Here is a 115,343-nt window from a genome sequence, read left to right on the forward strand (position 1 = left end):
GGAGCGTTTGAGAGTTGGAGAAATTGAGGGCTTTGGAGAATATAAAGAGATGCAAGAATACACACCAAGACATATGATAAACATATCAGGATTTCATAATATCATGAATTTTCAACACCTGTTTTTTATTATAAAAAAGGAGATTCACTTGAAAAACTCTTGTACGGGATTGCCCTACTATTTTAAAATAAATTCTGGAGCTGATCAAACCTTTTTTAACAGTCATTTCTTTTATGTCTGAAAGCGGAAACTCTATCATCGGCGTACGATATCCTTTCTTACAAAAAATACCATTTCTTCTAATAGTAAGACAATAGCCCGAACCATCTATTTCAGTCACCCGAACCCTCACCAAAAGAATGACAAACATTGTTGCTAAGAGAAAAATAATAGCATCGAAATAGTAATTGGGAATTGTAAAAATACTGATGAGACACAGTACAATACTGATAACGGAGCAATAAACAAACAGTTTTATCCGTTTTTTGTTTGATGTATTCATGGTAATATTTTGTAACTACAAATAACGATTGTTATCGCATAAACAGTTATGTTTGATTTATAACTAAATATAAACATTTATTATTACTAATACAATAATTTTAAAAAAATTATACTAGACTGATATTATGTTAATTATATATTAAATACGGTAAATTATCTTTCTTGTCTTTAACCAACGAAGGGCTCTTACAGTTAATTTTATGAAAATTAATCGCTATAATAGCTGAAAGTTCCAAAAAATCATTTCGTGACAAAATCGTTTTAATTAAGTAGGTTGGCAACACACATTATCATAATAAAAATAATGAATAAGCATTACCCACAACCACAAGTAAATTTGAACAAATAAGGGAATGAAATTTTTTATGTTTCTTTAATTTTTAAAGCTCTACTCTTATTTCAGATTTGAAAAATTCGGTAATGAAACTACAAATTCTTATCACAATAAAATCTAAACCCTCCTATTTCATTTAAAAAATTCAATACCAACCATGTTTTATTAAACTAATTTTAAACTATCCGTAAAAAATATCATTTTCATTTCCATTTTTCCTTAAATTGTGATATCAAATCATTTGGGACATAAATTTAATTTATACTCAACTCACTGAGAATATTTTAAACCCATTTGTTATCTGCAGAACGACTTAGAAAACACTAATCATCCCAATAAAATAAGTATCTATGAAAAAATTCTACATTCTCTTCATCCTGTCTTTCTTTTTACAAACGAATGCACAGTCTGTGATCTACTCGCATACAGTTCCTAATTATATCGGATCAACCGGTTTCAGCTCTTATCTTGCCAATAACGGAGATATGATCAGCATGGCAAGTGGTTTTACCTTACCCCAAACCAGCGAAATAACCAGCATCAATATATACGGATCTCAAATTTCCGATAATCTTCCTGCAATGGTGAAAGGAATGCTACTGTATATATACAGCGACAATAACGGAGCTCCGTCCGGCAATCCCCTTCTTCAGACAGGAACTCCAGTAATTACTTTAGACATTAACAACAGTACGCAAGGATACAATATTATACATACTGCACAGTATATCTATACATTTTCTGTGGATATTTCAGCACTTCCAGGTACAGCAGTTCTGCAGGGTAATACAAAATACTGGCTTTTCTTTGTACCCCGAATCAATTTGGATTCGATGATTTTAAGTTCACCACAGAAATTCAACTGGTGGCTATCCCCGACGGCAGCCCCGGACTACGCAAGAATATCTAATCTAACAGGTGGTGCAGCGTACCCGACCTGGCTGGTCATCCCAAATATTGGTGCTGCATTTTCTATTGAAGGGATGGTTTTGGGGACACATGAAGTGGTGTACGATTCTTCAGAAATTAAAGTTTATCCCAACCCCACTACCCGTTTTGTAGAAGTAATAAGTAAAGATAAGATACGTCAGATCGCTCTTTATGATGGTACCGGCAAAAAAATCTCTGTGAAATGGGCAGATCAAAAAGTGGATTTCGAAGGAATGCCCGTTGGTAACTATTTCTTATCAATAGAAACAGAAAAAAGTACGGTAACTAAAAAAATTATCAAAAGATAAATACAGTAAACTCTGGTATTGCGTATCTATAATCTGCACCTTCTGTAAATACATGACATTCTTAGCACGGATTTTAAATCCGCGCTATCGGCATTGGAGATGTGAAATCACGACTTTTTTTCCGTTGATGCGAGCGTGTTGTTCGTATCTTTCCAATTGATATGAGCACGATACTTATCTAAACGAGCGAGGAAGAGATGTCCGGCAGCATGAGGCTAAAAAAAAATTTTGCCGAGTGCTTCCTTTGTTGATACATCATTTAGAAAAAAATATTATTAGGACTAAAAATTCCGCTATATTGAAATTTTTATTAATTTAGTTTCACAGCAAATCAAAAAAACACACGATTTTATTTCTTTTAGTATTAACCTTTAAAATCAAAAATGATGGGACTAACAAATTTGAACTCCACCCATTTGAGCAGTGAAAAGATCACTGCGGCACAGGATGCCATCGCGGCATTGGACACAGCTCTTGATGAACTCACACACAACCTTTCAGCCGACGACCGAAAGAAGTATGGCAGTATCAACGAGCAAAACAAACTCTTTGTAAACAAGGTCGACGACTACAACCACAATCAGCCTGAATTGAGGTCGCCCGAAGTTGAATGGGATGAATTTAACAGAGATTACAGCTCCCGAAAAAACATGGAAGCCATGATCAGTAAACTGGAAAGTCTGACCACAAGAATGATAAATGCCAAGATTCTTCACGATTACGACAATTATCAGGCGGCTTTGATCGATTACTCTTTCACCACCTACAAAGCAGGTTCTTCGGCACCGGGATTTGAAGATAAGTACAATGATCTGAAACAGTTCTTTGTGAAAAATTCAACTTCTACTGCACCGCCTGAGGAAAAAAAGTAAAATACCAGTCAGTAATTGCCCCTTCGGTACTTGGAGGGGTATTTTTATGCTTTCAACTTTCCATTAAACCAGCTTAGATACGTTGTTGAATACCCGGGAGACGTTTTATACTCCTCCCAATACGTCCCATATCAGTCTGGAGACGTCTTTCAATTATCCCGAGACGTTTTTTAATGGTCGGGAGCGGTAGTTGACTCCTCGGGATAGGTTGCGGATAAGTCTGGACAGGTCTTTTACCGATCCGGAGCTATCTTTTACCTGTCGGGATAGGTGGTGTAACGTGTCTGGATGTATTGATAACCCCATCGGAGGCATCGATAACCCCGATGGACTTCTGATGAACGTGTCGGGATAGGTTGGATAACGTATCGAAACCTTTACAGAACGTATCAAGACTTCTTCGGAACGTGTCGGGATAGGTTTCGGACGTGGCGGTTGGGGTTCGGAACGTGGAATTTGGGGTTGAAGACCTGTCGAGAATGGTTTTCGCTGGCGCAAGCGTCTCGCTTGTGACCATTCTAATAATAAGCAATGGGTACGAGCGTGACGCACGCACCAGCAGTGTCAAATTTAAGGTTGAAGACCTGTCGAGAATGGTTTTCGCTGGCGCAAGCGTCTCGCTTGTGACCATTCTAATAATAAGCAATGGGTACGAGCGTGACGCACGCACCAGCAGTGTCAAATTTAAGGTTGAAGACCTTTCGAGAATGGTTTTCGGTGGCACAAGCGTCTCGTTTGTGACCACTCTAATCATAGGCAATTTGTAGGAGCGTGACGCTAGCACCAGCGGGGAGAAAAAAAAATTAGAAATAAAATTTGTTAAAACTTTTTATTTCATTAGTTTTAGAAAAATTACACTTGGATTAACTTTCTGTGATGATAAATATAAACTGAAAGCATTACAAAAACATTACAAAAATGAATGAAATCAATATTGAATTTAATTCAACATATATAAGTTCAAATTTAATAGATGAACTAGATTATATAATTGGAGAATATGCTAAACCCAATGTCACATTTATATATTCTTTAAATACATTTATAGAAGCTTTTGTTTTAAATACAAATTTTTATCTAACTGATAAAGAATTTAAACACATCAACTTATTATCAAAATCCATTTTCCCGAATGGTCGTCCAATTTTAGAGTTATTGATTAAAAATAAAAAAGTTAGTATTATTTCAGGTATAGGGAGTAATATTGGACAAGTTACTGGTATAATAAAAACAGATTTTGATAATCCTATTTCTTACCAAGAGAAAATAGATAAGTTCATTAACGAAGGCTTAGATACAGAAATTGCACGTGAAAAATATCTCAAAATTTCAAGTCTTGACAATGATAACATTAATTTAAAATATTTATCAATAGGTAAGGTTGAAGACGGATTAATAGCTCTTGAATCTTCTGACACACCAGAACAATTTTACACCAGCTTCTTAGCAGCAACATCTAATTCAAATTTACAAGCATCTCTTCCATTCTATTCATATGATTTTCAAATTACAAATTTAAAAGGCAAAGGAATTTCAAAAGAAATTATAGGCAGAATATCAAATGCGTTTAACAATAAACAAGAAGAATTATACAACTACTTTGGTCTATCGAATCAAAAAATACCACCATTAGTAAATATATTATTGAGTCAATGCAAATCTATATGTGATATACCTTCAAAACTCCTACAGTTAGATAAGGATTTTACAGAACTAAGGAATTCTACTATTAATTACGAAATGAGACTTAATCAATCAAAAACAATTAAAGAACAAATTGAAGCTGTAGATGAATACAATAGGTTTTGGGATGTATTTAATAAGAAATATAGTACAGCTAGTAGATTAATGTTTAATTTTTGGGAAGTTTCCGATAATACTGAAATGGAAAAAGCTGTAGATAAAGCAATTGACAATAATGATATAACAAACATTGTAGAAGATCTAAATTTAGGAAAATTAATAGGTAAATCATCAAAAAAACTAATCGACTATTATAAAGAGAAAAAAATTTTAAAAAGATTCAGTGGTGTAACAGATATATGGAACTTGTATAATTCATCTCCGAATATCAAGGATAATATTAAAAATTTTGAAAAGCTATTTGCTGTAAAGCTTGATACAAATGATTTAAAATCAATTCAACAAACATTAAAATAAATATCGTCAGGTATCATCAGCTAAGTGAAACGCTATATGTCGCAGATTTGCAATCCTTGATTTTCATCATAACTTATTCTAAGCACGGATTGCAAATCCGCGCTATCTGTAAAAAGAAAATGCTCCCTACCGAAGCAAGAAGCATTTTCAACCCTAATATTTAATATAATTAACCCATTACAGAGAGACACCTCGTCTCCATGGAATGAAATCATTCTGATTCAAAACGTCTGCTTTGGTTTTTACTTCGCCGCTGGCTACGTTGATGATGAGTTCCAGAAGTTCGTCTGCGGCTTCGGGAATTGTTTTTTCTCCGCTGATTACGGTACCTGCATTGAAATCAATAATGTCTGACATTTTTTCTGCCAAAACCGTGTTGGAAGAAATCTTCACAACCGGTGTAATAGGATTTCCCATCGGAGTTCCAAGACCTGTGGTGAAAAGTACGACTGTTGCACCTGAACCGACCAAAGCTGTTGTACATTCGGCATCGTTTCCGGGAGTACATAACAGATTCAGACCTGGTTTTGTGGCATATTCTGTAAAATCGAGAACTTCAACGATTGGGGCTGCTCCGCCTTTTTTGGATGCTCCTGCAGATTTCATGGCATCGGTAATTAAACCGTCTTTGATGTTTCCGGGAGAAGGATTCATATCAAATCCTGATCCTGCCGCAACCACAGAGGCTTCAAAATCTTTCATCAGTTTCAGGAACTTTACACCGTCTTCATCATTGATGCAACGGTTGACCAACTCCTGCTCTACTCCACACAATTCAGGGAACTCGGCGAGCATGGTTGTTCCGCCCACTGCCGCCATTATATCAGAAACTTCGCCCAAAACTGGGTTTGCAGAAATTCCTGAAAAACCGTCTGAGCCACCACATTCCAAACCAATGTTCAGTTTGGTAATGGATGCAGGTTTTCTCTCTATTTCGTTGGCTTTTTTAATGCCTTCATAAGAATCTTTAATAACGCCGGTCAGCATTTCATCGATGGTACCCGATTTTTGCTGTTCGTAAACGACGATTGGTTTTTTGTTATTTGGAGCCAATGCATGCAGTGAATCCATGAAAATCTGTACCTGAAGATTCTGACATCCTAAGCTGAGAACCGTAGCTCCCGCCACATTCGGGTTGTTGACATATCCTGCAAACAGTCTTCCCAACGCTTCGGCATCCTGACGGATTCCGCCACAACCGCCCTGGTGCGTAATAAATCTTGCATCGATATTTTTAAATATTCTTGTATCCGGTTGTTCTTCCTCCACTTCAACAGCTGCACCGCCGTTCAATAACGAACGCAGCAACAATTGATGTTTGCTGGCTTTATCATGAAGCAATTCTTTTTCAAAAATATCCTTCAGTGTTTCGATATTTTTGTTTTCACAAAATACCAACGGGAAGAATAACCAAACGTTTTCTGTACCTACCTGTCCGTCTTCACGGTGGTAGCCCATGAAAGTACGGTCTTTCCACTTGTCAACATTAGGTGGAGTCCAGCCTAAAGTTTCGGTTTTTCCGACTACTTTTGCACTTTGGTGCTTTACGTTTTCGGTGGTAATCACTTCGCCCTGTCTGATGGATTGGTTGGCTTTTCCAACGATTACGCCATACATGATGATATGGTCGCCATCCTCAAAATCTACGGCAGCGAATTTATGTTTTGCTTTAATATCTTTAAGAATCGTATAATCTGTACCGTCTAAGTGCACCGATTCTCCGGCAGGTAAATCCAACAGCGCTACAATAACGTTGTCTTTGGGATTTACTTTCAGTACTTTCTTTTGCATGATTGTTTAAGAATAAAATTGAATAAAATTTTTGTAAGCAGTTTCCATGTCATTGTGATCGATTTCGTACAATGCTTTTGCTACTGCGGCTTTCAGGCCTTCCACCTGTGTAAGGTCGGTATCCCAGAATAGTTTTTCGCTTAATGCCTGTTCTGAAACTACTTCATAATCTTCGTTTTTCCAGATTTCCCTGAATCTGTTTACGATGGCTTCTTCGTCATTCAGAGGAAGAGATTTTTCACCAAAACTTCCCTGATAGAATCTGATTAAACTTGCCAGAGAGAACGTTAAATTCAACGGAAGTCTATTATTTCTTTCAACATAAGTCAGTAAACTCGGAACGACTCTTACTTTAAATTTAGAAACAAAATATAAAGCAATACTCGCCAAATGATGCTTAATGAAAGGATTTCTGAATCTGTCGAACACTTCTTCTGCAAATTCTTTCAGTTCAGTTTCATCTAAACCTAAAGTCTGATTGACTTCATTAAATATCGATTCGCTTAAAAAAGTTCCGATAAACTGGTCATCGATTGCTTCTTTCACGATTTCTTTTCCTGCTAAAATTGCCGGAGCCAACATCAAAGTATGTCCGCCATTCAGAATTCTTACTTTTCTTAAACGGTAGGGCTGAATATCATCCACCACCAAAATCTGTTCGTTGATTTTATCGAAAGGAATTCTCTGTTTTAAATCTTCACCTCCCTGAATCACCCATAAAAGGAATGTTTCAGAAACCACCATCATCGGATCTTCATAATCCAACTGGTCTTCATACGTCGCAGCGTCATCTTTTGGATAACCCGGAACGATTCTATCGACCAAAGTATTGTGGAAGTGATTGCTGTTTTCAACCCATTCTGCAAAACCTTGTTCTAAATTCCAAAGTTGGGTATATTTTAAAATAATTCCTTTTAAAACGATTGCATTTTCTTCAATCAGCTCGCAAGGAATAATTCTTAATCCTTTATCTGCCGCTCCATTAAAATGCTTATATCTTTCATGAAGTAAAACCGCTACTTTCGCAGGGAAATTTTTGTGCGGACCTTCATACGAATTTTCAGTTTCGTCGTAAGCGATTCCCGTTTCGGTTGTATTTGAAAAAACAAATTCAAGTTCTTCTTCTTTCGCCAACTCCAAAAAGCTGTTGTAATCTGCATAAGGATTAACCGATTTCTGAATCGCCGAAATCACGCATTTCTCATCGATGATTTCTCCTTTCTTGATTCCTCTTGTGAATAATGTGTATAGATTCCCCTGTTCTTCAAGCTTGTGAACTGAACCGTTTGGTGTAGGTTGTACGTTGACAATTCCTGCATTGAAATCTGCTTCTGTGTTTAATTTATCAATCACATAATCTGTAAATCCGCGCATGAAGTTTCCTCCTCCGAACTGTACGATTTTGATTGGTAATTTTGTATCTATACCGCTGTTTTGACGGTTTAACTGTTGTTTTGTCTGATTTTCCATTTTTCTAATTTGAATTAAATTGTGTTTTTAATTCTGCTAAATCTTAGAGCTTTTTAAACGCAAAGTCCGCAAAGATTTTTTTAAAGCTTTATGTATATTTTCAAGTTCGCAAAGGCGTTGACTTAGCAAAGAACTCAAAGTTTTATATTTGAACCATTAAGATCTATTAAGGAGTTAAGTTTATTTAAGAGAAATAAATTTCTTAAGCTGGCAATTCAATTTGCCTGCAAATTCTTAATCATTCTTAACTGCTTAATTCTAACTTAATGGTTTAAAATTTATTTTCTATTTACTAATCACTTTATATTTAGGAACCAACATTTTCATTACTGTCCATGCGATCAGATAAGCGACTGCACAGATGGAGAAAATAATCATGTATCCTTTGTCAATTCCGTCTGAAACTACGGCGCCTGACTTTTCCAACTGCTCAAAGAAACCATCCGGCAAACGGTCGTTAACGTATTGAGGATATTTTTCCAACAAAGGAACTCCGTCTACGGTTGACCATGCTTTGTGTGCGTGATCAAATAGAACACCCGAAGATTTATTGATGATGAAAGATCCGATTCCGCCTGCCATTCCGCCAATTCCTGTGATGGTTGCGATGGCTTTTTTAGGGAACATATCGCCTACTGTTGAGAAGATATTTGCTGACCAAGCCTGATGCGCTGCTCCTGCTACACCGATAATTAAAACCGGAATCCAGTAAGTTGCTGTTCCTAATGGTTGAGCCAAAAGTGCCAACAGAGGGAAAAATGCGAAAATCAACATCGCTTTCATTCTTCCAGTGTAAGCGTTCATACCTTTCTTTTCAACAAAATATTTTGGAAGCCATCCACCGATGATTGATAATAAAGTAATCATGTATAATACGAATAACGGCAATGCACTTTCTGTGGAATCCATTCCGTAAACCGAACTTAAATAAGCCGGAGTCCAGAATAAAAAGAACCACCAAACGCCGTCTGTCATGAATTTTCCGAAGGCAAAAGCCCATGTCTGTCTGTAGCTGAAACATTCTTTGAACGTAAATACTTTTTCCGGCACTGAAGTGTCTTCATTCGGAAGATCGTCCTGATCCTGATTGATATAAGTCAGTTCGTGTTCGTTAACTCTTTTGTGTAAATGTGGCTTTTTGTAAACGAATACCCAAAGTCCCATCCAAACAAATCCTAAAGCACCAATAATGATAAACGCCCATTCCCAACCCATGGATTTTGCAATAAAAGGGATTGTAAGCGGTGCTGCCAAAGCTCCAACCGTCGCTCCAGCATTCCAGATACTTGTAGAAAATGCTCTGTCTTTTTTGGGGAAATATTCTGCCGTAGTTTTGATTGCTGCGGGGAAGTTTCCTGCCTCACCAATCGCCAATACGAAACGCGCAAAAATGAATAAAGTAACACTTGTACTGATGATTGCAGAAGTATTGGAAACTGTAGAAATTAATTCTTTTGAACCATGAAAACCTGCAAACCAGTTGCCAGTAAGAATTCCCGAAGTAGCAATCCCGCAGAATGCGTGTAAAACTGCACCCACAGACCAAACTCCAATTGCCCAAAGGAAACCTTTTTTGGTATCCATGAAATCCACGAACTTTCCTGCGAAAAGCATTCCCACAGCATAAAATATGGAGAATAATGCGGTGATGTTTCCGTAGTCGTTGTTATTCCAGTGAAATTCCGGTGCTATAAAATCTTTCCACGTCAAAGATAAAACCTGACGATCCAGATAATTGATCGTGGTAGCGAGGAATAACAGCAGACAAATCGTCCATCTGTATTGCGTCGGCTTAAGAGATTTAACTGAACTCATAGTCATTTATTTATTTTAAAGTCTGAATAATATCCAGCACTTTTTTGGTTTCATTTTCAATCGTCGCATAGTCTTTTGCAAGCATCAATTCTTTGCTTACCAGTTTGCTTCCCATTCCTACTGCAGAAACTCCTGCTTTGAACCAGCTGTCAATGCTTTCTTTTGTGGTATCAACACCACCTGTAGGCATAAATTTCAGATTCGGGAAAACATCTTTAATGGCACTCATAAATCCTGGTCCCAAAGCGTTTCCTGGGAATAATTTAATGAAAGTTACACCAGCGGTTTCCGCCGCAATAATTTCGGTAGGTGTCATACAACCTGGGCTGTACAACAAATCTTTTGGAATTAGAAACGCTGCAACTTCCGCCACAAAACCCGGACTGATGAAGAAATCAGCACCTGCCTTGTAATATTCTTCTGCTTGTTTTAGATTTTTGATGGTTCCGATTCCGAGATGCATTTCAGGCATTTCGGCATTACGGACTTCTACCATTTTTGTGAAATTACTCAACGCAGCTTCACCACGGCTGGTGTATTCCACAGCGCGGATTCCTGCTTTGTAAAGCGATCTTAATATTTCTAAAGTTACCATTTCATCAGCATTGTAATACAGAGGCAAAGCTCCCTGATTGATGATGGTGTTTGTAACCAATTGAATTTTTGTCATTTTGTTTTAATTATTTTGTTAAAATAATCTTTGATGGAGTTTTATCCATCCTTTGGTATGCTGTAACTTCAACACTTCCTTTTTTTTTAACGCAAAGGGCGCAAAGATTTTCTTTTTAAAACTTGATGTATATTTTTAAGTTCGCAAAGGCGCTCTGCTCAGCAAAGACCAATAGCGTTTTTAATTTTAAACTTTGTAAAGCCAATTGCCAAAAGCAAACAGCCAAAAGCGAAAAACTACCTTTTGATTCTTCCTCCGGAATTTCCGGCCATTACTTCGAGGATATCTTCTGCGCTGCAGTAATTGATGTCGCCTAAAATGGTATGTTTGATGGCACAGGCTGCGTTGGCAAAATTCAATGCTTTTTCATCATCGAAATTTAATAAACCATAAATTAAACCTGCTGCAAAGGCATCTCCCGTTCCGATTCTGTCGACTACATTGTCTATTTCTAAAAATTTAGTTTCAAAATAATTTCCGTTAATTAAAGCTCTTCCCTGCGTCTGCTGAGAACTTGCCGTAACCCCAATTCTTATTTTGTCGAAAATTTTATGGATGGATGGACATTGTTTTTTTAATTCTTCACAAGCTTCCATGAAACCTTGCTGATCTGACGAAAACTGAGTTCCCAAAATTTCATTGATCTCATTTACACCACCGATGAAAATCGTTGAGTAAGAAACCAATTCCTTTAAAACTTCGTTTCCGTTTTTACCGTATTTCCAAAGGTTTGAACGGTAAGCAGGATCGGTTGTTACTTCAATTCCCATTTCACGGGCGGTTAACAAACCTTCTTTCAAAGTTTCGTAAGCACCTTCGGAAATTCCGGGACTGATACCTGTCCAGTGGAAATAGTCGCAACCTTCCAAAGCTTTTTTCCAGTCGATCTGTTCTGGTTTGATGTTGGCAAAAGAACCGTTCAGTCTGTTGTAAGCAATTCTGCTCGCACGAACGGATGCTCCCACTTCAAGGAAATATAAACCTAAAGGATGTTCATTTTTATTGATGAAAGTTGTATCAATCCCAAAACTTTTGATGAAAGACAATGCAGATTCCCCCACAAAATCGTCAGAAACATTGCTGATGTGCGTCACGTCGCAACCCATTGTTGCCAATGAAGAAGCTACGTTGAGCTCAGTTCCGCCGAAAAAGAATTCCATCTCGTGGCTCTGTTTCATTGTTTTGTTCCCGGGAGGTGAAAGCCTCATTATTACTTCACCGAAAGTAAGTATTTTACCCATAACTTTTAATTGACTTCTTTTTAAACCACAAAAGGCACAAAAGTTTTTGATGCTTTAGTTCTGTAAAGTTTAAAATAATGAAAATATAAAGATCACATAAGTTTAAAAATCAAAGATTTTTCTGGACGTTTGACCTTTTAAATATTAAAAATTTACTTTTTTTAAACCATTAAGATTTATTAAGGAATTGAGAATAGTTAAGTTTAGCTTCGCTTTAAGCGATTTGCTTAATAAAAAATCTAAGATTTTAATCCTAAAAAAATCTTAACTCCTTAATTGTCCTTAATGGTTCAAATTTATTATCTCTCGCAGATTAGGCTGATTACGCAGATCTTTTTTAAATCTGCAAAATTTGCTCAATTTGCGAGAGCTTTTTATTTAAGTTTAAAAATCGAAATAATTTTTAGCATTATGATAACAGATGTCGGAAATGGTTTTCCCGATCAGTTCCATATCATCCGGCAATTCGCCGTTTTTCATTTCTTCTCCGAAAAGATTACACAACACTCTTCTGAAATATTCATGTCTCGGGTAAGATAAGAAACTTCTGGAATCTGTCAACATTCCTACGAAACAGCTGATTAATCCCATGTTTGAAAGGGCATTCATCTGCTTGATCATTCCGTCTTTCTGATCCAAAAACCACCATCCGGAACCGAACTGTACTTTTCCTTTGATACTGCCGTCATTAAAATTCCCGATCATTGTAGCGAAAATTTCGTTGTCGGCAGGATTTAAGTTATATAGAATTGTTTTGGTCAGTTTGTCTTTTCCGTCTAAAGCGTTTAATAATTTAGACAAAGTTTCAGCCTGTACGAAGTCACCGATAGAATCCCACCCTGTATCCGGACCTAAGATTCTGTGCATTCTTTCGTTATTGTTTCTCAAAGCTCCAAGGTGGAACTGCTGAACCCATCCGAATTTATGATACGTTTCGCCTAAGAATAATAAAATGGCAGTTTTAAACTGATTCACCTGCTTTTCAGCAATCACTTTTCCTGAAATTTTATCATTGAAGATTGCGCTCACTTCAGCTTCTGAAGCTTCCTCGAATGAAATATTGTTCAGTCCGTGGTCGCAGAGTCTGCATCCGTTTTCGTGGAAATATTCTACTCTTTTTAATAAAGCATCGCACAAAGTCTGGTAAGAATTGATTTCAATTCCAGCCGACTCGCCCAATTTAGAAATATAATCTGCGAAGTTGTGGTTCTCAATTAAAATCGCTTTATCAGGACGGAAAGCTGTACTTACTTTAATGCTGAAATCACTTTTCGCCAAATCCTGATGGTAATTTAAAACATCAATCGGATCTTCAGTCGTGCACAAAGATTCTACGTTCATCATTTTCAGCAAACCTCTTGTTGACTTTTCAGGAGTCTGAAGCTGTGCCGTGATGTTGTCGTAAATATCTGATGCGTTTTTTTCGTTTAATAATTCATCAATTCCGAAATAACGCTTCAATTCTAAATGCGTCCAGTGGTACAAAGGATTTCTTAAGGTATAAGGAACCGTTTTTGCCCAAGCCTCGAATTTCTCTTTGTCTGTTGCGTCACCTGTGATGAATCTTTCGTTCACGCCCATCGTACGCATTGCACGCCATTTGTAATGATCGCCTGCAATCCAGACTTTAGAAATATTTTCGAAAACCGTATCTTCAGCGATATCTTTTGGAATCAAATGATTGTGATAATCGATGATGGGCTGTTTTTCTGCGAAATTGAAGTATAATTCTTCCGCGTATTTATTTTGTAATAAAAAGTTATCTGTAATAAAAGATTTCATTTCTGTAAAATTCTTATGTTATTCATTAGCAGGTTTCCCGATGGTCGCCAAAATACCTCCATCCACATAAATGATGTGTCCGTTGATAAATTTACTTGCATCTGAAGCTAAGAAAATAGCGGTTCCTGCAAGATCTTCCGGGTTTCCCCATCTTCCTTCCGGAGTTCTGCTGATGATAAAATCGTTAAACGGATGCCCGTCTACTCTGATGGGTTCTGTCTGGGTTGTCGCAAAATATCCGGGACCGATACCGTTCACCTGAATATTGTGTTTTGCCCATTCTGTTGCTAAATTTTTGGTAAGCATTTTTAGCCCGCCCTTTGCAGAAGCGTATGCTACTACATTGTCACGGCCAAGCTCACTCATCATCGAGCAAATATTGATGATTTTACCAGATTGTCTTTTGATCATGTGTTTCCCAACCAGTTGAGACATGATGAAAGGACCGGTAAGATCTACATCGATTACTTTTCTAAAGTCTGCAACATCCATCTCTAAAGCCGGAACACGTTTGATGATCCCCGCGTTGTTGACTAAGATGTCTATTTTCCCATGTGTAGCAAGCATTAAAGCAACTTTTTGAGCGGCTTCCAATTCGTCTGTCACATCAAAAAGATAACCTGTAGCGTTGTATCCTTTACTGCGATAATATTCTAAGGCTTCGTCTAATTTTGAGGGAGTTGTACTTGTGATTGCCAGTTCAGCACCTGCAGAGGCAAGACCTTCAGCCATTGCCATTCCTAATCCGTGAGTACCGCCTGTTACAACAGCTACTTTTTCGGATAAATCGAATAAATTCATGTAGAAAAAATTACTTTAGTTCGTTAGTTTTAACAGCATCCATGTCGCCATAATCCATATTTTCTCCTGCCATTCCCCAGATAAAAGTGTAGTTGGAAGTACCAACCCCTGAGTGAATAGACCATTCCGGAGACAAGACTGCTTCATTGTTTTTCATAAAGATATGACGGGTCTCATTCGGCTGGCCAAGAAAATGACTTACCGCCTGCCCTTCTTCAAGATCAAAATAAAAATAAGCTTCCATTCTACGGGTATGCGTGTGAGAAGGCATTGTGTTCCAAACGCTTCCTTCGTGCAACTCGGTCATTCCCATTTGCAGTTGGCAGGTTTCTAGTACGCTGTTGACGATCAATTTGTTGATGGTACGTCTGTTGGCGTATTTTGCTTCTCCCAATTCTACAATTTCAGCCTCATTTTTAGTGATCTTCTTTGTAGGGAAAGTGTGATGCGCAGGAGCTGAATTGAAATAGAATAAAGTCTGACCTTCATTTCCATTTTCAAAAACAACATCTTTTGCTCCTTTTCCGATGTATAATGCTTCCTTATTACCAAGCTCGAAAACCTCTCCGTCAACGGTTACCTTTCCGGCAGCACCAACGTTGATAATTCCCAATTCTCTTCTGTCAAGGAAGTTTTCTGCCTTCAGATCATCCGTAGGCTCCAGTTTCAATGCGTTTTTTACAGGCATTGCACCACCTACGATCATTCTGTCGTACATAGAATACACTACATTGATTTGATCTTCATTAAATAAATCATTCATTAAAAACTCCCTTCTCAGGTCTTCAGTTGTATATTTTTTTACATCTTCAGGATGATGGGCGTAACGAAATTCTGATTTTGTCATACTCTTAATTTTGAATTTTTCTGTGGCCCGAAAGCCGATAAGTTTTACTGTGTAATCGATTGCATAAAATTACACATTTTTAACGATTGAAATACTTGGTGTTAAATATAGAATTAAAATTTAATTGGTTCACAAAAATTTAATATTTATTATTAAATCATTCATTTTCAGTAAAATAAATTTAATAAAAGTACAAAAAGTCGTGCTCTCAAGAGAGATTTAAGGTAAAACTAATCCCTGAAATCGGTACAAACCATTGAACAAACATAAAATCATGCCAAAAAAAATCATGTGTTTGAGATGACAATTATCATTAAGTTCTATGATAAGGCTGTCATAAAGAGGTGACTCTAATTAGTTCCCTAAGGAAACAATAAAAATGTTCAGAAAAACGTGACAAAAATCATTTAATTTCACAAAAAATTAATCTTGAGTACACATTTTGGGAATTTTCAATGCGTAAAATTTGGGTAATTCAGGCCTAAAAAGATAGCTGAAATACATTAAACAGAAAAAAATATTAAGAAATTTTAAAGAAATTTTAAGGTGTAAATTATTATTTTAACAAACTGATTAATAGTTATATAATGTGAAAAACCTAACGATTGTTATGCAAATTTTTAAAACTTAAACAATTAAATTAATAAAAAATTATTCAAATTTTCTTTGCGTAATCGAAAATAATATTAGTTTAGGAGCCAGGAATTTATACCTGTAAAAATTTACGCAATCGATTGCACACTAGAAAGCGTATTTTTTTGATTAATTCCTGGCCACTTAACGAAAAAAATACTTACCTCTTATCACAAAAACAGACAACAGAAGAATAAAGTAATTAAATTAAGAATACAGTTCAATGAATAAAAATGTACAACAGATTAAGTGGTTATATCTTTCCGCTTTTCTTTTGCCAATGCTCGCAATGGCACAGGAAAAAGACAAGGAAAGAAATATCGACGAAGTGGTTTTAGTAGGTTACTCTAAAGTTTCTAAAAAAGACGTAACCAACGCTGTTTCATCTGTAAAAGCAGAAGCTTTGAAAGATATGCCCGTAAACAGTGCCGCTGAAGCAATTCAGGGTAGACTGGCAGGGGTTCAGGTGCAGACAAGTGAAGGCTCCCCGGGTGCAGAAGTAGATATCAAAGTAAGAGGTGGAACTTCTATTACCGGAAGCAATGCCCCACTCTATATTGTGGATGGCGTACAGATGGATAACGCTATGTCGCTTTTGACTCCGAAAGAAATTGAATCAATCGAAGTTCTGAAAGATGCTTCATCTACATCAATCTACGGTTCCAGAGGTGCAAACGGGGTTGTTTTAATTACTACAAAAAGTGGTAAAAAGAGAGCAACTACTTCCATAAACTACAACGGATTTACAGGTGTAAGGAAGATCATGAACACATTGGATGTTCTAGATCCTTATGAATTTGTATTGTATCAGTACGAACTATACAACAAAAATGGTGTGGCTGCTGATGTTTTGGCTTTTACAAACAGATATGGAACTTATAGCGAACTACAAAATAAATACAGCAACGTTAAAAGAAGAAATTGGCAGGATGAATTATTCGGTCGCGAAGCTTTTAACTTTACACATAACCTTACGGTAAATGGTGGTTCAGAAAAATCGGCTTTTGCGTTAACATTAAATCATGTAGATGAAGATGGGATCATGCTCAACTCTGGATTCAAGAGAAGTATGGTTAACTTTAAATACGATTATGATATCAGTAAAAAATTAAAGTTTGGTTTTAATGCAAGATACAGCAGATCATTAATAGATGGTGTAGGTACTTCAAGCACCGGTTCTCAAAGTAATAACAGATTGAGAAATGCTGTTAGATACCAGCCTTTCGAAGGAGGATCTAATATTCCTGTTGATGATTTTGACCCAGATTACGCTACCAACACCAACTTGGTTAATCCTTTAATTCTAAATCAGAACGAAGTTAGAACTAACCGTTCAAATGACTTATTATTAAACGGTTACATCAACTGGAACATTTCAAAAGACTTCACTTTCCGAAGTGTTATTGGGTACGTACAGAGAGATATTATCACCAATCAGTTTTGGGGTACTGTAACATCACAGGCAAGAGCAAATGCAGATATGCCGATTGTACAGTTAGACAGATCTCAATCAAGAAGAATTACCAATACCAATACGTTAAATTACACGAAAAAATTTGGCAGACATAAACTGGATGTCTTGCTTGGTCAGGAAATCATTCAGACTGACGGAGAAACAAGTAACACCTATGTAAAATGGTTTCCAAAGTCTATCCTTCCGCAAGAAGCATTTTCCAACATTGCTGCAGCAACACCACCCGCAGGTTTAATACAGGATGCAGCAAGAACAGCAGTTATTGCTCCTGATCGTTTAGCTTCATTTTTCGGACGTGTAAATTATATTTTTGATAATAAATATATTCTTACCGCCTCTGTAAGAGCTGATGGATCTAACGTTTTCATGAAAGGAAATCAGTGGGGATATTTCCCGGCAGCTTCATTGGCGTGGAAAGTTAACGAAGAGAAATTCTTGAAAGATGTTTCCTGGCTTGAAGAATTGAAACTTCGTGTTGGATACGGTCTTTCTGGTAACAACAGAATTACATCTTACCTTTGGGCTAATTTCTACAACGTTGGTGCAAACAACGGATATGTATTCGGAACTTCTGTAACTCCGGGAGCCGGAATCTCTACAACACAGGCAAATCCTAATGTAAAATGGGAAGCTACAGTTTCTAAAAACGCGGGTATTGACTTCGGATTTTTCAACGGTAGATTATATGGTAGTGTAGACGGATATATTACTGACACTAAAGATTTGTTGGTTTTGGCTAAAGTTCCTTTCCCGGGATATGCTAACCAGTTCCAGAATTCCGGTAAAACTCAAAACAAAGGTTTAGAATTTACTTTAGGTGGAGCTATCGTCAACAAAGAAAATTTCACCTGGAAAACAGACATCAACCTTTCTGCAAACAAAAATAAAATTTTAAGTTTAGGAAGCGGTGTTCGTCCAGGCCAGGATTATTATCTGGTTCAATCTGGAGGTATCGGCGGATTTGACTTTATCGCAAAAGTGGGAAGCGCTGTAGGCACCTATTACGGATATGTAACTGAAGGAAGATACGAAGTAAGCGATTTTGATTACAATGCCGCGACTCAGGTTTATACATTAAAAACAGGTGTACCAAGTACAAGTGCAATCGCTTTAGGAGCAAGAGCTGTGCAGCCCGGAGATCTTAAATTAAAAGATTTAAATGGCGACGGACAGATTACTGATGCAGACAGACAGGAATTAGGAAGCGCACAGCCGAAGTTTTATGGAGGTTTTAACCAAACTTTCAGATACAAAAACTTTGACATGAGTTTATTCTTCAACTTCTCTGTAGGAAACAAAGTGTACAATGCCAATAAAATAGAAAACACAACTCAATATCTTTACAGAGACAACAACATGGCTGCAGAAGTGGCAGACAGATGGAGATGGTTTGACAACAATGGGGTGAAAGTGAATGATCCTACTGCTTTGGCAGCATTAAACGCTAACACAACAATGTGGACTCCTCCAAGCGGACAGTACATCTTACACTCTTACGGAATCGAAGATGGATCTTTCTTAAGATTAAATAACGTAACTTTAGGTTTCACATTACCTAAAGGTTCCCTTGAGGCGGTAGGTGTTAAAAACTTCAGACTGTATGCAACAGTAAACAACGTTTTCGTTTTGACGAAATACTCTGGATACGATCCTGAAGCAAGCACAAGAAGAAATCCTTTAACTCCCGGAGTTGATTACTCAGCTTATCCGCGTAGCAGATTCTTCGTAACAGGTGTAGATATCACTTTCTAAAATTTATTATCATGAAAAAAACAAAATCAATATTTATAGCAAGTTGCCTCGTTGGAGCACTTTTCTTTACTAATTCTTGTAACGATTTCCTTGATCCGGAAAACCTATCAAGTATTTCTGAAGCACAACAGTTTGACAGTACAGACGATACTTTTTCAGCATTAATTGGTGTTTATGCTCAATTAGGTGGTGATGATGGGTACGGACAAAGATTATCTCTTATTATTCCTCAATCCGGTGACGACTTCAGAACTTCAGGAAACTACAACTGTAATGACAGAAGGGGTGTTGCCACTTTCGGCGCATGTGCAACCAATACAGAACTCAACAACCCGTTTGGGAAATTATATACAGGAATTGAACGTGCCAACCTTGTTCTGAAAAACATTCCGCTATCTCCTGTTATGCAGACAGGAAGTGCACAGGAAAAAACTCTAATGAACAGATACATGGGTGAAGCATTAACGCTTAGAGCTCAGTATTATTATGAATTAATCAGAAACTGGGGTGATGTACCGTTTTATTTAGTGCCTGCATCTGAATTACCTGAACAGAACCAGCCAAAGACAGATCGCGATATCATTTATGATCAGATGATTAACGATCTTGAAAAAGCCGCAACATTAGTTCCATGGAGGTCTGAAGGTGGTACAACCAGTAACAGAATTTCTAAAGGATTTGTAAAAGGTTTAAGAGCTAGAATTGCTTTAGCCAGAGCAGGATATTCTCTCAGAAGAAGCCCGCAAATTATGGCTCAGGGATCAAACCCTCAAAAATATTATCAGATTGCTTTAACAGAATGTAAAGACATCATGAGCCATTCCGGTGAGCATAGTCTTAACCCTAGCTATGAAAATGTTTTCAGAGCGTTACACACCAATGCTCAGGATACAACTAATGAAGTGATTTTCGCAGTAGGAGCATTTGGAGGTGGTGTAAGAACAGACTCTAAAATCGGATATTACAATGGATTAAAGCATCACGACAATTCTGTATGGAAAGGTGGTGGAGGTATCAATGCACTTCCAACTTATTTCTACGAGTTTTCAAAGTTTGACTTAAGAAGAGACATGAATGTCGGAATCTTTACCATTAACGCTGCAAACCAAGCGGAACTGGCTGCATCTAATGCGTGGACAGATTCTAAATACAGAAAATCATGGACAAGTATTACAGGTCCTTCTCAGACATTAGCTGTTGACTGGCCTTTACTTCGTCTTTCAGATGTAATGTTGATGTTTGCAGAAGCAGACAACGAAATCAATGGTGCACCTTCTCAGGAAGCTAAAAACGCTTTACTAGCAGTAAGAAACAGAGCATACACAGGAAATCTTGGTCAGGTAGGAGCAATTCCTTCTGATAAAGTAGGATTCTTTAATGCTGTTGTGCAGGAAAGATTATTAGAATTAGGTTCAGAAGGAATCAGAAAATATGATTTGATCCGTTGGAATTTATTAGCAATTAAAATTGCTGAAACAAAACAAAAACTGACAGATTTCATCAACGGTGTCGGAGCTTATGCTAATGTACCTTTGAATATTTATTACAAAAATTCTGTTTACGATCCTACTAAAACGGCTCAGCAAAATATCGCAGCAATTGATGTTTATACTACAGGAACAGATAAAAGTGCTGTATTTTACCTTCCGAATCAATCTGCTACCACTCCTGCAGGTTACAAATCTATTGCATGGAGATCAGGAATTACTGCAACCTATGTAGATAATCCGGCATCAGGATATGCACAGTATTTCCAGGTTAACAAGAGAGAATTATTGCCGATATATTTTGAGTACATTCAGAATAACTTCAATCTTACCCAGGATTATGGTTATTAGTAAAAATACACATTCATATTAAATTGATTTTAATACAGACTTTCTCTTGTTTACAGGAGTGAGTCTGTATTTTTCCTAAAGAAAAGTTTTATGTCGACGATTTTCAAAAATTTTCTCTCAGCAATTTCAGCATTGGTCATCCTACTAAGTATTTTTTCTTTCAAAACTTCCGACAGAACAATCGTGGTTTCGAAAGACGGAAAAGGAGATTTTAAAACCATTCAGGATGCCATAAATTCTGTTGAAAACAATACTTCTAAGCAGACAAAGATTATTCTTAAACCCGGAACCTACCGTGAAAAAGTAACTATTCCACAAGAAAAAGGCGCTATCTTTTTATTGGGTGAAAATGCAGAAAATACCATTTTAGTTTACGATGACCACGCTTCAAAGCAAAACTCCGAAGGTAAAAATATCGGAACCACTGGGTCATCAACTATTTTTATCTTTTCTAATGATTTTTCAGCTAAAAATATCACTTTTCAAAACGATGCGGGACCAGTCGGACAAGCCGTTGCAGTATTGACTACAGGAGATAGAATTGCTTTTGAAAACTGTAAATTCTTAGGTTTTCAAGATACTTTATACACAAAAGGAGCTCAGGATAATCCGGATAAAACTAAAATATCAAGAAATTATTTTAAAAACTGCTACATCGAAGGAACTACCGATTATATTTTCGGAGCCGGAACTGCCGTTTTTGAAAACTGTATCATTTACTCAAAGAAAAATGCTTCTTACGTTACAGCGGCTTCTACTATTGAAGGTAATGAATACGGTTATGTATTTATTAACTGTAATGTAACAGGCAACGCAGATGCAAATTCTGTATATTTGGGTCGTCCGTGGAGACCATTTGCTAAAACTGTTTACATCAATTGTGCAATCGATTCCACAATTAAATCTGAGGGATGGCATAATTGGTCTAAACCCGATGCTGAAAAAACTACTTTCTACGCAGAATACAACTCTAAAGGAGAGAGAGCAGATATTTCAAAAAGGGTTTCATGGTCGCATCAGCTGACGAAAGAACAAGCTAAAAAATATACCGCCAAAAACGTATTAAAAGGAAAAGACAACTGGAATTTTAGTAAAAGTTTTAAATAATATTAATTTTTATCATAAACTAAAACTTTGAGATCTTTTATAAGTCAAACGACTTTGTGAATCTTAAAAAATATATTTTGTTATAAAACCTTTGTGAACTTTGTGTTCAAATTTGATGTATTAAAAAGGAACAATTACTTTACAAAAAATGAAATTCAGCCTAAAACATACAATCTTCACAGCAAGTTTACTCACTTTGTTTTCTTTCTCAGCTTCAGCTCAGGAAAAAACAGACAGTTTTCCGGGCGCAGAAGGTTTCGGAAGATTCACCACCGGAGGAAGAGGCGGAAAAGTAATTTTCGTAACCAAAACTTCAGACGACGGCTCCGAAGGAACCTTAAGACATGCTTTAAACCAAAAAGAAGCAAGATATATTGTTTTTAAAACCGCCGGAACCATTTTCCTTGAATCTCCATTAAAAATTACCGAAGAAAATGTTACCATTCTGGGACAAACCGCTCCAGGAGATGGAATTACTATCGCTAACTACGAAACTTTTGTAGCTGCTGACAATGTAATTATCCGTTTTTTGAGATTCAGAATGGGAGACCAGAAAAAAGTGGAAGGAGATGCTTTAGGGGCAAGATTTATGAAAGGCTTAATCGTTGATCACTGCTCGATGAGCTGGTCAACAGACGAGACGGTTTCCATTTATGTGAATGAAAATACCACACTTCAATGGTGTGTAATCGCAGAAAGTTTAAGAAACTCTGCTCACAAAAAAGGTAATCACGGATACGGTGGAATTGCCGGAGGCAAATACGCTTCATTCCATCATAATATCTATGCACATCACGACAGCAGAAATCCAAGATTGGGAGAATATGCGGGAAGTAAATTTGCGCTGACTGATTTAACCGATTTCAGAAACAACGTCATTTATAATTGGGGACACAATAATGTGTACGGCGGCGAAGGAATGAACGTGAATATCGTTAATAATTATTATAAACCGGGACCGGCTACTTTAACCAAAAAAAGAATTGTCGCCATCGACAAAAATGAAAAACCTGAAACCGAAGTGTACAACATTTGGGGAAAATATTATATCAGCGGAAATGTTTCTGAAGGAAATCCCGAAGTGACCGCCGACAATTGGGAAAAAGGAGTTTTCAACCAAATGAAAAGCGATTATAATCTGACGGAAACTGATAAAAATAATATTAGAATTAATCAGCCACACGATATTCAGAATAATGTAAAAACAGATTCTCCAAAACAAGCTTACAGGAAAATTTTAAAAATTGGAGGTGCAAGTTTGGTGAGAGATGCAGTAGATGTACATGTTTTAAAAGATGCCAAAAAAGGTACTTTTACCTATAATGGTTCGCTCGGAAGCAAAAACGGAATCATCGATTCTCAAAATGATGCAGGTGGTTTCCCAACTTTAAGACAGGGAAATAATCCAAAAGATTCAGACAACGACGGAATGCCCGATGAATGGGAAATCAAACAACAGCTCAATCCTAATAAATACGATGCAAACGGAAGAGATTTAGATAAAAACTACGATAATATTGAGGTTTACAGTCACAGTATTGTGCAGGACATTATCAAAAAACAATAATAGTATTTTTACTAAAATTAAATTTTAAAACAGAAAAATCAACTTTAAAAAGATATATAATATGAACTTCATCAATCATAAATTAAAAGTATTGGCATTTGCCGCTTTAGGATCGGGCGTATTTTTGTCTTGTGCACAGACGAAAAATGCTGTTGCCACAAAACCTTCAAAAGTAACTTCACAAGCAGGAAAAGTAGTTCCCACCAACTTAAAATGGTCTGAAAGAATGATGCTTTCAGAAATGCAGCGTTTCCCTGAAGCTTGGATGCTTGATTTCAGCAAAAGTCCGAAATGGACCTATCCGTCAGCAATTGTTTTAGACGGAGCTGAGCAGCTTTACATTAAAACGGGCAAAAAAGAATACTATGATTACATCAGCGGTTTCGGGAAAGATTTAATAAAAGAAGACGGAACGATTGCCACTTACGAATTAGAAAAGTACAACATCGACATGTTGAACAGCGGAAACGTATTGCTTTATCTATACGAAAAAGAGAAAGATCAAAAATACCTGAAGGCACTTCAAACTTTACGTCTGCAAATCGACGGACAGCCGAGAACGAATGAAGGTTCTTTCTGGCACAAAAAAATCTATCCTAACCAGGTTTGGTTAGATGGCTTATACATGGGAATGCCTTTCTATACGCATTATACGAAAGATTTTACAAAAGGTGCAGACGCTCAGAAAGCGTATGACGATATCGTGATGCAGTTTGATTCTGTTCAGAAAAATCTTTTAGACAAAAAAACAGGATTGCTTTATCACGCTTGGGATGAGAGCAAAGAACAAGCCTGGGCAGATAAACAAACCGGACTTTCGCCGAACTTCTGGGGAAGAGCGATGGGCTGGTACGGAATGGCGATGGTAGACGTTTTGGATTATTTACCGAAAGACCATCCGGGAAGAGCAAGAATTATTTCTTACATCAAATCCTATTCAGACGCGGTTATCAAATATCAGGATAAAAAATCCGGACTTTGGTACCAGGTTTTAGATAAGCCTTTGGCGAACAAAAATTACGAAGAAGCGACTGCTTCAGCGATGTTTGTTTATACAATGATTAAATCTGTGAACAAAGGTTACCTGCCAAAATCATATAAAGTTGCCGCTAGAAAAGGCTACGACGGAATCATCAAAAATCTTATCACAGTTGATGAAAATGGTGTTGTCAACTTAAATAAATGTTGTGCTGTTGCCGGATTAGGAGGAAAACCTTACAGAGACGGTTCTTACGAATATTATGTAAACGAAGAAATCCGTTCGAATGACGGTAAAGGAACAGGACCATTTATTTTGGCGAGTTTGGAGTTTGAAAAATAAAATTTAAAACATTAAGATAATTAAAGGATTAAGTTTTTTTAAAGTTAAAATCTAAGATTTTATTAAGCCGCATAATTATAGCAAAGCTCAGCTTAAAAAAACTTAAAGACTTATACTTCTTAATGGTTTTAAAAAAATTAAACATACAATCTTTGCTGAGTGAAATCGAAGATTCGACGAAGTCAAACGCCTTTGCGAACTTAAAAATATACATTAAGTTTTAAAAAAAATCTTTGCGCTCTTTGCGTTAAAAACAAACCAGACCAAAAATCTGATTTTATGACAAACAAAATTTTAAATATACTTTCAATCACCGTATTTTCCATTGCATCAACATACTTGAATGCACAGGAAAAACCATACGTTTCAGAAGTCTGGACTGCCGATCAGGGAAAAAATTACAGAAACCCTATTTTGTACGCAGATTATTCAGATCCGGACGTAACGCGTGTTGGTGATGATTATTATATGACCGCTTCAAGCTTCAACGAAGCTCCCGGATTGCCAATTCTTCACTCAAAAGATATGGTCAACTGGAAATTGGTGAACTATGCTATTCAAGATGTGTTGCCTAAAGAGCATTTCTCAGTTCCTAGAAGAGGTGACGCCGTTTGGGCACCAGCAATCCGTTTTCACAAAGGCGAATTTTACATTTACTGGGGAGATCCCGATTTCGGAATTTACATGGTAAAAACCAAAGATCCACTCGGAAAATGGGACGAGCCAGTTTTGGTAATGGAAGGAAAAGGTTTAATCGATTCTTGTCCGTTTTGGGACGAGGACGGACAGGCCTATCTGGTTCACGGGTGGGCAGGAAGCCGCGCCGGAGTGAAAAGTATTTTGTCTTTAAATAAAATGAATCCTGAAGGAACAAAAGTTTTGGATAAAGGAGTTCATATCTTCGATGGTCACGATGCACATCCTACCGTTGAAGGTCCGAAAATGTACAAGAGAAACGGCTACTACTACATTTTTGCTCCGGCTGGAGGTGTTGCCACAGGATGGCAATTGGTTTTAAGATCAAAAAATATTTACGGCTCGTACGAAGAGAAAATAGTTCTCGAACAGGGAAAAACAAAAATCAACGGTCCACATCAGGGAGCGTGGGTGGATACGCCTTCGGGAGAAGACTGGTTTTACCATTTTCAGGATGTGGATGCAGGAGGAAGAATAGTGCATTTGCAGCCGATGAAATGGGAAAAAGACTGGCCAGTAATGGGCGTCGACAACGATAAAAATGGCATCGGCGAGCCGGTTTTAACCTATAAAAAACCAAACGTCGGGAAAACATATCCTGTCGTAACTCCGGCTGAAACGGATGAGTTTGATGGTGAAAAATTAGGTTTGCAGTGGCAATGGAGTGCCAACGAAAACATAGTTTGGTCTTCCAAACTTCCGGGACAGAAATTTCTGAGATTATTCTCCATGAAAATGGCTGAAAACGATAAAAATCTTTGGAACGTTCCAAATCTTCTGACTCAAAAATTTCCTGCTCCGAATTTTGTAGCTTCTACGAAAGTTAAGTTAACTCCCGAAGATGCCAAGGAAGGAAAAACTGCCGGACTTTTGGTCATGGGAATGGATCACGCATCGATTGTCATCACCAATAAAACTGACGGATATTACGTTCAGTTGAGAAAAGCCGAAAAGGCCGAAAAAGGCGGCGAAGAAAAGGTTTTGTTTGAAACCAAATTGAAAGGAAACGAAGCATATTTTAAAGTCAACGTCAGCGAGCCGAACGGAATTTGTACGTTCAGTTACAGCGAAAACGGTAAAAATTTCATCAAAGCAGGTGAACCATTCCAGGCAAAACCCGGAAAATGGATCGGTGCCAAAGTGGGATTATATTCTGTAAGCACACAGAAAGCAAACCGTGGTGGCTACGCAGATTTTGAATATTTCAGAATAACAAAAAATTAAATATCTCACACAGATTTCATAGATTTTCACAGATGATTGCACATCAATTGAAATTTAATTTTCAATAAAATTTTTGAAAGTCGCTGAAATCGTTGGGAAACAAAAAATAAAATACCAAACCTAACGGGTTTTAGAAAAATCAACAATAGAAAAATAAATAAGAATATATATAATGAAAAAGTCATTCAAAATAATAGGTCTTGTCGCGGCAATGATGTTTTCGGGACAGTTCTACGCTCAAAATACAGATATTTACAAAGGCATTGAGTTTAAAATGCCAAAAGTTGTGGAAACTTCTTTCGCAGCAAATACCGTATCAATCAAAGATTTTGGAGGTGTTTCGGGCGGAAGTGTAAAAAACACGGAAGCTTTCAAAAAAGCAATCGACGCTTTGGTAAAAAAAGGTGGCGGTAAACTGGTTGTGCCGAGAGGCCTTTGGTTGACCGGACCTATCGTTCTGCAAAGCAATATCAATCTTCATGTGGAAGACGGTGCCATGATTATTTTCAGCACAGACAAAAGCGATTATCCTTTGGTAGACGTAAGTTTTGAAGGTTTAAATACCATCCGCTGCCAGTCTCCAATCTCTGCAAGAAACGCAAAAAACATTGCCATTACCGGAAAAGGAGTAATCGATGGAAGTGGTGACGCGTGGAGAGCCGTGAAAAAATCAAAATTATCTGAAGTGGAATGGAAAAAATTCGTTGCTTCAGGCGGAATCGTTTCCAAAGATGGTAAAACATGGTACCCTTCTGAAAGCTATAAAAAAGGATTTGAAGGCAGCTCAAGCTTCAATGTTCCAGATAAAATCAACAAAGCTGAACTGGAATCTGTGAAAGATTTCCTTCGTCCGGTAATGGTGAGTATCGTTGGTTGCGATCAGGTACTTTTGGATGGTCCGACTTTCCAGAATTCTCCTGCATGGAACCTTCATCCATTGATGACTTCCAATTTAATTTTAAGAAATCTAACCGTTAGAAACCCTTGGTATTCTCAAAACGGTGACGGTGTAGATTTGGAATCGTGTAAAAATGTTCTGATTTACGACAATACTTTTGACGTTGGAGATGATGCGATCTGCATTAAATCAGGGAAAAATGAAGACGGAAGAAAAAGAGGAATGCCAACTGAAAACGTGATCATCAAAAATAATATGGTGTACCACGGTCACGGAGGTTTTGTAATCGGAAGTGAAATGTCTGGTGGAGCGAGAAATATGCACGTTTCAGACTGTACTTTCATCGGAACAGACATTGGTCTTCGTTTCAAAACTACCCGTGGAAGAGGTGGTGTCGTTGAAAATATTTATATCAAAAACATCGATATGATCAACATTCCGACGCAGACGATTGGTTTCAATATGTTCTACGAAGGTGCTTCACCTGTTTTGGAAGACGGACAAAAAGCGGAAGGAAATAAAGCTCCTGAAAAAGTATATCCGGTAACGGAAGAAACGCCGGTTTTCAGAAATATTTATTTTAAAAATATCACAGCAACCAATTCTGACGAGGCAATTACTTTATTCGGTTTGGCAGAAATGAATCTTAAAAATATCGTGATTGAAGATTCTCAGTTTGAAACTAAAAAAGGTCTAACCATCGTTGACGCAGACGGAATTCAGCTGAAGAATGTAAAACTAAAATACTCTGAAGGAACCGGCACAACGATTTTAAACAGTAAGAATATCGATCTTTCCACTTTACAACTGGAATCAGATCAAAAACCAACCATCAAAGTTTTGGGAGCAAAAACCACATCGGTAAAACTTCCGAAAGACGTAAAAGGCGAGCAACTGAGCATTTCGAAAGAGATTGCGAAGAATGCGGTGAAGTAATTTGAGATTTGACGTTTGAGATTTGAGATTCGAGATACGGGTTTAGTGATTTGAGATTTGAATTTGAAGTTTGGGATTCAAAGTCCCAAAGGGACGATTTTCTAAAGGATAGGATGCAATCCTATCAAGATAGAATATTAGATTTGAAATTTTGATGAGAATTCAACACACAGGAAAAATTTTAATTTTTCAACTGATGTGTTCTAAATATTCTCAAACATTTAAACTTGAAGTTAACTAATGTGTCAAAAAACTTTTGTGGTTAGATCAAACTTTTTTGAACTTGTATTTTCAAAGTTTTAAACTTAAAAACTGCAAAAGACTTTTGTGACTTTTGACTTCGTCGAATCTAGCGATTTGTGGTTAAAAATTAATTTAAAAATGAGTTTTTACAAACTATATTTTCTTTTTGTTTTTTTTGTAGGAGCAACAGCATTCGGTCAGACAAAGCCGAATGCTACTCCTTACACAAACGAAGCAACTTATGAAAAACTAAAGAAAAAACATCCGTTCATCACTCCGCTGAACAGACCGGTTCCGCCCAACATCGGAATTGATAAAGATGTAGAATATGCCAATATCAACGGACTTTCCCTGAAAGCCGACATCTACTACCCTCTCGACAAATCCAAAAAATATCCGGCAATCGCACTGGTTCACGGCGGTGGCTGGATTTCCGGAAGTAAGGAAAATGAGAAGTACATGGCTCAGGAATTGGCTTCAAGAGGTTATGTTGCGATTGCCGTGGGTTACCGATTGAGCGAAGTAGCAAAATATCCTGCCGCAATTGATGATGTAAATAATGCAATTGAATTTTTAAAGAAAAACAGAAAAAAATATGCTGTCGATACTAAGAAAATAGGGATTTTAGGCGAATCAGCCGGAGCACAAATCGCTACTTTGGTTGGCGTAAAATCTAAGGGTAAAATCAAAACAATCGTCAATGTTGATGGTGTTGTGTCATTTATTCATGAAGAATCCGGGAAAGAAGGAACTTATGATGCTTTTTGGTTGGGCTATGCTCACAAAGACAATCCCGAAATATGGAAAGATGCTTCACCATTGGAATTTGTAGATAAAAATACGCCTCCCACTATTTTCATCAACAGTTCTCAACCTCGCTTTCACGCAGGAAGGGACGACATGATGAAGAAACTGAGAAGTTTTAATACTCCGACAGAGGTTCATGAAATCAAAGATACTCCACACTCATTCTGGTCTGCAGAACCTTGGTTCACAGAAACTTTAAATTTGACACTACAGTTTTTAGACAAACATTTGAAGTAAGATTTAGGTTTAGGCAAAATTTAAACGCAAAGATTTATTTTAATTGAAAACATTTAAGGAGCAAAGAATAATCAATAAATTGATTTTAAGCTAATGTTTATTTTCAAGCTTAAGCAACTTGTTCGCATCCTTTGCTCCTTAAAGTTTAAAGATTTTAAAATAAATCTTTGCGTTAAAGTAAACATTCACATTAAAAAAGTTTTATGAAAAAATTATTTTTAATACTTTTCATTTCTGTTACCAATTTTCTATTGGCAGGAACTGATCCATACATCACGGTAACTGTTGCACAAGATGGAAGCGGGCAGTTTACTTCTATTCAGAAAGCGATTACATCCATCAGAGATTTGGGTCCGGGTGAGGCTTTGGTTAAAATAAAAGCAGGAAAATATCATGAAAAAATTGTGATTCCTTCCTCAAAACATAAAATTACATTACAGGGCGATAGCAAGGAAAATACAATCATCACCAACGATGATTATTCTGGTAAAATGGATGCGTTGAATGAAAAAATGACAACTTTCAATTCATACACACTTTTGGTGATGTCAGATGATGTTAAAATTTCAAATCTGACCATAAAAAATTCTTCATGCAATCAGGGACAGGCTGTTGCACTTCATGTGGAAGGTGACCGTTTTACCGTCAAAAATTCTAATATTCTGGGATGTCAGGATACGCTTTATACAGGTGGAAATCACAGCAGACAATATTATGAAAACTGCTTTATTGAAGGAACAACAGATTTTATTTTCGGTTCGGCAACGGTAGTTTTCAAAAACTGTACGATAAAAAGTTTGGCCAATTCTTACATTACAGCAGCATCCACCGATCAAAGCAAAGAATTTGGTTATGTTTTTTTTGACTGTAAATTAATTGCGAAAGAAGGCATCAACAAAGTATTTTTGGGCAGACCTTGGAGGCCTTACGCAAAAACAGTTTTCATCAATACCGAAATGGGAAATCACATCCTTCCTGAAGGCTGGAACCCCTGGAAAGGCGACAAAATGTTTCCTGACAAAGACAAAACGGCTTATTATGCCGAATACAACAGCAAAGGTGAAGGCGGAAAAACCGAAAATCGTGTTGCATGGTCGCATCAATTGACAAAAAAAGAAGCAAAAAAATACACGATAAAAAATATCTTCGGAGACTGGAAACCGGAGATGAGTAATAAGTAATTGGTAATGAGTAATCTCAAAGCTATTTAATTATAACAGCTAGTATTAGCGATGTCATGCTGAGCTTGTCGAAGCATCTCCAAACAAATCAATTTAAAAATGAAAAAAATACTTTTAATTCTAAGCATTGTAATTTCGACATTCACATTTGCTCAAAAGAAACCAACTTTATTCCTGATTGGCGATTCTACCATGTCCAACAAAGACAATCCCGATAAAAACCCAGAACACGGTTGGGGACAAGTTTTAGGACAGTTTTTGACTCCAAATATTGAACTTGAAAACCACGCCATGAACGGCAGAAGCTCAAAAAGTTTTAGGACTGAAGGTCGATGGGATAAAGTTGAAAAACAATTAAAAAAAGGTGATTTCGTAATCATCCAGTTCGGTCATAATGACCAAAAACTGAAAGATTCAACAAAATTCACCAATCCGCATACACAGTACAGAGCCAATCTGGAAAGATATGTGAATGAGACCAGAGCAAAAGGTGCCACGCCAATCCTGATGAGTTCAATTACAAGAAGAAACTTTAACGAGAATGGAGTTTTAATCGACACCCACACAGATTATCCTTTGGTGGTAAGAATGGTGGCAAACGACATGAAAGTTGCTTTCGTCGACATGCAGTTATTAACCGAACAAATGGAAATTGCTACTGGTCCTGAAAAATCAAAACTTTTACACCTTTATTTTAAAGCAGGAGAAAATCCGTATTACGATAAAGACAAAGCGGATGACACGCATTTATCAAGATTAGGTGCAGAAACTGTTGCTAAACTTGCAGTAAAATCCTTGAAGGATTTAAAAACAGGTTTGGAAAAATATATTAAGTAAATGTCACACAGATTGCACAGATTTTCACAGATTTAATACAAAAATGATCTGCTCAATCTGCAAAATCTGCGAGAGAAAAAATCAACACTTAGTTTGTCATTCAGAGCATAAACTGAAGGTTTACGAACGAAGTTCTGAAGTGTAGCGTGGAATCTCAGCAACATTTAAATGTATAGATTCCTACGGAATGACAAAGTGTATGTGTTTTTAAGTAATTACTAAAATTCAAAAATATAATAAATGAATTTCAAAAAAGAACCATTTTTCGACGGCAATTCCGAATGGGAAAACTTGGGAGACGGTGTTTCCAGACAGTTTGTAGGATACAATTCTCAGGTCATGATGGTCATCGTTCAATTTGAGAAAGATGCGATCGGAACATTACACCAACATTTTCATTCGCAAATCACCTACGTTGCCGAAGGAAAATTTGAAGTAACCGTCGACGGCGAAACCAAAATCCTCGAAAAAGGGGACGGATTTTTTGCCCAACCCAATATTTTCCACGGTGTAAAATGTTTGGAAGCAGGAAAACTAATAGATTCATTTACCCCGTTTAGAGAGGATTTTCTGAAAGATTAAATTTTATAAAATCAAACCTCATAGGTTTATCATTTTAACACCAATGAAAAAAGTATTTTTTTTAACCATTATTTTCTCTTTTATCCAGTTTTCAGCTCAGGAAAAAATATCGTTTTGGCCAAAAGGTGAAATGCCCAATTCCAAAATTCTGGCTTCAAAAACAAAGAAGAAAAAAGAACTGGCAGAACTGAAAGAACCCGCACTTTTTGCTTTTCTCCCTCCCGCAAAGGAAAGAAACCAAAAGTCGGTCATCATCATTCCCGGCGGCGGTTATTCGAAGCTAACGTATGACGAAGGTGCTTTTCAGATTGCAAAATGGATGAACACTTTGGGGATTTCCGCATTTGTTTTAAATTACAGATTGCCTACATCAAGCGATTTAATTCAAAGAGAAATTGCTCCGTTGCAGGACATTCAGGCTTCCATAAAATACATCAGAAAAAATGCCTCACAATGGGGAATATCGCCAAATCTTGTCGGAGTTGTCGGAACTTCTGCTGGTGGTCATTTAGCAACAAGCGTCAGCAATATCACAACAGATTATACAGAATTAAAAGGCGATTGGTCTGCAATTTCCACCATCCCGAATTTTGCGGTTCTTTTTTGTCCGGTCATCGACTTTGGAGAATTTGCCCATAAAGGAAGTCGCGAAAGTCTGCTTGGAGAAAACGCTTCTTCAGATAAAATTGCAGAATTTTCGATGCAAAATAGAGTAACAGAAAAAACGCCGCCAACAATTTTATTTCACAATCAGGACGACACAGCGGTTCCTGCGATGAACAGTATTCTTTATTTCAAAGCAATGACAAAAAATAAAGTAAAAGGTGCGATGTTTATTTTCCCGAAAGGTGGCCACCGTTTTTTCGTGACTGATAAAGATCCTATGAACGAAAACTGGAAAAAACTGTGTGCTGACTGGCTTGAAACCATTAGTAATAAATAATGGGTAATGAGTAATAAAAATTATTTATGAGCAATTGATTTGGACAGCCATGAACTTCGTTCGTAAATTTCGACAAAAGCTAGCGCTTTTTTCTCATTTATGCCTTCCACTCCCGCTTTTTTGCTAGCCTGTCCTGAGCTTGTCGAAGGATCTCTCCTCACAAAAAGAGCTCCGTTCAAGTCGGGCTGCGGATTTGTCATCAAAACAAATTTGTTATTAACTAAAAAAGTGTCAGTAATTTAGATTTAAACAAATTTTAATCAATGAAAAACTTCATCCTTATATTCAGCATTTTTATTGGAATTCAAATTTCAGCTCAACAGAAAATTGCAGTTTGGGAAAAAGGTACAATGCCCAATTCCAAAGGTTTAAAATTAAATATTGTTGAAGAAAAAGAAGGCAGAATTACACAGATTCAGCAAGCTGAAATGTTTGCCTTTCTCCCTGCAAAAGAAGAACGGAAAAAGATGGCCATCATAGTCATTCCTGGCGGTGGTTACAGGCATTTGACTTACGATTTGGGTGGATATTCCTATGCAAAATGGCTGAACACTTTAGGTATCTCAGCTTTTGTTTTAAATTATAGATTACCAACTTCTCCGGATTTACAACAAAGAGAAATCGGGCCTTTACAGGATATCCAGGCTGCAATAAAATTGATCAGAAAAAACGTCGCTCAATATGGAATTTCTCCTGACCAAATTGGAGTTTTAGGAACTTCAGCAGGCGGACATCTTGCTGCTATGGCAAGTAATATTCCAACAGATTATACTGAAATGAAAGGCGACTGGACGAGCATTTCAACAGTTCCAAATTTTGCGATTCTCGTTTCTCCCGTTATCGATTTAGGCGAATTTGCACACAAAGGAAGTCGGGTGAATCTTTTGGGAGAAAATGCTTCCGAAGAAAAAATCCAAGAATATTCTATGCAGAATCGTGTGACAGAAAAAACACCGACAACGATTTTGTTTCATGCTCAAAACGACAACGCTGTGCCGGTAATCAACTCTATTTTATACTATGAGGCGATGATTAAAAATAAAGTGAAAGGTGCGATGTTCATTTTCCCACAAGGCGAACACAATATTGGAATTTCGAATAAAACGGAACTGACAGATAACTGGAAGAAAATCTGCGCAGACTGGCTTTTGAGTATGAGTAATAAGTGATGAATAATGAGTGATGAATAATTTTAAACGCAAAGATTATCTTTAATATTTTAAGGAGCAAAGGTTGCGACAAGTCGCTGATGAAGCTTGAAACATATTCTTTGGTTAAACTTTTTTCTTTTTTGTTAAAAGAAATTACACATAAGCTTAAAATCAATTCATTGATTATTCTTTGCTCCTTAAACTATGCATCTAAAAAGAAAATCTTTGCGTTAAAAAAACATCGAATCAAATCATCATCAAAATTTATAAAATGCTAAAAATCATTCAACATAAAATCTTTTTACTGGCTTGCGGAACGCTCATTTCTGTTTCGGCATTTGCACAGCAAAATTTTAAATTAACCTACAACAAACCCGCAGAAAACTGGAACGAAGCTTTACCCGTAGGAAATGGAAGATTGGGTGCGATGGTTTTTGGAGGTGCAGTTCAGGAACATCTGCAACTTAACGAAGAAACAATATGGGCAGGCGAGCCGGGAAACAATGTTCCGAAAAATACTTTCGACAGCATTCAGAAAGTCCGTCGTTTGATCAATGAAGGTCAGTTTGAAAAAGCACAGGATTTAACCAATAAAACCTATCCGAGGCAGGCTCCAAAAGATTTGAACTATGGAATGCCGTACCAGACGATGGGCGATTTGTTTCTGGATTTTAAAGGTCATGAAAACTTTAAAAATTACAAACGGACTTTAGATATTGAAAAGGCAATCAGCACAGTTTCTTATGAGGTAAACGGCGTGATTTTCAAGCGTGAAATATTTTCTTCTTTTGCCGATAATGTGATCATGATTAAGCTGACTTCCAGCAAAAAAGGAAGTTTAAATTTCAATATCAACGCTTCTACTCCTCATCTCATCAATTCAATTTTTGCAGAGAAAAACCAATTGGTCATTAACGGAACAAGCGGTTCAGTGGATAATAAAACCGGGAAAATTAAATTTAAAACGGTTGCTTTTCCTGTTTTAAAAGGAGGAAAACTAACCTCAACAAAAGACAAACTTGAAATTTCAAATGCCGATGAAGTTGTGATTTACGTTTCCATTGCTACGAATTTCAAAAAGTACAATGACCTTTCCGGAAATCCCGATGTCAGAGTTTCAGAATATTTAAATAAAGCTTTAAGCAAAAAATACAATGATGAATTAAAAGCTCACGTTGCGAAATATCAGAAATATTTCAAGCGTGTCAGTTTAGATTTAGGAACAACCGATCAGGCGAAGAAAACGACGGACATTAGAATTAAAGAGTTCGGAAATTCACAGGAACCGGATTTGGTGGCTTTGTATTTCCAGTTTGGGCGTTATCTTTTGATTTCTTCTTCACAACAGGGAACGCAGCCTGCCAATCTTCAGGGAATCTGGAATTATCAGTTAAATCCTGCCTGGGATAGCAAATACACGGTGAACATCAATACTGAAATGAATTACTGGCCGGCAGAAAATACCAATCTCAGCGAAATGCACGAGCCGTTATTTGATATGATTCAGGATCTCTCGGTGACCGGACAGGAATCTGCCAAGGAAATGTACAAAGCACGAGGCTGGAATATGCATCACAATACCGATTTGTGGCGAATTACAGGAGTTGTAGACGGCGGTTTCTACGGAATGTGGCCAATGGGCGGAGCATGGCTTACCCAACACGTTTGGAACCACTATTTATACACCGGAGACAAGGAATTTCTAAAGAAAAATTATGAAGCTTTAAAAGGTTGCGCTTTGTTTTACTTAGACGTTCTTCAACAGGATCCTTCAAAAAAATATCTCGTGGTTTCTCCATCAATGTCTCCTGAAAATAAATACTTTAAAAACGTAAGCATCACCGCTGGAACTACGATGGATAATCAGTTGGTTTTTGATGTGTTTAATAATTTCATTAATGCTTCCAAAATTTTAAATTCAGATAAAGATCTTTTCGATGAAGTGAAATCGGCTTTGTCAAAACTTCCTCCAATGCAGATCGGGCAACACGGTCAGTTGCAGGAATGGCTGACTGATATGGATAAAACCGATGATAAACACAGACATATTTCGCATCTGTACGGTTTATTTCCATCGGGACAGATTTCACCTTTTAGAAATCCTGATTTAACGGCAGCGGCAAAAAATTCAATGATTTTCAGAGGCGATAAATCCACAGGCTGGTCGATGGGCTGGAAAGTGAACTGGTGGGCACGATTGCTGGATGGAAACCGTGCTTTTAAACTCATTTCAGACCAGTTAACTCCTGCTCCGCTTGAAACCAAAGGACAATCCGGAGGAACCTATCCGAATCTTCTGGATGCACATCCTCCGTTTCAGATTGATGGAAATTTCGGCTGTACTTCGGGAATTGCTGAAATGCTGTTGCAAAGCTATGACGGATACATTTACCTTTTGCCGGCACTTCCCGACGCATTGCCAAACGGCTCTGTGAAAGGTCTGAAAGCAAGAGGCGGTTTTGAAATCGATATGGACTGGAAAAATTCCAAGCTGACGAAATTAATTGTAAAATCGGCTTTAGGTGGAAATGCAAGAATCAAAGTGGCAAAAGGTTTAAATTTAAAATCCAAAACAAATTTAACCTCAGCAAAAGAATCAAATTCCAACGAATATTATCAGGTGGATGTGATAAAAACGCCTTTAAAATCGGCTAAAGCAGAGCTGAAAGGTTTTGCAGTTCCGGAAACGGAAACGTTTGATTTTAAAACTGAAAAAGGCGGAGTTTATAATTTTGAAGCGAAGTAGATTCGCACAGATTTCACGGATTTTTTTTGTTGCCACGAATACACGAATTTTTAGTCTAATTTTAGGTAAAAGTAATCGAAGAAAAAATCAGCAAAATCCGCAAAATCTGCGTGAGACAGCAACATAAAAAATCCTGATGCAATCCAGCGTCAGGATCCGTTTTTATATCAAACCTCATAGGTTTTAAAAACCTATGAGGTTTTTTAATTATTGAGACATTTTATTCCTCTTCAGCCATTTCGGAAATTCATTTTCTACCAGTTTTGTTCCCGCTTCATTGTACCAACTGTAGCCCATTCTGCGTTCTTCGGAAACCTCTTCATAATTGAATTTCACACTTCCGTCACGGTCGCCAAACACAGGTTTATTTGTGGGAATATCGTAAAATCTCGCCCAAACTGCTGAGCCTTCTTTCTTGCTTAAAGTACGGATTGCTTTTTCACTGTCTCTCGAAACATTGTACGTATAACCGTCAATTTTACTTTCTTTAAACCATTGAATGGCTGATCTAATCGACTTTTCTATCTCCGGAGTTACCGGCTGCATCATGAGAAATTTCACGATATTCACTGACTCTCCGGTTGCAAGTGACATGGGTTCAAAAGCTCTGGCTTTTTCGGGTACCAAAGTGACTTCGTTGTACTGATCTGCCCAAATCGATAACTTTCCTTTCTGCAAAACCTGCGTTTTCAGAATACAGGCAACCCCTTTTTGCAAAGCTACTTTCGACTTTTCTTTTAGCTGAGAATTTACAGCATCAAAGCCTTCTTTTCCTTCAGAAATATTGTACAAAATCGTCAGTACATTAATCATTGCATTGTCATTGTACGTCACCTGCTTTCTGTAAATCGCCGAGTTCGGAAAATACTGCGGGAAACCACCGTTTTCATACTGCATAGAGAGCAAATACTCAATTCCCTTTTCAGCAGATTTCAGGTATGCAGGATTTTTTGTGGTACTGTAAGCCTTTATCAAACCATTAATCTCCTTTGACGTTGCATTGTTGTCAATCGTCGCAAGATCATTATCGTTGGCTTTGATGACTTTTAAAAGTTTTGCATCTATTTTTTTGGTGTAGTCTACATTTTTTTTGTCGCTGTTATGTTTTCCCCAACCGCCGTTCGGAAGCTGATACACCATCATCTTTTCGGCTAAAGTATCTTTTACCTGCGCAGAAAATGCTGATGTTATCAGACAAAATGAAGCTACAGTCAGTTTTAAATTGATCATTTTTTTTAAAATTATTTAAGAGTAATAATGAGCGGATTGGCAACAATTTTCGCCTGCTTCTGCAACAGATTTTCCCAATCTTTCTGGGTCTGAATCTGCCCGCTTTTCTGCCATGCAAATCCTGCGTAATAAGTCAGTTTCTTCTGAGGTTTCGTTACAACCAGCAAATTACTCTGGTCCGGAGTTTCAGATTTGTGAGCCATAGATTTCTGAACAATTTTAGGATCTACAACAATTCCCTCGCCTACAAAAGCATCATCGATTTTTTCCCAGTGCAGATAATATCCGGCTTGATCATTGAGTTTAGATTCGCCTTCATTTTTATGTAAAGTAATTCCGACCGTGTAATTGGGAACTTGTTTTTCAGTATCAAAGATCGATTCAAACTTAGAAAAATTCGAACCTAAATCAAGCGAAATTCTTTTGGTTTCTTTCACTCCAAATTCGCTCCACGGTGCATATGTCAGTTCAAAAACAGTTCTCAACGGACCTTCTGCAATCGTTTTTGAAGTCACAAAGTTCTGGGAAACCTGAAGTTTTTCGTCTTTCCAGATTCCAATCCCGCCCGTTCCGCGACTGTCACCAACGTGATAAGGATCGTAACCCTCGCCTCTTGTGTCTTTGTGGTAATACATCGGATCAGTCAGATATCCTTTGTACCATTCATTAATAACCGATTTTTCAGTTCGTTTAAACCAAATATCAACACCGCTGGAAAGTGTGCTTCCTTTCACCTTTGCGAGAGCTTCTGCCTGACCTTTCGGACCATAAACCCTGAACGCAACCTTATCATTCTCCCACGTGTAATCATCCACCCTTTCCGGAACCAGTCTGGAATACGTTGTCACCGGACTTTCAGGAATTGGTATATTTGCATCGGCAATGATTGTGTACGAATTTGTTTTTTTCGCATCCAGTTTCGCCTGAAAAAGAAGTTCATCCTTTTCTCCGTCGCCGTCATTATCGATCCACTGAATCGGCAGATATTGGTTTTGGGCATCTTTTATTCTTAAATCTTCTGCTTTATTTTTCCCTAAAAATGCTTTCAACTGCTTGATTGAAACAGAAACGACTTCATTTCTTGCAAAATCCTGAGTATTTTTAACCTGAACTGAAGTCTGCGCATTCATAAAATCCGCAGCAATGCAAACGATTGCACAACTTAAACCCAGTTTCCATATTTTTTGTTTGAACATAAAATGTAGTTTTATCAAAAGTAAAAATATTCTGAGTATTTATTAGATTTAAAACCTTAAATGTTTCTTAAAAACGGTTTTGAGGTAAAAATGGTTAATCGCTAGGACGCAATTTTAATTTTACAATCTCAAACTCTAAGGCGCAAGGATTTTATCTTCGATAAAATTTAAAAACTTTTTGCTGATTTTGTTGATGACTTAGGAAATGGAGGCGTGAAGAAATTTTAAATTATTTTCGTTAAAAAATTTCCACTGTTTGAGTGGCGGAAACAATATTCCTTTGAAATTTCAAGTCGTTCTTTCCGCCCGAGTTTGGAAATTTTAGAAAATCATTTGAAATTTTAGCCGGAATTTCCAGTCTTGATTTTTTGTTTCTTTTGCAGCAAGGCAAAAGAAAAATATTTACCTTTATAATAAAATTAATCCAATGACCGAGAAAGCCGAATTCTACGAAATACAGCGCTTCAGACAATGGTGGCTTTGGCTGATTATCCTATTTGTCGTAGGTTTTTCTTTCTATAATTTAATCGAAAATGCAGCGTATTTTTCCACAACAGAATTGATCATCACTTCATCAGTATCTGTATTCATTTTCCTGCTCTTTTTCTTCACTAAATTAGAAACAGAAATCGACGAATTGGGGATCAGAGTCCGCTTATTTCCGTTCCATTTACAGTTCAAATATTTCCCGTGGAAAAATATTGATAAAGCTTACATAAGAGAATATTCTCCTTTAATGGATTACGGAGGTTGGGGCTTAAGATTTGGATTTTTCGGACGCGGTAGAGCCTATAATATTTCAGGAAATTTAGGACTTCAACTCGTTTTTAAAGATGGTAAAAAACTGTTGATTGGTACGCAGAAATCTAATGAAATAAAGCAATTTTTAGAGCAGCTTAATAAGGTTTAAATTGAAATACTTAAATGAAATACTTACAAAAATACTTTCATGTTTGGTGGATTCCAATTGTTGCTTATTTAATTCCTTACACGATTTTCGAATTGGGAATGATTCTGAAAAAAGACAACGTCGTTGATCTTTCATTAGCCATTTTCTATCTCAATGTTTTGGGTAACATAATTTCTGCAATTGTTCAAATCGTTATTAAAAATGGTATCTGCTGTTTCCTCAGATTATTGTTTCGGCTTTTTTGTTTTTTTCCGTTTCAGTGTATTTTATACTTTCAGAACCAGATTTCTACGGTGCATACAAAACAATTCCAAAAAATATAAAATTTGAGATACCTGTTGACAGAGAATTAAAAGAAGAAGATTTAAAGCAAAACGATTTTAGACTAGCGCAAATTTGGCAACCAGGAATTTATCATTTTTACACAAATTATCATCCAAAAGAGGCAGGATATTTTTACATTAAAGCATTTGAAACAACTTCAAACGATAGGTTGTCAGCAGAACAGATAAACGAACGTTCGAAAATTGTTGTGGAAAAGCCAAAATCACAAATGTATTCTGGAGATTTTACAATTTATGAAGGTTCGTGGGGAGATAAATATGGAGCAAGAATTGAACTTTGGTATAAACCTAATAACAAAACTGAATACAAAATAATTGAGAAAAATTATATTGTTGAAGGCTGGATGAGATAAGGTTTGAGTTTAATTCCAAATTCCCAACTCTTTCCAGAATCATTCTCTACATTTGTTGCATGAAAATCCTTGTTGTTGAAGACGAAAAAGAGCTTTTAAAATCAATTTGTGATTCGCTGGTTCAGGAGCAGTATCTTATTGAAACTGCCGAAGATTTTGATGCCGCAAGTGAAAAAATTGGTTTGTATAATTACGACTGTATCCTTCTAGACATTATGCTTCCCGGCGGAAACGGACTTCAGCTTTTACAACAGTTGAAAGATTTGGGGAAATCTGAAAACGTCATTATTATTTCTGCAAAAGATTCTTTGGATGATAAATTGAAAGGTCTTGAACTCGGAGCTGATGATTATTTAACCAAACCTTTCCATAATGCCGAGCTCAACGCCAGAATAAAAGCCGTTCTGCGCAGAAAAAACCTCGATGGAAAAGATTCAATCGTAATTTCCAATCTTGAAATGGATCTTACAGAACGGACGTTGACGGTAAATGGAGAAAATCTTGCGCTCAACAGAAAAGAATTTGATATTCTGAATTATTTCCTGCTCAATAAAAACCGTTTGGTAACGAAAACTGCTTTGGCAGAGCACGTTTGGGGCGACAATATCGATCAGGCAGATAATTTTGATTTTATTTATTATCAGATTAAAAATTTAAGAAAAAAACTTCAGCAAAGCGACGCTGAAATCGAAATCGAAGCCATCTACGGAATCGGCTACAAACTGAAAGAAAAATGAAACTCCTTAACCGATCTCTTCTCCACCTCATGTCTTGGCTATTGCTTATCGTAAGTCTTTGGTCGGTCGTGTTTTATTTTAATATGCTCGACGAAATTAAAGACAGTGTTGATGAAGAGCTAGAAAATTACAAACGACAGATTGTTTCCAGAGCCGAAAAAGACTCCACGATTTTGCAGCAGAAAACGTTTGATGAAGGTTTTTTTTCGGTAAATCCTATCAGTAAAAAAGAAGCGCTGAATTTTAAAGATACCTACGAAGACACCGAAATTTACGCCCAGGATGCCGATGACGAAGCTCCCGAACTGGAACCTGTACGGGTTTTAACGACCGTTTTTGAACAGAATGGAAATTTTTATGAGCTGAAAATTTTCAACAATATGGTTGAAGAAGATGACCTTGTGAAAGAGCTGCTTTGGGATGCCGCAGGTTTGTATGTACTTTTGATTTTCAGCATTTTAGTCATCAACAATTTAGTGCTTCAAAAATTGTGGAAGCCATTCTACGATTTGCTTCATGACTTAAAAAATTACCGCCTCGGAGCTGGAAAAAATTTCCCGAAAGCAGAGACTAAAACCAAAGAATTTTCAGATTTGCAGGATGCTGTGACCACACTTTTGGATTACAGCGAAAAGACTTATGAGCAACAAAAAGAATTCATCGGAAACGCTTCTCACGAACTTCAAACACCTTTGGCAATTGCCATCAGTAAGCTCGAACTGTTGATGGAAAGAGAAAATTTCACCGACAATCAGGCAGAAAAAATTGCGGAAATTTTAGAAATTATAGAAAGACTGGTTCGTCTTAATAAATCACTTTTATTATTAACCAAAATTGAAAACAAGCAGTTTTTTGATAACAAAGAAGTTTCAGTAAACGAAATCGTCACTACAAACATTAATGATCTTGAAGACATTGCCGATTTTAAAGAGGTTAAAATTTCATCTAAAGAAAATGCAAAACTTTCAGTAAATGCCGATTCAGCTTTGATGAATATCATCGTTTCCAATCTTCTGCGAAACGCTATTTTCCACAACATCAAAAACGGAAAAGTTGAAGTTATAATTTCTGAACATTATTTAATAGTAAGAAACACAGGAGTTCCGAAAACTTTAGAGCAGGAAAAAATCTTTACGAGATTTCAGAAAAATAAAGAAAATCAGTCAGGAACCGGTTTGGGATTGGCGATTGTAAAAGCGATTGCTGAGTTGTATGGATTTTCTGTTTCATATGAATTTAAAGAAGAGATTCATGAGTTTAAAGTGAAGTTTTAGAAGCTAGAAGCTAGAAGCTAGAAGCTAGAAGCTAGAAGCTAGAAGCTAGAAGCTAGAAGCTAGAAGCTAGAAGCTAGGCAAAATTACTTTTTACTTTTTACTTTTTACTTTTTACTTTTTACCAAAAAATCCAAATTCCCATTTCTTTCCAGATTTCTTCCCAAAATTTTCCCGATTCGTGCTGTTGATTTGCAGTATGAAAACACTGAAACAGATTTTAATACTAGGAAATATTCAATTTTTGGGATGCTTTTTAGCAATGTCACAAACTTCATCTAAACCCGTAAAAGTTTCTCATGCAGAACCCATTTTTCAGGATTTGGTGAGAGATCTCGGAGCCAGAAAAGGCGAAAAAGAATTCAACATCGGAGCCGATTTTTCAAGCACTAAAAATTACAGAGAAAACGGATATTTGGCAGAATATGAATTTGCTCCCATCAACCGATTAGGTCTTGAAGTGGAAACCGATTTTTCATTTTTCAGTCCAAAAAACGGGACATCGAAAGAACAAATCCCAGGAAACCGTTTGGATGGAATCCGGTTTTCTGCGCAGTATTCTTTTTTTGTTTCAGAAAAGGCTAAAACTTCTCTAGCAATTGGTTATACACAGGTTTTAGAATTTCATGATTTTAAAAATTATAGTAAAGGAAAATTCATTACTGGATTAACGTACAGTCCGTTTTTTGTGGCGGCGAAAAGATGGGGTTCAAGTATTCATACTTTGGTTTATACTTATCCCGCAATTCAGCATGAGTTTGGAGAAAATGGAACTACGGTAGATTGGGAAATCAACAGTTCTGTGATGTACACCCTTCCGAATACAAGTCATTTTATTGGCGTGGAAGTGAATAAGGAAATCAGTCATGGGAAAATGGCTGTGACTTTAAGACCGCAGGTTAAAATCAAGCTGGATTCTCATTTTGCGGTGGGCGTTGTCACAGGAATTCCTTTGAATCATGATCATGAGAACAATTCTTCTTTTTTTAGATTGGTGTATGAGCCTTGATTTTTTTGATACATTTTTGGTTAGACGCAAGGGCGCAAGTGTTTTTTTATCACATCAAAATTTAAGTCGCAAGGATTTTATCAGAGATAACATTAAAGCTCTCGCATATTTTGCTGATAAAGCTGATCTAAAAATTTGCTAAATCTGTTTTATGATTGTCAGAATGTAAAATAAGCAGCCACTTTGTCATTCCGTAGGAATCTATACGGTTTTATTCTCAGTGTGTTGAGATTCCTACGGAATGACAAACAAACTGTAAAACTAGGTTATTTTAAGTAAGGAAATTCATTAATTGTTTAATCAGTATGAAAAATTACTTTAAGTCTTTTTTTATCACCAAATATTTCAAATCAGTAGTTCCGGCATTGCTGATTCCGTGCTCTGAGTTGGGCGGACAATACAAACTTGTATTCGGACCGACTGTTTTTGTTTTTCCGTCCAAATAGAATGTTGCTTTTCCTTCCAGAATATAAAAAAATTCTTCTTCAGGATGACGGTGTGGAGCGTGTGTAGATTTTCCGGGTTCTACAATACTCATCTTCAAGGTATTTTCTTCTGTGAAATTTTTATCTCCAAAATAATATTGATACCCAACTTTGGTCTTTGTGGCTTTTGAAACATCAAATTCATTGACACAATTTTCAATGGTGTAATTGATGGGTTCTTTGGTTTTCTGTGCATTTATAGTCTGTTGAAACAAAATGCACATTAATATTGCTGTGATATATTTTAGTCTTTCCATACTTTGTAATGATATGAAAAATATTGGTTAAACGCAATGGCGCAAGATTTTTCTTTATCACTTCAAACTGTAAGACGCAAGGATTTTATCAGAGATAAAACTTATACTCTCGCTTATTTTGCGAATCAAGCTGATTTTATTAATCTGCTAAATCTTTCTAATCAGCGAGAGACAAATTCTGAAGAAATTTATTTCTCTTAATTAAACTTCACAACTTAATAGATCTTAATGGTTTAAAAATACAAATGCTCGATTTAAAATCCTGTTCCCAAATGTTTCCAGAATCGTGTCGGAAATTAGCTGTATAAAATTTACGTTATGAAAAATTTAATTGTAGCAATCAGCATTTTAGGTTTAAGTTTTAACCAGCTTTCAGCACAGGATATTCATCAGAATGAAGTTCCGTCGGTCATTTTAAACCATTTTCAAAAGTCCTTCCCAAAAGCTTCAGACATTGATTGGGAAATTAAAGGCAATCTTTATGAAGTGGAATTTGAAACCGGATTTTTAGGAGATGATCATAAAATTCTTTATTCAAGAGATGGGAAAATGGTCTTTCATGAAGAAGAGATTGCCAAAAACAATCTTCCGAAATCGGTTTTAGCCACCATCAATAAGTATTATTCAGAATACAGAGTGGATGATGTAAAACGAATTTCCGACAATGGAAAAATAATGTACAAAGCCGAGCTGAAAAATTATTCCACCGAATGGAAAGTTGTTTTTGACGCTCAGGGAAGAATTCTGCAGAAAAAAGAAGATTAAGATGAAGAATTTAATGAGCACGTTCATCGTCTTATTTTTTGCAACAAAGTTGCCTGCACAGATCAGTCCGCCGGGTTTGGGACATTCTAAAACGGCGAGCTGGTTTGCTGCGGGATTTAAACAAAAACTGAATAAAAAATGGCAGTCGATGACATATTTCGGAATGGGAAGAACGAGCGGAACCTCTTTAAACCCAATTGAAAAACCTGCAATTTTTGTTCTCAATCAGGAATTTTACCATCAGTTGAAGAACAATCTGAAATATTCTTTTGCTTTAAGTTTGAGAGATCAAAAAGAAATAATTCCTTCCAACGGAAAAACTGTTGATCAACAGGAAATCAGGTTTTACGGAAGATTATCTTATGCTTTTAAAAGTAAAAAATTCAAAATAACACCGACTTTCAGACAGGAATTCAGGAAATTTTTTGCGCCAAAAAGCTTGGAGGACGCAGAATCTTTTGCCTTAAGAACCCGACTTCGGTTGCAGTTAAGTATCGGTTTAAACCAAGATGCTTCCAAAAAACTGATTTTAAGTTCGGAACAATTATTTTCAACTGAAAAAGACGCGCTTTCAAAAGAATGGACTGATTTACAATATCATGAAAGCCGGTTTTTAGCCTATTATTCTGTCACTCCAAAAAATTCTTCGGTGACTTTTGATATTGGTTATATGAATAATCTTGTGGGAGGAAATCATCCGTATAATGTGAGCTATCTCGCGCTGGATTTGGTTTTTAATGGAAAGAAAAGGGATTGAGAAATTTAGGAAAGTTTGTATATTTGAGAGAAGTAAACTACCTTAAAATTACACAGATGAACAATTACAAAATTACCTTTTTCTGTCTTATGCTAGCAATGTCAAGTTGCGAAGGCCAAAAATCAAACAGTGAAAAATCCATTACAGAAATACAGCAAAACGAAGCTGCACAGCTTGATAAAATTTATAATGAAACAGGAGAATTGATTTCTGAAATCAGTTTCGAACTTTCTGCAACCGAGGAGCAGAAAGCAGATTGGCCGGAAGGCATAATTCCTTGGATTAGTATTGAAAATACTCAGGCTGAAATCGGACAATTGCTTAATCCAGATGAAATTGTTATCCAGGAAAATAAAGTTAATTTAATTATTGACTATCCATTAAAAAAACCTGCAACAATTGAATTATCTAGCCCCAAAGGTTTTACACGAAAAGATTTAGTTCTTGAAATCAGTAAAAATTATCATAAAATTTATGCTGAAGAAGAGGCAACCGCTAAAACAAAAACAATTCCTTCAGATAAAAGAACAGGATTAATCAACAGAAACGAAACCGATGGCAAATACGGAATTTGGGGACATGATTTATCTGATTTAGATTTAAGTGGAATTGAAATTCATAAATCAAAAGATGGAAAAACAAACTTAATTTTGATTGTAGAATCTTAATAATTAAAAGTTCTTCGTTACTGCATTCTCAGTCCCTTTCCGGAAAACCATTTTGTCAATATCTGTTTTATTTCTAAATTGCATTATCTCCCAAAAAAGAGAGTGACAATCACAAAAAACATTTATGAATCAGATTATTCCGTTTGACTTACAGATACATCACAGCCCTTATTTCAACTATACTTTTTGCTTAAACCAATATCCTTTTCTGCAGAGCATTGCTTTCAGAGACGTGACTGAAGATTTTGAAAATCTCAATCTTCAGATCACTTCATCTTTAGGTTTATTTCAAAAATACGATGTTTATATCGATAAAATCAAGGCAAATGCACTGTACAAAATCTCGCTTTTCAATTTTGTCTTTGATAATGCTTTGCTGAAAAGACTGACGGAAAAAGATTTAGATCAGATAAAAATTCAGGTTTTTAAAGACGGCGAATCGATTTATGAGAAAACTTTTAGCATCGAAGTGCTGCCGATGGATTATTTCGGTGGATTGCAGTCGTATCCGCAACTTTTGGCTTCGTATGTTCTTTCCAATACCACTTCGCTGTATAAACTCAAAGCCGATGCGATTAATATTTTGGCGAGAAATAAACTCACGCCGTCGTTTGAAGGGTATCAGCAGAAAAGCAAGGAAAGAGTTTTGCAGATGGTTTCGGCGGTTTACAAAGCCATTCAGAATCTGGATTTAATTTACAGTTCGATGCCTCCAAGTTTTGAAAAGAACGGACAAAGAATCAGACTTGTGGACACTGTTTTAGAAACAAAATTCGGAAACTGCATCGATATTTCACTTTTGTTTGCAGCTTGTCTGGAAGCAATTGATTTAAATCCAATTATCGTGGTAACGGAAGGTCATGCTTTTGTCGGAGTCTGGCTGGATGATCAGCGATTCGATGGAATGGTTAATTTTGATCAGGCGGCAATCTCCAAAAGAATAGCTTCGGGAATTAAAGAAATTGGTTTAATTGAATCGACCAGCCTTTGCCGAGGAACTCAAATTTCATTTAAAGATGCGATGAATTCTGCTGAAACCCAACTGATGGATTCGTCACGATTTCTGTTGTCATTAGACATTAAAAATGCACGGTCGGCGGGAATTTCACCTCTCCCACTTCTGAAAAATGAAACGGTAAAAACTCAGGATTTCAGTTCCGTTCAACATTCAACGAAACTCGATCAGGATTTTGATTTGGGAACCCAGTACCATGACCTCGAACTGACGGATTTTTCAAATTTAACCAAACAAAAAGTCTGGGAAAGAAAACTGCTCGATCTTTCGCTCAGAAACAACCTTCTGAATCTGCGCTTTACCAAAAGCATGCTCCAGCTGATTGACACGAAAATCAATGTGCTCGAAGACAGCCTCGCCGACGGAAAATCTTTCACCATTCATCCCGATAACAATCAGGCGGTTCTCAGAAAATACAGTCTGTATGGCGAACCTTTGCATCAGTCGCAGCCGCTTTTTAAAATGGCTCAGGATGAGTTTAAATACAACCGACTTCTCACCTATTACCATCAGGACGACCTCGACAATATTCTCACCAACCTGTACCGAAGTGCAAAACTTGCCGAAGAAGAGAACGGAAAAAGTACTTTGTATTTGGGAATTGGTTTATTGAAATGGTTTGAACCTAAAAATAAAGACATCCCAAGGCTCGCTCCTATTTTGCTGATTCCTGTCGAACTGTCGCGGAAGTCGGTGAATTCTAAATTTACGCTTCGAAGCCGCGAGGAGGAAACCATGATCAACATTACGTTGCTTGAATATTTAAAACAGGAATTCAAACTCAATATTAACAGCCTCGAAAATCTTCCGATGGACGAATCGGGCGTTGATGTTCCGAAAGTTCTGGCGATTATCAGAAATGCCGTCTTGAATCTTGAAGGCTGGGATGTTCTGGAGCAGTTGGTTTTGGGAATTTTCTCATTTAATAAATTAATTCTCTGGCAGGATATTTCAAAATATTCAGAAGAAATTCAAAAATCTTCGATTGTAAAAAGTCTGATTGACGGACGCTTGACAGGAACTTTGGAAAGCGTGGAAAATGACGCAGAAAGTCTTGAAAATATATCAGCATCTGAATTGGTTTTACCGATTTCGACCGATAATTCTCAGCTGAACGCCGTAAAAAATGCCAACCTCAACAAAAGTTTCATCCTACACGGTCCGCCCGGAACGGGAAAATCGCAGACGATTACCAACATCATCGCCGATGCTTTGTCGAATGATAAAAAAGTGCTTTTTGTTGCTGCTAAAAAAGCCGCTTTGGATGTCGTTCACAACCGTCTGGAAAACATCGGTCTGGGAGCATTTTGCCTTGAACTGCATTCCAACAAATCTAAAAAATCGGATGTTCTGAAACAGTTTGAAAGAACTTTGGAAGTTCCGAAATATAAAATCAATGCCGATTATCACGAGGAGGCAAAACGACTTGATGAACGTAGAAAAGAACTTGGAAAATATGTGAATGATCTGCATCAGAAATTCCCGATTGGCTGGAGTTTATTTGATACGATTGCCTTTCTGGAAAAAAATCACGTACAGGCCGATGAGCGTTTCCACATCAATTTTCCTTTGGAAAGTGCTGATGTGTTCAACTGGAATCAGTGGAAAGACTGGCTCATTCCGTTTGCATCGATTGTGCAGAAAATCGGGCAGCCTTCGCTTCATGCTTTACGGCCGATAAAAACTTCAAGTCATCAGTTTGAAAATAAAAATCTGATTCTCTCGGCGATTTCTCAGTTTAATGAAAAGAAAAATGAAGCCGAACAGATTAAAAAGCAGTTTCAGCTCGAGGAAGTTTCCAATGCGGACAGTGTGGAAATTCTTGAATTCTTAAAAGACAATCCTGTAAAATCCGGTTTGGTTGATTTGGTTTTTAATGAGAGTCAACTGAATTTATTTAAAAACTGGATGTCACAGCAGACACAGTTTCAGCAAATAGAAAGTCAGATTACTGCAAATTTTAATTCTTCCATTTTAAATATTGATTTTGCCTCACTAAAATTAATCTGGAATCAGGCGAAATACACTTGGTTTATTCCGAAATGGTTTAAACAGAGGAAAGTAAAGCAGCAACTCAACGGTTACGCCAAATCGGGAATTGAATCTGATGTGCAGATTGACGGACTTTTTGAGAAGCTTGAAAATTATCAGCAGCTTAAAAATCAACTTTCAAATCTTCATTATAAGGCAGTTTCACCGGTGACGAATCTTTATTTTAACGGAAATTCGTTTGACGTTTCTGCGATTGAGAAAGATTTAAAAACTATTGAAAATGCGAAAGATTTAGCCCAGAAAATTGCCATCAGAAATTTCCCTGAATGGCTGAAAGATTTTTCATTAAAACAAAACAACAGTCTGAATATTTCTGACCATGTTGAAAAGCTTAAAGAACTTTACGGTGCAGAAAACAATTTATTGAAATATGTAGACGAAATCCCTAATGAAGCCGATTTGCAGACAGTCGTACAGAATATTCATCAGCTGGAAGACTGGATTAATTTTAATGGTTTAAGAGAAAAAGCACAGGATTTAAACTTAAACTGGTTCATCAATTTCCTTGAAAAAGGCTGGCTTGACACAGAATCTTTGGAGCTAGAATTTGAAAAAATCATTCATCTGAATTTATTTATAAAAACCATTTACAGTTCGGGAACGTTGAATGGTTTTGATGCCAATATTTACGAATCTCAGATTCAGCAGTATAAAAATCTGCACAAAGAATTTACCGAACTGACCAAAAATCAGCTGACGATGAAACTCAGCGACCGGATCCCGAATTTTTCTCAGGAAGCTGTACAAAGCTCAGAAATTGGGATTTTGCAGAAAGCGATTCGCAATAAAGGCAGGGGTTTGTCCATCAGAAAACTGTTTGACCAAATTCCTACTTTAATTCCGAGGCTGAAACCGTGTATGTTGATGAGTCCGATTTCGGTGGCGCAGTATTTTGATGTGAACGAAGAGCATTTTGACTTGGTAATTTTCGATGAAGCTTCGCAGCTGCCGACTTCTGAGGCGGTCAGTGCTTTGGCGAGGGCAAAGCAGGCGATTATCGTGGGTGATCCGAAACAGATGCCACCGACAAGTTTCTTTGCTTCTCAAAAAGTGGATGAAGAAAATTTTGAGCTGGAAGATTTGGAAAGTATTCTTGATGATTGTTTAGCGCTTTCAATTCCTTCGAATTATTTGTTGAGGCATTACCGAAGCAAGCATGAAAGTCTGATTTCGTTCTCGAACGCTCATTTTTATGATAATAAATTGCTCACATTTCCGTCTCCGGATGATTTAAACCGAAAAGTGACGTTTGAATTTATCGCCGGATTTTACGACAAGGGAAAAACGAGAACGAACAAAAATGAGGCGGAAGCAATCATTGAATATATCAGAATTCATCTCGAAAATCAGAATAAAAAATCGATTGGTGTGGTGACTTTCAGCCAGACTCAGCAAAGTTTAATTGAAGATTTGCTGCAGAAATTATTTCAGGAAAATCCGCATCTGGAAGAATTTGTAATCAATTCTGAGGAACCGATTTTCATTAAAAATCTTGAAAATGTACAGGGTGACGAACGCGATATTATTCTGTTTTCGATTGGCTACGGACCCGATGAAGATGGCAAGGTTTCCATGAATTTTGGTCCGTTGAACCGTGACGGAGGCTGGAGACGACTGAATGTTGCCGTGACGAGAGCGCGTTATGAAATGAAAGTATTTTCTTCGTTGAAAGGCGACCAGATCGACATGAACAGAACCAGCTCGGAAGGCGTCTTAGGCTTAAAAAACTTCCTGAATTTCTCTGAAAAAGGTTTGGTGTATCAGAACTCAAATCAAACCGTCAGTCAGCAGAAACTGATGGTAAATGCTGTTGCGAAAACGCTTGAAGAGCATGGACTGAAAATCAAAACCAACATCGGAACTTCTGAATATAAAATCGATATTGGAATTATTGATCCTGAAAATGAAAGCGAATATCTTCTGGCGATTTTGCTGGACAGTGAAAATTATTTTAACATCCACACGACCAATGACCGTGAACTGCTCGTTCCGAATGTTCTGAAAGGTCTCGGCTGGAATGTTTTCAGGATCTGGACGTTGGACTGGATTAAAAATAAAGAGAAAATTGTTGAAAAAATTAAGGTCGAATTAGAAAAAATCAAAACTCAGGTTAAAGAAAAAAGGGAAGAGATTACCGAACTGAAAACTTCAGAAAAAATCTATCTGAGTGAGGTTGCAGAGGAAGAAAAACCTTCGAAAATGATTTCTTACGTTGCGGCAGATTTGAGTCCTGAAGTTAATGCCAACTCAGAATCGATTTATCATTTTGAAAACAGGCAGGCACTTTTAAGTCAGCTAAAAACCATCATTGATACAGAATCGCCGATCAGCCAGAATGCTTTGTTCAGGAAGATTCTCAAGCTTTGGAATACTTCGCGAGCCGGTGGAAAACTGAACACCTACCTTTTGGAAACTTTGGCTTCTATTCCGAATATTCAAACGACAGAAAGTTATCAAAAATTTTACTGGAGCGAAAATTTACAACCTCAAAATCTTGATTTTTACAGAGATAATTCTGCAGAAAAAAGGCTGATTGACGAGATTCCTCCGGAAGAAATTTCGGTAGCAATGATGGAATTGATGCATTCTAATTTAAGCCTGAATAAAGAGGAACTGGTTCGTGCCGTTTGCAAGACTTTTGGTTTTTCAAAAGTGGGCTCGCAGATTGATGCGGTGGTGAAGTTTTGTGTGGAGGATTTGATTGGGAAAGGGATGCTGAAGGAGGTTGATGGGAGGATTGGTTTGGGGTGAAAAACTCAAATTTACTAATATGGAAATTGATGACAAACTAAAAAACCTACGCGTCCAATTAAGACGTAATTCAAAGAAAATTATCGATGATGTTGTAAATCGTAATGTTTTGGGAAGTCAGAGTAAAACTAAATTTGAAAAAGAAATATGTGCTTTTTGTGCGAACACATCAAATTTAACCAAAGAACATGTAATTCCACGTTGGGTATTTGAAAACTGTACAAAGAAATTTTTTATAACCAATGTGAATGGCATTGAACAAACTTACAATAAAACAACTATTCCAGCTTGTGCAAATTGCAATAATAATTTGCTCGCCAATATATAAAGTGAAATCAATTCAATCCTGACAAGTACGAACTTAGCTGACTCTTTTTATAATTTAGAAGAAATACAAAACATAATCCGATGGCTGGAAATTATTGAATATAAATTTCAACTATTAGAATTTAGACGAAGTTTCAGGAAAGCAAGATCATCTGAATTTATTGAATACTTAAAAGATATTCCTCTTTCAGTTATGAGAGAAGAAATAGAATTTTCTCCTGAAAAGGCAATTAGTCAGCTAAGAAATGCGCAAAAAAGAGTTACTGTGAAATCCAAAATTAAGAACTTGAATTCTCTTGTAATTTTTAAAACGAAAAATAAAAGCTTCCACTTCTTTCATGGCATAAATGATTATATTTTTATTGAGTTACCAAAATTTCATGTTGCGCTATTTTATTTTTACTCACGTACTTTTGAAAATATTGAAAATGCAAAGGATGAAGCAATAAAAATAATTACGAAAGTTTATCATTAATAATTTAATAAAATCAAATGCCAGACAAAAACGAGAAAGAAAGACGCAGACAAATTCACAGAGAATTACAGGAAAAGGCCAAAATAGAATTTGAAAAAAATCTTCCGGTTTCCAGAGAAATTTTTCAAAATCTGTTTGATTTTCTGGATGAAAAACTTGAAGAGCATGACTGTGATGACAGTCTGAAACTATCGAAGCATTTTTTAGAAACAAATCACATCACAAACATCGAAGAGATTACAAATTGGTTAAAAGAAAACGGCGGTTTTTGCGATTGCGAAGTGCTTTATAACGTAGAAGAAAAATTTGAAAATTAGAATCGCAAGCATTCACAATTTGTATATTTGATAAAAACTATAATAAATCTAACCATGATGAAAACAAAATTTCCGGTTATTCTATTCATGCTGTGTTTCAGCTTTTCTTTTTCGCAAAGATTACTCACCTCGTGGAGTCAGCAAAATATTGAGAACTATACGAAGGAAATGTATGATGAAGCACAAAAACTATCATCATCTCAGCTTCTGGAAAAAAATCTACGCGATCAATACTGGAGCGAAGTATTTTTAACATTAAACGCTTCGGTAAATCATCATCTCACTGATACCGATTATCAAAAATCTTTAGTTCAGCAATTGACGGATACTTCAGAAACAAAACTGAAAGGAACAAGCCGGTTAATTATCTGGGACAGAATTTCAAACGGTGATATCACTTTTGAAGGGAAAGGATTGGAATTTCAAAACGATCTGTTTACCGTGGCAGGAAGAGCAAACCAGATTCTGCAAAGTCTTACCAAAAAAAACTATGGTTTTGTAAGTATGAATTCAGGTAAAAAAGAACTTGAAGAACTTAAAAATAAATGGCAAGCTTATTTTGATAAAAAAACGGTTGATGAATTTAAAACAACTATGCTGGAGAACTCTAAAATTCCGGAAATAAGCAGTTTATCTGCTGTAAAAGCATTGATCATTTCACTACAACCAAATGCTCAGAAAGATCAGATCACAAAAAGCTGTCTCAAAAGAATCTATAAATTGGATGAAATGCCAAAAGAAAAAGACTCTCCTGCGGCACTTTGTAATCCCGACAGGTATACATTTTCTTATCTGGCAATGCTTTTTGGTGACGAAAAGTCTGATGAATCAAAAAATGCGGAATGGTGGATGAAGTTTTGGAAGGAAAATCAAAACAGACTTACATGGAATTCAGCGAAAGGTCATTACGAGGTTAAAAAATAACTCCAATGAAAAACTACGATGACTTTGCAGATGCTGAACTTCAGAAGTTAATTCCGGTTCAGGAAAGATTTAAACAAGAATATGACCTTGACTCTTTTGCCAACTGGTTCTATGAAAGTGACGCTTCTATACTCAGATTGTACAATGAGGATGAGGATGAAATATTTTTCAGATATATTCCGATAGGAACTTTTTCATCAAATTCTCAAACGTGGATGTGGAGCTGGTTTAATAATTCATCTTTTGAACCCAATAAAAATGAAACGTTAAAAATCAAACAGTTTGGCGAGGAACATAACTACCAAAAACTGGTCGACGGAACTTTTGCGGGTGACAAATACGATGGTTGGCAATTTTTAGCTATTGGTATATCGATTCTTGGTGGAATTGGGGTTTATAAAGTCAATTCCGATAATCTTGATAAATATATGCTTCTAACAGAGATTATAGAAGATAAAAATTTATCGGAAATTAAAAAAATGAAACAAAAAACTGTGGATTGCGATAATCATGGATTCGGAAGACAAGCTTTTGTTTGCCAACATCTAAATACAAAAACTCCCAATGGTTTTGAAGAGGCATTTGAAACATATCATGGAATGGAACTTGACGAAGACGACGATTTTCAGGCATGGTGCGATGAATGCGAAAAAGTGAGATCAGAAAATAACGGCTGGGATGATGAAACAATGGAATTTGCAAAGATCAAATTGATTTGTGAAGATTGTTACTTCAGTTTAAAAGAGTTTAACAAAAAACAATAACTATGAAAAAAGCACTATCACTTTTAGCCCTCTCAATATTCTCCATCAGTTTTTCACAAAAAATCGCAGACCGTTACCAATCTTCCCAACCGCAGGATCAGTCTATACCGCCACCGCCAAGAGTAGCTTTTCCGGCTCAGTTTCCCAATGGAAATAAAGCGTTTTTGAAAATGATTGACCAAAACATCAACAAAAATAATTTGAAAAATTTGGGAAGCACTTTGAATACTGAAATCATTTTAAAGATAGACCAACAGGGAAATGTTCTCAATATTTCTACTTACGGAAAAAATGAAATTTTCAACAAAGAAATAAGAGCCGCCGCCACAAAATCAACTCAGGATGTAAAATGGACTGCCGGAAAAAATAACAAGGGAGAGAAAGTAATTGATATTGTGAAGATTCCGTATCGATTTAAGAACCTCTAATTTATTTTAAATTCAAGTCATCATTGTTTGCATCCATGTCTAAGAACATCATGAAAAATACGATTATCCTAATTTTAGTTTTTCTTTCAATTTCTGTTTTTTCTCAGAGCAAAAATCAACAAGAAAACTTTATAGATGCCGCAGAATCAAAATGTCTCGATAAAAAAGATATTTCTAATGCTGAAATACGAAACTGCACCATAAAAGCAACCCAATCCTGGGATAACGAACTGAATAAATATTATAATCTTTTAAAAAGTAAACTCCCTAAAGAAACTTTTGAAGCCTTAAAAGAATCTCAAAAACAATGGATGATTTACAGAGATAAAGAATATTTGTTGATTTCTAAATTTTACTTTGAATTGAAAGAAGGAACTATGTGGTACACGATTGCAGAAAATAAGAAAAAAGAAATCGTAAAAAGCAGAGCTTTGGAACTGCAAATGTATTTTGAAAATTTAGAATATTAATTTTCAAATTTATTTAGCAAAAGCTATCAATTCTATAATCTCATGAAAAAAGCAGCAACTATAGTTCTCATTATTCTGATTCTTCTGCCCATGTTATTTTATTTGAATCCTTTTACATGGGGAATGCGAAGAGTTCCTCATTACGAAGCATCACGAAAAACTAACAGTTTGCTTTATGATTTAAATAAAAAATACAAATATCAAATAGAAATTGGTGACGTAACCGATACACTTTGGTATTTCAGGGATTTAAAACATAAAAAAGTTACAAAACTTGAAAATTTTGAGCTTATGCTGAATATAGACAATGACTCTCTTCCTGATTTGAAGAATCTCAAAAATTATGTGACGGATTTCAATTTAAATTTTGAACATAAAAAGTATTTTGATTCTTTAAATGTTGTTGTCAATTACGATTCAATTATCTATAAAACTAAAATACAATGAGATTAAAAAAGATCTATAAATATCAGCTGATCCTGTTAATCTTCATTATTGTTTTTGGAATTCAGCACTATTATTTTCAAAATTTTAATTTTGAATGGATGTATTATGAAAAAATATTGAATTCGGTTTTTCTTCTTTCGATTTTCACGGTTCTCTTTTCTTTAATTTTTTTGATTTTTGGAAGCATAAAAACCATCAACAGAAAAAAGACAATCGAAATTGAGAAAACGTATCTGATTACCAATATTATTCTTTACTATTTTGCTGTCTGGATAAGTTTGTATCTTTTAAGTCAGATAAGAGGTTAAAATTATTTTTTAGTTTATGAAAACAAAATCGTTGCTATTTTTATTATCACTTTTATTTCTCTTAATAGCTTGTGAATCTGCCTTCATTGTTACTTCAAAAAACGTCAAGCATGGCGGAGCAAATAAAAACATTAATCTCTATGCTTTTGTTGGGAAGAAAATCTCTGTAACAGAATTTGATCCAAATGAAAATCAAGAAGATGTACCGACGAACAATTATGAAATTGATGAAGAAACGGGAGACACTCTTAAAATAGTAAAGAAAAGTTATGTAATGGACAGAGCTTTTAAATGCAGATACAAAGTAGTTAGACAAATGTTTAACTATCTTAAAACCGATACTGTAGAATTTATTGCCTACGATCATTATGGAACTCCGGGATTTGCAGAAAGAGATACTGTTATTCTCTACTTATCAAAAAGTAAAGATGGAAGTCATTATTTTCATCAGAAATATCAGTACGATAACGTTTACATAAACAAGAAAGGACATTATTACAGTTATCCAAAATTTAATGGAAGCGAAAGTCCTGAGACACTTGAAAATATGACAGGTTTTGATAAAACGTTCAGTGAAGAAAAGTATCATGTTTCACAACTGAATCTTGATGCCATAAAAAAGTATTATCCGCCAAAATTTTATAAGATTGAAAATAATTTTGCGATTCCTATAAAAGGTATTTATCTCTATCAACTGATCAATTATAGATTGGTTACAACTTTTAAAGACCTTTAAAAATGATTATCTGAATTAAATTTTCAGTCTAAATTTCTATAACCATGAACAATATTTACGAACCAAAATTTGTAAAACAACTATTCAATCAGATGTCTGGTTCGTACGAAAGAATGAATTACATTACTTCGTTTGGTTTCTCGATTCGCTGGAGAAGACAGTTTCTCAACAAATTGGGGAAATCTGAGCAAAATTTAAATGTAATCGATTTGCTTTCAGGATTAGGTGAAAACTGGACTTACCTCAAACAAAACTTTCCCAACTCTACTTTTTCAGCATTAGATTTTTCTGAGGAAATGATTTTACAATCAAAAAACAAAGGAAATAAAGTTTTTAAAAATCAGCTGAATCTGCTTTGTGAAGACATTCTTCAGAGTAATTTAGAATCAGATTCTTTTGATATTATTTCCTGTGCTTATGGTTTGAAAACATTTAATAATGAACAATTGGAAATTCTCGCCAAACAAATTTCAAGAATTCTAAAACCCAATGGAAAATTCAGTTTTGTGGAAGTTTCAAAACCTAAAAACAAGATTTTGTATTTTCCATACAAATTGTATTTAAGCAAAATAATTCCTGTTTTGGGTAAATTATTTTTAGGAAACCCAAACGATTATAAAATGCTTTGGATTTACACCGAAAATTTTGAAAACTGCGAGAGAGTAAAGGAAATATTTCAGAAAAATAATCTCAATGTGCAATCAGAAAGTTATTTCTACGGTTGTGCAACCGGAATTTATGGTACAAAATCATAATCATTCAAGTTAAAAAATCACAAACAAGAGACCAATAAAACTAAATTTTACTTACCTTAGTTTTCACAAATAATTAACGATGAAATCATTTCTACAAATCATTCTTTTACTTGGCTGCCACTTCGTTTTTGCTCAAAACCTGCAGACAACATCAGAAAATCAACTCAAATCAGACTCTGTTAAAACGTCTTTAAATAAAAGTATTGTAAAAGCAGAATCAAAAAATATTGAAAATGATAAAGTTCCAAATGATAAAAAATCAGATTCTAACAAATCTCTTGCTGAGCAGGATTTTGACAAAGAAATCAGAGCTATTTTAGACTATCGCGTGAACCGTGTTTTGCGTGAAGATTTGTTTTGCCTGATTTGCGAAGTCGGCTTTGATAAAGGGCAACTTGCTTAAAATATTCAATTATGAAAATTTTCACATTTTGTTTCCTGCTATTATTTTTACAGAACTGCACGAAAAAGCAAACAAAGAGAATAAATTTTAATCAGTTTACTATTGAAATACCAAACGGTTGGAAAGAAATAAAAATTTCTGGAATAGACAGTGAAATCGGAGCTATTGTTACAGAAGAAAATGACACTATTCATTTCGATTACGGTTCTTACTCAAATTCTTTGGAAGAAAAAATTGTCATATATGACAGGAAATTTTTGAAAACGATTTTAGCAGAACATCCTGATACCGATACTTCTGAGATGATAATTGTTTCAGACATAAGTAAGGTAAATCAGGAAGATTTTAAAATCAATAAAAACCATTTCGAAAGCATATCGGGATATAATGCCAAAATTGTTAGTCCTAAAAAATCAGGGAACGGTCTTACTGGAATTTACATCGATAGTTTAGGTACATCTTCAATTGGAAAAAGCAAGTTTAATCTTTACGGTTTAGATCTAAATACAAAAAGTCATAAAGAACTATTGACCGCTATTAAAACGATAAAATTTAAAAAATAATTACTTCAATTTCACAATTTCACCTTTGTCAAAATCAATCTCAAAATGGTTAGAAGTATCTCCAGAAGAAAGTTTTTCTAAAATCTTAAAAAAAGTTTTAAGCTGATTTAAAAATTGATCTTTTGTCTGCAATTTCTTAAAATTATCCTGTAAAATTTTATATTGTGAAAGTCTTTTTTCTGAAATATCTTTCCTTGCTAATTCATCCGCAGACTGAAGTTGATATAAATTGATTAAAACCTCATCAAACGTCCATTTTCTAAACTTTTTTGACTGAATTTTTTCCGATTTTTTTTGATTTCCTAAGCTTAAATTCAGCAAATCTTCGCCATTTAATTTTGATGCTTTTTCAATAAAATCTTTTGGCCATTCCGAAGGAACAAATCTCAATCGAACCAATTCTTTCAAATGAAAAGCTGTAAAATCTTTATAATTTTTAGTTTTTAAAATTTCCTTATTCCAAATTTCCTTTGAGTTTTTCTTTTTCAAAAATTCATACTCTTTCTCATACAAAGGAAAAAGCTCATCAAATCTCGCAACTTTATCAATGGTAACCGTTTCTACATCGAACTGAGTTTTGGAATTCACCGTCAGAATTTTATATCCCGGAATATACGCCGCCAAAGAAGGAACCTGAATATTCACCAACATTTTCCCGTCTTCAAACTTTTTTATTCCGGTGTCATTGATGTGCATGTGACCGGCAAAATGAAGCCTCAAACCTGCTTTTGCAAACAATTCTGCTACTTCATCTTTCGGAACTCTGTCCATTTGCCACTCATTTTTTCCCAACAGATTCTGAATATCTTCAGAAGCACCATCATTGTAATCCAAAATCGGATAATGGGTAAATGCAATCAGGGTTTTTCCATTTTTTTCTGCTTGTTCAGAAATCTTTTTCACCCATGAAAACAAATGCTTTTTGTGGGTTAAAACATTATTATAACCGATAGAAGCTCCTTTGTAATTGCTTTCATCAGTAGGATTTCCGTTTAGATTTTTGGGAATGTAAGTGTTTCCATCAATAACCAAAAGCCAGATTCCTTTTACCGGTTCGACAACATAAGAAAAATCGGGAACCGAAAAACCAGGACTCACTTCATACATTCTCTGCGAATATTCAGCGTCTTTCTGAACATTCTTAAACGAATAATTCTGATAATCATCTTTACTGAAAGGTGTTTGCCAAAACAAATCTCTTGCTGATGGTGCAAAGCCAAAATTCTTCAGTTCATTCAGAATTTCCAAATAACCCGACATCGCAATATCTTCGGTTACAATCGCTTCTGAATTTTTGTTTTTAATTAAATCTTTCGAACTTACAATGGTTAATTCATCGCCATTTTCATTCATAAAATCAGTCTTTCCGCCTTCTTTCAAAAACGGACCGACCGGATCATGATTTCCTGTTGTGATTAAAAAACGAATGCCATATTTTTTCTCATAATCGTCTAAAATCTTTTTTAAACCTCGCAGATTATAGGCTTGTCCGTCATCTGTATAATCTCCCGGAAGTGCAACAATTTTAATATTTCTTTTGGCAATATCATCTAAAGCTGCAAGAAATGCAAAGTAATTTTCATTAAAAATCCTTGTAGAATGCAATTGAGAATCCATCGTTCTGAGAATGGTTTTCTTACCTGTTTTTGGGTTTGCAATTCCTTTAAAATCTAAATCTGAAAATTCACCATACAAATCCTGAAAATGTACGTCAGCCAAAAATGCTATCTGCACAGGTTTTTGTTGTGCATAAATCTTAAAACAACTTAAAAATAAAACTGAGAACAGATATTTTAAAAATATTTTCAAACCGACAATTTTTTTAATTTTTAATGAAAAGAAATCTCACGCAGATTTTATAGATAAAGCAAATTAAAAAATCTGCGTGAGTAAACTTATTTCAGTTTCAATGCTGAAAGAATTTTATGGAAAATTTCATTGTTTTGATAAACTCCCGTGAAAGTTTCAGATTTCGGACCATATGAAAACACAGGAATTAAAGTGGCTGAGTGATCGTCTGTTGTAAAATCTCCTTCAATCGTGCTTGTCGCCATATCCCCATGCGGAATACTGAAACCGCCCGTTTCGTGATCAGCTGTAATAACAACCAGCGTTCCCGGATTCTGGTCTGCAAACTGAATTGCTTTCGTTATTGCTCTGTCGAAATCAATTCCTTCTGTTACGATGGTTCCAACGTTATTGGCGTGACCACCACTGTCGATTTGTGCAGCTTCAACCATCATAAAGAATGGTTTTTTCTTGTTATTTAAAAATTGCAAACCACTTTCTACTGTTTCTGCCAGAAGATTTCCACGACCTTTCAAAACTTGTGGAACACCATTTTCTGATATATAAAAAGCTGCTTTTTCAGCTTTACTTTCTGCTAATTCCTTAGGATTATTTGCCAGCTTAAAATCATGTAAACCCGAAACTTTAGATTTTCCTCCAGCTGCAAAAAAAGTGAGTTTTGATTTCGTTAAATCCTGTGCAATTTCTTTTTCCATACCGCGGTCTTTTTGGTGGGCATAAAATGCGGAAGGTGTGGCACCAACGATTTCGTCTGTTGTTATAATTCCTGTATTGAAGCCTTTTTCAGATAAAACTTCGGTCATATTTGGAATCGGTTTTCCATCCGAGTCTACGCCGATAAATCTGTTTTTGGTTTTCTTTCCGGTGGCAAAAGCACTTGCTCCAGCTGCAGAATCTGTGGTAAAATTATCGGTTGCTGTGGTTTTAATTAAACCAATATTTTTAAGCTGCGTTAAAGTAAGCTGACCTTTATTTGCCAAAACCGAAGATGAAATTTGAGATAAACCATTTCCGTCGCCAATTAATAAAATCACATTTTTTACGGGAACATTTTTATTTTCATACAAAAATTTAGGCTGATAAACTTCGCTGTACAATGTATTTTTGAATGTTCTTAAATCTAATTTTGCAATATATTCTGCGCATTCTTTCGGGTGATCTGTGTTGATAAAATCTACACCGGCATGTGCAAAAAACTCCCATGAAGTTTTCCCATCGGGAATCGCCCAAAAACGGAATGGTTTGTTGAAAGACTTTGCTTTTTTAATCACTTCATTTACTTTCGGTAAATCATCTTCCGTTAAACCTCCTTTTCCGTTCCAGACTGAATAGGCTTTAAAATTCAGGCTTAAAAGAGCGACCTTTTTCCATTGTTCCGGAGTGAGATTTTCTAAAGACTGATAATCAAACCGGATAAAATCTGGATATGAAGTAAATTTTTCCGTTGCAGGTTTGTTTCCGGAAATCACGAAACTGATATTTTTCTGAGCCGTAATCTTGGGATATTTTGAAATTTCAGCAACTACTTTCTTCAAAGTTGATTCGCCATCTGTTTTTAAATCGATTAAAATCTGAATAGGTTGATCTTTAATAATTCCTAAATCAAGTGCTTTTTCGATAGATTTAAGATACAGGTTGTCGAAAGTTCTTTCTTTTTGAATATTTTTCTGTTCGTGAGATACAAACAGTTCATTATTTACAAGATAGACATCAGCTTCAATGGAAGTTGCGCCCGCTCCCAAGGCATACCAGAACGGAACTTTCTGTTCGTAATCGTTATGAGAATGCGCCATCGGTTTCTGTGCAAAAGCCAGACTTGCTGCAGAAAAAGCGATGGCAAAACTTATTTTTTTTATTGTGGAAATCATTTTTGAGGTTGAGGTTAAGGTTGAGGTTGATGTAAAAAAAATTAAACAGTTTCAAAATTTTAAAGATTATATCTAATATATCGCTGTATCATCGCTCTATGATCGCTCTATGATCGCTGTATGCTCAGCAAACCGCTACATTTTAGAGAAAAAAATTAAACAGGTGTATTTATTTTACTTTTTCAGCTGGGAAAAATCCTGTCTGGGTTATTTTTAAAACTGCTGATTAATCTTGAGAAAGTTTCTCGTTTCTTACAGTTACTTTAGAGAGACACCCGATTTCTTCAGGGCTTCTACCAATTTATGGTAAATGGTATTGTTGGGATAAACTCCTGAAAACAGTTCTTCTCCTTTTCCCATTGAAAAAACAGGAACTAATGCCGCAGTGTGCTGACTGTCAATAAAATTAACCTGTACTTTATCTTTTACTTCTTTCATTTTCCCGGTTGCGGAATCTTTTTCCATGAACTTTCCGATGCTTGCGCCGCCAGTTTCGTGATCGGCAGTTACTACCAATAAAGTATTGGGATTCTTTTTAATAAATTCCATCACGACACCAATGGTTTTATCGAAATCAAGCACTTCTTTTACCATCATTTCAGCGTTGGTTGCATGACCACCCCAATCGATGAAAGAACCTTCTACCATTAAAAAAAATGGCTTATTTTCCTGAGTAAAATAATCTAATGCTATTTGAGTCGCTTCCGGAAGAAAATCTTTTCTACCCTGAATTTTATTGGGTAATTCATCCTGAGCCATTAAATATAGATTTCTCTTTCCAGAAACCGGTTTTGAAAGCGAAACTGTATCGATTCTATAATTCTTTTTCAGTAAATCTTTCAGAAGATTTTTTTTATCTTTTCTTTTATTAAAAAACTTTAAACCACCTCCTGCAGCAAAATCAACATCAGATTTAATAAAATCCAGAGCGATATCTTCATGCCAATCACGGTCTTTGATATGGGCATAATACGAAGCTGGTGTTGCGTGCGTAATACTCGTTAAACTCACCAAGCCTGTTTTGTAGCCTTTATCCTGAAGCTGTTCCAGAATTGTAGGAATTGCCAGAGAATCTTTATCGACTCCAATGGCTCTTTTATAGGTTTTCTGTCCTGTTGACAAAGCTGTGGCTCCTGCTGCAGAATCTGTAATCCTATCGCTTGTAGATGAAGTTTCAGAAAGACCTACATATTTAAATTGTTGAAAATTGGGTTCACCTTCTCCAAAATAGAATGCAGAAGTGACTTGTGAAACTCCCATTCCGTCACCAATCATAAAAATGACATTGATGGGTTTCTGAGTTTGAGCATTTGTAAGTGATTCAAAAAGAAGCATAAAAACAACTGCGAACACCCTTACATTGAGACTTTTACATAGATAATTCATAATGATTATTTTTTTGATAATTATTTATTGTCAAAAACAACGGGCAAAATTAAGGAGAATAGAGACACAAAAAAGCAGAGTTAATATTAACAAATTCAATGTTAATGGCACATTGATTCATTTACAATTATTTAAGTCAATGTTAATAATATTAAGTTTACGTAAATTTAATTTTTCGCAACATAATTCACATTTTATTAATTTTTAAAAAGGGTTAGTTAACGGTAAATTAACGGAAGTCGGTGTTTTTTGAGGCTAATTTTGCACGAAAATAAAAAGGAATGAAGCGTATTTATCTCGTGCCAACTGTTTTGATGGGCTGTGTAAGCTTAACATTTGCACAAAAAAAAGAATCCGACACCATAAAGGGTGATAAACTTACAGATATTGAAGAAGTCGTAATGGTAGGTTATGGTTCTCAGAAAAAATCTGATGTAACCGGAGCTGTAGGTTCTGTAAAGAGTGAAGACTTCAACAAAGGTTTGGTTGCGAATGCAGGGCAGTTACTTCAAGGTAAAGTTGCCGGGGTGAACGTAGCAAATGTAAGTGGAGAGCCTGGAGCTAATCAAAATATCGTGATTCGTGGGGTTGGAAGTTTGCGTTCCGGAACTACTCCATTGTATGTAATTGATGGTTTTGTAATCGACAACAGCAATACAGGAGTTGCCAACAACCCTATGAATTTCATCAATCCACAAGATATTGAATCAATGGATGTATTGAAAGATGCTTCCGCAGCAGCAATCTACGGAGCAAGAGGAGCAAATGGAGTTATTGTAATCACTACTAAAAAGGGTAAAAAAGGAAGAACTCAGATGAATCTTTCGTCTAATCTTACCATTTCAAACCTTGCCAACAAGATGGATGTCTTCAGTGCAGACGAATTCAGAAGACAGGTTGCTGCCATGGGAGCAAAAGTTGACGACATGGGCGGAAATACCGATTGGCAGGACGAGCTTACCAGAACAGCAGTTTCTAAAACAGTAAATTTCTCAGCTGCAGGAGCTACAGATACTTCCAACTATTTTGCCGCTTTAGGATACGAAGATCAGGAAGGTATTTTGTACAACAGTAATCTGAGAAGATATACAGGACGTGTAAATGTTTCTCAAAAAGCATTTGATGGCAGAGTAAATATCGACTTCAACCTAAACGGAACCAGAACAGAAAACAACAGACCGAGTGTTTCAAGTATGGTTTCTACAATGCTTACATTGAATCCTACATATCCTGCTTTTACAAACGGTTCGCCAACGACAGTCTTCAATAACGGAGCGTTCAACCCATTGATCCGTCAGCAGATTTATAAAGACTTTACAAGCAACAACAGAATTTTAGCCAACATCTCTCCTTCGGTGGAAATCATTAAAGGTTTAACTTATAAAATGAACTTAGGGATTGATTACTCTTCGGCAGACAGAGTGGTACAAAATACGCCACATGCAATTCCTTTAGAAGTTGGAACTTTAAATTTAAATTATTTCACCAACAACAATACCCTTATTGAGAATACTTTAACGTACAAATTTGGTTTAGACCGTCACGATTTTAATGTAATGGCGGGACACTCTTATCAAAAACTGTATTTGGTAGCCAGAAGCTGGGATTATTCGGTATTCCCGAACAATGGGATTGAGCCACAGCACCAAATTGGTGCTGCCAATAAAAACAATACCACTTCTTCATCTATCGCCAACAGAAACGAACTACAGTCTTGGTTTGGTAGAGTAAACTATGGTTTTGACAATAAATATTTATTAACGGCAACGTTGAGAGCCGATGGTTCTTCGAAATTTGGTGAAAACAACCGTTACGGAATTTTCCCATCGGTAGCTGCAGGTTGGAATATCAGCAAAGAATCTTTCCTTCAAGATGTAGATGCCATCAGTAATTTGAAACTGAGAGCAAGCTGGGGTAAAACAGGAAATCAGGAAATCCCAAGTAAAATCACGAAAAAAAGCTATAAATCTGCTTCAGATGGAACCGGACAGGCAACCTACCCGATGGACGACAGTGGAAACTATCCTGTGGGAATTTATTTGGTAAGAGCTAACAACCCGGATCTTCAGTGGGAAGTTACAACGCAGACCAACATTGGTTTGGATTTCGGATTCTTCAACAACAGATTGACGGGAGCTGTAGATTTCTTTAAAAAAGTTTCAAACGATATTCTATTAGAAATCAGTCCTGAAGATCCAATCGAACCGGCAGAAACCATGTGGAAAAACATTCCCGACATGAGCATCAACAACACAGGTCTTGAATTTGCCATCAACTACGACAGCAAGAGAAACAGTGATTTCACTTACAGCATCGGCGGTAACATGTCTTTCATTAAAAATGAAGTAAAAGACTCTCCATACAAAGTGATTTCAACCGGGGAAGCCCAAGGGCCTGGAACTACCAACGCTGTAATCAACGGATATCTAAACGGACAGCCTATCGGAACTTTCTACGTACGAGATTTCCAGGGATTGAATGCTAACGGAACTAACATTTTCAGAGATGTAGACGGTGACGGACAAATCACAGACAACGACAGAATTGCTGCGGGAAGTGCTTTGCCAGATTTCACTTATAACATTAACCTTAAGGCTGCTTACAAAAATTTTGATTTAGGATTAAACTTCAATGGTGTTGCAGGAAACATGATTTATAACAACACCGCTTCTACTCTATTTACAAGAGGTAGATTAGGACTTTCTCAGAACACAACCAATGCAGCAACTCAATTTGCCAATGAAAGTGCAAACAATACGAACGTTATTTCTACAAGATATTTAGAAAAAGGAGATTTCTTCAGGTTAAACAACGCAACGTTAGGCTATAATTTAGACCCAAAAATTATCGGAATCGGTGAGCACATCAGAAACATCAGATTTACGGTAACGGCTCAAAATTTATTTGTGATTACCAAATATTCCGGGTTTGATCCGGAAATCAACACCGGTATTTCTCAGGGTGGAATTCAGTCTTTCGGAATCGATTATGCAACTTATCCAAAAGCAAGAAGCTTTGTATTCGGTGTAAACGTAGCATTTTAATTAATTATTCTAAAAAAATTACCAATGAAAAATAAATTCTTTATCACGATATTAGGTTTAAGCGCACTTGTAGCGACAGGATGTACAGACCTTTCAGAAGAAATCATCGACGAATCGATGGATGCAACTACAGAAAATCTTACTATTGGTGTAATGGCACCGGCCTACGGGCCACTTACTGATGCATTTACCCATACTAAAAATTATGGTTTACAGTTAATCAGTTCAGATCAGGGAATTTTACCTCCAAGAGGAAGCGGAAACGACTGGTACGATGGTGGAAAATACATCGAGCTAAAACAGCACAACACCACAACCACCAACGTTGTCGTAAGAGACACATGGAATGCTTTTACATTAATGCTTTCGAGAACCGTTACTGCAATCGAGAGATTACAGCCATTGGCAGCCACAAATCCTGAAGCAGCAAAAGGTTTATCTGAAATGAGAGCCCTGAGAGCTTATTACAACATGTTGATGCTTGACAACTGGGGGATTGCCTTTAAAAAAGATGCAGCAAGTACCCCTTCAATAATTTTAAGAAGACAGGAAGCTATTTCATACATTGAAAGTGAATTTTTAGCTGTTGTAAATGATTTAGACAATACAAAAGGTCCGGGAAGAGTTTCTCAGGCTGCCGTAAACGGATTTTTAGCACAGCTTTATCTTAATGCAGCAGTTTACAGAGATCCTTACGGAACTCCAACATTTGCTTCAGCAGATATGGATAAAGTAATTGAATACACCAACAAAGTAATCAATACAGGTGCATTCACTTTATCACCGGAATATTTTGCGATTTTTGATGACAACAACCACTCCAACAAGGAGTTGATTTTTGCGATTGATCAGCGTCAGGATTTAACAACGTCTCACAACAGATTAGGCTATTGGTCACTTTCAGGAAGCCAGTATCCTTTGGCAGCTTTCCCGAAAGCAAACGGAACAGATGGTCCTGCAATCACACCAGAATTTTACCAAACTTGGGTTCAGGCAAATGGAAGTATAGATCCTGCTCAGGCAGATGCAAGATTTTATAAAGAAAACTTTACTGTACCAGCAGATAAAAAGGATTTAACTGGAATTTCTCCGGCTAATGATAATGATCATTATTTTTTAGTAAATGGTTCTACGTACGAAATCAACAGAGGAATTCAGAGAGGAATTCAATGGGGATTGAGAAATTCTGCCAACGGACAGCCTTTCAAAACCGATAATGGACTATATAAAATTTATCCGATGATTGAGCAGAGAGACGGTTTCACAAAATATGTAAATCACGTTTTGGAAGTTGATTTGGAAGATCCAACGCACAAAGATTATGCAGACGGATACAGAGTTTCAAAATATCAGTTTTCAAGAACTTCAGATACCGGTAGAAACAGAGGAAATGCTGACATCGTACTACTCCGTTTAGCTGATATTTATCTGATGAGAGCAGAAGCTCAATTAAGAAAAGGAAATACCGGAGCAGCTTTGGCTGATGTTAATTTGGTAAGAGCGTCAAGAACAGCTAGACCTGCCGTTACTCCAGCACCTTTAGCTTCAATTACTTTGAATACATTGTACAGAGAAAGAGGTTTTGAGTTTTACTGGGAATATTCCAGAAGAACAGACATGATCAGATTTGGTCATTACGAAGACACCTACACCTCAAAAACCAACACTGATGTAAGAAAAAGACTGTTCCCAATTCCTCAGTCAGCAATCGACGGAGCATCCAGTTCACCAGGCTATCTTGTTCAGAACGAAGGGTACTAAACTTTATTTTTACTAATTTCTATACTTCAGAAACAGCTCGCGGATTTATTCTGCGGGCTGTTTTGTTGGTGAGGTTAAGTTTAAGGTTAAGGCTGAGGATTAATATTCAAAATTTTACATTTAAGATTCTTGTGGGTGTAAATGATTTAAAATATGAGGTTGCCTTAATGAATATCTTCAGATATTTCCTCAAGGAAACTTAATAACTTATATATCTTAATGGTTTAAAAAGTTTGGGGTAAATCTTTTGCTTTTTTATCACTAAGGGCACAAATATTTTTCACAAGGGACACTAAAACTTGTGTTCATTGTGAAATTCCTTGTGTCCCTGGTGGTTAAGAATATGCTAACGAAATAGTGGATTTTCAATTTTTAAAACCCTGAAACATTTAATCTTTATTCTTTCGATTTAAAATCAGGAAAATTGCTCCTGCAGCCAATGCTCCCACAGCAATCAGTTTTGTTTTTTTGGTGATTTTCGGGAGGGCAGATTCTCCGTAAATTCTCATCGGACCGGACGAAGGAGAGAAAAGATTCCCTATGGTTTCTTTATTTTTATCCGGCTTCATCATCATTCGCAATACACCGAAACTTAGAGAATTGAAGATACCCGGGAAAAACTTATAAAATTTAGTCATGGCGAAAGGCGAAAAGCCAGGGTACACATGTACTTTAGGGTTTTTAGCGGTCTTTACCATATAGCCAGCCAGCTCCCTCGGATCCTGAGCTCCGGGTGGCGCTTTAAAATCCAACCCTGAAAATTTTGCTGAATGTGAATTTCCCGTCGATTGCTGCATTCCCGGATAGAGAGCACAAACATGAATATCTGGGAATTCTGAAGTTTCACCCTGTAAGGTTTCCACCATACCCCGAATTCCGTATTTTGATGCAGAATAGGCCGTTCCGTAAGGTGTAGGCATCCACCCTCCGATGGAAATATTGTTGATGAGAATTCCGTCTGTCTGTTTTTTAAATATCGGCAAAACAGCATGAGCTCCGTGTAAATAACCAAGCAAATTGGTTTTGATGATTTGATCTACAGCATCTGCAGGCATATCTTCAAATTTACCTGTAGCCATAACTCCGGCATTATTTACCCAAATATCAATTCTTCCATTAAATTGAAGGGCTTTTTCGGCTAAGTTTTTCACTTCTTCTGCAACAGTAACATCTGTTTTTACTGCTAAAGCTACAACTCCCAAATCATGAAGCAGCGAGACAGTATCGTCCAAACCTTTTTCACCTCGTGCAGCGATGACTACGTTGCAACCTTCTAAAGCAAAAGCTTCGGCTGCGGCACGTCCTACTCCACTCGATCCACCGGTGATGACAACGGTTTTTCCTTTTAAACTTTTATCGTTTAATATCTGATTTTCCATAATAAATAATTGTGATGTTGGTTTTAAACTAAACAAATAACATGCAAAAGGAGGCTTGGGAAAAATTACTTTTTGAAAGTGATTTTACAGAAAAGCAAAACCATGTTTAAAACTGCAGCAAATGCATTAGACAGAATGATTGGCAACTCATCTTTTTTGACACCGTACCAAACCCAAAGCGAAAGCCCGGAAATTAAAATAATGAGCATCAAAGCGGAAAGATCATCCGTGTTTTTAGTTTTAAAAACCTTGATAACCTGCGGAACTGAAGCGATGCTTGTGAGCGCTCCTGCGATAAGACCTAAAGTATTTTCATCCACTTTACGAAATTTTGAATAAAATTATTTTTGATTCTTTAGCCTACATGCGTCTGCATTGCAATTTTATTCAGTTCACATTTAAGACAACCTAAAAGAAATTCAGTGTAATACAACTGTGCATTTACAGATTCGGTTCGTGGATGTAATTCTAAAATTTTGGTTAAGATAATCTCGCCTTTGTAAGCAAAACTGAAATAGGCAAAAGTTTTAAAATCAGAAACTTCCGAAGGTTGAGAATATCCTGTAATACCTACTCCCCAATCTGTTCCGAAAACTTCAGCGATTTTGAGAGCCATCTCCTCGGCAATTTTCTCAGAGACTAATTCTTTATAAGTCATACGATCAATAGCAACTTTCAAAAGATCTTTTTTCTGGGTTTTATCATAAACCGTCAAGCCACCTTTGAAAACTTTAGACGCATCATGAATCTGGGAGAAAGAAAACTGTAAAAATCCGGCGGTAACGCTTTCTGCAACGGCAATTGTTTCACCTGCTTCCGAAAGACACTGCCCGATATTCTGTAAAAGGCTTTTCTGGAGTTCCATGCTATATTATTTTGTGATTTGGTAAAGTCACAAAATCAAAAAGAATGCCCGAAGAAGTAATTTGTGGGTGATGTGGTATTTAAAGATGAATTAAATTTAAACTAAAGCAAAAAACGCTCTAAAGAAAAGGTTTGGCTTTTGTTTTTTGTGAAGAAGCTTCTGCAATCTGAGCAATTCTGTTGTGCCTCGTTTCGGGGCGTTTTGCACTGATGACCCAATACAACATCATTTTTCTGACTGATTTGCTTAAACTGAAAAAATATTCCCTGGCACCATCAAATTGATCCAAAGCTGATTCCAGATCATCGGGAATAATAAGCTCTTCCACCTCATCAAGACTCGTCCATGAGCCATTTTCCTTTGCAATTTCTATAGATTTAAATCCTGCGGGAGTCATCAGGTTCTGCTCAATCAGCTTTTCAATTTTTTCTTTATTGATTTTAGACCATGTACTTTTAGCTTTTCTCTTGCTGAAAAACTGATGGGAAGTATGTTCATCCACTTTAATTTTCTTACTGTCAATCCACCCAAAACACAGCGCAACATCTACAGATTCGCTCCACGTAATCGATTTTTTGTCTGATGATTTTTTATGAAAAACCATCCACACAGAATCTTCCGAAACATGATTTTTCTCTAACCAATTTCGCCATTCTGAAACTGTTTCAGCGTAAAAAACTTGTGGCTTGTTTTCTGACATTGTTTTTAAGTTTAAATCTGAATTTTGTTTTAAAATTAAAGTAATTTAAATTAAAAAAATCCATCCTTTTAAAATTGATTTATTTCAAAAACAAAAAACCCTAACACATTATTAATAAATGAATTAGGGTTTTATTGCGAGGTGCCTAGCGGATTCGAACCGCTGTAGATGGTGTTGCAGACCACTGCCTAGCCGCTCGGCCAAAGCACCATTTTTACCATTTTCAGGTGTGCAAATATAGAAAAATAAGATTGTCTGCCAAAATTTTCAGGCAATTTCTTTTGTTCCGATGGCGTCAATCTCGTCTTTTATCTGTCTATCAGCAAGATATTTTTTAATATCGATTACTCTTGTCTCGCTCAAAGTATCATGCCAGCCATTTGTTCCGAGAAAAGAAAAGGCATTGAACGGGATAAGCCTGCACAAACTTCTGTATAAAATCTGTGAGATTGAGGCATCTTCGCCGTCAATACTTATGGCACGGGTTCCGGTTACCAGTTTGCCTACAGTTTTACCATTACTGTAGTATTCCCACATAAAATAGTAGACCGTTGAAATAAAATATCCGCTCGCAAATTCCCAAACGAATCCGCCATTATTATAAAAATAAAAGAAATTGATACTCGTCATTTCGTAAATAAACATAGCTGCCAGCGAGAGAACAAAATTAACCGCAAAAAGTACCAAAAGGTCAATCAGATAATTTGCAAACCTCTGTCCGCCAGTTGCTTTATTATTCTCTATAATTTTAAAATGTTTTCTCTTCATTTATATTTAAAAAGCATTTAACATCAATCTCAAACCTGCCTGAATATCGATGACCGCAGTAAGTCCTGAGTTATTGATCAATATTTTTGAAGGCTCTAACTTAAAAACTCTCCCGTTCATTTTCAAACCTTTGTAATATTCTTTATTGAAGGCTTCTTCAATACTTTTCTGTGAAGAAATCTCAAGTTCAGAAGTCGGAATTCCGTATTCATCTTCAATCATTTTCACAATCTTTCCTTGGAACAGTAAAGACGCTGTTTTTTGAAGAATATTGTTTGTTTTCAGTTTAAATTTCGTTTGGGAAAGAACAATTTTCTTTTTCGTTTTGTCATAGACAGGAATTCCAGAGATGAAGGATTTTCCATTGACATAACCTTCTGTTTGAGCTTCGATGATAATTCTGTCCGCTTCGCCGTAGACTTTAATATCGGTAATTTTCACTTTAGAATTCCGAACATCAAACTCTTTATTTAAAAATGTTTTTTCTGCAATCTCAGTAGCTTCAGAATACGGAATATTTGCAGTGTTCTGAAGCAGAAAACCTTCGTTCATCAAAGGCACAAAGCTGAAATTCATTGCTGTTCTGATCGGTTGTGACGATTCAGGTTTCATTCCCGTAAAAGTTTCGGTAAAAACATCGATCCCGATTGTGGTATCAATCGCATCGCCATAGAATTTTAGTGGTGAAATGTTTACATTGATCGGCGTAACTTTTAGCCATGTATCGTATTCATCAGAGATTTTAAAAGGCTGCGAAAAAGAATTCCAAGCCAAAACCGCATACTGTTGGAAATTGAGTTGTGATGCCATCTGACTGTCAATTGTTTTACAAAATTCCGCCTGTTGTTCTTTCAGACTTTTTTCCACAAGACCTGTAATCGGAATTTTAATTTTCCCGAATTCTAAAACAGGTTTCACTACCCATTTAAAACCATTCGGCTTGGTGCTGGTGGAAACAGTCCAGTTGTTTTTAAACTCCATTGAAGTAACAAAGTACATCACTGTTTCAAAAGTTGTATCCTGATAAGTATAAACGCCGAGCGTTCCGATTCCTTTTTCAGCCCAGATTTTTAACGGAACTTCTATGAAAATTTTATTGTTCACATCTCCTACCAGACGGATCGGTTTCGTTTTCCAGACTTTTACTTTAAACTGATCATTGTTGTTGTCTGTGTAAGAATTGTCTTCAAAGATGAGATCTTTCACAGAAGAATTGACCATTTTACTGACCTCAGCCAAAGGAATTCTCACCGGCATTGTGATGCTGGATTTTATTTTCGGAAAAGAATAGATTGGTTCCGCCTCCTGACTGAATGTCAAGCTGAAAATCGACGCAAAAATTATAATAAAAATCTGTTTCAATTTTTAAAATTTAAATTAAACTTTTTCCGCAGATCCGCCTAATAAAAAACTTTTCTCCAGCTCAATACTCGCACCTTTCAATTCGCCTTTCATGGGCGGACTGGTTTTGGTAATTCTTAATTTAATATAAGAAATCTGATTGAATTGCTCGTTGATTTTAGCGATGATTCTTCCGGCAACATGTTCTAACAATTTAGATTTAATCTTCATTTCATTATGAATGATCTCATTGATATCTGCATAACTGATTGTGTCATTCAAATCGTCGGAAACCGCAGCATCCCACAAATCGGTATGAATTTCTGCATTTAAAATATAATAAGTCCCGATAATGTTTTCTTCGGGAAGGACGCCGTGGTAAGCGTAGATTTTTACGTCTTCTAAAAATATTTTGCTCATGAGTTGTTATTAAAATGGTGGATTGCAATTTTACTTGCCACGAATGCACGAATTTGCTTTAAAACAAGATACAAACTTATTCGTGCATTCTTCTTTGCAATTGAAATTTAAAAAAGCGAGTAAAAAACCCGCTTTAAAATTTATTTGATGCTTTTCGAAAGATCAAGCATCGCCTCGATAGGCTTCAATGCTCTCAGTCGAAGTTCTTCTTCAATAATGATTTCCGGAAGTTCATATTTCATGCACAGATACAGCTTTTCCATTGTATTTCTCTTCATGTAAAAACATTCTGAGCAGTTACAGCTTTCGTCGAAAACCAAAGCAGGAATCAGTTCTTTGTGTGGTGCACGCTTTCTCATTTCGTGAAGAATTCCTTCTTCAGTGGCGATGATGAATTTCTGACAGTCTTCTTTTTCAACATAATTCAAAAGTGCCGAAGTAGATCCGATAAAATGAGCCAGTTTTAAAACAGATTCTTCACTTTCAGGGTGCGCGATCAGTTTTGCATCTGGATTGTCTGCCAATTGTTGTGCGATTCTTTCCATAGAGAAAGCTTCATGTACAATGCAGCTTCCGTCCCAAAGAATCATATCGCGACCCGTTTTTTGAGATAAATATCTTCCTAAATTTTTATCCGGAGCGAAAATAATCGGTCTGTCAGTCGGAAGATTTTCAATAATCGTTTCAGCGTTTGAACTTGTTACAATGATGTCGCTTTCTGCCTTTGTTTCAGCGTTACAGTTGATGTAAGTCGCAATCAAAGCGTTTGGATGTTGCTCACGCATTTTTCTCAAACCTTCTCCTGAACATCCGTCTGCCAAAGAGCAGCCAGCCATAGTATCAGGAAGGACAACTTTCTTCGTTGGATTCAAAATTTTTGCAGCTTCAGCCATGAAATGCACTCCGCAGAATACGATCATATCGGCATCGGTATCTTTCGCCTGTCTTGCCAATTGAAGAGAATCCCCAAGGAAATCAGCGATATCCTGAATTGCTGCCGGTTGATAATAATGCGCCAGAATAACGGCGTTTTTTTCTTCTTTTAATTCTAAAATCGCCTTTACCAGTTCGTCTCCTTCCGGAATAATAAGGTCTTTAATATCTAAAAATCCTCTTACAGGAATGGCAGATTTTGCTCTTTCTAATGTTTCGGTACTCATATCGACCTGTGTTTTTGTCTATCAAAAATTAATTTAGAATTAAAAATACTAAAATGAATTTATTTTGAATCATGTCAAACTTCCATCATCCAGCTTTCCGTTTCTAACTTTCAATAAAACTTTTTATTAAACTTTCTATTTTTTCTTTTGCTTTGCTGAGATCATCGTTGATGACGATTTCATCAAATTCTATTGCGTAGGTAAGCTCTTCTTCGGCTTTCTCCACGCGTGTTTTTATGGTTTCAGCGTCATCCGTTCCTCTTGAATTCAATCTCCGTTCCAACTCGGCAATCGAAGGTGGTTCTATGAAAATGGATAATGCTTTTTCGCCAAAATATTTTTTTAATGAAATTCCGCCTTTCACGTCTACATCAAAAATAACAACTTTTCCCTGATTCCAGATCTTTTCGACCTCAGATTTTAATGTTCCGTAATATTTATCGGTGTAGACTTCTTCAAATTCCACAAAAGCGTCTTCAGCAATTTTCTGTCTGAACTCATCAGGGCTTAAAAAATGGTAATCCACAGCATGAATTTCACTTCCTCTCGGTTGTCTTGTTGTACATGAAATCGAAAACTCAAGCTCAGGAATGGCTTCCAGAGAATGTTTTACTAATGTTGTTTTTCCACTCCCTGACGGTGCTGAAAATATGATTACTCTTTGATTCAAAATTTATAATTTAAAATTTAAAATTCATCTCAAACTGCTAAATCCAAAGTTGGTAACCTTGAATTTAAAACCTTAAACCTTGAATTTAAAGTACGTTTAACGTTTGCTCTTTAATTTTTTCCAAATCATCTTTCATCATCACGACCAGTTTCTGAATTTCGGCGTGATTGGCTTTCGATCCTAAAGTATTGATCTCTCTTCCGATTTCCTGTGAAATAAAACCTAATTTTTTTCCATTGAAATCTTCATTTTCCATCACTTCAGAATAATATTTCAAATGCTGGGAAAGTCTCACTTTTTCTTCCTGAATGTCTAATTTTTCAGTAAAATAAGCCATTTCCTGATAGAATCTTGTTTCGTCAACGTTCTCAAACTCTTTTAAAGTCTTCATATAACGTTCTTTCACAGCATCAATTCTCACTTGCTCGTAAGGAATTACTTCTCCCAAAGACTTATCAATATTTCTGATGTTTCTTTCCAATTCTTCGTGTAGGATTTTACCTTCCGTTTTTCTGAATTCCTGGAATTTATCTACGGCGTTATTTACAATTTTAGCCAAAGATTCCCACTCGCCTTCAGTCAGTTCGTCTGGTCTCGAAGTGATGGCATCCGGAAGTCTTACCGCCATTTTCAGGTACTCAAAATCCGGTCCGTCAGAAGCGATATTTTTAAGCTCATTCATGTAAGAATCAATTAAACTTCTGTTGATTTTCACATCATTGGTTTCTTCAAGATTCTCGATGTTGATGTAGCAATCTACCTTTCCGCGGATGATCCTATCGTTGAGAATTTTTCTTACTTCAAATTCTTTTTCTTTGTAACGTAAAGGAATTTTGATGTTTAAATCAAAGCTCTTGCTGTTCAGTGATTTAATATCTATCGAAATTTTCTTTCCTTCAAAAACACCTTCGGCTCTACCGAAGCCGGTCATTGATAAAATCATAGTTTTTTATTGTCGTACAAAGATAAACATTTAATTTAGCACATTTAAAAATTGATTCGAAATTTGAGGTTTGAAATTTGAGATTCATGCTGCAAATTATTCATCATACTCAGACATCCATTATCAAACATCCATCATTCCATGAAAACCCTGATTTCAGTTGTAGGCACCACCGGAATTGGCAAAACCAAACTTGCTATTGAGCTTGCCAGGCATTTTAATACAGAAATTATTTCCTGTGATTCCCGACAGTTTTTCAGTGAAATGAAAATCGGAACGGCTGCACCTTCGGAAGATGAACTTTCGCAGGCAAAACATCATTTTATCGGTCAGCTTTCTGTAAAAGATTATTATTCTATCGGTCAGTTTGAGCATGATTCTCTGGAATTACTCGATCAGCTTTTTAAAAAATATGACATCGTTATTATGGTTGGCGGAAGCATGATGTACGAAAAAGCAGTGATTGAAGGATTAAATGATTTGCCTGAAGCGAATGATGAAAATCAGGAAAAACTGGAAAACATTTGGAAAACTGAAGGAATTGAAAAACTTCAGGAAATGCTGAAAGATTTAGATCCGGAATATTACGAAAATGTAGATATTCACAATCAGAGAAGGTTGCTGCGGGCGATTGATGTTATTTGGCAAACCGGTAAAACCTATTCTGAAAATATTTCTCATGACAAAAATCCAAGAAATTTCCAGACGATAAGAATCGGTATTGAGGCACCTCGGGAAACGATTTACGAAAGAATCAATCTGCGTGTTGATAAAATGATGGAAAACGGTTTGCTCGATGAGGCAAAAAATCTTGATGATTTAAGAAAATCTCAGGAAGGAAGAAATCTGGCGTCACTGAATACGGTTGGATATTCGGAGCTTTTTAAATATTTTGATGGTGAATGGGATTTGGATTTTGCGGTTTCTGAAATTAAAAAAAATTCAAGAAGATTTGCAAAACGCCAACTGACTTGGTATAGGAAGGAAGAAAATATACATTATATAAAGGTGGGATATTCGGAGAAAGATTTTAACTGTTTGATTGAATATATAAATGAGAAAACTCATAAGTAATTTTTTATCGCAAAGATTTACCTAAAAACTGTATAATTTTTAAGGAGCAAAGAATAGCAACAAAGTCGCCTAAGGCGGTAGCTTCGTCAGAATCAATTTTATTGATTCCAATCTTTGCTCCTTAATAATATTCAGAATAAAAATAAAACTTTGCGTTTAAAAGAATTAGCGCACACTTTGTCTTTCCAAAGGAATCTCAACAACGCAATTACAGAACTCTACAAACAAAACTTAGATTCCACGCTTCACTTCAGAACTTCGTTCGTAGACCTTCAGTCTATGCTCTGAATGACAAAAACGAAAGTTTAGGCTAAAGTTTTAAATAAAAAAATGCGATCCCTTAAGACCGCACTTCAAACAATATAATTAATTTACTACTTCCATCCGCCACCTAAAGCTCTGTACAAATCTACAATGCTGCTCAATCTCTGTCTTTTTACGGACGCTAAATTCAGTTCAGCCTGTAAAGAATTACCCTGAGCTGTAATCACTTCTAAGTAATTTGCCATTCCGCCTTTGTAAAGCATTTCGGCACTTTTGATTCCGTTTTTCAATGTTGTTACCTGCTCGCTGGCTTTCTGTTCCTGAACTTTTAAACTTTCGTTGGAAACCAGTGCGTCAGAAACTTCGCCTACTGCATTCAGAACAGACTGACGGAATGCCAGAACGTTTTTCTCTCTCTGAATTTTAGCAACATTTAAATCTGTTTTTAACTGTCTTTTCTGGAAAATCGGCTGAGTCAATCCACCTAAAACAGAACCGAACAGTGAAGCCGGAATTGAAAACCAGTTGTCAATTTTAAAAGAATTTACACCACCGGCAGCCGTGATTTTCAATGAAGGATACATATTTGCCTGAGCAATTCCTACGATTGAATTGGATTCCAATAAAACCAATTCCTGCTGACGGACATCCGGACGGCGACTCACCATCGCTGCAGGAAGTCCAGCTGAAATGTCCTGTGGTAACGAAGTGTCAGACATTTCAATGGTTCTGTCTACTTTATCTGGATTTTCACCAACCAAAATACTCAGTGCATTTTCCTGAATCGCAATGTTCTGTTCCAGTTGAGTAATCAAAAGTTCTGTCGATTGTTTCTGAGCAGTTGCCTGCTGAACTCCCAAAGAAGTCGTATCACCGCTCTGCCATAATTTTTCTGTGAGAGAAAGTGTGTTGGTGCTTAATTCTAAATTTGATTTTGCAATCTGCAACTGTTTGTCGAGCATCAACAGATTGTAATAACCCTGAGCAATTGCTGCAACAACCTGTGTCTGAATTGCTTTAGTCGCTTCATACGTCTGCAGATACTGCATTTTTGAAACTTCCTGCTGATTTTTAATTTTGCCCCAAATGTCTGCTTCCCAAGATAGATTAAATGCTGCATTATAATCTTCAACGTGACTCTGACCTAAAAATAAATTTAAACTCTGCCCGTTCATACTGTTTTTCGAAGGCTTTGAAATCTGCGCAGAAACTCCGAAACCAATATCAGGATACTGAAGATATTTTGCCTGCTTCAGCCTTTCCTGTGAAGAAGCGACCTGTTTTAAGGCAATCTGTAAATCATAATTATTTTTAATTCCTTTTTCAATCAAATCCTGTAAAATCGGATCATTGAAAAACTGTTTCCACTGAAGGTTGGCAACACTTGCTGTATCGGCGGTTGCGGTGTATTTGAAAGTTTCGGGAAGTTCGGGTTTGGCTTCCTGATAGGCCAGTTTCGGCACACAGGAAACGGCACCTAATGCAATCCCAAAAGCGATGATTATATTTTTTACTCGTTTCATAAATAGGATATTTAAATTGATCACAAAACTTTGAGTGGTAAGCAAAACTGTCTTTAGTAGGAGAAAATATTTTGCTTGTTAAATTTCCCAAAGATCTCACAGATTTCAGAGACGTTTATGTATTAAAAAAACTTATATGTTCTTTTATTTTCAAACATTTTAACTTAAATTAAAGGTGTGTAAATCTTTTGTGACTTTTGTGGTGAAAAAAATCTCAAAGTTTTGTTAATCATTTATTATTAATGTGCTGATGCTAAAAGTTCTTCCTCAAGTTTTTGTCTTTGAAGTCTTTTAGTCTTTCTGCTCGGCATTTTTTCATGTAAATACTGGAAGATGACGTACATCACCGGAATAATGAAAATCCCGAAGACAACTCCTGTAAACATTCCGCCAACGGTACTGATTCCGATGGAGTGATTTCCTTTTGCTGCGGCACCCTGCGTCCAAACCAATGGTAACATACCGATGATGAAAGCAAATGAAGTCATCAGGATTGGTCTCAAACGTAATCTTGAAGCCTGTAGAGCAGATTCAATCAATGATTTTCCTGCTTTTCTTCTTTGAACGGCAAACTCGACGATTAGAATTGCATTTTTCGCTAACAATCCGACGAGCATGATTAAACCAACCTGTACATAAATGTTGTTATCAATTCCAGCCAATCCTGTGAAAGCAAATACTCCGAAAATCCCAGTAGGAATGGTCAAAATGACAGCAAAAGGAAGGATGTAACTTTCGTACTGAGCTGCCAATAGGAAATACACAAACAAAATACTTAGCATAAATACAAAAGCAGTCTGTCCACCGGTTTTGATTTCTTCACGGGTAATTCCTGTCCATTCATAACCGTATCCACGAGGAAGTGATTTTTGGGCAACTTCTTCTACCGCTTTGATCGCGTCTCCGGTACTGTAACCAGGTTTCGGAGTTCCGTTGATAGTCACAGCGTTGAATAAGTTGTTTCTTGAAACCGTTTCCGGTCCGAAAGTCCTTTTTAATGTCACCAAAGTCTTTACAGGAACCATTTCTCCGGTTTTATTTTTAACATAAATTCCTTCCATGGAATCGGCATCGTTACGGTAAGCAATATCTGCCTGAGCCATTACTCTGTAGTATTTCCCGAATCTGTTGAAATCTGAAACGAAACTACTTCCATAATAAATCTGCATCGTCTGCATCAATTCAGTCACTGAAACTCCGAGCTGATTGGCTTTGTCGGTATCCACATCAATCGTGTACTGAGGATTTCCTGCTGCGTACGTCGTGAACGCAAAAGCAATTTCCGGACGTTTCATTAATTCTCCGATAAAAGTCTGAGTGGTGGTTCCCAACTGTTCAAAAGAACCGTTCGTTTTATCCTGAAGCATAAATTCAAATCCTGAAACGTTACCAAAACCCTGTACCGTCGGGAAGTTGAAGAAGAATGCGTTGGCATCTTTTACCTGAGCTACTTTTCCTGTCAAGGCTGCTGCAATCTGATCAGGATCTTTCACTTCGCCACGGTCTTCAAAGTCTTTAAGTTTAATAAAACCTGCAGCATACGGTGATGCGTTTGAATTACTGATGAAATTCATTCCGTCGGCCACCCAAAGGTGATTTTTGGCTTTCTCACCGTTGATAATTTTGTCAATCTGTTCAGTCGCTCTGTGGGTTCTGTCCAATGAACTTCCGGGAGGCGTATTCACGGCATACAGAACAAATCCCTGATCTTCGGTAGGAATAAATCCTGTCGGAGCTTTATTGATTAAGAAAACACTTGCCGCTGTGATCAACGCTAAACCTGTAACGGCAACCCATTTATTTTTAATCAAAAATTTAAGGCTGTAAATGTATTTTTTGGTCATGTTGTTGAAGCTTTTGTTGAAAGCGTTGAAAAACTTCGCTCCAAAACCTTTTTTCTGACCGTGTTCGCCATGTTCTCCTTGAGGATCATTCAATAATAAAGCACATAAGGCCGGACTTAAAGTCAGTGCATTAATTGCTGAAATCAAAATCGCAATCACCAAAGTAAAGGCAAACTGTCTGTAGAAAACTCCCGCCGGACCCTGCATAAAACCAACCGGAATAAACACAGCACACATCACCAAAGTAATGGAAATAATCGCTCCCGAAATTTCACTCATTGAGTTGGTTGTCGCCTGTTCAACCGGCATTCCGGTCTGTTCCATTTTTGAATGGACGGCTTCTACAACAACGATCGCATCATCCACCACAATTCCGATGGCTAAAACTAACGCAAATAAGGTCAACATATTGATGCTGAAACCAAACATCTGAAGGAAGAAAAATGTTCCGACAATCGCTACAGGAACGGCTATCGCAGGAATTAATGTAGATCTGAAATCCTGAAGGAAAATATACACTACAATAAATACCAGGATAAATGCGATCACTAAAGTTTCTACAACCTGATGAATCGACGCATCCAAAAAGTCTTTGGAATTGTACATGATGATCGGCTCAACTCCCTTTGGAAGGGTCGTTTTCATTTGCTCAATCTGCTTTTCAATATCAGTTAAGATTTCGTTTGCATTAGAACCTGCTGTCTGTAAAATGGCAAAACCTGCGACAGGCTTACCGTCCATTCTGTTGGCTGCGGTGTACGTGTAAGAACCGAATTCTACTCTCGCAACATCCTTTAATCTTAAAAATGAACCGTCACTGTTTGATTTGATGGCGATGTTTTCGTAGTCTGCATTTTTGTTTAATTTACCTTTATACTTTAAAATATATTCGTAAGTTTCCTTGCTTCCCTGTCCCAAACGTCCCGGTGCGGCTTCAAGATTGTGATCTTTTACTGCGGCCAAAACTTCCTGTGGAGAAAGATTATTGGCTGCTAATCGATCCGGCTTTAGCCAAAGTCTCATCGAATAATCTCTCGTTCCGAAAACCTGTGCCTGTGCAACTCCCGGAACACGTTGGATCTGCGGAATGACGTTAATTTTCAAATAATTCTGTAAGAAAAGTTCATCGTATTGTTTCGGATCATTACTCGAAAGTCCCATAAACATGATCATACTGTTCTGAACTTTCTGAGTAGAAATTCCTGCCTGCACAACTTCCTGCGGAAGCTGGCTCATCGCTTTTGAAACACGGTTTTGAACGTTTACCGCAGCGTTATCAGGATCTGAACCTTGCTTGAAAAACACGCTCAAAGTCATTGATCCGTCGTTACTTGAGTTGGAGGTCATGTACGTCATGTTCTCAACACCGTTCACTGCTTCTTCGATAGGAACAGCCACGGAACGGGCAACAACTTCAGCGTTTGCACCCGGATAAAATGCCGTTACCTGAACACTCGGAGGTGCAATATCGGGAAACAGCGTAATCGGAAGGTTGAAAACCGACATTGCTCCCAACAGCAACAATATGATGGAGATCACCGTAGAAAGTACCGGTCGATCTATGAATTTTTTTAACATAAGAAGTTTAATTTTAAGTTGCTAATAGCGATTAGCTTTTGGCTAGATAATGCTTCAGAAATAATATTTTAAATATTGCATTCAAAGAAAAAAGCCAGAAGCAAAAAGCTGTTTTACAATGGTTTTGCTTTAAGTAAACTGTCAGAAGAAATCGCTTTAGGCTGAATCGTAACACCATCTTTCAACGCTCCAATTCCTGTGTAGACAATTTTATCACCAGCAGAAAGTCCTTCAGAAATAAAGTAATAGCTCTCTGTTTTTCCTGAAATCGTGATCGGTTTTGAGGTCACCTTACTATCCTTTCCAACAACATAAACGTAAGTTTTATCCTGAATTTCAAAAGTTGATTCCTGAGGAATGACGAGCGTGTTGGCAAATAACTGTGGCATACGAACTCTTCCTGTATTTCCAGTTCTCAAAGCTCCGTTGGCATTTGGAAAAACCGCACGAACGCTGATTGCACCTGTGGTTTTATCAAACTGTCCGTCAACAATGCTCATTTTTCCTTTTTCAGGATATGTGCTGTTATCGGCGATTACCAATTCTACCATCGGCATGTTTTTTAGTTTTTCATTCAAAGTTGCTCCCGGATATTTTTTCTGGAAACCGATAAAATCCAGTTCACTTAAAGAAAAGTACGCATAAATTTCGCTGATGTCTGATAACATCGTCAAGGGATTGGCATCAGTTCTTGAAATTAAACTCCCTTTTTTGAAAGGAATTCTTCCGATGTAACCGCTAACGGGAGCTGTAATGGTTGTAAATCCGACATTAATTCTTGCTCCGCCAACAGAAGCTTTGGCCTGTGAACCAGCAGCAACAGCAGCAGCATAATTGGCTTTTGCAGTTCTTAATTGTACATCAGAAACTACTTTTGCAGCAACTAACGGCTGAAGTCTGTCAACTTCCACTTTTGCTTTTTGAATATTGGCATTGGCAACCTGTAAATTAGCGTTTGCCATATTCATCTGCTCTCCGTAGGCTCTTGAATCTATTTTGAATAAAGCCTGTCCGGCTCTCACGTAAGCGCCTTCTTCCACATAAATTCTATCTAAATATCCGTCGACCTGAGATCTGATTTCCACATTGTTTTTTCCTTCCAAAGCCGTTGGAAATTCCTGATAAATAGTAGCCGGAGAAGTGGTAACGGTAAATACAGGCAATGCCGGAGCGGGTGGAGCCGCGTTGGTGCCTTCAGCCGCCTTTGTGCAACTTTGTAAAAAAATGATACTCGATATAAGTACTATCAATTTTGCTCTTGCAGTTGTTTTCATTGTAAGTTTTATTTTTTAATGATGTGTTAAATTAAATAATGATGTTTTTATTTTAAACCACGTTATATTTTCTAACGGTGTTAATCGATGAGTTAAAAAAAATATTTGATTTTGATATGGTTTAGATCGTCATTTCCATGATTACAGTTTTTGAGTTAATTATTGCTTGAGTGGTTTCGAGTGTTATTATTCTTAACAGTGTTAATGATAAGGGAAAAAAATTGCAAGAAATAATGTGAAGAAATCGTATTTCATTTTTAAAGTTTTAGTTTGTTAATTTAAATTATGTTAATTATTGTGTGTTAATTTTGCTAACAGTGTTAATTTTTGGTTCAAAAAAATTTTACAAAGATTTAATAAACGCCGAAACAGTCTCGTCCAAAGTCGTTTTGTTCATTGTAGAAGGAATATCATCATTTCTCATCATCATAATAGAGATTAATCCGTGAACTGCAGAAAACAAAGCATGAGAAGAGTGACAGGCACCGTCTTCATTTGATCCTTTTTTCTTAATAATTTCATAGGTACAGTCAAAAATCATATCCTGAAAAGATGAAAATTCTTCCTTCATCATTCCTTTTCCGCTGCACTGCATTCCCAGGCCGAACATCAGTTGGTAGTATTCTTTATTCTTAAAGGCGAAATTCCAGTAAGCGTCTACAATTGCGGTCAATTGATCTTCCGGAGTCTCGTGTTTTTTCTGAGCTTTCAATAAATCTATTTGTAAACAATGAAAACCGTTGATAGAAATTTCATACAGAATCGCTTCTTTGTTTTCAAAATGATCATATACCACCGGAGCACTGTACTCAATTGCATCTGCTATCTTACGGATAGAAAGTGATGCCCAACCGTCAGTTTTAGCCAAAGTGAATGCAGCCTGCAAAATATTTGCACGGATAGATTCTTTTTCTCTTTGACGACGTTCATGTAAACCCATGATTTTATTTTACTAACAGTGTTAGCAAAACTACAAACTTTTAAGTATAAGTTCCAAAATAATTTTAGGATTTAACTTTAAAGGATCAAATCAGAATCATTCTCAAATTAACTGATTACTGAAAAGATGGGCGTTTGAGGGGAGAATTTTTCTATTATTGTAAAATCGTATTCATTTTATAGTCTCCCTCAATTGAAGGTAGAGTTTAATAAATATGCAATAAACTTCCCTCATCCATCTTCAATCTCCCTTCTTAATAATAAAAGAAATCTCTATCTTTGTCAACAAATAAACAAGATATGAACACTCCTTCAAATATGTTGGCTATTGGTACAAAAGCACCGTTTTTTGAACTTCCAAATCCTTCAAAAACCAATGAAATACAGTCATTAGATGATTTGAAAGGTGAAAAAGGTACGCTGGTAGTTTTCATGTGCAACCACTGCCCTTTTGTGCTTCACATCATCGACAAGTTAAATGAACTGTACGAAGATTACAATGAACACGGGATCGAATTCATTGCCATCAATTCAAACAACGTAGAAAAATACCCTGATGATTCTCCGGAGAAGATGATTGAATTTCAGATTGACAGAAAATTTGATTTCCCATATTTATACGACGAAAGCCAGGCGATTGCCAAAGCTTACGACGCAGCCTGCACACCTGATTTTTTCTTCTTTGATGACAAATTAGACCTTATTTACAGAGGACAAATGGATGATTCAAGACCTGGAAATAACAAAGATATTACTGGCGAAGATTTGATTATTGCTTTTGAAAATCTTCTTTCTGGCGAGCCTCAGGAAGAAATTCAAAGACCTAGTATGGGATGTAATATTAAATGGAAGTAAATTTTCATTCAGAAATAAAACAAAAACCGTCAGATTATTCCGGCGGTTTTTTTTGAATTAAAAGCTTAAAGTATATCTTGAATAAATTCTCTATCTTTGGATAAATCATGATTTAACATACAAATGTTCACCAAATTAATCGGCACTCTGCTCTTTCTTTTCTTCTCTTTGAATATCAATGCTCAGTTAAAAACAAAACCATTTCGGGAACTGAAAAGCATAGATTCTATCAACTCTCAAATCAATTTTGCGTCTACAAATACATGGCATTTCATACTTTCCGACATATCAGGTGACAGTCTAACTTTAAGCAAAAAGATCAAAAATTTTAAATCTGACCAATTTGAAATTTCAGCAATTACAGAATTTGATGAATCATCTCCTGAGTATCAGGGAAAATATTATGTGACGTTTAGTGAAGAAAAAAAAATCAACTTACAAGAACTTGAAAGAGAGTATAATCATGTATCAAAATTAGCAGAGTCACTAGAACTCCCTCTTTTAGGATTTGAAGTTGAAATTTATGAACGAAACTACTTTCGTATTCCACTCACTCTCAATCGAAATTCTAACGATAGAATTATTACAGTCCAGGTATTTGATGATATAGGTAAGTCGCTGCCCTATGCAGAAGTTGGAATCTCAAGTCTGGATTTGCGCACATTAACAAATCGGTTTGGTGTAGCAGTTTTGAGTGTGGATGTCAGTAATTTGGATAGTGAAATTACCGTATTCAATTATGGTTTTCAGACAGAAAAAATCCGCCTTACAAAAGAATCTAATTTTATTGCAAAGCTCAAAAAGGATAATATTTCACATCGTAATATTGATGAAATTACCTTACAGGCTAAAAAAGTAAAATACCTGGAGAGCGGCGTAACAAGACCCAGAAAAAATGTAATGGGCTTTGTAAAATTCAGCAGTAATGAAGGAGCGGAAGTAGGCAAGATTTTTAAGAATAATAAAACTTTAAGAGTAAAATCTTTCTCTGTCTACATTGGTGCAAACTCCAGCAAACTTTTTGAGATGAAAGGACGAATTTACAGTGCACGAAACAATGCTCCGCAACACTTAATTTATGAAAAACTGGTGAGCTCTGAAATAAAATCTGGCTGGCTGAATGTAGTTTTAGAAAAACCAATTGTGCTTGAAAGTGATTTCCTTATCACTTTTCAATGGGTTGGCGAACAAATCAGCAATCCGGTTTTCTCTTTGGGAAGTGGAAAAAGCCCTTTAAACATCATCCGAAACCGAAGCCGAACAAGCTGGATAAGCACAGAGTTAAATTGGGCAATAAAAATCAAATCGATTAAAAAGTAAATCTAAATCAAATAAGGTTTTTTTTACTAATGATATCTATTATTCAGATGAGCATTTCACTCAAAGCCAAAATCCCTTCCTCCAGATCTTTTTCAGATAGCGAACCGTAGCTCAGCCTTATTCCATTGATGGTTTCCCCGAAACTGAAATGATCTGGTGTAATTATTTTAATGCCTTTTTTATCTAAATTTTGATCTGTTTCATACCAATCAATCTGCTTTTTAGGAACAATCCAGAATGCCAGTCCGCCTTCTGGAATTTCAAAATCAGCTTTGTCTTTTAAATGCTCATTCAGTAATTTTGCTGTGAAATCTCTTTTGTTTTTATAAAAATTTGTTGCTTTTTTAATGTGTCTTTTTACAGTACCATCTTTGATGAGTTGCAGAACTGCCTGCTCCATAATACTGTCACCCTGCACATCGATTATTTTTCTTAAATCAGCCACTTTCTCAATAAATGAAATATCATTGCGAACCAGATATCCAATTCGTAAAGCCGGAGCTACCACTTTACTCAAAGTTCCTATGTACACGTAGTTTTTCAGTTCAGTCAAGCTTGATAAAGGCAAAATCGGTCGGTAACCAAAACAGAATTCATTGTCATAATCATCTTCTATAATTGTGAAATTATATTCATTGGATAGCTTTACCAATTCAAGTCTCCTTTTCAGGCTTAGTGTCACTGTCGTAGGATATTGACGGTGAGGTGTTGCATAAATGGCTTTTATCTTCTTGTATTTCTTTAAATACTGAACAACCTCATCAGTTATTAATCCTTCGTGATCAACATTTACAGGCAATAATTTTGCTCCCGCAGCCTCAAAAGCTTTCCACGCAGGTTGATAACCGGGATTTTCGACCATTACAAAATCTCCATCTTTTACCAGACATTGAGCTGTAAGATACATCGCCATCTGGCTTCCACGCGTGATGCAGATTTCATTTTCGTTGGTTTGCATTGCCCGTTGATGGTTCAGCATTTGGGCAATGGTTTTCCTGAATTCTACATCTCCCAAAGGATCACCGTAGCCCATCATCTGCCATTTTCCTTTCCTGCTGAAAATTTGCCTGTAAGCCCTCGCCAACTCATCAATAGGTGCTATTTTACTGTCAGGATAGCCGTCATCAAACTGAATTCTGAATTTATTTTTCACTTTAGATTCAGAAACATCATCTTTTTTTTCATTTAAAGAATTCTGATTTTGAGAAGGTAAAATATCTGCCACAAAAGTTCCCTGTCGCTCTTTGGAAACCAGCCAGCCTTCATTTAAAAGAACATTTAAAGCTTCCACGACTGTATTTCTGTTGACTTTCAAAAGCTGAGCTAAATTTCTGCTTCCGGGCAAGGCGTCTCCGGCTTTTAACCTTCCCGAATTGATATCTTTCAGAATCGCATCGGCAATCTGGAGATAAATGGCTTTCCCGGTGTGGCTGTTCAGTTCGATTTCAAATTTCCAATCCCGCAGCATCTGGACTATCTTTTTTTATGATTTCTGTATCAGTTTGATAGTCCAAATATACAATACTTTTGTCATGCAATTAAGCAAATAACATTTAAAATTTAGAGATATGTCAGATTTAAAAACAAATCAAAACACTGGACAGAACGAACAGAAACAATTCAGTTCCAAAGATTTCCACCAAACCTTTGCAAGACCTAATTTTGTAATGCCAAGTCATTTGGTTCATAAAAATGTGGAAGATGCCGGAGTTCACAACCAGTTTTCTGAAGAGAGAAAACATCCCGTTTTTTTCGTCGATCTACCGAGCAAAAATGTGAGCATGACCATCGGCGGATTATTACCTTCCCAAAAAACCAACCGCCACCGCCACACCTACGAAACGATTTTATATGTTTTGGAAGGCAAAGGCTGGACGATGATTGAAGATCAAAAAGTAGAATGGGAAGCGGGCGACGCTGTTTACATTCCGTCATGGGCATGGCATCAGCATAAAAATTTAAGCGAAACTGAATCCGCAAGATATATTGCCTGCGAAAACGCTCCCCAACTGCAGAATCTGGGTGTTGCTCTGAGAGAAGAAGAAGGTAGAGATTAAATAATTTTTTATCTGAAATTTAATTCATTAAAAATCAAAAAATATGAATAAAGTGCCATTTAAAGGTATCATCGCCTATCCCATTACGCCATTTGATCAGCAGGAAAAAGTAGATATTCTTCTTTTTAAAAAACTGGTGGAAAGACTCGTTGTTTCAGGTTCACACGGAATTGCTCCACTCGGAAGCACGGGAGTTTTGCCTTATCTGAATGACGAAGAAAAAGAAGCTATTACAGAAGCCACCATTCAGCAGGTTGCCGGAAGAGTGCCGACTTTAGTGGGTGTTTCCAATCTTACGACTGATAAAACCATTCATCATGCAAAATTTGCAGAAAAAGCCGGAGCAGATGCCGTCATGATTATTCCGATGAGCTACTGGAAACTGACGGATGATGAAATTGTGGCTCATTACGCTGCCGTAGCTTCAAAAATTTCAATTCCAATTATGGCGTACAATAATCCTGCGACAGGCGGAATCGATATGTCTCCCGCTCTTTTAAAAAGACTGCTGGAGATTCCAAATGTCACGATGATCAAGGAAAGCACAGGCGATATTCAGCGGATGCATGAGCTCAGAAACAAATTGGGTGAGGAAGTGGCTTTTTACAACGGTTCAAATCCTTTGGCACTGGCGGCTTTTGCCGCAGGAGCTGCGGGTTGGTGTACCGCCGCACCGAATCTAATTCCGGAACTCAATATTGATCTTTACAATGCGGTTCAGAATAATGATCTGAAAACGGCTCAAGATCTATTTTATCAACAGGTAGAATTATTGAAATTCATTGTCGCTAAAGGTTTGCCGAGAGCCATCAAAGCCGGTCTGAATATTCTGGGCGAGGATAGCGGACAGTTAAGAAGTCCGTTAAAGCCTTTAACTACAGAGGAAACATCACATTTAGAAAAGATTCTTTCTGTCATCAATAACAAAGTGTATCAATCATAATTCATTTAATTTTTAAAACAAAACAACATGTCAAAAGCAGTTTTTTATCATGCCGGATGTCCGGTTTGCGTGAGTGCAGAACAGGATTTATTAAATTTAATCCCTGAAAGCAAAGTAAAAGTCGTTCATTTGGGAGACGAAAAATCAAAAGTGGCAGCAGCCGAAAAAGCCGGTGTAAAATCTGTTCCCGCCTTGGTTTTACCCAATGGAAATGTGCTTCACATCAACTTTGGAGCTTCCATTGAAGATTTGAAATAATCTTTAATAATCCCGAAACTGAGACGGTTTCGGGATTTATTTTTAATCTTTAAAGTTTATCAAATTTAATCCATCATTTTTGTATTTTTCTGATAAATCTAAGCCTCTGTAGCTCTTAAATTATTCTTCACAAACTTTTTAGTCTTCTTTGTCTGACTTTGTGTTTAAAAAAGTTTACCTCTTTCAATTTTACCACAAAATTTCTCCGTCCTCAATTTGACTACATAATTTCTTGCTTAGGCTACAATTGAAAATTGCTGATTATCCAACTTTGTATCAGTAAATATTTAAAAATAAAAATATGCAGTTACAAAAATTAACAGCACTCGTTACGGGTGCCAATACAGGAGTAGGATTTCAAATCGCCAAAGCCTTAGTAGAAGATGATTATCTTGTTTTCGTTGCCTCAAGAAGTCTTGAAAGAGCGACTACCGCTGCTGAAAGTCTTGGAGAAAACGCCGTCGCCATTGAGCTTGATGTTACAAAACAGAACACCATCGATGCTGCAGCAGAAAAGATTCGCGAGCGATATGGCAAGCTGGATCTTTTGGTGAACAATGCAGGAATTTCACATGCAGGAAAACCGGGACGCACAATGCAGGAAGTATTGGCAGCCAACAAACCGAGCATCGCACCAATGGAAGAAATGCGTACCGTCTGGGATACCAATGTTTTCGGTGTAGTATCGGTTACTCAGGCATTTTTACCACTGCTGAAAAATGCTGAAACAGCGAGAATTGTCAATGTTTCAAGCGGTTTGGGTTCACTTACTTTAAATATGAATCCTGAAAATCCTTACAGATCAGCTTATGATGTTGTGTATGGTGCTTCAAAAGCAGCGATGAATGCCATCACAGTGGCTTTTGCACTTGAGCTTGAAAACACGAATATTAAAATCAGTGCTGTGAGTCCGGGCTTTACAGCAACAGCACTCAACAATTTTGAAGGAACAGATACGGTGGAAGAAGGTTCAAAAGAACCCGTACGTGTTGCTTTGGAAAAAGACGGTGTTTCAGGATTGTTTACCGGTCCCGGACAGGAAGTTTTTCCTTGGTAATAGTATAAATCTATGACCTGCATTGCCTCATGGTTTTGCAGTTTTTTTTGCTAAATTTAAATTATGAAAAAAGAGAAGAATCTGATCAGATTTCAGTCGATTAATGAAATTCACGATGCCTGCGGTATTCCTAAACCAAAGCATCCGCTCATCAGTCTTACGCATATCGAGAAAGAAAGTTGCTACGATGTTTCGCAGTTTCCCGTTTACGACTTGCTGAATTTTTACAAGATCACACTCGTCATTAAAAATAAAGGCAGAATGCGGTACGGACAGGATTATTATGATTTTGACGAAGGCAGCATGATGTTTCTCGCACCCAATCAGCTTGTGGGAGGCACAGAATATTCAGGCAACGCAGAATATTACGTACTTCTCATTCATCCGGATTATTTACTGGGATCGCCTTTAGCCAAAAAGATAAAGCAATACGCCTATTTTTCTTACTCTGTAAATGAAGCGCTGCATCTTTCCGAAACTGAAAAAGAGACGGTAATCTCGGTTTTTAATTTTATAACAAATGAGCTTGAAAACCGAATTGACGAGTTCAGTCAGGATGTTGTTCTTGCACAGATCGAATTGCTTTTGCAGTATGCCAACCGTTTTTATAAACGACAGTTTATTACACGCAAGACCGTCAACAATGATGTTCTGGAAAAAACAGAAGAAATTCTTGAAGAGTATTTTGAAAACAGCAAAGCGCTGGAGTTGGGCGTTCCCACCGTTCAGTACATTTCAGAAAAGCTCAATATTTCTGCGGGATATTTGAGTGATCTGCTTCGAGCTTTAATTGGAAAAAACGCCAAACAGTACATTCATTACAAATTAATAGAAAAGGCTAAGGAAAAACTGTCCGCAACAGATCTTTCAGTAAGTGAAATTGCCTATGAACTGGGCTTTGAGCATTCTCAATCCTTTAGTAAATTATTTAAAACCAAAACTCAGCAGAGTCCGCTGGAATTCAGGCAGTCTTTTAATTGATCTCACAATTTCATCTTTTTTTTAAAGCCAAAAAACTAAGATATTTTATAATCAAAGCGTCCTTCAAATTCATTTTTGAAGGACTTTTTAATTTTGAGAAAATATAGATCTGAGCAATTTTACAAAGGTGTTACTGCTCCAGATAGGTTAAAAACCCATCTGATGAGGTTCTATATCATTACGAAGAGGTCGATTTCCAGTTTTTATAAGTCTAAGTTAGGTTTGGGGAAGTCATTGATGTATCCGAACATTTATTTTATCTGTCCAGTGGGGCTCCCCAATCTCTCTTTTGAGGTAAAAAACCTATACTTTGAGGAAAAAAACGTGGTAGGAGATTTCGATAACATGTCGCAACAGGTTAACCAGCGCATCCGGAGGGATAAATGACATATCAAAACCTTACCGGAATGTATCGGGATAGGTTGGCGACGTGTCGGTTGGGGCATATCAACCTCTCCTTTTAGGTAAAGAACATTGGCGGAGACGTTAGCAACGTGTCGTAACAGGTTAACCCACATATCAGAAAGGCTAATAGACATATCAAAACCTTACCAGAACGTAACCGGATAGTTTGGCGACGTGTCGGTTGGGGTTCAGAACGTCAAATCTTGCGTCAAACACGTGTCGGAGTACTTGAATGTTTAAGTTTTTTCTGAAGAATTATTCTTCATCGGTTTTTACGCAATGGTTAAAATCCGTACAAATACTTAAAAAAATCATACACAGAATTTTTAGTTTTGAATATCAAAATTCAATTATAAAAAGATGAATTTTGATAAAACATTTCTAAAAAAACTAAATCACATTAAACTAAAAACCATGAAAAATTTTGACACACCTGCTTATCAGGCAGAATCTGATTTCAAAAATCAACCCGAACTGATGGCTCAGATGCAGACTGCTTGGAGCAATTATGTGAAATACTGTACCGTAAATTCACAAATGGGAAACCCTTGGTCAAGCATCTACGATCATCCCAGAAGCTGGTATTACAATCCTTTGGAAACTCCGGTAGAGCCGTCCGGTGACAATACAGTTCCAATTCAGTGGAATGCTTTTCCCAACAGAATCAATCATTATTTCAGTTCACTTTTTGCACAGACTTTCGGACAGGCGAATGCTTCAGACAAACTTCATGAGCTTGCAGACATTGGCCCTGTGGAATTCAGCAAAAAATACAATATCGCTTTATCCGTTCCCAAAACCCCATGCGACCCTACAAGTACTGCGACAAAAGGTTTTGGCCCATCTGGTCCGAGAGGCTGGCAGGATGAATATTGCGAGTGGGCAGTGACGAGAGATGCAGCTGGTGACATTATCGCCGTAGATTTCACCCATGAAAATCCTGAATATTGGTTTCACATGTGGAAAGTTTCGCCTGATACGGTAGTTTCTCTCTACAAAGAAATTCTCAATAATGAAAATGTAAAGCTGGAAGATCTGTATCTTTTAGATTCAAAAGGAAATCCCGTGATTGTTCGTGAAACCGGACTTCCTGCTTATAATCCCATCAATAAATGGAACAGCGGTTCTTCTGCTAATGAAAACGCAGGTGGTGCTGTGCACCTTACCAGTCCGCCAAATTCTTTGGGTGCAGAGATTTATCTTGGGGCAGCAGCAACGATTTTAAGAGAAGTCAACGGAAAGATTATTACAGATGCCAACGCCTTGATTTGCGCTGCACAGTACGGTCAGATCTACAGAAACAGCGATCCCCGAATCGGGCAGAATGTGAATGCTTTGGTTTATCGTAATCAGTTGAAAATCTCGCTTACCAATCCTATCGCATTATACGGTCAGACTCCGAATTTTAATGAAATAGCAATGCCTGCTTCTGCAGATGGAATTACAGCGAAAGACTGCTACAAAATAATAAGAGGAAGCGAATCAACCACAGGATCAAGCTATTATCCCAACGGAATGATTCTTCATTCAAGATTTGAAGTTCCTGCAGATGCAAATTTTAAACTCAGCGATATTACAGTTCAGGGAAAACCTCTGAAATGGGGTTCACAGCTTGCCGATATATTTAATGTTCAGCTTGCAGGTACAGGAATAAAAGACACCCAGTCTAAACCCGAACAGTTCCCAAAAGTGGGCAGCCCGGAAACTAATTTACCAAGTGTACAGTATCTTTTAGATAATAATCTTTTGCAGGCGAGTCTTTATAATCAATTGAATACATTTTCAAATCTCACATCCTGCATCACACAGGTAGAAGCCGGAACAACAACAGGAGGAATTGCTGTATTGGCAAGTGATTCCAATCAAAATACAGGGTTTGATTTTGGCGTAGGAATTCATGTTTCAGTTATCAATTTTCAGGATCTGGGAAATGACAATCAGTTGTTTTTGGTTGAAATTTCTGTTGACGCTGATGTTTCTTTAAGCGAAAAACCACTTGCTTTATTTAATAATTCTACAGACCTGAAATTTGCGGTCTCGGGAGTTCTTGAAGTGGTCGCAAACGGTTCTCTTCCTAAAGCAAATGTTGAAGAAAATTTAAATTTACTCTCTGAAAAACAGGTTCAACAAGTTCAAAAACTACTGAAATGAAAACGAATACACTATTTTTAATGGTACTCTTTTTCATTTTATCCTCATGCGAAAAAGGAAAAAAGGGTAAACCAATGACTTCAGCTGTAGGATTTTCTTCCCCAACAGCGAACAAAATCAACTGTGGTGCGTTCTGCGATCCGCCTTCTGTGACTTACAAACTTGCAGATGATGATTGCGTACACAGCGATCAAAATGTAATGAACTGTTTTGCATGGAAAAACTTTCTTGCCTTAAACTGGAAAGCATCCGGACAGCGTGGCATTCCTGATTCCACGGCATTGGCATCAGATTACGGAATGCCGGGAGATTACAGTCCTACAGTTTGGGAAAGTTTCATGAGCAGTGATGAGGTTTTTAGTTCTCAACCGCCTGCAGCATTTAACCTTAAATCCAAAAACGGTTATGTAAAATACATCAACGAAATCAATAAATTTACAGATATTCATCCTCAGGCATCAGATCCCAAAATGAGATCAATGCTTGGCGATAATGTGAATGAGATTATGCAGGCAAAAGGAAAATGGCTGACCGATCAGGAAGGAAATATCGTTTGGTACGAGATCAGAATGAACACTATTGAAAGTGATTTTATCCGAAAAAACAAACTGTACAACACGGATAATTTAAATGCTTATGCCGCAAAAAACCAAGGCGTCTGGCTTCCCATGGAATCTATTGAGATCAAGGCAGCCTGGCGTGTGATTCCCGACAATCAGCTGGATTCTCTGAAGAACTTTTATAAAATATCTAAAGCAATGGTTCCCGAAATCAAAGGTTTCGATAAAAACCAGCAACCAATTTACGGGAAATATACTCAGAAATATCTGGGACTGGTAGGTCTTCATATCATCAGAAAAACCGATCAGTCGCCTCAGTTTTCATGGATGACTTTTGAGCACGTGAACAATGCCCCAACGGAAGGAAAAGTAGATCCGAAAATGAAATATACTTTCTACAATCAAAACAGTAAATCTACGCCAAATCAGTCGCCGGAGCCGGGTAAGGATAGTCTGAATACTCCTGTTCAAGTGGTAAGAATTGCTCAGAATGAAATTTCTGCAGATATACAGAATCTGAATGCTCAGGTTCAGGACATGATACGGGCCAGCAACCCGAAGTCGGTGTGGCAATATTATCAACTGGTGAATGTACAGTGGCCTCAAAATCCGGTTGACGACTCGGCTAACAATAAAAAAGCACCTTTATCTGATGGCGGAATCATTCCTCACAACATCGCCAATGTAACCATGGAAACTTACATTCAGGGAACTCAATGTATGGATTGCCACAAAGGCGCATCAACAGGAGCTCAAAAATACCCTACCGATTATAGTTTTATGTTTTTAAAAGCCAAATCGGGAAAGTAATTTACGCAAAAGGAGAATATTCCATCCATAAATAGTTGTTTTATTAATGATGCGGGCAGATATCAAATGGTATCTGCCCGTTTTTTCATTTTTAGTCTAAAACTAACCTCCTTTCTTAAAATTAAAATGATTGATCAAAATTCTGATTTCATTAAACTCAAAATCCGACGGCAGCGCAGATTTCCATTCGTTGAGGGTTTCGTGCGGGTTTTTGTAAAATTCATCTTCAAATTTTTTAATTTTATCTGAAGTAATCACTCTCGTAATATCCAAAAGACCATTTTCTGCATATTTTGCGAGATGGCCGATCACGGTTTCTTTTACCAGACCTCTTTCCATGGCAATCTGAGAAATGGTTTTTCCCTGCTCGAATAACTGGAAAGTTAAAACCTGAGAAGGAACTTTCGCAATCTGCATCGTCACTTCCTTATCATTTTTTTCATCTAAAAGTTTGGTTTCCAGTAAATGAATTTCCCTTAAACTGTTGAGGTATTCTTCTATATCTTCGAGCCAGTTTCTGAGGTCGTCGTTGTATTGTTTTAAGCCTTTTGCACCTTTAATTTCAGAATAAAAATCCTTCATCGGATCAAAAATTTTATTCCTAGTTTCAGTAAAAAAGAAATTAACAGCGCCTTTGGTTTTGCTTTCAATTTCAGTCCATTCTTCTTCTCCTGAAATAAAACTGGCGATTTTTTGGTTTAAAATACGGTCAAGTTTCTCAAAAATTTTGATGAGGTTCAGAGTATCGTGCTTCAGTTCCTGATACAGTTTTTTTGCCTTGAGATGGTCAATACTTTTTGTAACAATAGAACGGTTGTTCCAGTCTTCAACTTCTTTTAAAAACCAATGGCAATCTAATGTTCTGAGTACTTTTTTGATGCTGTAATCGTATTTTTCCTTGTGAATAATGGTTTCCACATGATCGTTGGCGTGCGTATCTCCCTGAAATTTGAGGATTCTGTTGTCTTTAAAAATAACTTCAGGCGTAATTTTAGATTTTAAAACTATTCCTTCCAAAGTACGGCAACGCGAAAGAGCAACGTAAACCTGTCCTGCTGTAAAACTTTTTCCGGCATCAATAATCACTTTGTCAAACGTCAAACCCTGACTTTTATGAATGGTAACCGCCCAAGCCAGTTTTATTGGAAACTGTTCGAAGCTCCCCAAAACTTCTTCTTTGATATTTTTTTCGCTGTCGAGAAAGTATTTTTTTTGTTCCCAGACTTCTCTTTTTACAGTAATTTCTCTTTCAGAACCTTCCAGAACAACCTTGATTTCCTTTTCATCCAAAGACGAAATTTCGCCTAACTTTCCGTTGTAATATTTTTTTTCACCAGAAATATCATTTCGGATAAACATGACCTGAGCGCCAATTTTTAAATCTAAAAACTGCTCATTCGGATATTGGTTTTCTTTGAATTCACCAAAAAGTTTGGCTTCATAAGTTGTGCCGTCGTGTTTCAGTTCCTGCAGTTTTTCCTGATTGATATCGTCTGCCATTTTGTTGTGTGAGCACAGATAAACATAGGGCTGGTCTCCGGAATCAAAAAGCGGATCGTATCTTTTATTTAATTCTTCAAAATTAATATTCGCAACATCGCCGTCGCGGATGGCATTTAAAATTTCAAGAAAATCTTCGTCGGTCTGTCTGTAAACCTTCGTCAGTTCAATCGTCAGTAACGGGATTTGTTTGATGGCCAAACTGTCAAAAAAGAATGGTGAATTATAGAACATTTTTAAGACATACTCGTCTCTCACAACAGGTGGAAGCTGATACAAATCTCCGATGAAAAGCATCTGTACACCTCCGAAAGGTGAGGCGTTTCTTCTGATAAAACGTAGTGAATGATCCATCATATCCAAAACATCGGCTCTCAGCATCGAAACCTCATCGATAATGATTACTTCTACTTCACGCAGGAGTTTTAATTTATCTTTTCTATATTTGAAATGTTGTTGAAGATCAAAAATATTATTGGCAAGATTGGTATCTATTCTGTCGGTGGTCGGCAAAAAAGTCCGCAGCGGAAGGCCGAACATAGAATGTACGGTTACTCCGCCGGCATTGATGGCGGCGATGCCTGTGGGTGCCACAACGATGTGTTTTTTTCGGGTGCGTTTTACAAAATCATTCAGGAAGGTAGTTTTTCCCGTTCCTGCTTTTCCTGTTAAAAATACGCTTCTGTTGGTATGCTCAATTAATTCAAAAAAATGATCTTTCATCGTGTTCAAAATTACAAAAATGTTGCGAAGGCATACACTTTGATTTCGTTTAAAAAAATGATATAATGAAAATAAGTTTAATAAAAATAATTTCAGTCTGCGTATTTTCTCTGACAATTACGGCTTGTAAAACTGCTGCTCCGGATCCGGAAACACTCCCAAAAGATATTGCTGAAAGACCTGCTGACGCTGAAAGCAGAAAATATGATCAGGCACAGCTTGATATTTTAAAATCAGCCATAGACGCAGAAATTGAAAAAGAAAAATGTACAGATCCAAAAGAATGGGCATTTGCTCCAATAGGTGCCAAAGCCTGTGGCGGACCGTATTCTTACATTGCCTATCCTAAGAAAAATGAGGAATCTATTTTGGCAAAACTTGAAAATTTCAAAAACAGAATGATCGCTCACAATAAAAAATACGAACTCGTTTCTGACTGTATGCTGCCGGCAGAGCCGGTTTCCATCAGATGTGAGGCGGGGAAAGCTGTTTTGGTCTATCCTTAGGGAAGAGCCAAGGAAAAAGTAAAAAGAGCCAAGTGTGAGAGCTCGGAAAATTAAAAAAAGAAAGGTGAAAGACTTGAAGATAAAGCTAAAAAAGAGATTAAAAAATTTAATTTTAGAATAATCATTTTAAAAATTTTCCGAAAATCAAAACCACGAAGTGGTTTAATACTAATAGCCGTGGGTGAAATCGAGGGACGAGATTCGGCGAAGCCAAACCCATGGAAATATAAAACGATATTCACAAGGACCACGAAGTGGTTCAACTAACCGAGCTTTACAACAAAAAACGACTCTGAAAACATTTCCAAAGTCGTTTTTGATTTTAAATTTTAATTATCAGAAATCAACGGAACCCTAAAACTCTCCATCCCATCATTCCTCCTTATACCACGACGAATATTTCACATAATTATCTGCAATTCTGTTTACTTCGCCTTCTAAAAGCTGAGAATTAATATCTTTTAACTTCCTTGCCGGAACACCGCCCCAGACTTCTCCGGATTTGATGTGCGTTCCCTGCGTTACCACAGATCCTGCACCAACGATCGAATTTTCTTCTACCACACAATTATCCATCACGATAGAACCCATTCCGATTAGAACGTTGTCTTTGATGATGCATCCGTGAACAATTGCGTTGTGACCTATGGATACGTTGTTTCCAATATTTAAGGGGTGTTTCTGATAGGTACAATGTAACATTACATTATCCTGAATATTGACTTTGTTACCCATTTTAATGTAATTTACATCCCCACGAATCACGGCGTTGTACCAAATGCTGCAGTCAGTTCCCATTGTAACATCTCCAATAATGGTTGCGGTTTCTGCCAGAAAAGTATTTTCTCCAATCTGAGGAGTTTTTCCTAAAAGTTCTTTTATTAAAGCCATATTTTAATTTTAATTTGATATTTTAAATTAATGATTTTTAAAACGCAGATTGTGTTTTTATTTGACTTAGGAGATTGAAGCGTTAAAAAATTTTAGAAAGATTTCGTTAAGAAATTTCCACTGTTTGATTGGCGGCAACAAGTGTCTTTAAGCTTTATAAATTTGTTTCCGCCCGAGTTTGGAAATTTTAGGAATCTTTCTAAAATTTTAGCGAAGACATCCAGGTCTTGAATTTTTGGTTCTTTTGTTTGACTGCGTCGAATCTTCGATTTCAAGACAAAAGAACAGAATGAAATTTTATATATAATAATCATCATAGCAAAAATCTAACTCCCAACTTCCAGCTTCTAACTTCTAAATCCGTATTTTTGTACATTCAAATTTAATTAAAAAATGCATACCATACTTATAGAACCAACCGAAAACCCGAAAGTGATGAAATTTGTAGCCGACTACAATTTGATTCCTGGGTCTTTGGAGTTGGACAGAAATTCTGATGTTTCAGAAATTCCCTTAGCGCAGGAGCTTTTCAACTATCCTTTTGTGGAAAGAATTTTCGTCACAGCCAATTTTATTGCAGTGGCAAAACAAGATACTGTTGAGTGGGAACACGTGGCAGAAAGTCTGAAAAATGTAATCGAAGACGAACTTTTGGCAAACCCAAGAATTTACCTTCAGAAGAAAAAAGAAATGTATCAGATCTATGCTGAAATGACACCTAATCCGAATGCTATGAAGTTTGTTTCAAGCAAAATACTGATGGATGGTTTTGTGGAAGTAAAATCAAGAAATGAAGCAGAAGGAGTTCCTTTGGCTGAGGCAATTTTCAAAGAATTTGATTTTGCAACGGAAGTGTTTATTTCAGATAATTTCGTAGCAGTAACGAGAGATCATTCTGTAGAATGGCACCAGGTAATGATGGCTGTGCGAGGCATGATTGCTGAATACCTTCAGAATGGTGGTGAGATTTCAAACATTGAAAGTCAGAAACATGAAAATCCTGTAGAAAAAATCATTAACAGAGATTACACCGATGACGAGCAGAAGATTTCTGATATTTTAAACGAATATGTTGCTCCGGCAGTAGAAAACGATGGTGGAAAAATTTCTTTAATGGAATATGATGCTCCAAATAAAACCGCTAAAATGCTTTTACAGGGCGCCTGTTCAGGATGCCCAAGTTCAACAGCGACTTTAAAAGGCGGAATTGAAAATATTTTAAAACAGTTCGTACCTGAATTAGTAGAAAAAGTAGAAGCCGTAAACGGATAAATAGATAAGTAATGAGCAATGAGTAATAAGCAATATGTTAAATTACTCATTACTGATTACCCATTACTCATAATTATGAAGGGAATTTTATTAGTCAACCTCGGTTCGCCAAGGTCAACATCTGTTCCGGATGTGAAAGAATATCTTGATGAATTTTTGATGGATGAAAAGGTAATTGATTACCGTTGGTTTTTCCGTGCACTTCTGGTAAAAGGAATCATCCTCAATACAAGACCTGCAAAATCTGCCGAAGCTTACAAAACAGTCTGGACAGACGAAGGCTCCCCCTTAATCGTCATCACGAAACAGCTTCAGGCAAAACTTCAGAAATTAGTGGATGTTCCGGTAGAAATCGGAATGAGATATGCTCAGCCCAGCATTGAAGCCGGAATTCAGAAACTCGTCGATCAGGGTGTTACAGATATTGTACTTTTCCCGCTGTACCCGCAATATGCGATGAGTACAACAGAAACGGTAATCGAAAAAGCTGAAGAAGTAAGAAAAAAAATTTTTCCACAGGTGAGGATTAATTACATTCAGCCTTTTTACAACAGAGACATATATATAGAATGTCTTGCAGAAAGCATTAAGGAAAAACTCCCGGAAAATTTCGATGCATTACAATTTTCCTATCACGGCGTTCCGGAAAGACATATATATAAGACAGATCCTACCAATACCTGCAATTTAAACGATTGCTGTTCCCGTGAAAACAATCCGAGTCATCAATTTTGCTACCGTCATCAGTGTTTTGATGTGACGAATTCGGTTATAAAAAAATTAGGTCTACCTAAAGAAAAAGTGATGGTAACATTCCAGTCCCGTTTGGGAAAAGACAAATGGATGGAGCCTTATACCGATGAAACATTGGAAAATGTTGGTAAAAAAGGGGTTAAAAATTTAGCAATCGTTTGTCCAGCCTTCGTTGCAGATTGCCTTGAGACTTTAGAAGAAATTTCCGTGGAAGGAAAACATCAGTTTGAACATGGTGGCGGTGAAAATTTCCACTACATCCCCTGTCTTAATGATGAAGACCGATGGGTAAATGTGGTAAAAACACTTTGTGAAGAAAAATTAAATGAATTTTATTTGGTTTAAATTGTAAAGACATGCAGTTCCGATACGCAAGACATACACAAAAACTTGAAAGTTTAATTTACTTTTATACTTCGGTTTTAAATTTTGAAATACTTGGAGAATTTAAAAATCACGACAATTACGACGGAGTTTTTCTTGGAGTAAAAGATCAAAACTGGCATCTGGAATTCACACAAAACGGAGAAGAACCCGTTTCTGAGTTTGATGAGGATGATGCTTTGGTTTTCTATCCTGAATCAAATGAAGAATACAACAGAATTCTGGATAATCTTAAAAAGTTCGAAGTTCCTGTTTTGCAACCCAAAAATCCATATTGGACAGAAAATGGAATCTGTTTTGAAGATTGCGACCATTACAAAGTCATTGTTTCTCCTCTTAAAATTAAATCATAGCAATACCTCTGTGAATCTTACAATATATTTTAGAAAAAACGATATTTAAATTTAAATATCGTTTTTTTTATTCCACCCCCCCCTCGTTTTTTAAGTTAATTTTGTTTAAAAATTAAAATATTTTAAAATAACCCTTAAAATATTAGGGGTAAAATTTTGTTTATTAATATTTTTCACTACCTTTACCTCATCAAAAACAAAATGACATTTAAAAATTTGAAATGATGGAGGCGACTATTGAAATTTTAAAAAAGAAAATCGAAGTTTTGAGTCCGGATCTTTTGGAAGCTCTTTCAAAGATTCTTGACAAGGTAGAAACACAGGTACTGGCAGATATTCCGCAGTTTCAGATGGATGAGGTTTCGTACAGAATTCAGTTTCATTCTGAAAATCCTGCCACAAAATTAGATTTCTTTGATAATTTAAAAGAATTGGAACAAATCTGTGCTTAGTACAATGAAAGTACTTCTGTCATCCATTGCAAAAAATGACATTCGCATGCTGATGCGTGTTTTCAACTCTGAAAAAGAACATCAAGATAAGCTGTTTTTGGACGTATTGAAAGATTCTGTACATCAGATTGTAGAAAATTCAGAGCATATCGATATTAAAAACAAGGAGATGCAGGTTTTCAAAACCCAAAAACTCCCGATCAATATCCATTATATATTTGAAAATGATGAAAACCTATTGATTACAGCGGTATTTAAAGAATAAAAGCCCTTAAAAAGAAACTTTGTTTATTTGACATATTATATTTTATTTTTCTGTGAGTCTTCAAAAGACAGTTGATCCCCAAAACCTTGCATTTTTTGTAAGGTTTTGGTTTTTTATTTCACAGGCGTTCTGAACTCCCCATAACCAATGAGCCCGTCGTAATTTCTCCCGAAAGGTCTGTAGTAAAGAAAAGCCTGATAGAGATTTTCTGTCTGCCAGAAATTTCCGTTTATTTCACCGAAATTCACACTTCCATTAGCTTCTTTCGTACCAAGAATATAATTATAGAAACCTTGTTTCAGAAATATTTTAGCAACATATTTTTTCTTTTCCGCATCGTAAGTCATGAGTGATTCTTTAGAAGGTTTAAAATCATTAAAACCTCCCAAAACATACAGTTCTTTATCCATCGGTTCGGAGTCTAAAGAAAAATGCACCACTGCATAATCCGCTTCTCGCTCAGCATTTCTCTCCTGCCCCATATCATTTCTTCTGAAATACCAAGCCCCATTTACATCAGGCTGATATTGATAATCTAAAGGATAAGCCCAAACCGGATGAAGATAAGTTTGATGCACATTTTCGATAATCTCAGTAGCCCTCACCATATCGGCCGGCATTCTGATGTTTTTATTATCAAAATAGTAAAACTCGTTATTTCCCGGGAAAGTAAGATTCATTTGCTGAAAAAGAAGCTGACTTCCCATCGTAGAACTTGGTTTCTGATTAAAAACAACCACGTTTGGATTGTTATTCTGAACCACATTCAGTGACATTGAATTCACATTGGAAGAGATATCTCCACCTTTGGAAATTGCCTGCACTTCAACTCTCTGATTGATGTTAGGTTTTCTTGCATCGGAAACTCTGGTAATATTTAAAGCTAAATTAACACCGTTTTCAGAAATACTGAATCTTCTTTTAAAAAGAGGTTTGTCTGCAGAATCTTTATAAACTATAATTTCAAAATTCCCGGAAATTTTCGGTCTGATTTTATCATTCGGAAAAGTAAGCTTGTAATGCGTGTACGGCTGAAGCGTGTTGAAAGAATATTCAAACTGATCAAGCAGGGCATTCATTGTTCCCGTAGCAATCTCTGTGAAAAATAAATTATCATCCTGCCAGTTTCTGTCGTAATGTTTCAAAGTGTAACGGTAGATTGTACTTCCATTGGTTAAATCATCAAAACTTAAAACCAACTGTTCGCCCATATTGATCACCGGTGTTTCGTCATTTGTCTGGGGATTAAAAAGCTGTACGCTCTGTATATTTTGACCGAAAGCCAAACTGCTAAGGCTTAATAAAAAAATCTTCAACGTTTTCATTATGACGAAGATAACGAATCTCTAAAGAATATCGTATTTTTGAGCGCTAAAAAATATTAAATATGCTTCAGATCCAAGGTTTCGTGTGCAATTTTGCAAGTGAAAACACTTACATTCTTTATAATGAAAACAAAAATGCGTGGCTCATCGATCCGGGCAATATGAACGAGCAGGAAACCCAAGCAATTGAAGGTTTTATTACTGAAAAGGATTTAAAGATTGAAAAAATCATCTTAACTCACGCTCACATCGATCATATTTTAGGTTTACAGTGGGCATTCGACACTTATAAGGTTCCGGTGACAATGCACCAGGATGACAAGGAAGTTTTGGATATGTTCCAGATTAGCGGAATGAGATTCGGATTTGAACTGAATCATATCAATGTTGATTTGGAATACATCAATGAAGGCGATGAACTTGATTTTGACGGAGAAAAATTTAAAATTTATCACGTTCCGGGTCATTCTCCAGGAAGCGTGGTTTATCATAATAAAGCGCAGAAATTCATGATTTCCGGTGATGTTTTATTTGAAGGAAGCATCGGAAGAACCGATTTGTTTAAAGGAAATTACGAACAGTTAATTGAAGGAATTAAATCCAAACTCCTCATTTTAGATGAAGAAACACAAGTATTCTCAGGCCATGGAAATCCGACTACAATTGGTTTTGAGAAACAGTATAATCCGTTTTTGAGGTAATTATTTCATCAAAACAATTCAAAACTTTTGTTATAAAATTAAAAACCCTTGAATATCAGCATATCCAAGGGTTTTATTGTGGTCCCACCTGGGCTCGAACCAGGGACCACCTGATTATGAGTCATTGCAGGATTTCCGTAATTTACTGTATATCAAGGGGACAGAAAAGGGGACATTTTATTTTGTTTGATGATTTATTATGTTCTATGACCATCTACTAAAAAAGTCTTGCAACAAATCTTGCAAGAACATCTGTTTCTCGCAAGATTTTGAACGGTAAATTCGCCTGAGCTTCATCAGTCAATTAATTATATTAATAATAAAATATAGTAAAAAAAATCTTCTAAATTACCCACGAAGTATTAAAATTAGAATCTTGACTTATATCTGTAAAGTCTGAGACAATGTTTTTCCAATCTTGTATCGGAGAAATATTGACATCTAAACCATAGTTAATTCCTACTGATATATAATGTTCTAGTGCAAACTTTGTTGCCTGAAATTCTTTAACATAATTTTCGACACCTTTTGATTCTATGTACTTTTTATTATTTTCTAAATAAGAAATAAAATAATCAACAACTTTTTTATTTATGGGAGATGAATTATATTTCTTCAGAGATTTTAAACCTATTGTATAAAAATCATGGAATGTTCCTAATCCATTTTCAACATCTAGATTTTTGTTTTTTAGTGCTTCAAAAAGATAATTTCCTAGATTTGTAATAATAATTCTAATATCCTTTTCATGAAGTATATCTTTTTGAATTATATTCTCAATTAAATAGTTGGGAACATCAAAACAATACATTGTAGATGGAAATAGTCCTTTTTCCAAGGCAAGAGAGGAACGGTAGTAATTACCTACTAAACTATGCCAAATCAAAAATCCTTTTTGATAATTTCCTAAATTATTAAACTTAGTTAAAATGTCTGAGCATATTGATTGTATTCTATAATTACATTCTCTAAAAATTTCTGCATCATCCAGATCCATTGCAATAGTTTGAATATCTCCTAAATAATCAGTAATACCAACTAAATGATCCCATGACAAATCCGATTTTAAATAAGAAGGATGAGTATCATCAATATTTTCATACAATTTCAAAAGACTCCAATTATCTCTTTCATTTGGGCAATTTTTAATTACATTTTCACGAAAAGAATTTTCAATGACATTTAATGCTGTTTCTAATGACAATGTATTATTAAATTTTTTGTATAGGTTTTTGACTTCCAAAAATATAAAAGATTCAAATTCTTGAAAATGTAAAAGATTTATTTTTTTTTCAGCTCCATATAAATAAATATCCTGAATAGAATACCAAACTAAATCAAAAAACTGAGGATCATCTGCCCTAATAGCAGTCTTACAATTTTCTGACCAAAGCCATCGTAATGCATTCAAAACTGTATCACATTTAAATCGATCGGTACCATCACCGATAAAACTTATTGATTTCTCCAATATTCTTTGATTTACAGCTTCATATGACGTGATTTTACTTTCTAAAATGTAGATATCAATTTCTCGTTTTAAAATTCTTAAATTGCTATTTTGATTAACGCTGTGTTGAGTGACTGAAATTTCTTTGAAATCATCAAAATTTAGTTTATCAACAAGTTTGAGAACTTCATTTATTTGACTGCTATTACTAATAATATCTCTAACTTGAACAAAAAGTAGATATAAGTAGATAATAAATAAAATTCCAATGAAATAACCAGTCGTTATAAATTTGGAAGAGTTAAAATTTGGAATGAAAATATATGATATAAATGATATTAAAATCAAATTAATTGAAAAGTAAATAGAACTTTTTAGAGCGGGATTTTCTAGGGGGTTTGTAAATTGATTCTTTTGAATTTTTTCTTTAAAAAATTCTATTGAGAGAATAACTACGGCCATCAAAATCCCAAAAATTGACACTACAGATCCAAGAATCATTCCAAAAAAATCTTGGGGCGATTCTAATTGTGATAGATTTAAAAGATCCGGTATAAAGTTAATTTTTTCAATAACGGGTGTAAATGCAAGTAATGCAAACGTTAGTAGAAATAAAAATTGTATAAATTTCCAAGATCTGATCATTTTCTTATAAGTTGCTTTATTTATGATAAAGTTATCCAAAAAAAACATTAAATTAGTTTCCAAAATTATATTAACGGTTTAGACATTTTGACATCTAGTTGTTGATGTATAATAAATGTATCGAAATTTAGTATATCAATTACTAATCTTCTTTTTCAACAATATATTCTCCAATATTTCCCTTTTCAGCTAGCACTTCAAGTGGATCTTTAACAAATATAGTTTTCTCAGTTTTCTCAATTTCTGGATCTATATTGATATAAACTTCCCCTGTTTGTTTAAAACTTCTTGAAATCAATTTCCATGATACTTTTATTTTACTTTTTTGGGGAAATGGTTTAACAAAAAAAGAATCAGTAGTATACATATCATCTCCAACTATAATATTTCGTTGTGGAACAATTAGTACAGAAAGATCATCGTTTATACGAATATCTGGAATGTATTTACTAATGATTGGAAAATAGAATTTGGGACGTAACTCATTACTTTCTTTTATACTTTCTATATTATTATCGAATTTTAATGATACTCTACATTCCTCAATAGGAGCGTCTCCAGTATTATGAATTTTTACTTCTATTTGACAATAACTAAGATTAATTTTGGTTTTATCATTACGAGCATTATATATTTGACCGTATTTTTTTTGTGATCCGTTAAATGCAGCAAAAATTGAATCTGTATACTGATAATTTAAAATAGTATCTTCTAATTTGTAAACGGTAATTTGTTGTTTAAATTTTGGAGTAATAGTTGTTTCAGTATTGTCATTATCAAATGTTATTTTTACTGAATTCTTTGTTTTAAAATTAACACTATTAACGTAGTAATGATAGGTGTTGGGATTTTCCTCAATCAAGTCAACAATATCCTCCCAACTAAAAATATGAACTTCAAAAAGGTTTTTCTGAATATTCTCAATGTTTTTAATTCTTACATATTCTTCAATTTTTACATCTTTGTTAGCTGTTGTCGCAAAATAAAATTTTTTCAATTTTGGTTTGAAAGTTAATGCGAGATTTATTTCTTTATCAATTTCACCCTGAGTTAGATTTTTCTGTGTATAATCATCTTTACCTTTACATTGAATAGCAAAAAAATCTTTTTCATTATGAGGGATACCATATATATCTACTCCATTTTGCAATTGTCCTGACCGACCATTTTTTTTTATCTCAGCACATTTCCATATCTCACCCCAAAGTTTTTTACAGAGATTTTCAAAATCTTGCCAATTTTCGGGCTTTCTTAATTGTTGTGACGCTTTCATTTATATAAAAAACTAGAATTTTAAACTAGGTAGTTGGAAGATTAAGTTTCTCAAATAATACTTTATTCCTTTTCTTTGAATCTCTTATAAGTTTGTCAAAACTAATGATTTCAATATAGAGAGAATAATTTCTGTTAAAATTAAAGTATCCGTCATTATCCGGTAAGACGGTGAAGTTTTGATCTTCTGCAAATTTTCTCATATTGAGAGTCAAATCACATACTATGTATGCGTAGATTGGTGTTTTATCCTTGATGTCAAAGGGTCTTCCGTCCTTATCTAATGCTTTGTTATTTATAATTTCTCTGACATATGTGTTTACTTGATTAATTGGATTTTCTTTATCTGTATAATCATTACGCATGGGTCTTTTAAATTCAACAATAACGATAGAGGAGTAAGGTTTTTTTTCATCACTTAAAAGATGAGACTTATTAAAAACTACAATATCAGTTTCTTTTGTTGAATTGGATTCAGTTCGTTCTATTGATTTAAAAGTTTTATCTGATGCCAAATAATCATGAAATGAGAGTTTATCGTCAATGACCCACAAATTATGTTCTTCTAAAGATATTTCATCTGAAGTTTTTCGTAAAGGAAAAATTAAACTATGGATTATTTCTTCTGTCGAATATCCCGAATCTTTCTTTTTTAAATGTAAATCTAAGAGATCTAAAATCTGTTTTCTGTGTAATATGTATTCAGACAATTTTGCGGTACCAACATCTAAAATTTTTTCGTGCAAAACATCATTAAATGAATCTTCTTTAGTTTGGATGTTTTCAATCTCTACTTTTGTTTCTTTTAGTACTTCTAACTCTAATTTTTGCTGAATTTTGAACAATTCAACTTCAAGTTTGGAATCGTCTGAAGAATTAGAAATTTCCAAAATCTCACTGCTTTTATATTTTAGTAAATGTCTATATCTTGGATGTGTAACGACAAAATCTTTTACCCTCGTAAGTTTTTTTTCAGAAAAATATGATAGTTCGTCTCTAAATTCACTCCGGATGATTTCTGAAACCTTAATTTTAAACTCGTCAAAAGAAATTGATTCCAAAAACATATTATTTTCTTCATCAAATATTATTTCGGTTCGTTCTTCATTAACATTTTCATCAAGATATTTCCCGGACACATATACACTTATTGAATATTTTTCTCCATTAATATCTGTGAAAAATATTGGAATCTCAGGAACTTTTTCTGTTAGAGAGAAACTAACTACTTCCCTTTTATTTGCAAGTAAGTGGACTTTATTATCCGACTTTGTATTTTTAGACTTAACTATATCAATCGAAAACTTATTTTTGTTAAATACCAAGGGTCTTTTTTCGACAGTTTTTTCTATGAACGTACTAAAATAGTCATTTACTACAATTTTTCGGTCACCGTCAACAATTACAATTATTGGACAGTTGGTCTCAAGAAAAAAAGAAAAACAATGTTCCAATATTTTAAAAACGATGTCCTCAGCATTATTGTTACACCACCTTCTGTATCGCTCTTTTAAATTTCTTAGAGTGATTGTCGTAGACCAAAATCCTTCTCTGTCACCAATCATCGTGACGGACTCTTTCTCAATACCTTTTCTGGTGGTTTCAAAATTAAAATTTCTTTTTAAATATTGTGAATTTTCTTTGAATTGACTTTCAATTATTGCTCTATCAAATGCACGTAACCAAGTAATTCTACCAATTCCTTTTCCACCTCTTTCATATTTGTATGAAGAATGAGCAAAATTAAAAGACTCATAGTTTTCTTCTGTAAAACCAATACCGTTATCTCTGATTATAAAATCTTTAATCGGAGGTAATTTGCTCAGATCCGCATATTCAATTTCTTCTTGATTTAAACGAACAAGTTCAACTTCAATCAATCCCTTTTCATCAAGTTTTAAATCTTCAATTGCATGTATCGAGTTTACTATAGCCTCGTAAAGGGGAAGAAGAACTTTGTTGTTAGGTAATTTTTTTTCTCTAACTTTTCCGGCAATATCTATTTGCATAGTTTATTAGTTTTTTTGTGTAATTTCAAATATACAAAAGATGACATGATCTTTGTGAAAACTTTTGAAAGTTGGTTAAAACCTTTTAAATTGATTTTATTGAAAATTTAAATTCTTCACCTTTCTCCTTTATTTTTCCATCCAAATTTATTAATGACATTTTTTTCTCATCCTTTAATTCTTCGTAAAGATCTAAAGGGGTCGGTAAAATGTGAGGATGTGGAAAAAAGGTTTCAAAATTCTCTGAAATGTGTAAAGGAAAGAAGGTTTGAAATGAAAAGTTTTTATAGCTTAAGGACATCAATGTTTTGGGAATATTTCTTGAAAAATTTACTTTTCTCTCAAGAACTATACATCGAATTTTATTTGTAGGTCTATCAAATGGAAAAAGAGAAAAAATCATAGATGACTCAGTAATGGTATCACTCGTCAAAGACATTAACCAAGCAATTTCTGATCTATAATTATTTATTTTATCATTTCCGATTACAGAAATTCCCATTTTAATTAACGACCTATAAACGTAATTAGGAATATAAGTCGGGGTCTCTAATTCAAATTCAATATTGTTAGGATCCCCGATTATATTGTCTGGAAGGTTTTTGATATTTATAATACTATTAACGTCTTCAAATATTTCCAATCCATTATTAAATTTTGGTGTTTTATTTTTTTTGTTTTTAGTACTTGAAAAAGTATTAAATGGCAAGAGTATTCTCGCAAATTCACTATCGAACATTGAGAAATAATTATTACAAACATCGCATTCATAATATGATAATAAACTTTTATTACTGAGAAATTCCGGAAACGTATGACTAACATTTTTAAATGAAGTCTGAGGATGTTTTTTTTGACAGAACCGGCAAGTCCTATTATCTTTTTCACCTAAATAAATTTTCTTGCTCGGATCGTTTTCATGAATTTCAACAGATTCGATAATTGTATATTCTTCGAGTATTTTTTTCAAATCATTAACCACTTCATCATTTATGGGATAAGTAGACTGAATTTTCATATTGTTGTATTTTTCATCTGATGCATATCTTGTAAAAAGTCCTCTGATTAGAACATAATGTAAATTGTCTTTTTTGCTATCTAGACAGGTAATTTATCTATCTCAAATTTATTAGTTACACACAAAGATAAGTTACTAAAGTACATTTTGTTTTATTTCACAGAAAGTTTGACTACTGAGCATTATCATTTCATTAAAACATCTAACAAAAGAGTCCGTTTCACCAATGTAAAACGAACTCTTTAATGTTATTTTTTTGACAATATTCATCAACGTAAAACGCGAATACAGTTGGTGCCATTTCTTCCGTTTTTCCGGTCTCTTTGTTTCTTTTTATAAAATCTTCAAATCTTTTATCTCTTGCCCGAACTTCGTCAATCAGTGAGAAATAATAACAATTAACCGTTGAATGAATGTTGAATATTTCTTTATTTTTCGCAAATAACAACCTGTACAGATACGGATGTTTTAATTTCAAAATTTCCAAATGCGTAACATCATGGAAATTAATATTATTATACATGTGATTGTAATTGACATTTATTGAGTTTATTATCTTCTTAATTTCACGAAAATTACTCAACCAATAGACAAACAAATCATTTTCTTCAAAACCTAAATCGTAAACTAAAGGATCTTTTTCATACGTTTTTTTAAAATAATCGATTTTATATTTTAAATCTTGTGGCACCACAACATCCAATTGTTTTAAGAAATAATCTTTTAATAGAAATTTATCAAAATAAGGAAGATTAATTTCCACGTTGATAATCTTATCAAGATATTTAACCGTAGTTTCAGAACTTTGATGTTTTATACTCTCGTTCACATAACTCCTATCATAGGCAACAATAAAAAACACATTATTAAAGTTTGCAGTATTCCTTATAAGTTTTAAAAGTTCAAAAATTTCGTCTCGATCTAATCTATCAACATCGTCAACAAAAACAATAATTTTTTTGTTTAAGAGTCTAATTTTTTCATTTATATTGGTGAATATTGAATGAATACTTTCATCTTTTATTACAAGAGATTTTATGAAATTTATTATTCCTGATTCTTCTCCATTATTTAGAATTTCGTGTACATATTTTGATATTTCTGATGATAAATCAGATCCTAATCCTTCGGAAAGGGAATTGAAAAAATCTCTTATTAACACCTTTTTATCGTAACCCATCCACGGATTAAAATCAATAACTACAACATCATCTTTTGTAAGATCTTTTTTCACGATATTAAAAACTGATGTTTTACCGTCGCCCCACTCACCATTCAAACCAATCGTATAAGAGTTTGTGAACTTGTTACCCCTTAATATAGTTAGAATTTTTTTCGAAGATATCTCTAGAAGTCCACCTAATCCATCTTCGTTACTATCATTAAGGGGAAGATCTTCCAA

Annotated in this window: 97 protein-coding genes and 1 tRNA gene (1 of these 98 running past the window's edge); 60 read left to right on the forward strand and 38 right to left on the reverse strand. The window is 36.0% G+C overall.

Going from position 1 to position 115,343, the window contains the following annotated elements; translation table 11 throughout:
- The 4 genes from AC2A1G_RS17715 to AC2A1G_RS17730 form a co-directional block, all read left to right on the forward strand.
- The coding region (locus AC2A1G_RS17715) for a hypothetical protein (RefSeq protein ID WP_484048222.1) at positions 1–241 on the forward strand (241 nt) is incomplete at its 5' end.
- 947 nt (positions 242–1,188) lie between these two features.
- Positions 1,189–2,076: a T9SS type A sorting domain-containing protein gene (locus AC2A1G_RS17720; RefSeq protein WP_484048223.1), complete on the forward strand. Its 888-nt coding sequence runs from the start codon at positions 1,189–1,191 to the stop codon at positions 2,074–2,076.
- A 386-nt stretch (positions 2,077–2,462) separates the two neighbouring features.
- Positions 2,463–2,948 carry a hypothetical protein gene (locus tag AC2A1G_RS17725; RefSeq protein WP_484048224.1) on the forward strand — a complete coding sequence of 162 codons (486 nt, stop codon included), beginning with the start codon at positions 2,463–2,465 and terminating at the stop codon, positions 2,946–2,948.
- A 918-nt stretch (positions 2,949–3,866) separates the two neighbouring features.
- Positions 3,867–5,108 carry a hypothetical protein gene (locus AC2A1G_RS17730; RefSeq protein ID WP_484048225.1) on the forward strand — a complete coding sequence of 414 codons (1,242 nt, stop codon included), beginning with the start codon at positions 3,867–3,869 and terminating at the stop codon, positions 5,106–5,108.
- Positions 5,109–5,285: 177 nt separating this feature from the next.
- Here the strand turns inward: AC2A1G_RS17730 and AC2A1G_RS17735 are convergent, their stop codons facing one another.
- The 8 genes from AC2A1G_RS17735 to kduI form a co-directional block, all read right to left on the reverse strand.
- On the reverse strand, positions 5,286–6,899 hold the full coding sequence (locus AC2A1G_RS17735) for a UxaA family hydrolase (RefSeq protein WP_484048226.1): 1,614 nt from the start codon (positions 6,897–6,899) through the stop codon (positions 5,286–5,288).
- 6 nt (positions 6,900–6,905) lie between these two features.
- On the reverse strand, positions 6,906–8,369 hold the full coding sequence (locus AC2A1G_RS17740) for a tagaturonate reductase (protein ID WP_484048227.1): 1,464 nt from the start codon (positions 8,367–8,369) through the stop codon (positions 6,906–6,908).
- A 285-nt stretch (positions 8,370–8,654) separates the two neighbouring features.
- Positions 8,655–10,184, reverse strand: a complete 1,530-nt coding sequence (locus AC2A1G_RS17745; protein WP_484048228.1) for an MFS transporter — start codon at positions 10,182–10,184, stop codon at positions 8,655–8,657.
- A gap of 10 nt (positions 10,185–10,194) precedes the next feature.
- Positions 10,195–10,854 carry a beta/alpha barrel domain-containing protein gene (locus AC2A1G_RS17750; RefSeq protein ID WP_484048229.1) on the reverse strand — a complete coding sequence of 220 codons (660 nt, stop codon included), beginning with the start codon at positions 10,852–10,854 and terminating at the stop codon, positions 10,195–10,197.
- Between the two features lie 236 nt (positions 10,855–11,090).
- Entirely contained in the window at positions 11,091–12,095 is a 1,005-nt protein-coding gene (locus AC2A1G_RS17755) for a sugar kinase (RefSeq protein WP_484048230.1), read from the reverse strand.
- 384 nt (positions 12,096–12,479) lie between these two features.
- A complete protein-coding gene (gene uxaC, locus AC2A1G_RS17760; protein WP_484048231.1) occupies positions 12,480–13,877 on the reverse strand; it encodes a glucuronate isomerase in 1,398 nt (465 codons plus the stop codon).
- 18 nt (positions 13,878–13,895) lie between these two features.
- A complete protein-coding gene (locus AC2A1G_RS17765) occupies positions 13,896–14,678 on the reverse strand; it encodes a gluconate 5-dehydrogenase (protein WP_484048232.1) in 783 nt (260 codons plus the stop codon).
- Positions 14,679–14,688: 10 nt separating this feature from the next.
- Positions 14,689–15,525 carry a 5-dehydro-4-deoxy-D-glucuronate isomerase gene (kduI, locus tag AC2A1G_RS17770; RefSeq protein ID WP_484048233.1) on the reverse strand — a complete coding sequence of 279 codons (837 nt, stop codon included), beginning with the start codon at positions 15,523–15,525 and terminating at the stop codon, positions 14,689–14,691.
- A gap of 856 nt (positions 15,526–16,381) precedes the next feature.
- On the opposite strand from kduI, the gene AC2A1G_RS17775 reads away from it, so the two are divergent.
- From AC2A1G_RS17775 to AC2A1G_RS17840, 14 genes are all read left to right on the forward strand, one after another.
- Positions 16,382–19,384: a SusC/RagA family TonB-linked outer membrane protein gene (locus AC2A1G_RS17775; protein WP_484048234.1), complete on the forward strand. Its 3,003-nt coding sequence runs from the start codon at positions 16,382–16,384 to the stop codon at positions 19,382–19,384.
- Positions 19,385–19,395: 11 nt separating this feature from the next.
- Positions 19,396–21,222 carry a RagB/SusD family nutrient uptake outer membrane protein gene (locus AC2A1G_RS17780; RefSeq protein WP_484048235.1) on the forward strand — a complete coding sequence of 609 codons (1,827 nt, stop codon included), beginning with the start codon at positions 19,396–19,398 and terminating at the stop codon, positions 21,220–21,222.
- Positions 21,223–21,312: 90 nt separating this feature from the next.
- The gene (locus AC2A1G_RS17785; protein ID WP_484048236.1) at positions 21,313–22,329 is read left to right on the forward strand and encodes a pectinesterase family protein; all 1,017 of its coding nucleotides are present in this window, start codon (positions 21,313–21,315) and stop codon (positions 22,327–22,329) included.
- A 148-nt stretch (positions 22,330–22,477) separates the two neighbouring features.
- The gene (locus tag AC2A1G_RS17790; RefSeq protein WP_484048237.1) at positions 22,478–23,896 is read left to right on the forward strand and encodes a pectate lyase family protein; all 1,419 of its coding nucleotides are present in this window, start codon (positions 22,478–22,480) and stop codon (positions 23,894–23,896) included.
- 61 nt (positions 23,897–23,957) lie between these two features.
- Entirely contained in the window at positions 23,958–25,217 is a 1,260-nt protein-coding gene (locus AC2A1G_RS17795) for a glycoside hydrolase family 88/105 protein (RefSeq protein ID WP_484048238.1), read from the forward strand.
- A gap of 279 nt (positions 25,218–25,496) precedes the next feature.
- Complete coding sequence (locus AC2A1G_RS17800; protein WP_484048239.1) at positions 25,497–27,137, forward strand: glycoside hydrolase family 43 protein; 1,641 nt, start codon at positions 25,497–25,499, stop codon at positions 27,135–27,137.
- A 172-nt stretch (positions 27,138–27,309) separates the two neighbouring features.
- Positions 27,310–28,971, forward strand: a complete 1,662-nt coding sequence (locus AC2A1G_RS17805; protein ID WP_484048240.1) for a glycoside hydrolase family 28 protein — start codon at positions 27,310–27,312, stop codon at positions 28,969–28,971.
- 381 nt (positions 28,972–29,352) lie between these two features.
- Positions 29,353–30,258, forward strand: a complete 906-nt coding sequence (locus tag AC2A1G_RS17810; protein ID WP_484048241.1) for an alpha/beta hydrolase fold domain-containing protein — start codon at positions 29,353–29,355, stop codon at positions 30,256–30,258.
- Positions 30,259–30,461: 203 nt separating this feature from the next.
- Entirely contained in the window at positions 30,462–31,439 is a 978-nt protein-coding gene (locus AC2A1G_RS17815; RefSeq protein ID WP_484048242.1) for a pectinesterase family protein, read from the forward strand.
- A 99-nt stretch (positions 31,440–31,538) separates the two neighbouring features.
- Positions 31,539–32,276, forward strand: coding sequence for a rhamnogalacturonan acetylesterase (locus tag AC2A1G_RS17820; RefSeq protein WP_484048243.1), 738 nt, complete (start codon positions 31,539–31,541; stop codon positions 32,274–32,276).
- Positions 32,277–32,516: 240 nt separating this feature from the next.
- Positions 32,517–32,858, forward strand: coding sequence for a cupin domain-containing protein (locus AC2A1G_RS17825; protein ID WP_484048244.1), 342 nt, complete (start codon positions 32,517–32,519; stop codon positions 32,856–32,858).
- Between the two features lie 43 nt (positions 32,859–32,901).
- Positions 32,902–33,801 (forward strand): alpha/beta hydrolase, encoded by a 900-nt coding sequence (locus AC2A1G_RS17830; protein ID WP_484048245.1) that lies wholly within the window; start codon positions 32,902–32,904, stop codon positions 33,799–33,801.
- 263 nt (positions 33,802–34,064) lie between these two features.
- On the forward strand, positions 34,065–34,970 hold the full coding sequence (locus AC2A1G_RS17835) for an alpha/beta hydrolase (protein WP_484048246.1): 906 nt from the start codon (positions 34,065–34,067) through the stop codon (positions 34,968–34,970).
- A 253-nt stretch (positions 34,971–35,223) separates the two neighbouring features.
- Positions 35,224–37,698, forward strand: coding sequence for a glycoside hydrolase family 95 protein (locus AC2A1G_RS17840; RefSeq protein WP_484048247.1), 2,475 nt, complete (start codon positions 35,224–35,226; stop codon positions 37,696–37,698).
- 207 nt (positions 37,699–37,905) lie between these two features.
- Here AC2A1G_RS17840 and pelA read toward each other — a convergent pair whose 3' ends face one another.
- Both pelA and AC2A1G_RS17850 read right to left on the reverse strand, forming a co-directional pair.
- A complete protein-coding gene (gene pelA, locus AC2A1G_RS17845; protein WP_484048248.1) occupies positions 37,906–38,928 on the reverse strand; it encodes a pectate lyase in 1,023 nt (340 codons plus the stop codon).
- An 11-nt stretch (positions 38,929–38,939) separates the two neighbouring features.
- Entirely contained in the window at positions 38,940–40,124 is a 1,185-nt protein-coding gene (locus tag AC2A1G_RS17850) for a DUF4861 domain-containing protein (RefSeq protein ID WP_484048249.1), read from the reverse strand.
- Positions 40,125–40,551: 427 nt separating this feature from the next.
- On the opposite strand from AC2A1G_RS17850, the gene AC2A1G_RS17855 reads away from it, so the two are divergent.
- The 5 genes from AC2A1G_RS17855 (at position 40,552) to AC2A1G_RS17875 (ending at position 44,748) form a co-directional block, all read left to right on the forward strand.
- On the forward strand, positions 40,552–41,034 hold the full coding sequence (locus tag AC2A1G_RS17855; RefSeq protein ID WP_484048250.1) for a hypothetical protein: 483 nt from the start codon (positions 40,552–40,554) through the stop codon (positions 41,032–41,034).
- A gap of 259 nt (positions 41,035–41,293) precedes the next feature.
- Positions 41,294–41,731 carry a hypothetical protein gene (locus AC2A1G_RS17860; RefSeq protein ID WP_484048251.1) on the forward strand — a complete coding sequence of 146 codons (438 nt, stop codon included), beginning with the start codon at positions 41,294–41,296 and terminating at the stop codon, positions 41,729–41,731.
- A gap of 59 nt (positions 41,732–41,790) precedes the next feature.
- Positions 41,791–42,468 carry a response regulator transcription factor gene (locus AC2A1G_RS17865; protein ID WP_484048252.1) on the forward strand — a complete coding sequence of 226 codons (678 nt, stop codon included), beginning with the start codon at positions 41,791–41,793 and terminating at the stop codon, positions 42,466–42,468.
- The gene (locus tag AC2A1G_RS17870; protein ID WP_484048253.1) at positions 42,465–43,742 is read left to right on the forward strand and encodes a sensor histidine kinase; all 1,278 of its coding nucleotides are present in this window, start codon (positions 42,465–42,467) and stop codon (positions 43,740–43,742) included. Before AC2A1G_RS17865 ends, AC2A1G_RS17870 begins: the two co-directional genes overlap by 4 nt.
- Positions 43,743–43,938: 196 nt before the next feature.
- Positions 43,939–44,748 carry an HAEPLYID family protein gene (locus tag AC2A1G_RS17875; RefSeq protein WP_484048254.1) on the forward strand — a complete coding sequence of 270 codons (810 nt, stop codon included), beginning with the start codon at positions 43,939–43,941 and terminating at the stop codon, positions 44,746–44,748.
- Between the two features lie 313 nt (positions 44,749–45,061).
- Here AC2A1G_RS17875 and AC2A1G_RS17880 read toward each other — a convergent pair whose 3' ends face one another.
- Positions 45,062–45,490: a cupin domain-containing protein gene (locus AC2A1G_RS17880; RefSeq protein WP_484048255.1), complete on the reverse strand. Its 429-nt coding sequence runs from the start codon at positions 45,488–45,490 to the stop codon at positions 45,062–45,064.
- 318 nt (positions 45,491–45,808) lie between these two features.
- Between AC2A1G_RS17880 and AC2A1G_RS17885 the strand changes: the two genes are divergently transcribed.
- From AC2A1G_RS17885 to AC2A1G_RS17965, 17 genes are all read left to right on the forward strand, one after another.
- Positions 45,809–46,255: a PepSY-like domain-containing protein gene (locus AC2A1G_RS17885; protein WP_484048256.1), complete on the forward strand. Its 447-nt coding sequence runs from the start codon at positions 45,809–45,811 to the stop codon at positions 46,253–46,255.
- A 1-nt stretch (position 46,256) separates the two neighbouring features.
- Positions 46,257–47,012 carry a DUF2490 domain-containing protein gene (locus AC2A1G_RS17890; protein ID WP_484048257.1) on the forward strand — a complete coding sequence of 252 codons (756 nt, stop codon included), beginning with the start codon at positions 46,257–46,259 and terminating at the stop codon, positions 47,010–47,012.
- A gap of 56 nt (positions 47,013–47,068) precedes the next feature.
- Entirely contained in the window at positions 47,069–47,680 is a 612-nt protein-coding gene (locus tag AC2A1G_RS17895) for a hypothetical protein (protein ID WP_484048258.1), read from the forward strand.
- Positions 47,681–47,804: 124 nt separating this feature from the next.
- Complete coding sequence (locus AC2A1G_RS17900; RefSeq protein WP_484048259.1) at positions 47,805–53,498, forward strand: DUF3320 domain-containing protein; 5,694 nt, start codon at positions 47,805–47,807, stop codon at positions 53,496–53,498.
- A gap of 19 nt (positions 53,499–53,517) precedes the next feature.
- Positions 53,518–53,826, forward strand: coding sequence for a hypothetical protein (locus AC2A1G_RS17905; RefSeq protein WP_484048260.1), 309 nt, complete (start codon positions 53,518–53,520; stop codon positions 53,824–53,826).
- A 192-nt stretch (positions 53,827–54,018) separates the two neighbouring features.
- The gene (locus tag AC2A1G_RS17910) at positions 54,019–54,300 is read left to right on the forward strand and encodes a hypothetical protein (protein ID WP_484048261.1); all 282 of its coding nucleotides are present in this window, start codon (positions 54,019–54,021) and stop codon (positions 54,298–54,300) included.
- A gap of 17 nt (positions 54,301–54,317) precedes the next feature.
- On the forward strand, positions 54,318–54,617 hold the full coding sequence (locus tag AC2A1G_RS17915) for a DUF2695 domain-containing protein (RefSeq protein WP_484048262.1): 300 nt from the start codon (positions 54,318–54,320) through the stop codon (positions 54,615–54,617).
- 57 nt (positions 54,618–54,674) lie between these two features.
- Positions 54,675–55,541 (forward strand): hypothetical protein, encoded by an 867-nt coding sequence (locus AC2A1G_RS17920; protein ID WP_484048263.1) that lies wholly within the window; start codon positions 54,675–54,677, stop codon positions 55,539–55,541.
- Positions 55,542–55,546: 5 nt separating this feature from the next.
- Positions 55,547–56,305 (forward strand): DUF6882 domain-containing protein, encoded by a 759-nt coding sequence (locus tag AC2A1G_RS17925; protein ID WP_484048264.1) that lies wholly within the window; start codon positions 55,547–55,549, stop codon positions 56,303–56,305.
- 2 nt (positions 56,306–56,307) lie between these two features.
- Positions 56,308–56,733, forward strand: a complete 426-nt coding sequence (locus AC2A1G_RS17930) for a hypothetical protein (RefSeq protein ID WP_484048265.1) — start codon at positions 56,308–56,310, stop codon at positions 56,731–56,733.
- Between the two features lie 35 nt (positions 56,734–56,768).
- On the forward strand, positions 56,769–57,203 hold the full coding sequence (locus AC2A1G_RS17935) for a lysozyme inhibitor LprI family protein (RefSeq protein ID WP_484048266.1): 435 nt from the start codon (positions 56,769–56,771) through the stop codon (positions 57,201–57,203).
- A 42-nt stretch (positions 57,204–57,245) separates the two neighbouring features.
- Entirely contained in the window at positions 57,246–57,650 is a 405-nt protein-coding gene (locus AC2A1G_RS17940; RefSeq protein WP_484048267.1) for a hypothetical protein, read from the forward strand.
- Positions 57,647–57,958, forward strand: a complete 312-nt coding sequence (locus AC2A1G_RS17945; protein ID WP_484048268.1) for a hypothetical protein — start codon at positions 57,647–57,649, stop codon at positions 57,956–57,958. The genes AC2A1G_RS17940 and AC2A1G_RS17945 overlap by 4 nt, the downstream gene beginning before the upstream one ends.
- A 16-nt stretch (positions 57,959–57,974) precedes the next feature.
- The gene (locus tag AC2A1G_RS17950) at positions 57,975–58,694 is read left to right on the forward strand and encodes a hypothetical protein (RefSeq protein ID WP_484048269.1); all 720 of its coding nucleotides are present in this window, start codon (positions 57,975–57,977) and stop codon (positions 58,692–58,694) included.
- 44 nt (positions 58,695–58,738) lie between these two features.
- Positions 58,739–59,449: a class I SAM-dependent methyltransferase gene (locus AC2A1G_RS17955; RefSeq protein WP_484048270.1), complete on the forward strand. Its 711-nt coding sequence runs from the start codon at positions 58,739–58,741 to the stop codon at positions 59,447–59,449.
- 79 nt (positions 59,450–59,528) lie between these two features.
- A complete protein-coding gene (locus AC2A1G_RS17960; protein WP_484048271.1) occupies positions 59,529–59,852 on the forward strand; it encodes a hypothetical protein in 324 nt (107 codons plus the stop codon).
- A gap of 11 nt (positions 59,853–59,863) precedes the next feature.
- Positions 59,864–60,415 carry a hypothetical protein gene (locus AC2A1G_RS17965; protein WP_484048272.1) on the forward strand — a complete coding sequence of 184 codons (552 nt, stop codon included), beginning with the start codon at positions 59,864–59,866 and terminating at the stop codon, positions 60,413–60,415.
- Here the strand turns inward: AC2A1G_RS17965 and AC2A1G_RS17970 are convergent, their stop codons facing one another.
- The 3 genes from AC2A1G_RS17970 to AC2A1G_RS17980 all read right to left on the reverse strand — a co-directional run bounded on the left by AC2A1G_RS17970 (position 60,416) and on the right by AC2A1G_RS17980 (position 65,478).
- The gene (locus tag AC2A1G_RS17970; RefSeq protein ID WP_484048273.1) at positions 60,416–62,149 is read right to left on the reverse strand and encodes a metallophosphoesterase family protein; all 1,734 of its coding nucleotides are present in this window, start codon (positions 62,147–62,149) and stop codon (positions 60,416–60,418) included.
- A 161-nt stretch (positions 62,150–62,310) separates the two neighbouring features.
- On the reverse strand, positions 62,311–64,092 hold the full coding sequence (locus AC2A1G_RS17975) for an alkaline phosphatase (RefSeq protein ID WP_484048274.1): 1,782 nt from the start codon (positions 64,090–64,092) through the stop codon (positions 62,311–62,313).
- Positions 64,093–64,350: 258 nt separating this feature from the next.
- The gene (locus tag AC2A1G_RS17980; protein WP_484048275.1) at positions 64,351–65,478 is read right to left on the reverse strand and encodes an alkaline phosphatase; all 1,128 of its coding nucleotides are present in this window, start codon (positions 65,476–65,478) and stop codon (positions 64,351–64,353) included.
- A 281-nt stretch (positions 65,479–65,759) separates the two neighbouring features.
- Between AC2A1G_RS17980 and AC2A1G_RS17985 the strand changes: the two genes are divergently transcribed.
- The gene (locus AC2A1G_RS17985; protein ID WP_484048276.1) at positions 65,760–68,522 is read left to right on the forward strand and encodes a SusC/RagA family TonB-linked outer membrane protein; all 2,763 of its coding nucleotides are present in this window, start codon (positions 65,760–65,762) and stop codon (positions 68,520–68,522) included.
- A 24-nt stretch (positions 68,523–68,546) separates the two neighbouring features.
- On the forward strand, positions 68,547–70,283 hold the full coding sequence (locus AC2A1G_RS17990) for a RagB/SusD family nutrient uptake outer membrane protein (RefSeq protein WP_484048277.1): 1,737 nt from the start codon (positions 68,547–68,549) through the stop codon (positions 70,281–70,283).
- Positions 70,284–70,672: 389 nt separating this feature from the next.
- Here the strand turns inward: AC2A1G_RS17990 and AC2A1G_RS17995 are convergent, their stop codons facing one another.
- From AC2A1G_RS17995 to AC2A1G_RS18045, 11 genes are all read right to left on the reverse strand, one after another.
- On the reverse strand, positions 70,673–71,662 hold the full coding sequence (locus tag AC2A1G_RS17995; protein WP_484048278.1) for an SDR family oxidoreductase: 990 nt from the start codon (positions 71,660–71,662) through the stop codon (positions 70,673–70,675).
- 65 nt (positions 71,663–71,727) lie between these two features.
- On the reverse strand, positions 71,728–71,982 hold the full coding sequence (locus tag AC2A1G_RS18000) for a SemiSWEET transporter (RefSeq protein WP_484048279.1): 255 nt from the start codon (positions 71,980–71,982) through the stop codon (positions 71,728–71,730).
- A gap of 35 nt (positions 71,983–72,017) precedes the next feature.
- On the reverse strand, positions 72,018–72,527 hold the full coding sequence (locus tag AC2A1G_RS18005; protein WP_484048280.1) for a CinA family protein: 510 nt from the start codon (positions 72,525–72,527) through the stop codon (positions 72,018–72,020).
- Positions 72,528–72,645: 118 nt separating this feature from the next.
- Positions 72,646–73,227 carry a YdeI/OmpD-associated family protein gene (locus AC2A1G_RS18010; protein WP_484048281.1) on the reverse strand — a complete coding sequence of 194 codons (582 nt, stop codon included), beginning with the start codon at positions 73,225–73,227 and terminating at the stop codon, positions 72,646–72,648.
- 139 nt (positions 73,228–73,366) lie between these two features.
- Positions 73,367–73,437: transfer RNA gene (locus tag AC2A1G_RS18015), tRNA-Cys, on the reverse strand.
- Between the two features lie 57 nt (positions 73,438–73,494).
- The gene (locus AC2A1G_RS18020; protein ID WP_484048282.1) at positions 73,495–73,995 is read right to left on the reverse strand and encodes an RDD family protein; all 501 of its coding nucleotides are present in this window, start codon (positions 73,993–73,995) and stop codon (positions 73,495–73,497) included.
- A gap of 6 nt (positions 73,996–74,001) precedes the next feature.
- The gene (locus AC2A1G_RS18025; RefSeq protein WP_484048283.1) at positions 74,002–75,357 is read right to left on the reverse strand and encodes a DUF4403 family protein; all 1,356 of its coding nucleotides are present in this window, start codon (positions 75,355–75,357) and stop codon (positions 74,002–74,004) included.
- A 15-nt stretch (positions 75,358–75,372) separates the two neighbouring features.
- Positions 75,373–75,756, reverse strand: coding sequence for a dihydroneopterin aldolase (folB, locus tag AC2A1G_RS18030; protein ID WP_484048284.1), 384 nt, complete (start codon positions 75,754–75,756; stop codon positions 75,373–75,375).
- A gap of 140 nt (positions 75,757–75,896) precedes the next feature.
- The gene (gene nadA, locus AC2A1G_RS18035; protein WP_484048285.1) at positions 75,897–76,916 is read right to left on the reverse strand and encodes a quinolinate synthase NadA; all 1,020 of its coding nucleotides are present in this window, start codon (positions 76,914–76,916) and stop codon (positions 75,897–75,899) included.
- A 103-nt stretch (positions 76,917–77,019) separates the two neighbouring features.
- Positions 77,020–77,586 carry a guanylate kinase gene (gmk, locus tag AC2A1G_RS18040; protein ID WP_484048286.1) on the reverse strand — a complete coding sequence of 189 codons (567 nt, stop codon included), beginning with the start codon at positions 77,584–77,586 and terminating at the stop codon, positions 77,020–77,022.
- Positions 77,587–77,671: 85 nt separating this feature from the next.
- Positions 77,672–78,529, reverse strand: coding sequence for a YicC family protein (locus AC2A1G_RS18045; RefSeq protein WP_484048287.1), 858 nt, complete (start codon positions 78,527–78,529; stop codon positions 77,672–77,674).
- Between the two features lie 141 nt (positions 78,530–78,670).
- On the opposite strand from AC2A1G_RS18045, the gene miaA reads away from it, so the two are divergent.
- Together miaA and AC2A1G_RS18055 are read left to right on the forward strand one after the other, a co-directional pair.
- Positions 78,671–79,603 (forward strand): tRNA (adenosine(37)-N6)-dimethylallyltransferase MiaA, encoded by a 933-nt coding sequence (gene miaA / locus AC2A1G_RS18050; protein ID WP_484048288.1) that lies wholly within the window; start codon positions 78,671–78,673, stop codon positions 79,601–79,603.
- 150 nt (positions 79,604–79,753) lie between these two features.
- Positions 79,754–79,891, forward strand: a complete 138-nt coding sequence (locus tag AC2A1G_RS18055) for a hypothetical protein (protein ID WP_484048289.1) — start codon at positions 79,754–79,756, stop codon at positions 79,889–79,891.
- Positions 79,892–79,977: 86 nt separating this feature from the next.
- On the opposite strand, the gene AC2A1G_RS18060 is transcribed toward AC2A1G_RS18055, so the two are convergent.
- The 4 genes from AC2A1G_RS18060 to AC2A1G_RS18075 all read right to left on the reverse strand — a co-directional run bounded on the left by AC2A1G_RS18060 (position 79,978) and on the right by AC2A1G_RS18075 (position 87,026).
- On the reverse strand, positions 79,978–81,390 hold the full coding sequence (locus AC2A1G_RS18060) for an efflux transporter outer membrane subunit (protein WP_484048290.1): 1,413 nt from the start codon (positions 81,388–81,390) through the stop codon (positions 79,978–79,980).
- Positions 81,391–81,629: 239 nt separating this feature from the next.
- Complete coding sequence (locus tag AC2A1G_RS18065; protein WP_484048291.1) at positions 81,630–84,812, reverse strand: efflux RND transporter permease subunit; 3,183 nt, start codon at positions 84,810–84,812, stop codon at positions 81,630–81,632.
- A 113-nt stretch (positions 84,813–84,925) separates the two neighbouring features.
- On the reverse strand, positions 84,926–86,086 hold the full coding sequence (locus AC2A1G_RS18070) for an efflux RND transporter periplasmic adaptor subunit (protein ID WP_484048292.1): 1,161 nt from the start codon (positions 86,084–86,086) through the stop codon (positions 84,926–84,928).
- A 343-nt stretch (positions 86,087–86,429) separates the two neighbouring features.
- On the reverse strand, positions 86,430–87,026 hold the full coding sequence (locus AC2A1G_RS18075) for a TetR/AcrR family transcriptional regulator (RefSeq protein ID WP_484048293.1): 597 nt from the start codon (positions 87,024–87,026) through the stop codon (positions 86,430–86,432).
- 299 nt (positions 87,027–87,325) lie between these two features.
- On the opposite strand from AC2A1G_RS18075, the gene AC2A1G_RS18080 reads away from it, so the two are divergent.
- Both AC2A1G_RS18080 and AC2A1G_RS18085 read left to right on the forward strand, forming a co-directional pair.
- Positions 87,326–87,880 carry a thioredoxin family protein gene (locus AC2A1G_RS18080; protein ID WP_484048294.1) on the forward strand — a complete coding sequence of 185 codons (555 nt, stop codon included), beginning with the start codon at positions 87,326–87,328 and terminating at the stop codon, positions 87,878–87,880.
- Between the two features lie 123 nt (positions 87,881–88,003).
- Positions 88,004–89,200, forward strand: a complete 1,197-nt coding sequence (locus AC2A1G_RS18085; RefSeq protein WP_484048295.1) for a hypothetical protein — start codon at positions 88,004–88,006, stop codon at positions 89,198–89,200.
- A 43-nt stretch (positions 89,201–89,243) separates the two neighbouring features.
- Here the strand turns inward: AC2A1G_RS18085 and pdxR are convergent, their stop codons facing one another.
- Positions 89,244–90,668 carry a MocR-like pyridoxine biosynthesis transcription factor PdxR gene (gene pdxR, locus AC2A1G_RS18090; RefSeq protein WP_484048296.1) on the reverse strand — a complete coding sequence of 475 codons (1,425 nt, stop codon included), beginning with the start codon at positions 90,666–90,668 and terminating at the stop codon, positions 89,244–89,246.
- Positions 90,669–90,768: 100 nt separating this feature from the next.
- Here pdxR and AC2A1G_RS18095 point away from each other — a divergent pair, with 100 nt between their 5' ends.
- The 7 genes from AC2A1G_RS18095 to AC2A1G_RS18125 all read left to right on the forward strand — a co-directional run bounded on the left by AC2A1G_RS18095 (position 90,769) and on the right by AC2A1G_RS18125 (position 98,422).
- On the forward strand, positions 90,769–91,257 hold the full coding sequence (locus AC2A1G_RS18095; protein ID WP_484048297.1) for a cupin domain-containing protein: 489 nt from the start codon (positions 90,769–90,771) through the stop codon (positions 91,255–91,257).
- A gap of 43 nt (positions 91,258–91,300) precedes the next feature.
- Positions 91,301–92,200, forward strand: a complete 900-nt coding sequence (locus AC2A1G_RS18100; RefSeq protein WP_484048298.1) for a dihydrodipicolinate synthase family protein — start codon at positions 91,301–91,303, stop codon at positions 92,198–92,200.
- A 27-nt stretch (positions 92,201–92,227) separates the two neighbouring features.
- Positions 92,228–92,458 carry a thioredoxin family protein gene (locus AC2A1G_RS18105; RefSeq protein ID WP_484048299.1) on the forward strand — a complete coding sequence of 77 codons (231 nt, stop codon included), beginning with the start codon at positions 92,228–92,230 and terminating at the stop codon, positions 92,456–92,458.
- 301 nt (positions 92,459–92,759) lie between these two features.
- On the forward strand, positions 92,760–93,515 hold the full coding sequence (locus AC2A1G_RS18110; RefSeq protein WP_484048300.1) for an SDR family NAD(P)-dependent oxidoreductase: 756 nt from the start codon (positions 92,760–92,762) through the stop codon (positions 93,513–93,515).
- A gap of 63 nt (positions 93,516–93,578) precedes the next feature.
- On the forward strand, positions 93,579–94,496 hold the full coding sequence (locus AC2A1G_RS18115; protein ID WP_484048301.1) for a helix-turn-helix domain-containing protein: 918 nt from the start codon (positions 93,579–93,581) through the stop codon (positions 94,494–94,496).
- Between the two features lie 819 nt (positions 94,497–95,315).
- Complete coding sequence (locus AC2A1G_RS18120; RefSeq protein WP_484048302.1) at positions 95,316–97,052, forward strand: hypothetical protein; 1,737 nt, start codon at positions 95,316–95,318, stop codon at positions 97,050–97,052.
- A complete protein-coding gene (locus AC2A1G_RS18125; RefSeq protein ID WP_484048303.1) occupies positions 97,049–98,422 on the forward strand; it encodes a hypothetical protein in 1,374 nt (457 codons plus the stop codon). Before AC2A1G_RS18120 ends, AC2A1G_RS18125 begins: the two co-directional genes overlap by 4 nt.
- Before the next feature lie 102 nt (positions 98,423–98,524).
- Here AC2A1G_RS18125 and AC2A1G_RS18130 read toward each other — a convergent pair whose 3' ends face one another.
- Positions 98,525–100,645, reverse strand: coding sequence for a helix-turn-helix domain-containing protein (locus AC2A1G_RS18130; protein WP_484048304.1), 2,121 nt, complete (start codon positions 100,643–100,645; stop codon positions 98,525–98,527).
- Between the two features lie 65 nt (positions 100,646–100,710).
- Here AC2A1G_RS18130 and AC2A1G_RS18135 point away from each other — a divergent pair, with 65 nt between their 5' ends.
- On the forward strand, positions 100,711–101,151 hold the full coding sequence (locus tag AC2A1G_RS18135; protein ID WP_484048305.1) for a hypothetical protein: 441 nt from the start codon (positions 100,711–100,713) through the stop codon (positions 101,149–101,151).
- Positions 101,152–101,523: 372 nt separating this feature from the next.
- Here AC2A1G_RS18135 and AC2A1G_RS18140 read toward each other — a convergent pair whose 3' ends face one another.
- On the reverse strand, positions 101,524–102,042 hold the full coding sequence (locus tag AC2A1G_RS18140; protein ID WP_484048306.1) for a gamma carbonic anhydrase family protein: 519 nt from the start codon (positions 102,040–102,042) through the stop codon (positions 101,524–101,526).
- A gap of 393 nt (positions 102,043–102,435) precedes the next feature.
- Between AC2A1G_RS18140 and AC2A1G_RS18145 the strand changes: the two genes are divergently transcribed.
- The 5 genes from AC2A1G_RS18145 to AC2A1G_RS18165 all read left to right on the forward strand — a co-directional run bounded on the left by AC2A1G_RS18145 (position 102,436) and on the right by AC2A1G_RS18165 (position 105,521).
- Positions 102,436–103,314 (forward strand): NifU family protein, encoded by an 879-nt coding sequence (locus AC2A1G_RS18145; RefSeq protein ID WP_484048307.1) that lies wholly within the window; start codon positions 102,436–102,438, stop codon positions 103,312–103,314.
- Between the two features lie 75 nt (positions 103,315–103,389).
- Positions 103,390–104,412: a ferrochelatase gene (gene hemH / locus AC2A1G_RS18150; protein WP_484048308.1), complete on the forward strand. Its 1,023-nt coding sequence runs from the start codon at positions 103,390–103,392 to the stop codon at positions 104,410–104,412.
- Between the two features lie 11 nt (positions 104,413–104,423).
- A complete protein-coding gene (locus tag AC2A1G_RS18155; RefSeq protein ID WP_484048309.1) occupies positions 104,424–104,804 on the forward strand; it encodes a VOC family protein in 381 nt (126 codons plus the stop codon).
- A gap of 224 nt (positions 104,805–105,028) precedes the next feature.
- Positions 105,029–105,256 carry a hypothetical protein gene (locus AC2A1G_RS18160; RefSeq protein WP_484048310.1) on the forward strand — a complete coding sequence of 76 codons (228 nt, stop codon included), beginning with the start codon at positions 105,029–105,031 and terminating at the stop codon, positions 105,254–105,256.
- A 4-nt stretch (positions 105,257–105,260) separates the two neighbouring features.
- Positions 105,261–105,521, forward strand: a complete 261-nt coding sequence (locus tag AC2A1G_RS18165) for a hypothetical protein (protein WP_484048311.1) — start codon at positions 105,261–105,263, stop codon at positions 105,519–105,521.
- 113 nt (positions 105,522–105,634) lie between these two features.
- Here AC2A1G_RS18165 and AC2A1G_RS18170 read toward each other — a convergent pair whose 3' ends face one another.
- Entirely contained in the window at positions 105,635–106,846 is a 1,212-nt protein-coding gene (locus AC2A1G_RS18170) for a type IX secretion system plug protein (protein WP_484048312.1), read from the reverse strand.
- Between the two features lie 62 nt (positions 106,847–106,908).
- On the opposite strand from AC2A1G_RS18170, the gene AC2A1G_RS18175 reads away from it, so the two are divergent.
- Positions 106,909–107,547 (forward strand): MBL fold metallo-hydrolase, encoded by a 639-nt coding sequence (locus tag AC2A1G_RS18175; RefSeq protein WP_484048313.1) that lies wholly within the window; start codon positions 106,909–106,911, stop codon positions 107,545–107,547.
- Between the two features lie 343 nt (positions 107,548–107,890).
- Here AC2A1G_RS18175 and AC2A1G_RS18180 read toward each other — a convergent pair whose 3' ends face one another.
- From AC2A1G_RS18180 to AC2A1G_RS18200, 5 genes are all read right to left on the reverse strand, one after another.
- Positions 107,891–109,705 carry a hypothetical protein gene (locus AC2A1G_RS18180; RefSeq protein ID WP_484048314.1) on the reverse strand — a complete coding sequence of 605 codons (1,815 nt, stop codon included), beginning with the start codon at positions 109,703–109,705 and terminating at the stop codon, positions 107,891–107,893.
- A 79-nt stretch (positions 109,706–109,784) separates the two neighbouring features.
- Positions 109,785–110,915: a hypothetical protein gene (locus AC2A1G_RS18185; RefSeq protein ID WP_484048315.1), complete on the reverse strand. Its 1,131-nt coding sequence runs from the start codon at positions 110,913–110,915 to the stop codon at positions 109,785–109,787.
- 25 nt (positions 110,916–110,940) lie between these two features.
- Entirely contained in the window at positions 110,941–112,923 is a 1,983-nt protein-coding gene (locus tag AC2A1G_RS18190) for a Shedu immune nuclease family protein (protein ID WP_484048316.1), read from the reverse strand.
- 85 nt (positions 112,924–113,008) lie between these two features.
- Positions 113,009–113,941, reverse strand: coding sequence for a hypothetical protein (locus AC2A1G_RS18195; RefSeq protein WP_484048317.1), 933 nt, complete (start codon positions 113,939–113,941; stop codon positions 113,009–113,011).
- Between the two features lie 220 nt (positions 113,942–114,161).
- A protein-coding gene (locus tag AC2A1G_RS18200; RefSeq protein WP_484048318.1) for a KAP family P-loop NTPase fold protein crosses the window boundary here: on the reverse strand, positions 114,162–115,343 show its 3' portion. It continues 450 nt past the right edge of the window; only the last 1,182 of its 1,632 coding nucleotides appear in the window; its start codon lies off the right edge, out of view; the stop codon is at positions 114,162–114,164.

Source organism: Chryseobacterium sp. HNCC26DJ240, from assembly GCF_057180485.1.

Bases quoted from the DNA above. Each gene is read 5' to 3' on its own strand.
- miaA (WP_484048288.1), top strand. From the start codon at position 78,671: ATGAAAACCCTGATTTCAGTTGTAGGCACCACCGGAATTGGCAAAACC.
- AC2A1G_RS17755 (WP_484048230.1), bottom strand. From the start codon at position 12,095: ATGGGTAAAATACTTACTTTCGGTGAAGTAATAATGAGGCTTTCACCT.
- AC2A1G_RS18080 (WP_484048294.1), top strand. From the start codon at position 87,326: ATGAACACTCCTTCAAATATGTTGGCTATTGGTACAAAAGCACCGTTT.
- AC2A1G_RS18175 (WP_484048313.1), top strand. From the start codon at position 106,909: ATGCTTCAGATCCAAGGTTTCGTGTGCAATTTTGCAAGTGAAAACACT.
- AC2A1G_RS17810 (WP_484048241.1), top strand. From the start codon at position 29,353: ATGAGTTTTTACAAACTATATTTTCTTTTTGTTTTTTTTGTAGGAGCA.
- AC2A1G_RS18145 (WP_484048307.1), top strand. From the start codon at position 102,436: ATGCATACCATACTTATAGAACCAACCGAAAACCCGAAAGTGATGAAA.
- AC2A1G_RS17875 (WP_484048254.1), top strand. From the start codon at position 43,939: ATGAAAACACTGAAACAGATTTTAATACTAGGAAATATTCAATTTTTG.
- AC2A1G_RS17790 (WP_484048237.1), top strand. From the start codon at position 22,478: ATGAAATTCAGCCTAAAACATACAATCTTCACAGCAAGTTTACTCACT.
- AC2A1G_RS17730 (WP_484048225.1), top strand. From the start codon at position 3,867: ATGAATGAAATCAATATTGAATTTAATTCAACATATATAAGTTCAAAT.
- AC2A1G_RS17835 (WP_484048246.1), top strand. From the start codon at position 34,065: ATGAAAAACTTCATCCTTATATTCAGCATTTTTATTGGAATTCAAATT.
- AC2A1G_RS18165 (WP_484048311.1), top strand. From the start codon at position 105,261: ATGAAAGTACTTCTGTCATCCATTGCAAAAAATGACATTCGCATGCTG.
- AC2A1G_RS17900 (WP_484048259.1), top strand. From the start codon at position 47,805: ATGAATCAGATTATTCCGTTTGACTTACAGATACATCACAGCCCTTAT.
- AC2A1G_RS17885 (WP_484048256.1), top strand. From the start codon at position 45,809: ATGAAAAATTTAATTGTAGCAATCAGCATTTTAGGTTTAAGTTTTAAC.
- AC2A1G_RS17785 (WP_484048236.1), top strand. From the start codon at position 21,313: ATGTCGACGATTTTCAAAAATTTTCTCTCAGCAATTTCAGCATTGGTC.
- AC2A1G_RS18120 (WP_484048302.1), top strand. From the start codon at position 95,316: ATGAAAAATTTTGACACACCTGCTTATCAGGCAGAATCTGATTTCAAA.
- AC2A1G_RS17980 (WP_484048275.1), bottom strand. From the start codon at position 65,478: ATGAATTATCTATGTAAAAGTCTCAATGTAAGGGTGTTCGCAGTTGTT.
- AC2A1G_RS17850 (WP_484048249.1), bottom strand. From the start codon at position 40,124: ATGTTCAAACAAAAAATATGGAAACTGGGTTTAAGTTGTGCAATCGTT.
- AC2A1G_RS17765 (WP_484048232.1), bottom strand. From the start codon at position 14,678: ATGAATTTATTCGATTTATCCGAAAAAGTAGCTGTTGTAACAGGCGGT.
- AC2A1G_RS18195 (WP_484048317.1), bottom strand. From the start codon at position 113,941: ATGAAAATTCAGTCTACTTATCCCATAAATGATGAAGTGGTTAATGAT.
- AC2A1G_RS17895 (WP_484048258.1), top strand. From the start codon at position 47,069: ATGAACAATTACAAAATTACCTTTTTCTGTCTTATGCTAGCAATGTCA.
- AC2A1G_RS17805 (WP_484048240.1), top strand. From the start codon at position 27,310: ATGAAAAAGTCATTCAAAATAATAGGTCTTGTCGCGGCAATGATGTTT.
- AC2A1G_RS18010 (WP_484048281.1), bottom strand. From the start codon at position 73,227: ATGTCAGAAAACAAGCCACAAGTTTTTTACGCTGAAACAGTTTCAGAA.
- folB (WP_484048284.1), bottom strand. From the start codon at position 75,756: ATGAGCAAAATATTTTTAGAAGACGTAAAAATCTACGCTTACCACGGC.
- AC2A1G_RS17950 (WP_484048269.1), top strand. From the start codon at position 57,975: ATGAAAACAAAATCGTTGCTATTTTTATTATCACTTTTATTTCTCTTA.
- AC2A1G_RS17935 (WP_484048266.1), top strand. From the start codon at position 56,769: ATGTCTAAGAACATCATGAAAAATACGATTATCCTAATTTTAGTTTTT.
- uxaC (WP_484048231.1), bottom strand. From the start codon at position 13,877: ATGAAATCTTTTATTACAGATAACTTTTTATTACAAAATAAATACGCG.
- AC2A1G_RS17930 (WP_484048265.1), top strand. From the start codon at position 56,308: ATGAAAAAAGCACTATCACTTTTAGCCCTCTCAATATTCTCCATCAGT.
- AC2A1G_RS17815 (WP_484048242.1), top strand. From the start codon at position 30,462: ATGAAAAAATTATTTTTAATACTTTTCATTTCTGTTACCAATTTTCTA.
- AC2A1G_RS18140 (WP_484048306.1), bottom strand. From the start codon at position 102,042: ATGGCTTTAATAAAAGAACTTTTAGGAAAAACTCCTCAGATTGGAGAA.
- AC2A1G_RS18135 (WP_484048305.1), top strand. From the start codon at position 100,711: ATGAAAATAAGTTTAATAAAAATAATTTCAGTCTGCGTATTTTCTCTG.
- AC2A1G_RS18075 (WP_484048293.1), bottom strand. From the start codon at position 87,026: ATGGGTTTACATGAACGTCGTCAAAGAGAAAAAGAATCTATCCGTGCA.
- AC2A1G_RS18130 (WP_484048304.1), bottom strand. From the start codon at position 100,645: ATGAAAGATCATTTTTTTGAATTAATTGAGCATACCAACAGAAGCGTA.
- AC2A1G_RS17905 (WP_484048260.1), top strand. From the start codon at position 53,518: ATGGAAATTGATGACAAACTAAAAAACCTACGCGTCCAATTAAGACGT.
- AC2A1G_RS18045 (WP_484048287.1), bottom strand. From the start codon at position 78,529: ATGATTTTATCAATGACCGGCTTCGGTAGAGCCGAAGGTGTTTTTGAA.
- AC2A1G_RS18105 (WP_484048299.1), top strand. From the start codon at position 92,228: ATGTCAAAAGCAGTTTTTTATCATGCCGGATGTCCGGTTTGCGTGAGT.
- AC2A1G_RS18160 (WP_484048310.1), top strand. From the start codon at position 105,029: ATGGAGGCGACTATTGAAATTTTAAAAAAGAAAATCGAAGTTTTGAGT.
- AC2A1G_RS17720 (WP_484048223.1), top strand. From the start codon at position 1,189: ATGAAAAAATTCTACATTCTCTTCATCCTGTCTTTCTTTTTACAAACG.
- AC2A1G_RS17735 (WP_484048226.1), bottom strand. From the start codon at position 6,899: ATGCAAAAGAAAGTACTGAAAGTAAATCCCAAAGACAACGTTATTGTA.
- AC2A1G_RS18185 (WP_484048315.1), bottom strand. From the start codon at position 110,915: ATGAAAGCGTCACAACAATTAAGAAAGCCCGAAAATTGGCAAGATTTT.
- AC2A1G_RS18100 (WP_484048298.1), top strand. From the start codon at position 91,301: ATGAATAAAGTGCCATTTAAAGGTATCATCGCCTATCCCATTACGCCA.
- pdxR (WP_484048296.1), bottom strand. From the start codon at position 90,668: ATGCTGCGGGATTGGAAATTTGAAATCGAACTGAACAGCCACACCGGG.
- AC2A1G_RS17890 (WP_484048257.1), top strand. From the start codon at position 46,257: ATGAAGAATTTAATGAGCACGTTCATCGTCTTATTTTTTGCAACAAAG.
- AC2A1G_RS18070 (WP_484048292.1), bottom strand. From the start codon at position 86,086: ATGAAAACAACTGCAAGAGCAAAATTGATAGTACTTATATCGAGTATC.
- AC2A1G_RS18190 (WP_484048316.1), bottom strand. From the start codon at position 112,923: ATGCAAATAGATATTGCCGGAAAAGTTAGAGAAAAAAAATTACCTAAC.
- nadA (WP_484048285.1), bottom strand. From the start codon at position 76,916: ATGAGTACCGAAACATTAGAAAGAGCAAAATCTGCCATTCCTGTAAGA.
- AC2A1G_RS17865 (WP_484048252.1), top strand. From the start codon at position 41,791: ATGAAAATCCTTGTTGTTGAAGACGAAAAAGAGCTTTTAAAATCAATT.
- AC2A1G_RS17745 (WP_484048228.1), bottom strand. From the start codon at position 10,184: ATGAGTTCAGTTAAATCTCTTAAGCCGACGCAATACAGATGGACGATT.
- AC2A1G_RS17945 (WP_484048268.1), top strand. From the start codon at position 57,647: ATGAGATTAAAAAAGATCTATAAATATCAGCTGATCCTGTTAATCTTC.
- AC2A1G_RS17725 (WP_484048224.1), top strand. From the start codon at position 2,463: ATGGGACTAACAAATTTGAACTCCACCCATTTGAGCAGTGAAAAGATC.
- AC2A1G_RS17990 (WP_484048277.1), top strand. From the start codon at position 68,547: ATGAAAAATAAATTCTTTATCACGATATTAGGTTTAAGCGCACTTGTA.
- AC2A1G_RS17800 (WP_484048239.1), top strand. From the start codon at position 25,497: ATGACAAACAAAATTTTAAATATACTTTCAATCACCGTATTTTCCATT.
- AC2A1G_RS17995 (WP_484048278.1), bottom strand. From the start codon at position 71,662: ATGGAAAATCAGATATTAAACGATAAAAGTTTAAAAGGAAAAACCGTT.
- AC2A1G_RS18110 (WP_484048300.1), top strand. From the start codon at position 92,760: ATGCAGTTACAAAAATTAACAGCACTCGTTACGGGTGCCAATACAGGA.
- AC2A1G_RS18170 (WP_484048312.1), bottom strand. From the start codon at position 106,846: ATGAAAACGTTGAAGATTTTTTTATTAAGCCTTAGCAGTTTGGCTTTC.
- AC2A1G_RS18020 (WP_484048282.1), bottom strand. From the start codon at position 73,995: ATGAAGAGAAAACATTTTAAAATTATAGAGAATAATAAAGCAACTGGC.
- AC2A1G_RS17780 (WP_484048235.1), top strand. From the start codon at position 19,396: ATGAAAAAAACAAAATCAATATTTATAGCAAGTTGCCTCGTTGGAGCA.
- AC2A1G_RS17775 (WP_484048234.1), top strand. From the start codon at position 16,382: ATGAATAAAAATGTACAACAGATTAAGTGGTTATATCTTTCCGCTTTT.
- AC2A1G_RS17750 (WP_484048229.1), bottom strand. From the start codon at position 10,854: ATGACAAAAATTCAATTGGTTACAAACACCATCATCAATCAGGGAGCT.
- AC2A1G_RS17825 (WP_484048244.1), top strand. From the start codon at position 32,517: ATGAATTTCAAAAAAGAACCATTTTTCGACGGCAATTCCGAATGGGAA.
- AC2A1G_RS17880 (WP_484048255.1), bottom strand. From the start codon at position 45,490: ATGGAAAGACTAAAATATATCACAGCAATATTAATGTGCATTTTGTTT.
- AC2A1G_RS18060 (WP_484048290.1), bottom strand. From the start codon at position 81,390: ATGAAACGAGTAAAAAATATAATCATCGCTTTTGGGATTGCATTAGGT.
- AC2A1G_RS17840 (WP_484048247.1), top strand. From the start codon at position 35,224: ATGCTAAAAATCATTCAACATAAAATCTTTTTACTGGCTTGCGGAACG.
- AC2A1G_RS17920 (WP_484048263.1), top strand. From the start codon at position 54,675: ATGAAAACAAAATTTCCGGTTATTCTATTCATGCTGTGTTTCAGCTTT.
- AC2A1G_RS17820 (WP_484048243.1), top strand. From the start codon at position 31,539: ATGAAAAAAATACTTTTAATTCTAAGCATTGTAATTTCGACATTCACA.
- AC2A1G_RS18125 (WP_484048303.1), top strand. From the start codon at position 97,049: ATGAAAACGAATACACTATTTTTAATGGTACTCTTTTTCATTTTATCC.
- AC2A1G_RS17960 (WP_484048271.1), top strand. From the start codon at position 59,529: ATGAAATCATTTCTACAAATCATTCTTTTACTTGGCTGCCACTTCGTT.
- AC2A1G_RS18005 (WP_484048280.1), bottom strand. From the start codon at position 72,527: ATGGAACTCCAGAAAAGCCTTTTACAGAATATCGGGCAGTGTCTTTCG.
- AC2A1G_RS17795 (WP_484048238.1), top strand. From the start codon at position 23,958: ATGAACTTCATCAATCATAAATTAAAAGTATTGGCATTTGCCGCTTTA.
- AC2A1G_RS17870 (WP_484048253.1), top strand. From the start codon at position 42,465: ATGAAACTCCTTAACCGATCTCTTCTCCACCTCATGTCTTGGCTATTG.
- AC2A1G_RS17975 (WP_484048274.1), bottom strand. From the start codon at position 64,092: ATGATTTCCACAATAAAAAAAATAAGTTTTGCCATCGCTTTTTCTGCA.
- AC2A1G_RS17965 (WP_484048272.1), top strand. From the start codon at position 59,864: ATGAAAATTTTCACATTTTGTTTCCTGCTATTATTTTTACAGAACTGC.
- AC2A1G_RS17740 (WP_484048227.1), bottom strand. From the start codon at position 8,369: ATGGAAAATCAGACAAAACAACAGTTAAACCGTCAAAACAGCGGTATA.
- AC2A1G_RS17955 (WP_484048270.1), top strand. From the start codon at position 58,739: ATGAACAATATTTACGAACCAAAATTTGTAAAACAACTATTCAATCAG.
- AC2A1G_RS18095 (WP_484048297.1), top strand. From the start codon at position 90,769: ATGTCAGATTTAAAAACAAATCAAAACACTGGACAGAACGAACAGAAA.
- pelA (WP_484048248.1), bottom strand. From the start codon at position 38,928: ATGATCAATTTAAAACTGACTGTAGCTTCATTTTGTCTGATAACATCA.
- AC2A1G_RS17915 (WP_484048262.1), top strand. From the start codon at position 54,318: ATGCCAGACAAAAACGAGAAAGAAAGACGCAGACAAATTCACAGAGAA.
- AC2A1G_RS18155 (WP_484048309.1), top strand. From the start codon at position 104,424: ATGCAGTTCCGATACGCAAGACATACACAAAAACTTGAAAGTTTAATT.
- AC2A1G_RS17830 (WP_484048245.1), top strand. From the start codon at position 32,902: ATGAAAAAAGTATTTTTTTTAACCATTATTTTCTCTTTTATCCAGTTT.
- AC2A1G_RS17985 (WP_484048276.1), top strand. From the start codon at position 65,760: ATGAAGCGTATTTATCTCGTGCCAACTGTTTTGATGGGCTGTGTAAGC.
- AC2A1G_RS17925 (WP_484048264.1), top strand. From the start codon at position 55,547: ATGAAAAACTACGATGACTTTGCAGATGCTGAACTTCAGAAGTTAATT.
- AC2A1G_RS18065 (WP_484048291.1), bottom strand. From the start codon at position 84,812: ATGTTAAAAAAATTCATAGATCGACCGGTACTTTCTACGGTGATCTCC.
- hemH (WP_484048308.1), top strand. From the start codon at position 103,390: ATGAAGGGAATTTTATTAGTCAACCTCGGTTCGCCAAGGTCAACATCT.
- AC2A1G_RS17855 (WP_484048250.1), top strand. From the start codon at position 40,552: ATGACCGAGAAAGCCGAATTCTACGAAATACAGCGCTTCAGACAATGG.
- AC2A1G_RS17910 (WP_484048261.1), top strand. From the start codon at position 54,019: ATGAGAGAAGAAATAGAATTTTCTCCTGAAAAGGCAATTAGTCAGCTA.
- AC2A1G_RS18085 (WP_484048295.1), top strand. From the start codon at position 88,004: ATGTTCACCAAATTAATCGGCACTCTGCTCTTTCTTTTCTTCTCTTTG.
- AC2A1G_RS17940 (WP_484048267.1), top strand. From the start codon at position 57,246: ATGAAAAAAGCAGCAACTATAGTTCTCATTATTCTGATTCTTCTGCCC.
- kduI (WP_484048233.1), bottom strand. From the start codon at position 15,525: ATGACAAAATCAGAATTTCGTTACGCCCATCATCCTGAAGATGTAAAA.
- AC2A1G_RS18115 (WP_484048301.1), top strand. From the start codon at position 93,579: ATGAAAAAAGAGAAGAATCTGATCAGATTTCAGTCGATTAATGAAATT.